Below are 115,343 nucleotides of genomic sequence, written 5' to 3'. Positions count from 1 at the left end.
GTAATTTCTCAAAAGAAATGCAGAGCGATTCTTCTGCCATTATCATTAATGAGGCTGCGGCTAAGTTTCTGGGCTTTGCCGATCCGGTAAATAAAACAGTTTACCAGTCGTTAGGCGGCGACCGTAAGGATGGTGCGCCAAATGTTAAAGAATGCCATATAGTTGGTGTGGTTAAAGATTTCCATTTTAACTCGCTGCGCGAAAAAATTGAGCCAATGGTACTCACTTATGGCCAAAACCCCGGTGCTTTAGCCATACGTGTCAGCCCTTCAAATATCAGCAGCCTTATGGCGCAGATAAAAGATAAATGGAACCAGTTATCGCCCAATGTGCAGATCGATTACTCGTTTATGGATCAGGACTTTGATGCCTCATACAGGTCAGAGCAACGTATAGGGCAGATCTTCATTATTTTCACATCCCTGGCTATAATTATTGCCTGCCTTGGTTTGTTTGGCCTGGCCGCTTATGCTGCCGAACAGCGCACTAAAGAAATTGGTATCCGTAAGGTTTTGGGTGCCGATGTAAGCGTAATTGTAGCCATGTTATCAAAAGATTTTATAAAGCTTGTTTGTATCGCCATAGTTATTGCATCGCCATTTGCATGGTATGTAATGAATAAATGGCTGCAGGATTTTGCTTACCGTACAACCATACAGTGGTGGGTAATTGCATCAGCCGGGGCGGGGGCATTGGTAATAGCATTTATTACCATCAGCTTTCAATCTATAAAAGCTGCGCTGGCAAACCCGGTAGAGAGTTTACGGAGCGAGTAGGGAATAGTGGCACAGGTGAGTTGCAGCAACGGGATTTAATATTTAGGATTTAAGTATCATGATAAAAAATTATTTAAAAACAGCCTGGCGCAACATATTAAGCAATAAGTTTTACGCCGCTATAAACGTAGCCGGTTTAACTGTAGGCCTTGTTGTGGGCCTGTTTATGCTGCTTTGGGTGCAGGATGAGCTGAGCTTTGATAAATTCAATAAAAATGCCACCAGTATTTATAAAGTAGGCATTGTAGGCGGTACGGGCATTAGCAAGCAGATATTTAACCACATTATAGCCCCGGTGGCAATTTTTGCTAAAAGCGAGATCCCCGAGGTTAAGGATGCGGTGCGCATAATGCCGCTTGGCGACGCGCCCTTTAAATATAAAGATAAGGTATTTTACGAGACCAATTTTGCCTTTGTAGATCCATCGTACTTTACGATGTTTGATTTTAACCTGATAAAAGGCGATAAACGTAACCCTTTCCCCGATAATAGTTCAATAGTTATAACCGAAGGCACTGCTAAAAAGTACTTCGGCAACGAAGATCCGATTGGCAAAATAGTCATAACCGGGCAGGATGAGCAGAACAAAGTTACCGGCGTAATACCCGATTACCCCGCCAACTCCACCTTCCAATACCACGTATTGATGCCTGCTTCAAGGTTTAACTATTTGGCTTACGTAAAAAATAAAAAAAGCTACGATAACAAAACCGTGGTGCCATCCATGGATGCCGATTGGTCAAACTTTGGGTTTGAAACCTATTTATTAGTAAAAGGAAACGTAAACACGGCTGCGTTAGAGAAAAAGATGCAGGCTATACACGAGCGTAATAAACCCGAAGATGCACCGGTACCTTATCTTACCCAGCCACTGTTAAAAATGCACCTGTACAAAGCAGATGGCACCGACGGTGGTTTTTCAACCGTGCGCACTTTCGCTATAGTTGCTTTAATGATACTGGTGATCGCCTGTATTAACTATGTAAATCTTTCAACCGCGCGCTCAATGCTGCGCGCAAAAGAGGTGAGCATGCGTAAAATTATAGGCGCTGGTAAACTGCAGCTTTTTATTCAGTTTATGGTAGAGACGGCCTTGCTGTTTGTAATAGCTGCGGTGTTTGCTTTTATACTGATGTACGTGTTGTTGCCATATTTCAACCAGTTCTCGGGTAAACAGATTGCTTTCGATCTGCAAAACTATAATATCTGGGTGTGCATTGCGGCTACCTTATCAGGTACGCTGGCAGCTTCAAGCATTTACCCGGCGTTGCTGTTATCATCGTTCGAGCCGTTAAAAGCACTTAAGGGCAAAGTATCAATTGGTATTGGTAATGTTGCTTTCAGGAGGGTGCTGGTTGTGGTGCAGTTCGCGGTATCCATAGTACTTATCATCGGAACCTTGGTTATTGGTAACCAGTTAAGTTTTATCCGCAATAAAAACCTGGGTTACGATAAAGAGAATATTTTATCCTTCAGTTTGCGTGCCGATATGCCCAAGCATTTTGATGTTATAAAGAACGAGCTGCTAAAAAACCCTGCAATACTGGCGGTAACACGTGCGGGGCGTAATATTGTTACCGATGGCAGCTCTACCGGCGATAACGATTGGGATGGTAAACCGGCAAACTCCAACATGTGGTTTAACCAGATCTATGCCGATAAGGACATGATCCCCTTCTTTAAAATGAAAATTATTGAAGGGGCCAACTTTACCGGTACCGTTGCCGATTCAGCTCACTTCCTGATCAATGAAACTGCCGTGAAAGAGATGGGGCTTAAAGCACCAATTGTAGGGAAACGCCTGCGTATACAAACCCGGCCGGGCACTATAATAGGGGTAGTTAAAGATTTTAATTTTACAACGGTACATAAAAAAATAGAGCCTGCCGTTTTCCAGTATCAGCCTGATTATTGCTGGCGCGTATATATAAAAACAACCGGCCGCGATGCCCAAAAGGCAATTGCAGCCGCCCAAACACAGTGGAAAAGGTATAACAATGATATCCCTTTCAACTACGCGTTTTTAGATGAAAGCTATACCAAACTGTATACTACCGATCAAAAACAGGGGGCGTTGTTTAACCTGTTTTCGGCCATAGCCATCATAATATCATGCCTGGGCTTGTTTGGCCTGGCTACCTATTCGGCGCAGGTAAAAACAAGAGAAATTGGCATCCGTAAGGTTCTTGGCGCAAGCGTAGCCAAAATTATAGGCCTGCTGGCAACCGAGTTTATGGTGCTTATTGTTGTAGCTATTATTATTGCCATGCCGGTTGCCTGGTTTGCCATGAACAGCTGGCTGCAGGATTATGCCTACAAAATAAATATAGGCTGGATGGTGTTCCTGTTTGCCGGAGGCGGTGCAACACTTATTGCCCTGGCGACAATCAGCATACAATCTATAAAAGCAGCGCTGGCAAATCCGGTTAAAAGTTTACGCAGCGAATAAAATGGTAAAATAGGACGACCTAAAACTTATCACAATGATCAAAAACTATGTAAAAATTGCCTGGAGAAACCTGATCAGGAACAAGGGCTTTTCGGTAACCAACATACTGGGCCTTACTATTGGTATGACCTGTACTATCTTCATTTTTTTATGGGTGAAGGATGAGGTGGCCTTTGATAAGTTCCACACCAATCACAACAATATTTACCAGGTAATGGCTACGCGCGATTTTAAGCCCACCATCTTTACCGACCCCAATATGGTGCTGCCACTGGCTAAAACACTGGAGGGCGGTAACCCGCAAATATTGAGGACAGTGGTTACCTCGCACCAGGAATCGCACCTGGTGGAGTACAATAATATTAAACTTAAAAAAGACCTTTACGTTGCGAGCGAGCAGTTTTTTAACATTTTTACCTTTAAAGTACTTAAAGGTAACCCTACCGAAGCTTTAAAAGATCCAAAATCCATCATCATAACAGAGTCGGCCGCTAAAGCATTTTTTGGCAACGATGAGCCGATGAATAAAATGGTAAGGTTAGATAACCAGCAAAGTTTTAAGATAGCTGCCGTTTTAGCCGATCCTCCGGGCAACTCTACCTTTAAATTTGATTTTATCGAGCCGTTTGATTACACATCAGATTATGTAAAAAACCGCATGAAAGAGTGGGGTGGCTCGTCGCATAACGTATTTGTGCAAACCACACCTAACGCCAACATGGCTGCAATTGATAAATATATCGATAAGGTAAAACACGACCATTCTAAGGGCGACAAAATAAGTACTTACTATACCTTCCCCATGAATAAGTGGCACTTATACAGCGAATGGAAGGATGGCAAAAACGTAGGGGGGATGATAGAGTATGTACGCATGTTTACCATCATAGCCATTATTATATTGCTTATTGCCTGCGTAAATTTCATGAACCTGAGTACAGCCCGCTCAGAGAAACGCGCCAAGGAGGTAGGCATCCGTAAAACTTTAGGGTCTGACAAAAAACAGCTTATCACTCAGTTCTTCTTTGAATCTATCATATTGGCGCTCATCGCATTTGTACTATCGGTAATAACGGTGTATTTAATGATGCCGCTATTTAATTCATTAGTGAACAAGAACCTGCACCTGAATATTATTGAGCCATTTTTTGTTTTAGGGTCTATCGCTATTATCCTGTTTACAGGCATTGTAGCGGGCAGTTACCCCGCTCTGTACCTATCATCATTTAACCCGGTTAAGGTGTTAAAAGGCACGTTTGCCGCCGGTAAAGCAGCCGTATTACCAAGGCGCATACTGGTGGTTGGGCAGTTTGTAATGTCGATACTGCTCATATCAGCCACCATTATTGTTTATCAGCAAATACAGCATATCAAAGATCGCAGCATTGGGTACAATCCCAATAACCTGGTTATGGTGCCATCATCAAACGATATTGATAAAAGTTATGCCGCCATTAAGCAGGACCTGCTTAACACAAACCTGGTAAGCGCAGTAACCCGCACATCATCACCCATAACAGAGATCTGGTGGAAGTCGGGCTCGCCAGATTACGACGGGAAAGCGGCCAACGGCGATATTATATTTTCGGGCCTAAATGCCGATGTTGATTTTACAAAAACCATGGGTATTAAAATAATACAAGGCCGCGACTTTAAGCAAACGCCCGGCGATTCGGCAGTGATGTTGCTGAATAAAGCCGCAGTGGAAGCCATGAAGTTAAAGAACCCGGTAGGTATGGAAATGCGCTATGGTAAAAAATATACCGTTGCAGGGGTGATAGACAATGTGGTTATGGCATCGCCGTATGACCCGGTAGAGCCGTTGATGATCTATTACGACCCAAATAGTTCAAGCATGGTTAACGTACGGTTTAAAGATGGTATAAACCCGCAGGCCGGTATTAAGGCGATGGAACCCATTTTCAAAAAATATAACCCGCAAAATTTATTTGAATACCGCTTTGTAGACCAGGAATTCGGCAAAAAGTTTGTTACCGAAGAGTTGATCAGTCGCATTACCAACATCTTTGCGGGGCTGGCCATATTTATATGCTGTATAGGGCTGGCAGGGCTGGCATCTTTTACTATCGAGAAACGTTTCCGCGAGATAGGTGTACGTAAAGTAATGGGGGCAACTGTACAGCAACTGTTAATGCTCATATCAACTGAGTTTTTAAAGCTGGTTGCCATAGCCTTTTTAATAGCAGTGCCTTTAACCTGGTATTTAATGAATAACTGGCTGCAAAAGTATGCCTATCATATTACTATTAGTATTTGGCTATTTGCAGCTGTAGGGGCATTGATATTATTTTTAACGCTGATAGTAGTAAGCCTTAATACCATGCGGGCAGCTACGGCAAACCCGGTTAAAAGCTTGCGCAGCGAATAATTGCCTGATAGTCCATTGTCGATAGTAATCTATCGCCTATGGACATTAATATGAAACTATTAACTGAAAACTATATGCTAAAAAACCACTTCAAACACGCGTGGAGGAATTTTTGGAAACACAGGGTAACCGGTTTTATTAATATAGCCGGCTTATCTGTTGGTATGGCTGCTGCAGTGCTCATATTTATATGGGTACAAAACGAATTAAGCTTTGATAAGCACGTGCCCGATGCCGCTAATATCTTCCGGATAAAAAACTATCTGTCGTTAGATAAAACCACTACCTGGATATGGGAAACTTCGCCTTATCAGGTTGGGGAGGCGGTTAAAAAACAATTGCCCGAGGTAGAAACGGTAGCCCGTATAATGCCGGTAACTTATGAGCCTGTTTATTTTAACATTAATGGTGAGTTTTTCCCGGAAGAAAAAGCGGCTTATGTTGATGAGAAATGGTTTGATATATTTAAAAGCGATTTTGTAAGCGGTAACACTGCTGCATTTAATCAGCACCCTTTTAGTATCATATTGTCAGAAAGCAAAGCGAAAAAATATTTTGCTAACCAGGATGCGATAGGCAAGACCATCAAAATAGATTCTAACAACTACCAGGTGCAGGCCATTATAAAAGATGCCCCTGCAAATTCAAGTTTTAAGTTTGATGCTTACATCCCGGTTGCTGCAAGGTTTATGGATGCTAATGGGCGCAAGAACATGCTACAATGGGGTAATTTTAATTACCTTACCTTTTTAAAAATACGCCCGGGCACAAACCTTAAAACGGTTTCCGGCAAAATTAAAGGCATACTCGAAGCCAACCGCAAGGAAAAGAACCTTGAGATTGGTTTAACGCCTTTAACTTCACTCCATTTTGAAAATGACCTGCAACATTCAAGCATTATACACGGCGATAAAAAAGTAGTTTACATATTTGTTATTCTTGGTGTGCTATTATTGCTTATAGCCTGCATCAATTATGTCAACCTTACAACGGCACGTGCAAGTTTAAGGGCAAAAGAGGTGAGCGTTAAAAAAATTGTTGGAGCCGATAGGTCACAGCTTTTTATGCAGTTTGTAGCCGAGTCGGCATTGGTGAGCGTTATGGCACTTGTATTAACTATAATTATTGTAACAGCATGCCTGCCATCATTCAACAGCTTTACTGATCGCAACTTTTCGTTATCGGTAACCTCCGGTTATTTATGGATAATATTGCTGGCTACGCTGCTTGGTACAATTGTTTTAAATAGTATTTATCCGGCTTTACTATTATCGTCATTTAAGCCCTTAAATACTTTTAGGGGCACAAGTGTGCTGCGTTTAAAAGATGTAGCGCTGCGCAAAGCCCTGGTTGTTGTACAATTTACGTTTTCGATATTTTTAATTGTTGGTGTAATAACCATATATCGCCAGTTAGCATTTATCCGTAACCATAACCAGGGGTATAACCGCGAACAGGTAATGTCATTCGATGTGTCATACAACCTGATAAAAAAATTTAACGATAAGCAACGGGCAACCTTTATGACCACCATTAAACAAAGCCTGTTATCGCAAGCCGCTATTGAGTCTGTCTCGCTCACTAATTTTGAATCGGTACTTAACAATAATAGCTCATCATCAGGCAGCAGTAACGATTGGGATGGTCGCCCGGCGGACTTTGTGCCACCCATTACATTTATGAGTGTTGATTATGATTATACAAATATTGTAAACCTTAAAATGGCCATGGGCAGATGGTTTTTGCAGGGTAATTCAGATAAACACAATGTTATATTGAACGAGACCGCTGCGCGCGAGTTTAACCTGCACAAACCCTATATAGGCCAGCGTTTTATAGCGCAAGGCGATACAGGGCGTGTAATAGGTATTGTTAAGGATTTTAACTTCCGCAGCTTCCATGAAAAAATAACCCCGCTGGTTATAAAAAGCGCAGATGAATGGTGTACAAATATCCAGGTAAAGGTAGCCGCCCATAAACAAAGGGATGCTATTACAGCAGCAGAAGCAATATGGAAGGAAAACTTTCCGGGAGAACCATTTTCATATAAGTTTGTCGATCAGGAGTTTGATAACATGTATCGAAGTGATGCTAAATCATCGGGCTTAATGTCGGTATTTGCCATAATCGCTGTAATTATTTCTTGCCTGGGCTTATTTGGCCTGGCTGCTTTTACTGCCGAGCAGCGCGGGAAGGAGATAGGCATCCGTAAAGTATTGGGAGCTACAGTATCGGGCATTGTATCGCTTTTATCAGTAGATTTTGTTGTATTGGTAATTGTGGCCCTGGTTATAGCGTCACCACTTGCATGGTGGCTAATGAATATATGGCTGCAAAACTTTGCCTACCGCGTTGAGCTGCAATGGTGGGTGTTTATACTGGCAGGTATAATATCTGTAATGATAGCCTTTATCACCGTAAGTTTCCAGGCTATTAAGGCAGCTGTAGCCAACCCGGTAAAGAGTTTACGGTCGGAATAGAGACAAGAGATATTAGAATCAAGAGCCAAGACAAAAAAATACCTCTGTCTTGGCTCTTGATTCTTTACTCTTTACTCTTTACTCTTTACTCTTTACTCTTATGTCTTTACAATACTGTATCATAACCGAACACATACTGTTACGCTTGCGTACGCATTGTTATGGCTGCCACATATATAAATAATTAATAATCAATTATTTATATATGTGGCATTTGTTTTAAGTTTATTGTATCAAACAATAATCGCCATGATCAGAAATTATTTCAAAATAGCGTGGAGAAACCTGCAAAAACATAGATCATTCTCATTCATCAATATATTCGGGCTGGCTATGGGTATAGCGGCTTTTTGGCTGATTACCCTATACGTTACCGACGAGTTGAGCTATGACCGCTATAATACCAAAGCCGACCGTATTTTCCGCGTTGCGCAGCACGGGCAGTGGAATGGTGGTAAGTTCGACCTGGCGGTTACCTCATCGCCATACGCGCCAACTTTAAAATCGGAGTTCCCGCAGGTGGTTGATGCATGCCGGATTGATCCCGAAGGCGGCAGCAAGATCATTTATGGCGATAAAACCATCAACGAAGGCAGCATACTGTTTGCCGATAACAGCATTTTTAATATATTCAGTTACCAGTTTTTATACGGCGATGCTAAAGACGCTTTAGTAAAACCACAAACTATTGTACTCACTAAAACACTTGCCGAAAATATTTTTGGCGATGCGGCCGAAGCGCTCAATAAAACCGTTACCCTTGGCGATCAGCCCGCAACTGTAACCGGCATAATTGCAGATGTGCCGGTAAACTCTCATTTCACTTTTAAAGCATTACGCGCTTTACCGGCCGATTACACCGCAGGTTATGGCAGTAACTGGGGTAATTCAAACCTATACACCTACTTGCTATTAAAAGATCATAACGACTACAAGAAAATTGAAGCCGCCGGCGATAACTTCTTCAACAAACACATTAAAAACGATTTGGGGCCAATGAAGTTTACGCTGCAATTGCAGCCCTTAACAGATATTCACCTGCGCTCTAACCTAAGCTACGAATTGGGCTCAAATGGCAATATCACCTACATATATGTGTTCAGCATTACAGCTTTACTGATATTATTTATTGCCATCATCAACTATGTAAATCTTACCACAGCACGGTCATCTATCCGTATTAAAGAAATTGGTGTGCGCAAGGTAATAGGATCTGACAGGACGCAGCTCATGATCATGTTCTTTGCCGAGTGTATTTTGCTAACCTTTATTTCAACTGTTTTAGCCGCAACTATTATTCAATTTGTACTGCCGGCGTTTAACCAGTTGTCGGGCAAAAATTTAGTGTTGCTGCAGTTTGGTACGGTAAAAACCACTATCGCCTTTATTGGCTTTAGCTTAGTGGCAGGCATCTTAAGCGGTATCTATCCGGCATTGTTCCTTTCGGGCTTTAAAACTATCCCGGCTATGAAGGGGCAGCTGGGTAACAAGCTCTCAACCATCTTGTTACGCAAATCGTTAGTGGTGTTTCAATTTGTGATCACCATAGTGATGATAGCCGGTTCATTTATCATTTATCAGCAATTAAATTACTTTCAGAAACGCGACCTGGGTTTCAACAAGGCGCAAACGCTTACCTTCCACATCAATAACCGCGATATTAGGGGCAAGGTAGATGCTTTAAAACAACAGCTATTGCTAAACCCAGCCATTGAGGCTGTAGGCGTGGCTGGTAACCCAATAGGCAATAACAACATAGGTGGCGGCGATTTTAACCTGGGCGCCGATGGCAAACCCACATCCGAATCGAAGATTGTACAAAACCTGCAGATAGACGAGGATTTTATCCCCACTATGCAGATAAAAATGGCAGGTGGCCGCAACTTTGCAAAAAATAGCCCAAGTGATGTTACCGATGCTATATTGGTGAACGAAACCCTGGTTAAAGAACTGGGCTGGAAAGACGCGGTTGGCCGCCGTGTACGCACCGGTGTTGATAAGGATGGCAAGGTAATTACCCAAACTATTGTAGGTGTGGTGAAAGATTTTAACACCTATTCGCTACAGCACAAAATTGCCCCCATGACCATGGAACTCCCTGCTGAAGCAAAGGATAAGGACAATTTATATGTACGTATTGCCCGGGGAAACGTACAGGCATCTTTAGATTATATTTCAAAAACATACAGCAGGTTTGATATTGAGAACAAAGCCGAGTTTCATTTTCTTGACCAAAATTTTGCGGCACAGTACCAAACCGAACAAAAACAGGGAACCATTTTGCTGATATTCACCATACTGGCCATCAGCATTGCCTGCCTTGGCTTGTTTGGCCTGGTTACGTTTACTGCCGAGCAGCGAGTTAAAGAAATTGGTATCCGCAAGGTATTGGGTGCGAGTGTAACCAGCATTGTAAAACTGCTATCAACCGATTTGATGAAGTTAGTACTTATAGCAATTGTTATAGCCAGCCCTATTGCCTGGTTTGCCATGGATAAATGGCTGCAGGATTTTGCTTACAAGATCAGTATTAACTGGTGGGTATTTTTACTGGCAGGTGGCGGCGCTGCTTTAATAGCACTGGCAACTGTAAGCTTACAGTCAATAAAAGCTGCATTAACCAACCCGGTAAAAAGCTTAAGAAGCGAGTAACTATAACCTCAAACAAAAATAAAACACATGCAACCTATACCACATAAAGGTGGTCTTATTATAAATACAAACATAACATGAAAAAGTACTTTCTTATATTATTAATGGCAGCACCCGCTTGCCTTGCATCGGCACAGGACAATAAAATACCATACTATACCCGCTCATTAGCTAACGATGGTATTAAGCGTGTATTTGTAAATACCAGCGGCGGCAGTATATCTGTGAGCGGCGAAGCCGGACAACAGCCACATATAGATGTTTATGTAAGCGGCAACAGGATTGGGGAATTAAGCAAAGAAGAGATCAAAAAGCGCCTGGAAGAAAATTACATCCTTAATATTGACATCCATAATGGGGAATTGCATGCTACCGCAAAACCCCGCCGCAGCCTAAACTGGGGCAACAAATCATTAAGTATCGGCTTCAAAATTTATGTAAATAAGGAGGCTGCTACCAACCTCAATACCAGCGGCGGCAGCATCCACCTGGATAACCTTACAGGCACGCAAAACTTTGAAACCAGTGGCGGCAGTATCAGCGTAGATAAGGTAATGGGCGCAGTAAAAGGAGAAACCAGCGGCGGCAGTATCACAGTATCAAACACAAAGCCATCCATCGATATGGAAACCAGTGGCGGCAGTATCACCGCGGCAGACTGCCAGGGTATTATAAAATTAGAAACCAGCGGCGGCTCATTAAGTTTAACAAACCTTTACGGCAATATCAACGCGCAAACCAGCGGCGGCAGTGTTAAGGGCAATAATATAGAAGGCGAGCTGGTAACCGGCACATCGGGCGGCAGCGTAAATCTTACCGGTATTTCTGGCAGCGTTGATGCTTCTACAAGCGCAGGAGGCATCCATGTACAAATGAACAAGATAGGCAAATACGTTAAGCTTGATGGCAACTCGGGCCATGTTGACCTTACAATACCAAAACAAGGTGTAGACCTTGACCTGCGCGGCGATAACGTGCGCCTTAACGTTACCAATTCTGATTTTAGCGGCCGTAAAGAAAAAGAAGCCATTGTAGGCAAATTAAACGGTGGTGGCCCATTGGTTCAGGTACGCGGAGACGGTACTGTTAATGTATCATCAAACTAAAAAACAGCACACACTAAAAACAGAGTATATGTTTAAGAACTATTTAAAAATTGCCTGGCGAAATATAGCCAAGCATAAAGGCTTTTCATTAATTAACGCAGGTGGTTTGGCATTAGGTATGGCAAGTTGCCTGCTTTTGCTGTTATACGTAACATACCATCTTAACTACGATAAGCAATTTAAAAATATAGACAACATATACCTTGTTGAAAATAACCAGCCCGGCGATGGTAAAATTTACACCTTTGCGTCTACACCAAGGTTGGCGGCGGCAACCATTAAAACCGAAATACCCGATGCTGTACGGGCAGTAAGAACTATCACCTACACTGCCGAAGGTTTACTTACCTACAAGAACAATAGCTTTAAAAAAGCGGGCATGTTTGCCGATGATGGCTTCTTCGATATATTCTCCTACCACTTTATTAAGGGTTCGGCATCAACCGCTTTAAAATCGCCAAACGCTATCATCATTACCCAAAAACTGGCTAAAACCCTTTTTGGTGATGAAGACCCGATGAACAAGATCGTAAAACGCAACAACCAGTTACCGCTAACGGTTACCGGTGTAATTGATGATGTACCGGCAAATGCTACCTTTCAGTTTGAATTTGTTTTGCCCTGGGTGATGTTTGAGGATTCGAACGCCTGGGCAAAAAATGCGACCTGGGGCAGCAACTTTGCCCGTACTGTTGTACAATTAAAAGATCCATCGGCTTTAGGTAAGGCCAACAACATCATGAAAAACATGGTAGAAAGGCATAACGATGGTAACAAGAACCAGTTGTTTCTTTATCCTTTTAAAAAGCTCCACCTGTATTCGGAATTTGTTGAAGGTAAAGCCGTAGGAGGGATGATAGACCAGATAAAACTGTTCATCACCCTGGCTATTTGTATTTTGCTGGTTGCCTGCGTAAATTTCATGAACCTAAGCACCGCCCGTTCAGAGGAGCGCGCCAAAGAGGTTGGTATCCGCAAGGCTATCGGCTCAAACAGGGCATCGCTTATCAGCCAATTTATTACCGAGTCGGTAATTTTGTCGTTATTATCCACGGCAGTTGCTATTGGTATCGTTATTATTTCCTTGCCTTATTTTAACAATTTATTGGGTATACAATTAGCCATACCTTATAGCAGCTTATTAACCTGGGGAGCCATCATAGGTATAGGCCTGTTTACAGGTGTGCTTGCCGGTAGCTATCCCGCATTTTATCTTTCATCATTTGAGCCCATAAAAGTGCTTAAGGGGATGTTTAAAGGCGGTAGCTCGGCATTACCATTACGCAAAGTACTTGTTGTTGTACAATTTGGCTTTGCTGTATTTTTAATAACCGCTACCATCTGTATTTATCGGCAGATAAAATTTGTGCAGGAAAAATCTACAGGGTTTGATAAGAACAACCTTGTTGAGATACCTATTGAAGGCGATCTGAAAAAAAATAGCGATATTTTAATAAACCAGTTAAAAACCGATGGCATAGTTACCAATGGCACTACCTTATCGCAAAGTATTACTGAAGATGGCAATAATACATGGGGTGTAAGCTGGCCGGGCAAACGCGATGACGAAACCATCCTGTTTGACGTGTTTAGCGTAGGTAACGATTTTGTAAAAACTGCAGGTGTTAAACTGATAGAAGGGCGTGAATTTTCGCCTGCTTACCCGGCAGATACTTCGGGCAAATCTGTTATGATAAACGAATCGGCCGCTAAGGTGATGAAATTTAAAAACCCGGTTGGTTCACTTATTAAATGGGGTGATACCCAGGTTACTATTATTGGTGTTTATAAAGACTTTGTTTGGGGATCTCCGTATGAAAAAACACGCCCTATGTTAACCAGTTACGGCGGTAACGGCGGTGCTACTATCGATTTGCGTTTAAACCAAAACAAGAGCATCAGCGCTAACATAGCTGCTATAAACAAAGCCCTTAAAACATTTAACCCTGCATACCCGCCAACTGTTAAGTTTGTTGACAGCGATTTTGAAAAGAAATTCCAGAACGAGCAATTGCTTGCTACATTATCAAACTTATTTGGTGGCCTGGCCATCATCATATCATGCCTTGGCTTGTTTGGTTTGGCAGCTTATGCCGCCGAGCAGCGCGTTAAAGAAATAGGTGTGCGCAAGGTATTAGGCGCAAGTGTGGTAAACCTTGCCGGCCTCTTATCAAAAGATTTTTTAAAGCTTGTAGCTATTGCCATTGTGTTAGCTATACCGGTATCTATCTGGGCCATGAATAAATGGTTGCAAAAATTTGAATACCGTATTACTATAAGCTGGTGGATGCTGGCTCTTGCCGGTTTAATTACGGTAATTATTGCCATTGCAACAGTTAGCTATCAGGCAATAAAGGCCGCGCTGGCAAGCCCCGTGAAGAGTTTACGTTCTGAATAAATCTGTCATCGATCATCGAGTCGTTAGGCCATCTTTAGGCCGCAATAACTCAATTACCGAATGACCTAATGAATAAATTATGATAAAAAATTATCTGACCATTGCCTGGAGAAGCCTTACCAAAAACAGGGTATTCTCGTTCATAAATATGTTTGGCCTGGCTATAGGGCTGGCTTGCTGTATGCTGATAAGCGGCTACTTGTACCAGGAGCTAACGTATGATACCTATTCGGCTAATGCCAAACAACTTTACCGGGTAAACCTGGGCACAGTAGGCTCGGTTGGTACAGATAGTTACCCTATTGTGGATATAGCCGTGGGCGAGGGTATAAAAAATGCTTTCCCGGAGGTAGCTGCGTTTACACGTATGTCAAGCCTGCAGCCCCTGTTTGTAAAAGCCGCCGACCAACAGTTTAAAGAAAGCAATCTGGTTATGGCGGATGCAAACTTTCTGCAGGTGTTCTCTATCCCGTTGCTGGAAGGCGATGCGAAAAACAGCCTCGCCGAACCCAATACCATAGTGCTTACCAAAGCAACGGCCAAAAAGTATTTTGGCGATGCGTTAGCCCTTGGCAAAATGCTGATAGTAGGTGATAAAACCATGAAGGTTACCGGTGTTATTGATAAGGTGCCCGATAATTCACATTTCCATGCGGATGGTTTTGCCAGCATGATCACTTATACCGCAGGCAGGCAACAAACCTGGAGCAACGTTGGTTTCTATACCTACCTGTTACTCAACAAAAATGCCGACCCTAAAAAGTTGCAGGCGCAGTTCCCGCAACTGGTGGCCAAGTATGTGGTACCTGAGATACAGCGCGATATGGGCGTAAGCCTGGCCGAAGCGCAAAAATCGGTCAGTACTTTCCTGTTCACCTTACAGCCGGTAACAGATATCCACCTGCATTCGCACACCAAGTACGAGCGCGAGGCTAACGGCGATATCAACTACATTTATATATTTGGCGCACTGGCAATTTTTATATTGCTGCTGGCTTGTATAAACTTTACCAACCTGTCTACCGCTGCATCTGCAAAACGTTCAAAAGAAGTAGGTATCCGCAAAGTATTGGGGTCATTAAAAAATAGCCTCATATCACAGTTCCTTACCGAATCTGTATTTTTAACAACCCTTGCCATGGGGTTTGCCCTGGCACTCGTGTACCTTTTACTGCCATATTTTAACGGCGTATCGGGTAAAAACATCAGCATGTTGTTCTACCTTAATTATAAAGCCATAATTGTCGAGTTATTGATAGCTTTAATAGTAGGTATAGCGGCTGGTATTTATCCCGCGTTTTTTATCTCATCATTTAAAATACTGAGTGTATTAAAAGGAAATGGCAGCACGCAAAACAATCGCAGCCTGCTGCGCAGCGGGTTAATAGTTTTCCAGTTCTTTATATCAACGGCATTTATCATCGCCACATTCATTGTTTACCAGCAGCTGCATTTTATGCAGAATAAAAAACTTGGTTACGATAAAGAACAGGTTTTGGTGATAAACGATACCTACACCTTAAAAAACAATATTGTTCCGTTTAAGAATCAGTTATTACAGGATAAACGCATTGTAAACGCAACCATTACAAACGATGTACCTGTTAGGGTGAGCGATGGCACACAGATCTACCTAAAATCGACCACCAACAGTACCGGCCACAGTGAGATACATGCTAACATCTATCATATTGATGAAAATTATATACCCACTATGGGCATGAAAATGGCTGCCGGGCGCAATTTTATTGCAGGTTCAAAAGCAGATTCTACAGGTGTGTTGGTTAATGAAACAGCTATACATGAACTTGGCCTTGATAAAACCGACCCGATTGGCAAAACCATCGTCCGTTCCGGCCAGCGCGAATTTAATATAGTAGGTGTTATTAAAGATTTTCAATACTCATCTGCAAAGCAAAAAATAGCCCCTTTAATGATGCTTTTTGGCAACAGCAATGGTTCTATCATTGTAAAAGTTAAAACAGCCGATATGCATGGCCTGGTTACAAGCATCGAAAACCAATGGAATGAATACCATGCCGACGCGCCTTTTAGTTATACTTTTTTAGATGACCAATTTGCCCAGCTATATGTAGCCGAGGCACGCACAGGTAAAATATTCACGTCATTCGCCATACTGGCAGTTATAATTGCAAGCCTTGGTTTGTTTGGCTTATCGGCATTCAGCATTCGCCAGCGGGTTAAAGAGATCGGTATCCGCAAAGTATTGGGCGCTTCATCAGGCAGTATTACGGGCATGCTGTCGGCACAATTCTTAAAACTGGTTGGCCTATCGGTTTTAATAGCCATACCGGTTACCTGGTACGCTATGCACAGGTGGCTGCAGGAGTTTGCCTACCGCATAGAGATACAATGGTGGGTGTTTGTTTTGGCCGGCGCCCTGGCGTTAACAGTGGCCTTTATAACAGTAAGTTTCCAAACGGTTAAAGCGGCATTAACAAACCCCGTAAAAAGTTTACGGAGCGAGTAGTAATGATCAGAGGTTAGATCTTAATAGCTTTAGAGCTTAGGGTTTAGTTTTTTAGAATTTTATTTTCATCATTATGTTTAAAAATTATATTAAAACAGCATTTCGCAGCCTGAAAAAAAACAAAGGCTTTACCATTATAAATATATTAGGCCTGGCCCTTGGGTTGTGCGTTTGCATGCTTATTGTTTTTTATGTGATAGATGAGTTAAGCTACGATAAGTACAATACCAAAATCGACCGGATCTACCGGGTAAACAACGACATTAAATTTGGTGGGGCCACCCGCTCGTTTGCAGAAGTGCCTGCGCCTTTGGCGGCTACCTTTATGAGCAATTTTCCGGAAGTGGAAAAAGTGGTTCGTTTTCGCGGCTGGGGCGAGTATAAAATAAGGAAAGGGAACCAGAATGTACAGGAAAATAGCATTATATATGCCGACCCGGGCATATTTGATGTGTTTACCCTGCCCATGCTTGATGGCGACCCTGTAACCGCTTTAAAAGACCCGCATAGTATTGTTATAAACCAAACCATGGCCAAAAAGTATTTTAATACTACAAATGCCGTTGGCAAAACACTGCTGCTTAATGATTCATTGAATTATAAGGTAACCGGCGTTATAAAAGATATTCCTAAACAATCGCACTTCAGGTTTGGTTTTTTCCTTGCCATGACAGACCTGCAGGAAAGCAAGGAAGATAACTGGTTAAGCAACAATTTTAACACTTATGTACTGCTTAAACCGGGTGCAGGCATACAAAAACTTGAAGCCAAGTTTCCGGCAATGGTAAGGAAGAGTATTAGCGGTCAACTACAAGCCGCCATCCGTATGGATTATGACCAGTTTGAAAAAACAGGAGGTTACTTTCACATAAACCTTACACCGCTACAGGATATCCACCTGCGATCAAACCGCTTAGCCGAGCTTGATGATAATAGCAATATCCAGTACGTGTACATTTTCTCGGCAATTGCACTGTTTATATTACTAATAGCCTGCGTTAACTTTATGAACCTGAGCACAGCGCGGTCGGCAAACCGAGCCCGCGAGGTTGGGGTACGCAAAGTATTGGGCTCGCCAAGAAAGTTCCTGATAGCACAGTTTTTATCAGAGTCGGTAATTGTAACTTTTGTTGCTACTGTAATAGCTGTGTTTGGGGCGTGGGCTTTATTGCCATTGTTTAACCAAACAGCTGGTAAAGAAATTGTACTTACCGCACAAACGTTTGCCTGGCTGGTTCCGGCACTGTTAGGAGGGGTTATTGTAATAGGTTGCCTTGCGGGCTCATACCCGGCGTTTTTCCTGTCGGCGTTTCAACCAATAGATGTATTAAAAGGGAAACTGTCATCGGGCTTTAAAGGCGGCTTTTTACGCAGCTTTTTGGTGGTTTTCCAGTTCTCTATATCTATTTTCCTGATTATAGGCACCATGGTTATTTACCATCAGCTTAAATACATCCAAAGTAAAAACCTGGGCTATGATCGCGACCACGTATTGGTTATAAAAAACACCAATAGCTTAGGCAACAATGCCAAAGTATTTAAGCGCGAATTACAAGACCTGCCGGGGGTACAAAGCGCTACATTAAGCGGCTATTCGCCAACTTCGGGTAACCGTAACAGTACTTCCTTTTTTACAAGCCAGGCGCATGATAGTAAAACGGCCCTTGCAACCCAGTTTTGGGATATTGATGAAGATTATGTACCAACTATGGGTATGAAAGTAATTGCCGGTCGTAATTTCTCTAAAGAAATGATGACCGATTCTACAGCCCTGGTGATCAACGAAACTGCAGCCAGGCAGCTTGCCTTTACCGACCCGGTAGGAAAGGAACTTTACCTGCCTATGGATAACACCGCTTCAAAGCTTAAACAGATGCATATTATTGGTGTTGTGAAAGATTTTAACTTCAATTCGTTACGCGATAATGTTACTCCGCTTGTATTCCAGCTGGCCGAGAGTAACGGGCGCCTGTCTGTACGGATAAAAACATCAGATATGCCCGATTTTATTAACCAGGTTAAAAGCAAATGGCAGGCGGTTTCGCCCAATATGGGGTTTGATTATTCGTTTATGGACGAGGAGTTTGATTCAAACTATCGCGCCGAGCAGCGCATTGGTACCATCTTTATTATATTCACTACAATGGCCATTATTATAGCCTGCCTTGGTTTATTTGGACTGGCCGCCTACGCTGCCGAACAACGTACCAAAGAGATCGGTATCCGTAAGGTGTTAGGTGCCAATGTGTCTATCATCGTGGGCATGCTTTCAAAAGATTTTATAAAGCTGGTTATCATATCAATACTGATCGCTTCGCCGCTGGCGTGGCTGTCTATGCAGCAATGGCTAAAAGGCTTTGCCTATCGCGATGGCATAAAATGGTGGATAATAGTAGCCGCAGGTGCAGGTGCTATGTTTATTGCGGTAATAACCATAAGCTTTCAATCAATAAAAGCGGCTTTGGTTAACCCGGTTAAGAGTTTAAAGAGTGAATGATTATGATAGAGGTTAGAGCGTAATTGGTTTAGGATTTAGTTTTTAGAATTTAAGTCATCATGATACGGAATTATTTTAAGATAGCCTTTCGAAATTTGGCTAAACACAAGCTTTTTAGTCTCATTAACATTGGTGGCCTTGGTGTGGGTATGGCGGTAAGCTTTATGCTGTTGCTTTATGTGTACAACGAGTTCTCGTACGATAAAATGTACATAAACCAGGACCGCATTTACCAGGTTTGGCGTAATCAGTCATCAAACGGCGAGATACAAAGCGGTAACGGCATGTCGGTGCCGGTTGCTGAAGCCATACGTAAAAACTACCCGGAGATTGCGCTTACTGCACGAACCAATTGGATAAACGGCAGCCTGTTCAATTATAAAGAAAAATCGTTAAACCTGAATATGCTCTCGGCCGACCCATCGTTGCTGGATATTTTTAACTTTGAATTTGTACAGGGTAACAAGGCGTCTGCCTTTACAGATGTGGCTTCCGTAATAGTAACGCAAAGCGGCGCCAAAGCCATTTTTGGCAACGCCGACCCGATGGGTAAAACCCTTAAGATAAACAATACACGCAGCGCAAAGGTTACCGGCATTATAAAGGACATGCCCGAAAACAGCTCCATGAAATTTAGCGTACTGGGCTCATGGGCCATGCTGGAGGCAGACGAGCCGTGGATAAAAACATCAAGCTGGAATAACTACGCTTTTCAAACCTTTGTGATGGTAAAGCCCGGTGTAGACCTTAATAAGCTTAATGGCAAGTTAAGCGGCTTTATGGCAAAATATAACCCCGGTGGAAAAGAGAATAAATTATTCCTGTATCAATTCTCCAAGCAACATCTTTACGGCGAGTTTAAAAATGGCGTAAGCACCGGTGGCGGCGTTATAGAATACGTGCGCCTGTTTATGTTTTTGGCCATAGGTATCCTGCTGATAGCTTGTATCAATTTCATGAACCTGTCTACCGCCCGCTCAGAAACCCGTTCGCGCGAGGTTGGGGTGCGTAAGGTAGTGGGTGCAAGCCGCTTTGCCATTATCCGGCAGTTTATGGGCGAATCATTGTTGATGTGTATTGTCTCGTTCGGGCTTGCGCTCGTATTGGTTATTTTACTGCTGCCATATTTTAACGGTATTATATCCAAAAACTTAACCGTTCCTTACAATGCGCCATTTTTCTGGATAGCGGGCCTATGCATCACCCTGATCACCGGGATCATTGCGGGCAGTTACCCGGCGCTGTTCATGTCGTCGTTTAAACCGGTAAAGGTTTTAAAGGGGATAAATAAAGCAGGTAAAGCTACCTTAAGGCCAAGGCAAGTATTGGTTATTGTGCAGTTTTCTTTCGCAACATGCCTTATCCTGTCAACCATTCTTATTTATAAACAACTAAATTTCATCAAGAATCGCCCGGCGGGTTATGATAAAAACGGATTGGTAGAAATATCGCTTAATGGCCGGCTGTACACCGAGTTCGAAAGTTTCCGCAGGGATGCTATTGCATCAGGGGCTATTACTGATGCGGCAAGCACGTCAAACACCATAACAAGTAATGGCGGTGCATCATGGGGTATCAAATGGCCGGGGCAATTACCCGGCGAAGATAAGCTGCCTGTTGAACAAATAGTTACCAACTATCACTTCACCAAAACATTTGGCCTGAAACTGGCTGATGGCCGCGATTTTGATATCGCCCGCCCGTCAGATAGTTCGGCTATTATGCTGAACGAAGCCGCCGTAAAAATGATGCGTTTAAAAGAACCCATAGGTGCCGTCATCAACTGGCAGGGCGCCGACCGCACTATTGTAGGTGTCTTAAAAAACTATATCGTAAACTCGCCTACCGAGGCTGCAAAACCACTTATTGTAGGGAATTTAAAAGGCTGGGCTGGTATGGCAAGTGTAAGGCTTAACAAAGCGCTGTCCATATCAGAAGCAATAGATAAACTGGGCGCTGTTTATAAAAAGTACAATCCCGATTTCCCTTTCGATTACAAATTTGTTGACGAGGAATACAGCAAAAAATTCCGTACCGAGCAATTGCTGGGCACACTATCAAACTCATTTACGGCATTGGCCATTGTACTATCATGCTTAGGTTTATTCGGCCTGGCATCGTTTAGTGCCGAGCAGCGCCGCAAAGAGATCGGTATCCGCAAAGTACTGGGGGCAACTACTGCAAACCTGTGGTTTAACCTTTCAAAAGAATTTGTGCAGTTGGTTATTATCGCGTTTATTATTGGCGGGGCCGTAAGCTGGCATTTTATGGATCAATGGTTGCACAAGTACACCTACCGCACCAATATAAGCCTGTGGGTGTTTATTGCAACTATAGCTATAAGCCTGGCCGTAACATTATTAACAGTGAGCTGGCAGGCCATAAAAGCTGCATTAAGTAACCCGGTAAAAAGCTTACGCAGCGAGTGAGTGTAAGTGATTAGGCTTATAGTTTTACAATTAGGGTTTAGAGTTTAGTTTTTAGAATTTATAATTTCAGCATCATGATAAAAAGTTACTTCAAGATCGCGTTAAGGGGCTTTCGCAGGCATAAGCTGTTTACGCTTATAAACGTTGTTGGTTTATCAATAGGGATAAGCGCTGCACTGGTTATATACCTGATAGTGCATTTTGATTTTACTTTTGATAAGTTTCATAAAGACAGCGACCGCATTTACCGCGTAACTACCAATTACTCTTTTGCCGGCGAGGTTGGCTATAATAATGGGGTAACCATGGCCCTGCCCGGCGCTGTAAAAACAGAAGCTACCGGGGTTGATATTGTAGCACCATTTTATATTTACGGGCAGCAGGATGTGATCATCCCGGATGGGCCGGTTGCCAACCATAAACTTAAAAAGCAAGAGGGCATTGTATTTGCCGACGAGCAGTACTTTAACCTCATCCATTACGATTGGTTAGCAGGCTCGGCAAAAACATCCTTAAAACGGCCTAACCAGGTTGTTTTAACATCGGCGCAAGCCAAAATATACTTCCCTAAGCTTGAGTACAGCGAAATGATAGGGAAACAAGTGATCTATGACGATTCTCTGAAAACCACCGTTAGCGGTGTAGTAGCACCAATAACGGAGAATACCGATTTCCTTTTTCATGATTTCATATCATACATTACCGGTACAAGCGATCATTATATAAAAGATCAATTTGATATGACGCAATGGGGGAATACCAATTCGGCATCACAGTTGTTCATTAAACTATCCGACAAAGCATCATCGGCACAGGTTGAAAAGCAACTGAACGTGATGCTTAAAGCGCATAACCCTCCTAAACCCGAAGACAAAGGCAACTCGAGTGGTTTTCATTTACAGGCATTAAACGAAATTCATTTCGATCAGCAATATGGCGGCATGGATGGAGTGCGTACGGCTAATAAAACCACACTATACGGCCTGCTGGTAATAGCCGCTTTCCTGTTGGTGTTGGGCTGTATCAATTTTATAAACCTTACAACCGCACAGGCATCGCAACGGGCTAAAGAAATAGGTATCCGTAAAACCATGGGCAGTAAGCGTAGTCAGCTCATTATTCAGTTTTTAAGCGAGACTTTTTTGATCACCTTATTTGCCGTAATTATATCCATAGCGCTGGCGCCGGTAATTTTAAAACTCTTTGCTGATTTTGTACCGCAAGGCATATCGGCAAATGTGTTTAAACAGCCAGGGCTCATTATATTCCTGATCGTCTTAACCATTGGGGTAAGCATCCTGTCGGGTTTTTACCCGGCGCTGGTATTATCGGGCTATAAACCGGTTTCGGTACTCAAAAACCAGGCAAGCAATAACAACAGCAAAACCCGCAATGCTTGGCTGCGTAAATCATTAACAGTAACCCAATTTGTGATAGCCCAGTTTTTTATTATGGCTACCATATTGGTAAGCAAGCAGATCTATTACGCACTGCATAAAGATCTGGGCTTTAAAAAGGATGCCATTGTAAATATCTCCACCCCATATAAAAGTATCAATACCAATAAACAGCAGGTATTTATGAATAAGCTTATTGCTATACCACAAATAGAATTGATAAGCGTTGGCGGGGCGGCACCATCATCAAACAATACAAACTCTACAACGGTAACCTACACAGATGGTAAAAAAGAAATAAAAACCGATCTGCAGCAAAAATTTGCCGACGAAAATTATCTGAAAGTTTATAAGATAAAGTTACTGGCAGGCCGTAACCTAATGCAAGCAGATACTTCAGGTAATATTGTTATTAATAATACCTACGCAAAAGTATTGGGTTTCCGTACCCCGGATAAAGCCTTAGGTAAGCTGTTAGATTACAACGGTAAAAAACGCGAGATAGTAGGGGTAACTGTAGATTTTTATCAGAAATCGTTACACTCGCCTATAAAGCCGCTGGCCATACTGATGCCTGTGCATAACAAATGGAACAACCGTACATTTCACATTGCATTTAAGCCGCAAACAGCAGGCGGCAATGAATGGAAAACCGGTATTAGCAGTATGGAAAAGATATGGAAGGAAATTTACCCGGATGATGATTTTGAATATGCCTTTTACGATGAAAGTATAGCCAAATTTTACAACGCCGAGCAACATACCTCAACTTTACTTACCTGGGCAACGGGTTTATCTATACTGATAAGCTGCCTTGGGCTATTAGGATTAGCCATATACACCACCGGGCAGCGCACCAAAGAGATTGGCGTACGCAAGGTACTTGGTGCTACAGTAACGCAAATTGTAACCTTACTATCAACAGAACTCATGTGGCTGATAGGGCTGGCATTTGTACTGGTAACGCCATTGGCATATTACGCCATGCAAAAGTGGATGGAAAACTTTGCCGACCGTACCACCATTAGCTGGTGGATATTTGCCCTGAGCGGGGTGGGTATGCTGTTACTGGCGTTGGTTACGCTTAGCTTCCAAACCGTTAAAGCGGCCGTAGCCAACCCGGTTAGTAGTTTAAGAAGCGAGTAATAACCACCATACCATCCTTAACGTAAGTAAGGATCTATTGGCGAAGCATGACAAATAACAATAGCGATGGATAAAGTTCATCGCTATTATTATTTAAAGCGTTAACTAATGTTAAAAATTATAATTTAACATCTATAGTGCTGATATTGTAGCATCAAACAAAACCGGCACCTTATGCTTAAAACTTACTTGAAAATTGCTTACCGTAACCTTCTTAAACACAGGTTTTATAGCAGTATAAATATCTTCGGTCTATCATTGGGTATTGCCTGCAGTATTATACTGTTTCAGTTTGTAACTTATCATTTGAGTTTTGATACCTACCATCGTAATGCTAAACAAATATACCGGGTGGTTGATGAGATGCATATACCCGATGGTACCATCAGCTACGAAAAAGGGGCACCCATGGTACTGGCAAATACGGTAAAAACCCAGGTACCACAGGTAAAAAATGTGGCCATGCTTTTAGGCGACAGATCATTCAGTATCGCGGTAAACAGCAACACTGCTCACCCCAAATTATTTGCCGAGCATGAAAATATAGCCCTTACCGATAAGCATTGGTTTGAATTATTTGATTATACCTGGGAGCAGGGAAATTACGCCGCCGCCCTCAGTGAACCTAACACCGCTGTAATTACCAGCAACCTTGCCCAAAAATATTTTGGCAGCACCAATGTTGTGGGTAAAACATTGCTTGTAGATAATCACCTGCCTGTTAAAATAACAGGGGTGCTTGCTCAAAACAAACCCACTACCGATTTTAGGGCTGATATGTTTATCTCCCTGGCATCATTTGATCAGTTAAACCCCGACATGGCCAAACAGATGCGTAACGAGTGGTACTTCATCAACTCGCATACCAATATATTTTTCCAGTTAAATGATAACACCTCTCCTAAAGCTGTAGAAAGTGCAATAAGCGGTATAGTAAAAAAAGCTTTAGGTAACGATGGCAGCTTTTACCATTACAAATTATTACCCTTACGCGAATGGCATTTTGATGCCCGCTATGCCGGCGTTATACAACGCCCTTTATTGGTTATTTTAAGTTTAACAGGTTTATTACTTATTGTAATTGCCTGTGTAAACTTCATAAATATGGCCACCGCGCAAAGTACAAAACGAGCTAAAGAAATTGGCACACGTAAGGTTTTAGGTAGCACACCTGCAGGTATTTTTAACCAGTTTATTACCGAAACCAGCTTGATCGCTTTTGTTGCAATTGCCTTATCGCTTTTATGGGTTACCCTGTTTTTGCCGGTACTTAATAGCTGGCTTGGCACCAATTTAACCTACAGCATGTTTAGTATTTGGCAGTTGCCATTATACCTGCTGGCTGTATTTATTATTGTGGTATTGGCTGCGGGCTTTTATCCCGCTATGATACTAAGCAGGTTTAAACCTATCGACGCACTGAAAAACCAGCTGTTATCGGGTACAAAAAGTTCACAGTTTACCCGAAAGAGCTTAATAGTGGCCCAAAATATTATTGCACAGGTGCTTATTATTTGCACCGTGTTAATAACGCTGCAAACCAAATTCCTTAAAACCGCCGATACCGGTTTTGATAAAAGCGCGATAGTAATGGTGCCCATACCTGATAAAGCTAAGGCCAAAACCGACTACATGCGTAATTTAATGCTTAGTAAACCGGGGGTGAAAAGTGTATCCTATTGTTATGAGGCGGCTATGGGGATATCACAAAAGGGTGGGAGTATAAAGTATGATACCCGCGATTGGGAAAAATACACCGTATTTACAGTAATTGGCGATGCTGATTACACCAAAACCTTCGGGCTTAAAATAATTGCCGGAAAAAACTACGCCGAAAACGATAGCACCAAACAGTTTTTAGTGAATGAAAAACTGGTAAAAATGCTTGGGGCAAAAAGCCCCGATGACGTTATTGGCCGTAAATTTACCTCGGGCGATCTGAATAACGCTGAAGGTACAATAGTTGGGGTGGTTAAAGATTTCCATTCAAAATCGTTGTATAATGCCATGGAGCCGCAATTGATCAGCACGGGCCGGGACTATTACCGATATGCGGCAGTGAAATTATCAGGTAAAAATTTGTTGGCAGGTGTTGATCAGGTCCGCGATGCATGGAAGGCAGTGTACCCCAATTATGCGTTTGAATACCGCTTTTTAGATGAGCAGGTAGCATCTTTTTATAAAAAGGAAGAGCTTCTTAATAAGCTTATTACGGCAAGCGCAGGCGTAGCTATACTAATAAGCTGCCTTGGTTTATTAGGCTTAATATCACTGATAACTACACAGCGCACAAAAGAAATAGGTATCCGTAAGGTTTTAGGGGCATCGGTTACACAGATAACCGCTTTGCTTTCAAAAGATTTTTTAAAACTGGTGGTGTTATCTTTACTTATAGCAATACCCGTGGGCTGGCTAATTATGCATAGCTGGCTGCAAAACTTTGCTTACCATATAAAAGTGCCGCTTTGGGTGTTTGCTGCAACCGCTGCTGTATCTGTAATGATAGCTTTTGTGGTTACAAGCGTACAATCCGTAAAAGCCGCGGTAGTTAACCCGGTGAAAAGTTTGAGGAGCGAATAGAAGCAGCATGTCAGGAGTCATGAATATCCGGTCTTAGTTCTTATTCTTGACTCTTAATTCTCTCTTTTCTTGCATCTCTAATCCTGTATCATACCCGAACAGAAAAGTGTTACGCATGCGAACACTTATTGAAGTATTGCCCATGCAACTTATTGATGTTTAATTAATTATAAATTTGGCATGTAAGTTGGCATAACCTGCCCGATATCAAATTTACCAGCATGATTAAAAACTACTTTAAAATTGCATGGCGCAATATTACGGGCAATAAACTTTTTGCTACGCTTAATATTGCCGGCCTGGCTATAGGCATGTGCGTTTGCATTACATTGTTTGCCTCTATTTCGTACGAGCTGAGTTTTGACCGCATGTACAAAAACTCAAAAAATATGTACCGGGTAAACATGCAAACCAGCGAGCAGTACAATTACAAGGTATGGGCACAGGTACCAAACTCGGTAGGGCCGGCATTGCTGCAAAGCATCCCACAGATAAAAGCAGCTACACGGCTTATTAAACATGATTTTGGCGCCTCGGTATCAATAAAGACCGATGATAAAAACTTTACAGAAAAAGGGCTATACCTGGCCGATTCGGCGGTTTTCGGCATGTTCGATATCAATTTTATTGAAGGGAATGCACGTACAGCCTTTGCACAGCCAAAATCAATAGTTCTTTCGCGTGCGGCAAAAGAACGATTGTACGGTAAAGAAACCGCTTACGGAAAGCTTATTTATATAAATAACCGCGATACTTTGCATGTATCGGGTGTGTATGATAATTTGCCCGCCAACAGTACCATCGACTGCGACATGATCTACAACATTATGGATAGCTGGATGGGCAAAGATGTGTACTGGAGCAACGCAAGTTACGAAACCTACTGCCTGTTGCAGCCTGGTGCAAATATGGCGCAGGTACAGGCGCAGGCCTCGGCCCTGATTGATAAGAATACTAAGAAGGATAATAAATTCTTCACTAATTTCATATTCCAGCCCCTGGCAGATATTCACCTGTATTCTGCCGATATCAGGGCAGGCTACTCGTCAAGAATGGGAAGCATTAGTACGGTAAAGGCACTTACATTTTTATCGCTGTTGGTGTTACTTATCGCCTGTATAAATTACATGAACCTGGCTACGGCGCGGTCGCAAAAACGTGCTAAAGGTGTGGGGGTAAACAAAGTGCTGGGCGCCAATACCCGTAATTTGCTTGCATTATTTTATGCAGAAACAGCCTTGCTATCATTTATAGCCATTGTTTTAGGTTATGCGCTTGCCTTTGCTGCTCAGCCGCTGTTTCAAAATATTACCGGTATCGAATTAAAACCGGAGGCGTTTGTGGCGGCGCCCATTTTACTGAGCTTAATATCAACATGGCTTTTTGTAACCCTTATAGCCGGCAGCTACCCAGCGTTTTCAATGTCGAGCATTTCGCCGCTGGTTTTAATGAATAAGCTGAAATTAAAACATTCCGTTGCCGATTTTATTCGCCGGTCGCTGGTGGTGTTTCAGTTCGCATCTTCCATCATCCTTATCATTGCTGTTACGGTTATCCTCCAGCAGATCCATTACATCCGGAACAAGGATTTAGGTTACAACCCTAACGGTGTAGTTGCAATAAACATTAAAGCTGCGCAAAATAAGCAGCAGTTAACAGCCTTTATGAATGATCTGCGGGGCATAACCGGTGTAGAAAGCTTTTCGGCCGTGCAATCTATCCCCGGTGATGTGGAGAGTGGCAGGAGCATCAGGAAATCATCAACAGATAAAGACGGCATGCCGGTAAAAACCTGCCGTACCGATGGCTCCATAGTTAAAACTATGGGCTTAAAGTTGCTTGCAGGCAGCTCATTACCAACAACAATAGCCGAAGGCGATACCAGTTGCTATGTGCTGTTGAACGAAGCATCTATGAAATATCTTGGCTTTAAATCGCCACAGGATGCTATAGGGAAGTATATTGAAAGCGAAATGTCAGGCAGGTCTATCGTTAGCGGCGTGGTTAAAGATTTTAACTACCAGTCGCTTAAAAACGAAATAGGAGGGTATGTATATTATGCTATGAATAAAGCCCCGGAAGGCTTGCGGACTTTATTGGTTCGCTACAACGCTAAGGACTTGCCGCAATTTGTGGGGCAGTTGCAAAATACCTTTAAGGCCGATATGCCAAACTCAAGTTTTGATTATGAGTTTCTGGATAACCATGTTCAAAATTTATACACCTCAGAGCAGCATATGGCCAGTACAGCAACCGTATTTTCGGTGCTGGCTATATTTGTAGCCTGCCTGGGTTTATTTGGTTTAGCGGCATTTATTGCCGAGCAGCGGACTAAAGAGATAGGTATACGCAAAGTACTTGGCGCAAGCGTAACAGGTATTACCAAACTACTAACAGGCGATTTTCTGAAACTTGTTATTATCTCTATCATTATAGCCTCGCCAATAGCCTGGTATGTAATGAATAAATGGCTCATGGGCTTTAGCTACCGCATAAATGTAAACGTGTGGGCTTTTGTAATTGCAGGTTTTACAGCTATTTTATTCGCCTTGCTTACCATTAGCTCGCATGCTATAAAAGCGGCAATAACCAATCCTGTGAAGAGTTTAAGGAGCGAATAGGAAAAAAGCTTGTTTTAAATGCAAAGTTCGCTCCCTGTTGTATGAGCAAGATTTTCTCTATCATTCATAAATGACATGGATTAATTAGTTGGGCGGATGGATACTTAACATGGTCCGCCGACACAAAGTATACTTGTCCCGTTTTGTTCCATTTAGGAAAAAAACGGGACAAATATATTTTATACGTTTATTAATTAGGTGATAAAAGGCCGTTCTGAGGCCGAAATAAGGTCGAAAAAATCCCATTAATTTAATAATTACAGTCCGATTCCGTTAGAATGTAATCTGCTGTTTATAAGGGCAATAAGAGGGTATTAGTGTTTTCCATTTTTAAAAAATGGAATAAAATTCAATAATTATTACTTTCTGTATATCAATTATTTAAATTGATATTAATTAATTTTTACTTTAAATACAAGGTTAGTGTTTTAAATATAAAATATTGATTTACAGCGCATTAATTTGTTCCATTTATTGCACTTGAAAATGGGACAGGCGGGTATTTGCCGGTTATGTAGCATCGGCTAAAATATGTAAATTCGTGCTATGAATTTTTCATCGAAGTTGCTGGAGGATGCGGTTGCCGAATTTGCAAAATTACCGGGCGTAGGGCAAAAAACCGCGTTGCGTTTAGTACTGCATTTGCTTAACCGCGATAAGGAGGAAGTGCAAAAATTCAGCAATGCCGTGAGTAAGCTGCGTAACGAGATCCAGTTTTGCCAATCCTGCCATAACATATCAGACCTTAAGGTTTGCGAGATCTGCGCATCACATAAACGCGATCATAGCCTTATTTGTGTAGTAGAAGATACCCGCGACGTAATGGCGATAGAGAATACTAACCAATACAACGGTGTTTACCATGTTTTAGGTGGCTTAATATCCCCAATGGATGGCATTGGCCCGGGCGATTTACAGGTAGATACCCTGGTAGAAAGGTTAAAAGAAAATGGGGTAAAAGAGGTTATTTTTGCCCTAAGTGCAACAATGGAAGGCGATACCACCATCTTTTACCTGCACAAACGTTTAAAACAATTTGCAATAAATATCTCAACTATTGCCCGTGGCATAGCTTTTGGAGGTGAATTAGAGTACGTGGACGAAATTACTTTAGGACGATCTATCGTAACACGTGTACCGTACGAAAATTCATTATCCTGATAGCTTATGAAAATCTCCGTCATCGTAGTTAACCATAACATGTGTATGCTTTTAAAGCAAACCCTGCTTACCTTAACAAGGGCTTGTAAGGATATTGATTATGAGTTGATTGTGATTGATGATGCATCGGTTGATAAGTCGCAAAAGATGTTGCAGGAGGAATTTTCAGAAGCCAAACTAATCCTGAATAAAGCCACCGTTGGTGTGGCAAAAGCCCGCAATCAGGGTATTGAGCAGGCAACCGGAGAGTATGTTTTACTGGTCAATGCGGATACAATTAGCGGCAAAAAAACGATAGAGCATGTACTTGAATTTATGGATGCGCATAATGATGCCGGTGGTGTTGGTGTGCGTGCGCTTAGCCCGCGCGGAAACTTCCTGTCCGAGTCAAGAACCGGCTTTACCCGTGCCTGGGGCGGCTTGTTAAAGCTTACCGGCCTGGCCAAATATTTCCCAAAATCGCGCTTGTATAAAAATGATGACACCTGGGTAGAAGAAGAAGAGTTTGCAACAACTGAAGTTGATGTAATAAACGGCGCGTTTATGCTGTTGCGCAAGTCTGTTTTAAACAAAATAGGCCCGTTAGATGAGCGCCTGGCCATGTTTGGGCATGATATAGACCTGTCGTTCCGTATTCGTTTAGCAGGTTATAAAAACTATTACTTCCCAAAAACATATATTCTGAATTTCAAGAATCAGCAAAATTCTAAATTAAGCTGGGGCTATATCAGGCACTTTTATGGTGCTATGATTATATTCGCTGCGAAGTATTTACTGCACATGCCCAATATAAAAATACCGGGCATCCCGCAAATCTTCGCCCCGAAGTATGAAATTGAAAGATAAGGTTGTTATCATCACCGGTGCATCATCCGGAATAGGCAAAGCGCTTGCTATAGAACTGGCCCGGCGCGGTGCTAATTTAGTATTAGCGGCACGCCAATATGTTACCCTTTGTGAAATAGCCCAGCATCTTCAAAATCAACATAATATTAAAGCCGTTGCCGTGCAATGTGATGTTGCTGAAGAGGAAGATTGCGCCGCTCTTATCAAACAAGCTATATTAACTTTCGGCAGGGTAGATGTGCTGGTAAATAATGCCGGTATCTCTATGCGCGCGCTTTTCAATGACCTCGACCTGAAAGTAATGAAAAACCTGATGGACGTTAATTTTTGGGGCACTGTTTACTGCACAAAATATGCCCTGCCCGAAATCACCAGAACCAAGGGAAGCATTGTAGGTATTTCATCAATTGCCGGCTATAAAGGTTTGCCCGGCCGCTCCGGCTACTCGGCATCAAAATTTGCCATGAATGGTTTTATGGATGCTTTGCGCATAGAGAATTTAAAGACGGGCGTTCACGTAATGGTGGCCAGCCCGGGGTTTACGGCATCAAACATCCGTAATACTGCGCTCGATAAAAATGGTGTACAGCAAGGTGAAAGTACTTTAGAAGAAGAAAAAATGATGACCGCCGAACAGGTGGCTGTTATCATAGCTGATGGTATACAAAACCGTGCGCGTACCCTTATCATGACCCCGCAGGGAAAGCTTACCGTATTTTTAAGCAAGTTTTTACCTGCATTTTTAGATAAGCAGGTGTTTAAGGTTTTTGCTAAAGAGAAGGATCCGTTGTTAAAATAATCAATAAAATGGTGACACTATTTTGTCAGTAGTGAAAATGTATAATACTTATTATTAGTATATTACAAAAAAAAATGGTGTTCACGGCAGTGAACGTGAACGCTTTTGGCAAACTAACTATCAAATATTAAACCTTGTCATACTCACTTATCTTACTCATATCCAATTCTATCCTGCCATCTTCATCCCTGCTAAACATAGGGACGAATTTTGCATTCCAAACCATATCATGTGCAGTGTACGAGGTACGGGAATGTACCGTTTGCGAAAACGTATCGTCGAAAGCTTTCAGTAACACCGAAAAACTCACCTGGTAGGTTTCTAAGTCTTCATATATCATATCTATCAGCGGGCTGTTGGCATCCAGCGGGTGTACTATCGTCCAGTTAAGGGTAAGCAGACTTACATATTTACGCTCAAGATCCAATGTAAAAAAGCGGCGGGTGGGTTTGCCATCCACAAATTCGTTGTACGAGAAAATTACCTCTACCTCCAGATCAATCAATACATTCTTTCTGATATTAGCCAACCTGAACATCAGGCCCCTGCCATTTTCTTTGTAGGGTGCGATCAAAATATTATCGCTGTAAATTATTTTTGCTGATGGTTTTGAGAAACGGCCATATAGCAAACCCGTTGCTAACGCAAAGGCCAGCAAGCCTATCATCGATTCGAAAGCTGCCACGCTATTAGCTACCACACCCCGCGGACTAATATGCCCGTAACCAACGGTAGATATAGTTTGCGCCGAAAAAAAGAACGCATCCAAAAAATGACTGCCGGTTGTATCGCCTGATGCCCCGTCGAGGCTATCCATGCCTATCAGTACATATATTGATGAAAAAATTAAGTTGGCAGCTAAATATCCGCTTAATACAACCAACCAAAATTTACCCCAACTCATTTTGATGAGGGTATGGTAATTATCGGCAGTATTAAAACGGGAGAGGCCGCGGCGCTTTACATTAACCGATCCATCTTTATTAACAAGCGGTTGGTTTTTAATAACTGGTTGCGGGCCAAAGCCAAGGTCTTTTTCGGGGTTAGTTTGCTGCTTGTGTATGGCCATCTGTTAATTAGTGAATGACTGAATTAGTGATTGAGTGAACAACCTGAATATCCGGATTTTGTAATCGCTAATTCATTAAATCACTAATTGCGCTCTGTAAAAATATCATAATGCTTGCTTTTAGTGAAAACAATTTCCATATTTGCTTTAACAAAATGAAAGCGCAAATATTAAACAACAATTGGTGGTGGCTTAACGAGAATTCGTAAGGCAGCCTCATTTTTTGTTTTTTTATAAAATATACAGAAGGGTTGCCACATGGTAACCCTTTTTTTATGCCCTGATATGAAAAAAATACTCAACCACCTTTTTGAACATAAAACCTTTACCCGCGAGCAATCAAAAGAAATTTTGAAGGATATTGCTCAGGGGAAATTTAACAACTCGCAAATGGCCGCGTTTATGACGGCCTACTGTATGCGCAGTATTACGGTTAACGAACTGGAAGGCTTCCGCGATGCCATGCTGGAACTTTGCCTGCCTGTAGATTTGCAAAATGGCGAACTGATTGACCTTTGCGGCACTGGTGGCGATGGTAAAGACACTTTCAATATTTCAACCCTTGCTTCGTTTGTGGTAGCAGGGGCAGGTTATAAGGTAGCTAAACATGGTAACTACGGGGTATCATCGGGTTGCGGTTCATCAAACGTGATGGAGCATCTGGGCTATGTGTTCACCAACAATACTGATTCGCTTAAACGTAGTATTGATAAAGCGAACATCTGCTTTCTGCATGCGCCGCTATTCCATCCCGCCATGAAAACCGTTGCGCCAATTCGCAGGGAATTAGGAGTGAAAACCTTCTTTAACATGCTTGGCCCATTGGTAAACCCGGCTAAACCACAAAACCAGATGGTGGGTGTTTTTAACCTGGAACTGGCAAGGATCTATGCCTACCTGTATCAAAAATCTGACGTAAAATACACTATACTGAACGCACTTGATGGTTATGACGAGATCTCACTTACCTGCGATTTTAAAACATTCTCTGCCGATGGCGAAAAGATAAACACCATTGAAAGCCTTGGATTTACCAAACTGAATGAAGACCAGATAACCGGCGGGCACACCGTAAGCGATTCGGCCGATATATTTATGAAGGTGCTGAACGATGATGCCAGCGTTGCCCAAACCAGCGTAGTGCTAAGTAACGCTGCTATGGCCATTAAAACCATTCATCCTGAAAAAAGCTTTGCAGATTGCTTTTATGAAGCGGAGGAATCGCTCACTGCGAAAAAAGCGCTAAATAGCTTTAAAACCCTGATAGCTAACTAAAATCATGAAGATTAAGATTTGTGGCTTACGCGATCCGGAGAATATTAAAGCTGTTGAAGCTTTAGCGCCCGATTATATGGGGTTTATCTGTTATGATAAATCGCCGCGGTTTATTAGTGGCATGGAAGATGATGAATTGGTTAATATCAGCACAGGAATCACCAAAGTAGGCGTTTTTGTTGATGAGGATGCCGATAGTATTAGTAAGCTGATATACAAATATAAGTTTGATGCCATACAACTGCACGGCAATGAAAGCCCGGCCTTTTGCGATATGTTTAAGCACGAAGTACAGGTAATAAAAGCCTTTGGTATAGATGAAAACTTTGATTTTGCCAAACTGGACGCTTATATAAACCATGTAAATTATTTCCTGTTCGATACTAAAACACCAGTACATGGCGGTTCGGGGCAAATATTTGATTGGGAAATTTTGAATAAGTATAAACTGAACGTGCCTTTCTTTTTATCGGGCGGGTTAAGCGCAGATAATTTAGAAGAAGTAAAAAAGATAACACACCCGGCATTTTACGGCGTAGACCTGAACAGTAAGTTTGAGCTATCGCCGGGATTAAAGGATATAGATAAACTAACACAAGCATTTAATACAATAAACAGCAATGAAGTACGGAGTTAACGAACAAGGCTATTATGGGGATTTTGGTGGTGCATATATACCGGAAATGCTGTACCCTAATGTGGAAGAATTAAGACAGGAGTACATTAAAATACTAAGCGACCCGGAATTTAAAGCTGAGTTTGACCAACTTTTAAAAGATTACGTAGGCAGGCCTTCGCCATTGTACCATGCCAAACGTTATTCTGAAAAATATGGCGCCAACATATTTTTTAAACGCGAAGACCTGAATCACACCGGTTCGCATAAAATAAACAATGCCATTGGGCAGATATTATTAGCTAAACGACTTGGCAAAAAACGCATTATAGCCGAAACCGGCGCCGGCCAGCATGGAGTAGCTACAGCTACCGTTTGCGCCTTAATGGGCATTGAATGTATTGTATACATGGGCGAAATTGATATGGAGCGCCAGGCGCCAAATGTGGCCCGTATGAAGATGCTGGGTGCCACGGTAGTACCGGCAACATCGGGCAGTAAAACATTGAAAGACGCCACCAATGAGGCCTTACGCGACTGGATAGGCAACCCGGTTGATACTCATTACATTATCGGTTCGGTAGTTGGCCCATACCCATATCCGGATATGGTGGCCAGGTTCCAGTCCATCATATCCGAAGAAACCAAAAAACAGCTTTTAGAACAAACCGGCAGCGAATTACCGCAATATGTAATGGCGTGCGTTGGTGGTGGTAGCAACGCAATGGGCATGTTCTATCATTTTTTAGATGATGAAGAGGTTAAGCTGATAGCCGTTGAAGCAGCCGGTAAGGGTGTTGACAGCGGCCACTCGGCGGCTACTACATTTTTAGGGCGCGAGGGCGTACTGCACGGCAGCCGTACCATACTTATGCAAAGTGATGATGGGCAGGTTGTAGAACCCTATTCAATATCTGCGGGACTTGATTACCCCGGCATCGGCCCGCAGCATGCGCACTTGTTTAAGGTGAACCGAGCGCAATACGTAAGCATCACCGATGATGAATCATTAAACGCAGGCCTGCTTTGCTCACAAATGGAGGGTATTATCCCGGCCATTGAAACCGCCCATGCGCTGGCTTATCTTGAAAAAATGACTTTCGAAAAAAACGATAACGTAGTGATATGCCTCTCCGGCAGGGGAGATAAGGATTTGAATACTTATATAAAGCATTTCGGGTTTTGAGCGATAGTGATTAGTTACCGGTTATCAGTAATTAGTCTTACAGGTTAAGCCCGCGAATAAATTAATAACAAGTAACTAATCACTAACTTACAACTGTATCATAACCGAACACACACTGTTACACTTACGTACATATCGTACATACGTTCATCTATTTAAGTAGTTCATTATTAATATATTAATACTTTGGTATATGTTTTAGCCTTTATAAAACATATACCAAAGCTATGTTTAAAAACCACATCAAAATTGCCTGGAGGAATATCATCCGTCACAAGGCGTATTCCATTATAAATATCTCGGGGTTAAGCGTGGGTATCGCGGCATGCCTGCTCATATTTGTTGTGCTTCAGTTCGAGCTGAGTTACAATAACTTCCACAAGAACTTTAAAAACATATATCATATAGTTACCCAGCAGAACGAAGCTGATGGTACTACATATAATCCCGGCGTATCCATACCCGCTGTTGATGCTTTACGTACAGATTTTCCACAGTACAAGTTTGCCGCGCTAAACTCAAGTTATGGCAGCCAGATCACTGTTCCGGGGGCCAATTCAACCAATTTAACCGATAGCAAAAAGTTTACAGAAAGCATCGGCGTTTTTTTTATAGAGCCGCAGTTCTTTGATATTTTTGATGCGGAATGGCTGGATGGTAGTAAGCAGGCACTTGCCGAGCCTAACATGGTGGTTATAGATCAAAAAACAGCCACCAAATATTTTGGTGACTGGAAAACCGCCATGGGCAAAACCCTTAAAATGGATAACCTGCTTGATTTGAAGGTAGCAGGCGTTATAGCTAACTCGCCGGAGAACAGCGACATCCCTTTACGCGTTTTGGTATCATACATCACTGCCAAACAACACCGTAATGAATATGGTATGGTAAGTGACTGGCACTCTATAAGCAGTAACCACCAGATATTTACACAATTGCCGGCCAATGTAAGCGCCGAAAATTTTTCTAAACAACTGGTAAACTTCACCAGCAAAAATACCGATCTAAACAAAAAGAAACAGTTTAGAATACACCTGTTGCAACCACTTGGTGATATGCACTTTGATACCCGTGTAGGTAACACATTGGGCGACCACATGACCAGCCGTGCTACGCTTAATACATTAACGTTTATTGCCATACTCATAATAATTATGGCATCTATCAACTTTATTAACCTGTCTACTGCCCAATCTGTAGGCCGTTCAAAAGAAGTTGGTATCCGTAAGGTTTTAGGCAGCAGCCGTAAACAACTAATAGCACAGGTAATTGGCGAAACATCCCTTATCATTTTTGGCGCAGTAATATTGGCTGTTGCAATGGCTAAAATTGCATTGCCTTATCTTAAAAATATAGCCAGCGTACCCGATGATATCTCCCTGTTAAGCATGGGTTCGGTCTTATTTCTGGTAGTTACCATGATTGTGGTGATATTATTGTCGGGCGTTTACCCGGCTATGGTAGTATCGGGCTTTAAACCGGTATTGGCGCTTAAAAATAAAATTACTGCAGCATCAATAGGCGGTATACCTTTACGCAGGGCTTTGGTAATAGCGCAGTTTGCTATTGCCCAGTTGCTTATCATCGGCACTATAGTGGCCGTTAACCAAATGAATTTTGTGAACGAGGCCGATCTGGGCTTTAATAAAAGCGCGGTGCTGGTAATACCCGGCTCGTCAGACAGTATCAGCCTGAGTAAAATGCAAGCATTTAAACAACAGCTTTTGCAAAACCCGCAGGTTAAATCGGTAACATTTGCATCAGATGCCCCATCGTCTGAAAATAACTGGGGTACAAACTTTTATTTTGACCACTCTGAAAAAGACCCGACATTTAACACCTTCCTGAAATATGGTGATGCCGATTACTTTAAAACATATGGCTTACAGTTTGCAGCAGGCAAAGGCTATGATGTAAGTGATACCATAAGGCAGGTTGTGGTTAATGAAACATTTATTCATAAACTGGGCATCCAAAAAGCTGAGAACGCTATAGGTAAAACCGTACGCTTGGGTGGCCGCGGAACATGGGCACCCATAACTGGTGTTGTAAAAGATTTTAAAACCAATTCGCTGCGTGATGCCGTTAAGCCGATCGTAATATCGCCCAGCAAGAAATTCGAGAGCCAGATAGCACTCAAAATAGAAACCAAAAACCTGACAGCCACAGTTGCCACCTTGCAAAAAATGTGGGAAAACACTTATCCTGAATATGCGTATAACGGTTTCTTTTTGGATGAAAACATTGCCCAGTTTTATCGCCAGGAAAACCAGTTGGCTATGGTTTACAAGATATTCGCTTTTATAGCCATTTTTATTTCATGCCTTGGCTTATATGGGCTGGTATCGTATATGGCGGTACAGCGCACAAAAGAGGTTGGTGTGCGCAAGGTATTAGGGGCTTCTGTATACAGTATTGTGCTGTTATTCTCAAAAGAATTTATGATACTAATAGCTATATCATTTGTGATAGCCATGCCGGTATCATGGTATATGATGAGTAACTGGTTGCAAAATTTTGCCTACCGTATACCATTAACCGCTGGCGTATTTGTGCTGGCAATTGCATCCTCAATAATAATAGCCTGGGTAACGGTTGGTTATAAAGCCGTTAGGGCAGCGCTGGTAAACCCCGTTAAAAGCTTGCGTAGCGAGTAATTGAGATACATATACAGACTTAAGATTTAGAATTTAGAATTTTCATGACATGATCAGAAATTATTTTAAAACGGCCTGGCGTAGTTTATCACGTAACAAAAGTTACACCATCATCAATGTTATAGGTTTAGCCGTAGGTGTGGGCGCCTGCTTACTTATATTTTTGGTGATAAATTTCCAAACAAGCTTTGATAACTACCATACACAGAAAGACCACATCTACCGTGTATTGGCTAAGCGCACATCATCTGAGGGAGTAAAGTATCGTGCCGGTGTACCATTCCCAACAAGCAGGGGGATGCGGGTAGATTATCCGCAGATACCGCTCATTGGGTCGATATTTGACGATGATAATAAACAAATGAGTATTACTTCGGCAAGTGGGGAAATAAAAAGATTTAAAGAACAGGATGTGTTTTTTACTGAACCACAGCTTCTTAAAATATTTGATTTTGGCTGGCTTGAAGGTGATAAGAAAAATGCCCTGGTAGAGCCTAATACCATATTAATAAGCCAAAAGATAGCCGAAAAATATTTCGGCAATTGGGAAGCCGCAATGGGAAAAACCATTAAATACGATAATAAATTAGACCTGAAAGTTACGGGCATACTAAAAAACCCACCCACAAATACAGACCTGCCTATCAATATTGCAATATCTTACAGCACCCTTAAATACACTGATTACAAAGATAATCAGGAGGATTGGGGCAGCACATTTGGGTCGCATTCCTGTTTTGTTTTGTTACCCAATAACATAAGCGAAGCAAATTTTAACCAAAACCTGGTGGCATTTATTAAAAAGCACAAACCCAATGATGTTAAAAGGGATGCCATGCTTCTGCAACCATTATCACAAATGCATTATGATACCCGTGCCGGGCTTTACACCGGCCAGGTGTTTAGTAAGGACCTGATTAAAGCGTTAAGTCTTATAGGGTTATTTTTGCTGATCATTGCTTGCGTAAACTTTATAAATCTTGCTACTGCACAGGCTGTTAACCGCTCTAAAGAGGTTGGTATCCGCAAGGTATTAGGTAGCCAGCGTAAAGAGCTTATATTACAGTTTTTAAGCGAAACTTTTATTATCACCTTATTTTCTATAATTGTTGCTATAGCTTTAAGTGAGCTTTGCCTACCCGCTTTAAACAAATTGCTGGATATTCAACTTACCCCATCTTTTGTTACAAACCCGGTAGTGCTATCATTCCTGGTAGCTGTTTTGGTTGGTGTTACGTTATTATCGGGTGTATACCCTGCGTTAATATTATCAGGTTTTAACCCAATTACCGCACTTAAAAACAAAATTAGTAGCAGGCGTTCAAATGGTATAACCTTAAGAAGGAGTTTGGTTGTATTACAATTTGGTATTGCACAGGTTTTAATAATTGGCACTATCGTAATTATAAGTCAACTAAACCACTTCAAAAATTCAGCTCTAGGCTTTGATAAAGAAGCCATTATAACCGTTACCATGCCAGGCGACAGTTTAAGCCGTTTAAAAATGAATGCGCTTAAAAGTGAAATACTACAACAACCCGGGGTTAAGGGCTTAAGTTACAGCTTTGCCAGTCCATCCGACAATATGAACTGGGGCAGCCCAATTAAATATGACAATGCCGAAAAGGAGACTGACTTTAGAGTAAATATGAAATGGGCTGAGGCTGATTATTTTAACCTTTATAACATGAAGTTTGTTGCCGGCCGGCCTTATATAAAAAGTGATACAGTAAGAGAATATGTAGTTAATGAAACATTACTTAAAAACCTTGGCGTAACCAACCCTGAAGATGCTATTGGTAAAACCATTAATATATGGGACGATAAAAACCTGACACACAAAATTGTTGGGGTTGTAAAAGATTTCAACGTTTCGTCCTTACGCGAACAGATCCCGCCTGTTATTATGGCATCATGGAACGGCCAGTACCAGATAGCTAACATCAAGCTAAAATCAACCAATGTTAAGCCAACACTGGCTACTATTGAAAAGCTTTGGACGGCGGCATTTCCCGAAAATGTTTATGAATACAAGTTCCTGGATGAAAAAATAGCAAGCTTTTATAAGAAGGAAGATCAATTATCGCAGCTTTATAAAATATTTGCCGGTATGGCTATTTTCATATCCTGCCTGGGTTTATATGGTATGGTATCTTTTATGGCTGTACAGCGTACCAAAGAGGTGGGTATCCGCAAAACATTGGGGGCATCGGTAGCTAATATCGTGTACCTGTTCTCAAAAGAATTTACGCTGCTTATTGTTATTTCGTTTGCAATTGCTGCGCCTATTGCATGGTATTTTAGCCATCAATGGCTACAAGATTTTACTTATAAAATAACGCCGGGGGCTGGCATATTCGTTGTTTCAATTGCATCATCCGTTATTATAGCCTGGATAACGGTAGGTTATAAAGCAGTGAAGGCCGCATTGGTTAATCCCGTAAAAAGTTTAAGGAGCGAATAAAAGCTCAGTATAAATAATATTGAGCGAGCCTGGGTTTGGCATTTAAAACGTTTGGTATTCAGTTTTTAAAAAACATATATCATGATAAAAAATTACTTTAAAATAGCCTGGCGCAATCTGTGGAAGAACAAGGTGTCATCGGTAATAAACATTGTGGGCCTAGCCATAGGTATGGCGGCATGTATTGTTATCCTGCTGTTTGTATCGTACGAGAAAAGCTTCGACCGTTTTCATGGTGATAATATAGTTAGGCTTAATGAAGTTCAAAAATTCCCCGGGATGGCCGCATCACAAAAGGTGGGGTTATCAATGTACCCAATGGCAACGGCGCTTAAGGCCGACTTTCCCGAGGTAAAAAGCTATACCCGCGTAAAATGGGACCGCAAATACCAGATGACCTATAACGAAAGACGGGTATTTGTACCTCAGGTATTAGCGGTTGATTCGACTTTTTTAGACATCTTTAATTTTAAGGTGATAAAAGGTAATGCAAAAGATGCTATTGAAAAACCAAACAGCATAGCCATAACCCAGGAAACCGCCGAAAAATTATTTGGTAAAGAAGACCCCATAGGTAAAGTAATAAATCATTTTGGCGGCGATACCTTGAAATTTACTGTGACCGCGGTAATGGCCAACAGCCCCAAAAACTCGCAATTACAGTTTGATGCGTTGTATTCGCTAACCAGCATCCACCAAAAATGGATGGACCGTTGGGGTGGTAATTGGTTAAATACCTATTTAAAGATGGCGCCTGGAACCGATCTGAAAGCATTTGAGGCCAAGATGCCTGCATTTGTTAAAAAACACATGAAACCCGAGCAGGCAACATACTACAAATTGTTTTATCTGCCGCTTAAGGATGTACACGCCGGTTCAACAGATATCGGGCTGGATTATTTGAATTTCCAAAAATTCGATCAAAAATCAACCAACCTATTCGCCATTATAGCTTTTATAGTACTGGTTATTGCTTGTGTTAATTTCATGAACCTGTCTACCGCACGCTCTGCCGACAGGGCAAAAGAAGTAGGTATTCGTAAATCAATAGGGGCAAACAGGCCGCAGCTGGCCTTTCAGTTTCTGGGCGAAACCATTCTGTTATCACTGTTGGCATTAGTGCTTGCACTTGCCCTGGTTGAAATAACTTTACCATATGTAAATAATCTTAGCCTGCGCGATATTTCGCTGCCGGTGTTCACCCAGCCATCATTCCTGCTTGTAGTTTTATTGAGCACTATTGGTGTAGGTATTATTTCGGGCATTTACCCGGCTTTGTTCTTATCATCGTTTCAACCTGTAAAGGTTTTGAAGGGATCGGTTGATACAGGTAAAAACAAAGGCACATTCCGTAATGTATTGGTTGTTGGCCAGTTTACCAGCGCGGTATTCCTGATGATAGCTACCGTATTTGTAGTAAAGCAATTAAAATTTATGCAGGAGAAAGATCCCGGGTTTACCCGCGAGCAGGTGGTTACCGTACCAATGGATAAGATTTCGGGCCAAAAGTATCCGTTATTTAAACAGCAATTATTGGGTAATACCTTAATTGCCGGCGTAACGGCTTCGCAAGATCAGCTGGGCAGTCACCTTGATCAATCAGGGGCAATTTTTCAATATAAGAACGACCCGGTGAGAGAATTAGGTGTTACACAGCTTATTGTAGATAACGACTACATGAGGCTTTATAATATCAAAATAATAGAGGGTAAGGATTTTTCCAAAGATAAATCTGGTAATGGCCGTGAATATATTATAAATGAATCCATGGCTCATGAGCTATTGCGAGACCACCCCAAAGCTGCTATATCTACGCTGATTGGTCAGCGTTTTGGTTTCGATTCGCTTGGTGTAATTACCGGTATCGCTAAAAATTTCAACTTCAATTCTCTTCATTACAAAGTAGAGAACCTTTTAATTGCAAACCAAAGCGATTGGGGGCTTACAACTGCTTCTATTAAAATAAAACCGGGCAAATCAAAAGAAGCCGTTGAGTTTATAAAGGCTACATGGAAAAACATTAACCCCGATTACCCCTTCGAGTATCAGTTTTTGGATGACCATTTCGCGGAAGTTTACCGTGCAGATAACCAGGTAAGTAAAATAGTGGGCATACTTGCCAGTTTAGCTATCCTCATATCATGCCTCGGCTTGTTTGGCCTGGCATCCTTCTCGGCCGAAAAAAGGGTGAAGGAAATAGGGGTGCGTAAGGTATTAGGCGCATCGGTAAAAAACATTGTATTGTTACTATCGGGACATTTTATAAAACTGGTATTAATATCAAACCTCATAGCATGGCCGCTTGCCTGGTATGTAATGAATCACTGGTTGCAGGACTTTGCCTATCGCATTAATATAAACTGGGGCACATTTGTGTTTGTAGCACTGGTATCGGTGTTTATAGCTTTGGTAACCATCAGTTTCCAATCTATAAAAGCAGCAATAGCAAACCCGGTTAAAAGCCTCAGAAGCGAATAGTATTTACTTAAAAATATAAGACCCAAACCACCATGTTAAAAAATCACTTTAAAATAGCCTTGCGTAACCTGTGGAGGCACCGTGTTTTCTCATTCATAAACATCACAGGCCTGTCGGTAGGTATAACGGCCTGTTTCTTTATATTTATGTATGTGACTTTTGAATTGAGTTATGATAAGTTCCATACCAAAGCCGATCGCATATACCGTGTAGTTACCGATATTAAAACACCATCTGAAACTATTAATACTGATGTTACTTCATGGGCATTTGCGCCAAACTTAAAAACGGATTTTCCCGAAATAGAAGCGTTTACGCGTGTAAGCGGCGGTAGTTTTTTAGTTAGAAAAGGGAATGTTAAATTCCAGGAGGAGCGGACACTTTTTGCCGACTCAACCTTTTTTAAAGTATTTGATTTTAAGCTGTTAAAAGGCAATCTAAAAACGGCGTTAACAGCACAGGCAAGCATTGTATTCACCAAAACTGCCGCTAAAAAGTATTTTGGTGATGCCGATCCTGTTGGCCAAACCGTATTAATAACCGGTGATGCTATCCCGGCATTGGTGACCGGTGTAATGCAGGATGTGCCTGAAAATTCGCAGATAAAGGCGGATATGATCATATCTATGGTAACGCTTACACAAAGGTTTAATAAAGGTATTGAAGAGCAATGGGGTAATTATGGCGCAACAAGTTACCTGCTGTTAAAACCGGGCGTAAGTGCTAAAAATCTTCAAAGCAAATTCCCTGCATTTATGGAAAAGCGTAACGGTGAACGAAGCCGCAAATCGCAAATGTTTGCCACTTTACTGCTGGAGCCTTTAAAAGATGTTTACCTGCACAGTAAAAGGGGCGGGCAGGAAGTAGGCAGCATCAGCAATGTTTATATCTTTAGCATTGTAGCCGTATTTATATTGGTGATTGCCTGCATAAACTTTATTAATTTAACTACCGCCCGTTCTGTTGAACGCGCTAAAGAAGTGGGGATACGCAAAGTAGTAGGCGCTTTAAAAGGTGAACTGGCCAGCCAATTTATAGGCGAATCGGTTATATTGTGTTTGATAGCTTTTGTGGTAACCATTATACTATCGGTACTGTTGTTGCCGCTGTTTAACCAGTTATCGGGCAAAATTGTTAGTCCGGGTATATTCTCAAATATCTCTAATGTGCTTATCCTGTTTGGTATATCTGTGTCTATAGGTTTTTTAGCGGGTATATATCCTGCTATGGTGTTATCATCGTTTAAACCGGTTATGGTTTTAAAGGGCAGGTTTTCTACCGGCACAAAGGGTAACTTGTTACGTAAAAGCCTGGTAGTTGCGCAGTTTAGTATCTCTATTGCACTTATCATCGGTACCATCATCGTTTATAATCAAATGGATTTTATGCGTAACCGCGATCTGGGTTTCTCAAAAGATCAAATGGTGGTAATAAATACCAACAGCGATGCAGGTAAAGATGCCTTTCAGCAATCTGTAAAGTCAATACCGGGTGTTAAATCTGTAGCGATGTCGTCGGCTGTACCCGGTGGTGGCAATAGTGGTGCTTATTCAGAGATCGAGAACAAAAAAGGCGATCTGCAAATTGCCAACCTCGACCTTTACTTTGTTGATTTTGATTACCTGAACCAGTTTAAAATAAAAATGGTAGCCGGCAGGCCATTTTCTAAGGATTTTATGACCACAGATACCTCGCAGGCAATGATACTAAACGAAGAAGCGGTAAAGCTATTCGGTTATAGTTCGCCGCAGCAAGCTATTGGCAGGCGATTTAAACAATGGGGCCGCGAAGGTAAAATTGTAGGTGTGATGAAAGATTTTCACTTCCGCTCTTTACAGGAAAAAATAAAACCTTTAAGTATGCGTGTAGAGTTACGCGCACTTGACCTGGTATCTATAAAGGTTGATGCTAAAAACCTGCCTGCAACACTGGCGGCTATTGAAAGTAAGTGGAAGGAAGTTATTCCAAACAGGCCATTCAGCTATTACTTTTTAGATGAGTTTTTTGACAGGCAATACCGCGCAGAACAGCGTTTCGGGAAGCTGTTCTTCAACTTTGCCATACTGGCTATTGCCATATCATGCCTTGGCTTATTAGGCCTGGCATCATACAGCACCTATCAGCGTACCCGCGAGATCGGGATCCGTAAAGTATTAGGTGCCTCTACACCGGGTATTGTAAACATGTTATCGGCAGATTTTATGAAACTGGTAGGGATCTCTTTTTTAATAGCCACGCCGGTAGCCTGGTATTTTATGCACAAATGGCTGCAGGATTTTGCATATCGTATTGATATACAATGGTGGGTGTTCGCAGTGTCGGGCATATTGGCTATGATAGTAGCACTTGGCACTATCAGTTTCCAGGCAATAAAAGCGGCAATAGCTAACCCGGTAAAAAGTTTAAGGAGCGAGTAAGGATAATGAAGCTGTAACTTCTTTTGCATTTTTATCGTCTACAAATAAAGTTTCTGTTTTAGAATTTAAGATTTAGTAATATGATCAAAAATTATTTCAAAATTGGCTGGCGTAACATGATGAAGAACAAGTTCTTCTCATTCATCAACATATTTGGTTTATCGGTAGGGCTGGCATGTTGCATGCTTATCGCTCTGTATCTGAATTACGAAACAAGCTTTGACACACAGCATAAAAATGCGCCTAATATTTACCAGGTAATAACCGCCTTTGTACAAAATGGCAGCAAGCGCATGAAATTGCCAAACACGCCCGCACCAATGGCCGGCGCTTTAAAGCAGGAATACCCCGAGGTTGTAGAAAGTGCCAGGTTGCTAAAGCTTTTTATTGACGACAAAACCATTATACAATACAACCCTGCAAACGGCGAGCGCAAATCTCTGCTTGAGCAAAACGGCTTTCTGGCCGATCAGTCCTTCTTTAAAATATTCACTTATAACTTTACCGAAGGTAATTCGGCAAACGCGTTAACAAGCCCGCGTACTATCGTTATATCAAAAAAAATAGCCGAAAAGCTTTTTGGTAACCAGCCCGCATTAAGTAAAGTTATCCATGTTAACAGCAATACCAACGGTGAGCAGGATTACACCATAACAGGTGTATTTGATGACGACAAAGTGCCATCGCACATTAACGCTAACTTCTTCCTTTCGGTAGGTGGCGGCTCAATGGAGGGGTTTATAAAAAGGCAGGGAAACGATTTTGCCAGCAACAATATGTTTTATACTTACCTGCTGCTTAAACCCGGCACAAACCCTGCATCGCTTCAGGCCAAGCTACCTGCCTTTATTGATAAATATGCCGGAAAAGATCTGAAGAACATGGGTTTCCAGAAAGAACAATCCTTACTTGCCCTGCGCGACATCCACCTGAGCAATGAGGTAGAAAGCAACGTAACAGCGCCTGCAAGCAAAACTTATTTGTATGTACTTTTTTCTATTGCAGCATTTACGCTGATCATAGCCTGTATCAATTTCATGAACCTCTCTACCGCGCGTTCATCAAAACGCTCGTCGGAAGTTGGTGTGCGTAAAGTACTGGGAGCAGAAAAATCAACTCTGATCAGGCAGTTCCTGGGCGAATCTGTTTTGATGACCTTAATAGCTTTTGTATTTGCTATTGTTATCACCCTGATATTACTGCCTTTATTTAACCAGCTGGCCGATAAGAATATTACTCTATCCGTAGATAAAGATTTAGTGCTATTCTTCGAGTTTTTACTGATGGCGCTTATTACAGGGGTGCTTGCAGGCAGTTACCCGGCATTCTACCTATCGTCATTTAATCCTGTAAAGGTGTTAAAAGGCAAGTTAACCAATTCGCTGGCTGTAGTGGCTGTACGTAAAGGATTGGTTGTTTTCCAGTTTATTATTTCGGTGGTACTTATTGTGGCATCGGTTGTTATTGCAAGGCAGATGAACTTTATGCGTACCGCCGACCTGGGCTTTGCAAAAGACCAGCAAATAGTACTGCCTTTACGTACTGCTAACGCTAAGGCAGCATACGCAGCCATGAAAGCAGATCTGCAACAAAACAGCCAGGTAGCATCAATAGGTGCATCAGCCTATTACCCGGGTGTATTTAACCCAAGCGATAACCTTTTGTATCGCGAAGGACAAACCACCGCCGAAGGAAAGCGTACCCGCTTAAATTATGTAGACAACAACTTCTTACAAACGCTTAATATTAAACCCCTTGCCGGCCGTTTATTCTCGCCCCAGTTTGGCGCGGATACTAATAATAACATTATTATCAACGAAAAGGCGGCTAAGGAATTTGGTTTTGCCAGTGCACAAGATGCCGTTAACAAAAAAGTATTAAATAATTTTCAGGGTAATACTAACTCGTTTACCATTGTTGGTGTAGTAAAAGACTTCCATTATGAGGATTTGCACCTGCCGGTAACCCCTTATGGCTTTTTACTAAATACCGGCGGCTATAACTATATGGTGATACATACCAAACAAGGCAACATGGCTGGCATGTTAAAAACAATAGAGGCCAGCTGGAAAAAGTATGACCCGAACGATCCGTTCGATTACACTTTTATGGATGATGATTTCCAGAAGAACTACCAGGCTGATACCCGCCTGGCCGGTATTGTAAGTTATTTTACTGTTGTAGCTATATTAATATCGTGCCTTGGTTTGTTTGGATTGGCAGCCTTTAGCGCAGAACAGCGCACAAAGGAAATTGGTGTACGCAAGGTATTGGGCGCAAGTGTAAGAACCATCGTATCATTATTGTCGGTGGATTTTTTAAAACTGATCATTGCCTCTGTTATTATTGCCTCGCCAATTGCATGGTGGCTGATGAATAAATGGTTGCAGGCCTTTGCATATCGCAAAGATATCGACTGGACAATATTTGCTTATACTGCAACTATCGCGATATTTATTGGTCTTTTAACCATTGGTTCGCAGGCGTTAAAAGCCGCCCTGGCAAACCCGGTAAAGAGTTTAAGGAGTGAGTGAGATTAATGATCAGCGATTAGGCGTAGATAACTTTAGCATTTAGAATTTCCAAAATATGATTCGTAACTATTTAAAAACCGCGTGGCGTAACCTGCTGCAAAACAAAACAACATCGTTAATAAGCATGGTAGGCCTGGCCGTAGGGATATGCTGCTTCCTGCTGCTTACAACCTATCTGATAAATGAGTTACGCTACGACAGGTTTAATGTAAATGCCGACAGGATAAGCAGGTTAACATTTAGTTACAAATCGGCCGATGATAACGAAGCAAAAACTGCGGCTATAACGCCTACAGCGCCCGTCCCGGTTTTTAAGAAAGTGTTTTCTGATATAGAAGATGGTGTTCGTATTGTGAATTACTCTAACATGCGGGCCGCTGTAGTACAGTTTGGTGATAAGGTTTTTAAAGAAAAAAAAATGCTGGCGGCCGATGAGTCGTTCTTTAAAATTTTTACTTTTAAGTTTATACAGGGAAATGCGGCATCGTCTTTATCAAATTCATCATCAATTGTAATTACAGCATCTACTGCCAAAAAATACTTTGGTGATGACAACCCTATGGGTAAAATACTCAAGGTTGACCAAAAGAATAATATGATGGTTACCGGCGTAATTGAAGATGTGCCCGAGTACTCTCAAATAAAGTTTGATTTGATGGCAAGCTACGCTATGATGCCACGTTCGTTAACACGTGCCTGGGATTCATCAAACGATTACTCTTACATCCTTTTAAAACCAGGTGCGGATAGGGTAGCGGTAGCCAAACAAATGACTAACTATATTACTAAAGACAGGCCACAATCAGGTAATAAAATGTGGTTTAGTTTAGAACCCTTAACTAAAGTACATTTATATACCACAGCAACGTATGGTTTAGAACCATCTGGTAATATTAAATACGTTTACATTTTAGGGTTTGTTGCGGTAATATTACTAATACTGGCCTGTGTTAATTTCCTTAATTTAGTTACAGCCCGATCTGCAGAACGTGCCAAAGAAATTGGTGTACGAAAGGTAATGGGCGCTATGCGCGGGCAATTATTTAGTCAGTTTATCATTGAAGCAGGCATCATCACCTTGTTTTCTATAGCAATAGGTGTGGCGTTACTGGCGGGTTTATTTCCTTCATTTAGTACGTTTACAGGCCAGGCTTTAGGTTTCCAAACATGGAACCTGTCATGGCTGCTAATGGCATTGGTTGCTTTATTTATGTTGGTTACATTACTTGCCGGTACATATCCGTCATTATACTTATCGGCATTTAAGCCTATTGTTACGCTTAAGGGTAGCGCATCATCGCAGGCAGGCGGCGTAATGTTGCGAAAATCATTGGTGGTTTTCCAATTTGTGGTATCGGTATTCTTTATCATCAGTACCATTATTGCAGGCAACCAGCTACACTATATACAAAGCCTTAATACAGGTATAAACCGCGAACAGGTTTTAGTACTTGATATTGGTGGCATGCCTTATACCAAAATAGAATCGTTTAAAACCGAAATTAGCCAGCAAACAGGTGTATTAGGCTCTACGGCCAGCTATGATTCGCCCGTTAACGTAGGTGGCGGGTATTCCATTAATACTGCCGAAGGCAAAAACTCCGATTATAACTTATTCGTAACCGCTATCCCGGTTGAAAAAAGTTTCACCAAAACTTTAGGTATTAAATTAGTTGCAGGCAGCGATCTTGATATTGGTGATGAGCAACAGGTGCAGGATACCGCTTCTGCCAAAAGGCGCTATAGCTTTATTTTAAATGAAACAGCTGTTGCCGCAATGGGATGGAAGCCAGAACAAGCCATTGGTAAAAAAATAGGTTTAAATGGCCGTATGGGTACCATCAAAGCCGTAGCAAAGGACTTTAATTTTGCGTCGCTGCATGAAAAAATTACGCCTATTGTGATGTTCCCCGAGTATGATTGGTTTGGTAAGCTGCTTATTAAAACATCGGGTAAAAACACTGCTAATACTGTTGCCGCTATACAGGCCAAATGGCATAAATTTTATCCAAACGCACCTTTCGAGTATCATTTCCTCGATCAGGAGTTTGATGCCATGTACAAAACCGACCAGCGTACCGGTGGCATACTTACCGCATTTACCGTGGTAACCATATTTATATCATGCCTTGGCTTATTTGGTTTGGCTGTATTCTCAACCCGCCAACGCATCAAAGAAATTGGTATCCGTAAGGTATTAGGTGCAGGCGTAGTGAGTATTGTTGGCTTAATATCGTTCGATTTTATAAAACTGGTATTAATAGCCATCCTGATCTCTTCACCAATTGCCTGGTACGCCATGAATAGCTGGCTGCAGGACTTCGCCTTCCGTATTGATATACAATGGTGGGTGTTTGTAATTGCAGGCGGTACAGCGGCACTTATAGCATTTTTAACGGTGAGTTATCAATCTATAAAAGCAGCATTATCAAACCCTGTTAAAAGTTTACGGTCAGAGTAGGTTAATGACCAATTAGCTGCAATTGTTTTAGAATTAGTACTCAGAATTTCTTCCAATATGTTTAAAACCAATCTTAAAATTGCCTGGCGCAGTTTGTGGAAACACAAAGCCTATTCGTTAATAAACATTATAGGTTTAAGCACCGGCCTGGCTGCCTGCCTTATTGTAGCCACTGTTGTAATTGATGAGTTATCGTACGACCATCAATGGACAAAAGGCGATAATATTTACAGGGTACTATCTGTAAACAGCAGTGTAAAAGGTGCCGAAAAAATGCCTGTTACTTTTTCGGGCTTTGGCCCATCGGTTAAAAAGGATATGCCCGAGGTGGTCGATTATTGCCGTGCATCAGTAAGGAACGAAAGGCTGCAACTGGGTAACTACAAAGAAGGGATAGCCTTTAAAGCCATAAAAGCCGAAACAAGTATATTCCGGATGTTTGATTTTAACGTATTGCAAGGCAACCCTCAAAAATTTGTAAAGGGTTATACCAATCTTGTTATCAGTAAAAAGATCAGCGACCAGTACTTTCCGGAGCAAAACCCATTAGGTAAGGTGGTTTATAATCTGCCTGAATATGGTAAGCCGGGGCAATATATTATCACGGGGGTTATTGAGTCCATGCCGCAAAACACACACTTAAGGGCCGATATTATTACACTAAATGAGTACGCCGCAAGCGAAAATACTTTACCTGTGAGCGGTTATTTTACGTTCGAACCTGTATATGTTTTATTAAAACCCGGTACCAATGTTAATCACCTTACCCAAAAAGTAAACAAATGGTATGAAAAGGGGATGGGTAAAAAGGGTGATTTCAGTACGCAATTTCAGCCATTAAAAGATGTATACCTGAAGTCGGATTTCCCGGCGGTGCAGGATATACACGGCAGTATAAAAAACGTGTACATATTTTCGGCAGTGGCTGCTTTGCTTTTGCTGATCGCTTGTATCAACTTTGTAAATCTTACCATATCGCGTGTGTTTAACCGCGCTAAAGAAACCGGTGTGCGTAAAGTATTGGGCGCAGGTAAAATGCAATTGCTGGTACGCTTCCTTTCAGAGTCGGTTTTATTTTTTGTGATCTCGTTCCTGCTGGCAATTTTTGCATACCCTTTTTTACTTAAACCGCTCGAAACCTATTTGGGCCACCAACTGGTGTCCAATTTATATAGTTCGGCCTATTTATTTATCACTATTTGCATGGTGCTTTTAGTAAGCTTTTGCACTGGTTTATACCCGGCCTGGTTTTTATCCCGGCCAAAGCCGGTGGTGATACTAAGAGACAAGATCTCATCAGACTTGCAGCTAAACTTCCTGAAAAAAGCTTTGGTAGTTGGGCAGTTCGTCATTTCGGTAACTATTATTGGCATTACGTTTATCGTACATAACCAGATCAACTTTATGAACCATAAAGATCTCGGGTTCGATAAAAACAACGTCCTAAATATAAGCTATACTGAATGGGGCAAAAGTGCAGGGAGCTTTAAGCAACAAATTAAAGAGATACCAGGTGTAGAAAGCGCAAGTATCAGCGATTGGTACCCAACATCAGGCGCGGGCAATATGTCGCGCACGGTAAAGATCCGTAACGAAAAAATGGATGTGTTTTTCATCCAGGGCGATGCTGATCTGCCTAAGGTTTTAAAACTACAGCTAAAATCCGGACGTGTGTTTGACCCATCGTTGAGTACTGACGCTATGGATGCAGACTCGTTAATGAGCGGCAGCAGCAAACAAACTATGGCCTTAAAAGCCATTGAGCCTTTATTGATAACTAACTATACCGCGGGCCTGCTGGATATGAAACTGAATAGCAAAAACGATAAGTTTGAAGGTATCCCTGTGGGCATCGTAAAAGATTTTTACAGTGAATCGCTCCATAACAAAATTAAACCTACAGTAATACAGGCAGTAAGCAACCCGCAATGGGGAGCAATGCTTGTGCGGGTTAAACCAGGTACCGAAAAACAGGTTTTAACCGGCATAGATAAACTGTACAAGCAATATTACCCTGAAAAAGTATTTAAATACGAATGGATAAGCGACCAATTGAATGAACAATACAAAGCCGAATTTAAGTTGCAACAGTTGTTCACTTGCTTTAGCCTGCTTATTGTATTCCTGGCATGCTTAGGCCTGTTTGGGCTGGTAAGCTTTACTGCAGAGCAGCGCGTAAAAGAGATAGGTATCCGTAAAGTATTGGGAGCGGGTATAGGCGATATTGTTGGTTTGATATCAAAAGACTACCTGTGGCTGGTAAGTATCTCTATATTGATTGCTACACCCATTGCCTGGTACGCTATGAGCAAGTGGCTGCAGGATTTTGCTTACCGTATTGATATACAATGGTGGGTGTTTGCCCTTGCCGGCGGCTTAGCGGTTATTATAGCCTTCATCACCATAAGCTTCCAATCAGTAAAAGCTGCATTTGCCAACCCGGTGAAAAGCTTACGGTCGGAATAGAGCGTTAATGAAACAGAGACCGCAGGTTAGGAGTTTATCCTAACCTTTTTTGTTTCTGATTTTCTAACCTTAATCTGTAAATATCAATGTTTAACTAACAACTGTATCATAACCGAACGCACGCTGTACAGAAGCGTACAGTTTTCATGTTTAACAATCAATATAATAATCTAAAAATCAATTACTTATAACTTTGGTATGCTATTCATGCTTCAATACCAAAATCAGTTTAAGAAATTGCAACAAAATAACTCAGTAATTCATTAACACAATAATTAAACATGTTATCACTTCAGCATATTTCAAAGTATTACCAGGTAGGCGGGAACAAGAATTTCGTCATAAACGACATTAGTCTGGATATTGACGAAGGCGAGTTCGTTTCTATTATGGGCCCATCAGGTTCGGGCAAATCAACCTTGCTGAACATTATAGGTATGCTTGATGAGCCAACCGACGGTTTCCATTACTTTGTAGACCAAGCCGTACACCAGTTAAAAGAAAAACAACGTTCGGCGTTATATAAGCAATATATCGGCTTTGTTTTCCAGGCGTACCATTTAATAGATGAGCTTACCGTTTATGAAAACATCGAGACCCCGCTGATATACCAGGATGTAAAAGGATCTGAGCGTAAAGCGATGGTTGCAGATATGCTGGATCGTTTTCAGATAGTTGGTAAAAAAGATCTTTTCCCGGCGCAGTTATCAGGCGGCCAGCAGCAGTTGGTGGGTATAGCCCGCGCTTTAATTGCCAAACCTAAATTATTACTGGCCGATGAACCTACCGGTAACCTTAACTCAAAACAAGGGGAGGAGATCATGGAGCTGTTTCGTAAGCTGAACAAAGAAGATGGCGTTACTATCATCCAGGTAACCCACTCTGAAAAAAACGCGGAATACGGTACGCGTATTATTAACCTGCTGGACGGAAGGGTGGAATCTTCCAGAACACTTTGAACTACAACACAAAATGCGATACTTTAAAATTTTACTTTTTAGCTTAATAACATTATCGCCGGCACTGGCACACAGCCAGGCGGTTGATACCGTACTAACCCTGCAGCGATGCATTGATATAGCCGTAAAAAACAACCTTGATGTAAAGCAAAGCGAATTGAAACTGCAAAGCGCCAGGGTTGATAAGAACCAGGCTAAAGAAAACCTGCTGCCTTCCATAAACGGGCAGATTGACCACGGTATTAACAATGGCCGTAGCCTTAACCAGGTTGACTATACTTACGTTAACGCATCTACAAAATTTGCCACCTATAATGCCAATGCTAACCTGACCTTATTTAGTGGTTTACAAAACCTAAACAAAATAAAGCAAACCTCACTTGCGTATAAAGCGGGCGAGATGGACCTGCAGCAAGCTAAAGACCTGGTAACCATAAATACCATTACTGCTTATTTACAAGTGCTTAATAATACCGAAGCGCTTTCGCAGGTGCAAAACCAGGTAGAGGTTTCTAAACAACAGCTTGACAGGTTGGGTATCTTAGAAAAACAAGGTGCCAATAAACAACCTAATGATTATTACGATGTGAAGGGAACCTATGCTGATAACCAGGTAACGTATGTTAATGCAAAGGCAACGCTGCAAACTTCAAAATTAAACCTACTACAGATCCTGAATATTCCATACAGGCCCGAAATAAGATTTGAAAAAATAAACGGAACGGAAATATTGCCACAAACAGGGACCTCCGATGAGATCTATCAAACAGCTTTAGCACAATTAGCGTATGTAAAAGCCGCTACTTTAAGGCGCCAGAGCGCTGAAAAAGGCGTTTCGGCAGCTAAAGGTGCTTTGTCGCCAACGATATCATTATTTGGCGGTTTAAACACAACTTATTCCAGCGCTACAAAAGTAAGTGATACCAATCCGGCTACCATACCGTATAGGGATCAGTTAAACAACAACTTCAATAACAACTTTGGCGTAACTGTAAGAATTCCAATTTTAAACTATTGGCAAAACCGTAATAAAATAACGTTAGCGAAAATTGATCTGCAGAACTATAAGTATATCGAGGAAAACACAAAAATACAGCTACGCCAAAACGTTGAGCAGGCTTTTTTAAACATGAGCAACGCTTTAGAAAGGTATAATGCCCTTCAAGAACAGGTTAAAGCTTACAAGGAATCGTTCAGGATAGCTGAAATTCGTTTTAACGCCGGTGTGCTAAACTCTGTAGAATATGTACTGGCCAAAAACTATATGGACAGGGCAAACCTGAACCTGATAAACGCCCGCTACGATTGCTACATCTACAACAAAATTTTAGATTATTACCAGGGACATTTGGCACTATAAAACCTAATATATATCATGGTGAAAATATCCGGCATACATAAAAGTAGCCGGATATTTCATTTTAAAACAAAATGTATCTTTGTCCGTTAACCTTAAAATCAACAAAAGCCATGAAAAAACTATTACTCACTTTAGGGATATTTTTAGCTGTAACGGCGGTATCAAAAGCACAAATATTACCAAAAGTACAGGTTGGTATTAAAGGAGGCGTTAACTTATCAAGCCTGTCAAACACATCAGGTACATTCAGCGCCGATAACCGTGCCGGTTACCTTGGCGGTATTTGGGCAAGGTTTGGCGCATTAGGCTTTAATTTTCAGCCTGAGCTTTATGTTACCAGCAAAAATGTTAATATCAACTCAAGCAACGGTCCATCAAGCAATGCGAAATTTACAAGTATTGATGTGCCCTTATTATTAGGCGGGAAAATTGGTGCCTTTGGCTTAGGCGGCAGGTTTTATGCCGGCCCACTATTGTCATTCGCTATAAATAAAGATAATAGCTTCGGATCTGCAGTTGGCGGTGCAACCAGGTTCGATTACAAAAGCTCAAATTTTGCTTTAACAGCAGGGGCCGGTATTGACATCAGCAAGATCTCTATTGATTTGCGTTACGAAGCGGGTTTAACGAAACAAAACTATTTTGATGGCTCTACTAATTACAAAACGCGTGTAAGCTTATTTAACCTGAGCTTGGGGTACGCGTTTTTATAAGCAAACCAAATAATATTATAAAAGGCCTGTGCGTTGCACGGGCCTTTTATGTTAGTGCAATAGAGTATTGCAATTGGCGCACTAGTTGTCAATATAGTATTATGGTTTTATGCCGGGTGCCCTTATATTAGCCTTACATCATTAGCCTGTTAAATATGAATCATAAGCGTTTAATAATTATATTATTACTGGTTACCGTAGGTTTAGGTCGGTCGCAAATATTTGCCCAAATAGAGTTGGCGGGTAATGCGAATATCCGTTTAAACCAAATTGGCTTTTATCCAAACGGTGCTAAAATAGCAATACTTACTTATACAAAGCCGGGTAAGTATTATGTCCAAAACGCCAACAAAAAAACAGTGTTTACGGGCGAATTAAAACAATCATCACAGCCGGCTTTTTCAGGTAAGTATACTTTTATTGCTGATTTTTCGGCCTTTAACATACCAGGGAAATACAGGGTGTACGATCCGGAAAGCGGTTATTCTTATCCTTTCACCATTCAGCCGTCTGTGTTAAAACCTATAGCCGATGCAAGCATCAAAGCTTTATACTTTCAGCGGGCGTCAATTGCTTTGGATGAAAAGTACGCCGGTAAATGGCACAGGGCAGAAGGGCACCCGGACGAGAAAGTGCTGATACATCCATCCGCAGCAAGCGATAAACGGCCGGCAGGAACAGTGATATCAAGTCCACGGGGTTGGTACGATGCCGGCGATTACAATAAATACATCGTAAATAGTGGTATCAGCACAGCAACATTACTTTCACTTTATGAGGATTTCCCTGCGTACATGAAAACTGTGCAGCTAAATATCCCCGAAAGCAGCAATCAATTACCAGATGTGCTTGACGAAATACTATGGAACCTGCGCTGGATGCTCACCATGCAAGATCCTAACGATGGTGGTGTATACCATAAGCTTACAAACGCCAATTTTGATAAAATAGTAATGCCTGATAAAGCTAATGCAGTGCGTTATGTGGTACAAAAAAGCACCGCAGCTACACTCGACTTTGCCGCTGTTATGGCACAGGCATCGCGCATTTTTAAGAAGTTTCCTGCTCAGGTACCCGGTTTGGCTGATTCTTGCTTAAACGCGGCCGAATTGGCTTGGCAGTGGGCAATAAAAAATCCGGCTGTAATTTATGACCAGGATGAGATGAATACCACATTCAGCCCTAAAATATCCACGGGCGCTTATGGTGATAAATACTTAAGTGACGAGTGGTTTTGGGCAGGAGCAGAACTTTTTGTAGCTACGGATAAAGATGAATACTACAGTAAAATTAAAACGGGTAAAAATAACGGGATCAGTATCCCTGCATCGTGGGCGAAGGTGAAGCTTTTGGGCATTTATACCTTGGCACAACACGCTGCCTTGCAAACAGCAGACAACCCCAAATTAGCAGAAATGGAGGAACTCTTGTTAAGCTTTGCCGACAACCTTATTGAGGGTGCAGACAGCAACGCTTACCAAACAGTAATGACAAAAGCGCCCGCAAAGTTTCAATGGGGGAGTAACGGTGATGCAGCCAATCAAGGAATACTCCTAATAAAAGCTTACCAGCTATCGCGCAATAAAAAATACCTTAATTATGCATTAGGTAACCTCGATTATATTTTGGAACGGAATGCTGCGGGATATTCGTATGTTACAGGGTATGGCAGTAAAACACCTATGCATCCGCACCACAGGCCATCTATTGCCGATGGTGTAAAAGAACCGGTACCGGGATTATTATCAGGCGGGCCTAACCCTGGCATGCAGGATGGCGTAAAATTAGTATCTGTAGTTCCCGATGAAGCTTTTATTGACGACGACCGCTCATACGCCACAAATGAGATAGCTATTAACTGGAATGCACCTTTAGCCTATCTGGCAAATGCCATACAGGCATTACAAAAAGAGTTATAGGCTAAATAGCTTTATACAGATGTGATAGCGGTAATAACAAGTATTATAAAAGCAGATAGGCTAAAACCTAATGTGTACATAATTGACACTCCAATTATTTTGCTTACGGTGCGCCATCTGCTTCGGTTATAAACAACTCGTAACGAGCGATATATATACCATATAATAGTGAAATTGGCCGCAGCCTGTAAAATATTTGTAACAGTTCCCCAGCTATCCGGTAACAGCATATTTAACAATATAATTACCGTTAAAAACAAAAAGATATAACAATGCAGGTGTATGGCATAAATAATATGCTCTACATAAAGTTTATGGTTTTTCCAGAAAGCTATTTTTAAGATAAGCGCAAACAAGGGCAGTAATAAAAACATCATTTTTGGTGCATTGTGCTTTAAACCCTCCGTTAAAACCTCTTTAGCATTTTTCCCCTGGTTTTTCCAATCGTAGTTCTTTTTTATAAGATAACGCTCCAACATATTATCCCTGTCTTTGTCAGATAGTTTAGCCTGGTTAGCTAAATATTCATCATATGTTGAGAATTTATCTACATTATCATCACCGTAAAATGTAAACCCGCTATCATTATCTGTTTTGCTGACCTTTGCCTTTGGGGAGCCTTTTTCAATATCTGCATTTATCTCTTTGTCAATTGTATCTGGTAAATAGGCCTTTAGCTTTTCGCTAATTGCTTTCTTTTGCTCAAGGGTAAGATCTAAATTTGAGTAAATGCCTTTATTGGTCGCAGTATTATCCTTGCTATTTGCTTTTTGTTCGCTGCGCTTCTCATCTTTTACCTTTTGGTTTTCATGTTTGTTACCCTGAAAGAAAAACACAAAAAACACCAAACTGATAAAAATGTACATTTTAACCGGGTGCAGGTATTGTGCGCGGCGGCCTGCAAGGTATTCGTTGGTGAGATGACCAGGTTTTAAAAAAAGCGGCTTTAATGTATGGAAAAACTGATAATCGAAATGGAAATAATCGCTTATGGCATGGTTTAACATATGGCCAAAGCTCTCTTTCATTTCCAGGTTTTCCTGCCCGCAATTATGGCAAAATTTACCCTGTAAGACGGTTCCGCAATTCAAACAATCATTCTCCTTACGGTAGTGCTTTTTCATCAGTTTAGGATGTATGTGAGTTTAAGCGTTTTCTATAGCGTGTTTAAGTGCAGCATTGTGTTTATACCTGAATACAAACGGGAAAATAACTGCAATAACCAAGGCATAAGCCGCAAATGTAAGCCATATGCCATGCCAGTTCTTACCCTGATCAGCAAGAGTGAAATATTTATCGATGATAAAGCCGCTTGCAAAACTGCCAAATAATGCGCCGAAACCGTTTACCATCATCATAAACAGGCCTTGCGCGCTGCCCCTTATTTCGGGAGTGGTTTGTGTTTCCACAAACAGCGAACCCGAAATGTTAAAGAAATCGAACGCCATACCGTATACAATACATGATAATACGATCATCCATAAGCCGTTTGCCGGGTCGCCAAAGGCAAATAAGCCAAAGCGCAACACCCACGCCAACATACTAAACAACATTACATACTTAATACCAAATTTACGTAGGAAGAAGGGGATTGCCAGGATAAATAAAGTTTCTGAAATTTGCGATATTGACATAATAATAGCCGGATATTTAACCGGTACCAAGTCTTTATAAGCAGGTATTTTAGCAAAATCGTGTATATAAGTATCGCCGTAGGCATTTGTAAGTTGTAAGGCTGCGCCTAACAATAATGAAAATGCAAAGAATATAGCGAACCTTGGTGTTTTAAACAACGCAAAGGCGTTTAAACCTAAAAGGTTAGCAAACGATTTGTTACCTGTTTTAATAGCAAACGGCCTGCACTTTGGTAACGTGAACGCGTAGATACCTAAAGCCAGCGATATGGCAGAAGCAATATAAAATTGATTTGACGAGGTTTCGTTGTGGGTTAAGCTTACTGTCCAAAGTGCTACAATAAAGCCGATGGTTCCCCAGATACGTATAGGCGGGTATTCTTTTACAATATCAATGTTACTGTTTTTTAACGCCGAGTATGCTACTGTGATAGATAGCGATAAGGTAGGCATATAAAACATCATATTTAACAACAACACCCAAAAAAACGTGGTTGGGTCTTGTACAAGAGGTAATGAGAATAAGGTTGCAGCACCCAAAATATGCATTATACCGTATAGCTTTTCGGCATTGATAAACCTGTCAGATATAATACCTGTTATAGCCGGCATAAAGATAGATGCAATACCCATAGTGGAGAAGATGGCTCCGAATTGCGCCCCAGACCAATGTTTGTTTTGAAACCAGTACGCACCAATGGTAAGCAGCCAGGCTCCCCATATAAAAAATTGCATAAAATTCATCAGTATTAAGCGAAACTTAATATTCATACAGCACTGGTTTAACAATTAATAGTTATAAAAAATAAAGGCTGAAAATAGTGAAATAAAGCGATATGGGAAAGGTGTTAGCCTATAAGATTTAAAGCCTTTTTTTAGAGGGTTTTATGCCCGAAAATGTTATCTTCGCGCCCAAACTAAGTCACAATTTATGAATAAATTTTTTACTACAGTACTTGTACTATTGGCTGTATCTACTACAGCATTCTCACAATCAAAAGGCGAAACTAAATTTGGTGTTAACGTTGGTTTAAATTTTGCCAATGTAACCGCCAGCGGTATGACCAATGATGATTACAGAATTGGTTTCAATGCAGGCGTTTATGCCGATCATTACTTTTCTGACAGCTGGAGCCTTAAGGCAAAATTAACCTACGACCAAAAAGGTTGGGACAAGGGCTTTATTAACACAGGTGGTGGTAATGTAATTACCAATTACCAGGTGGATTATCTTACTATCCCGGTTTTGGCTAACTGGCATTTTGGGCGGACAAAAAATTGGTATTTAAATTTTGGCCCGTATGTTGGCATTTTGCTGAAAGCAAAAGAAACAGCAGGTGGCATGGACTTAAAACCTCTTTTCAGCTCAACAGATTTTGGTGCCGACCTGGGTATTGGTGTAAAATTCCCTGTTGCTGCAAAAACAAAACTGTTTATCGAGCTTAACGGCCAGGGTGGTCTTACTGATATTTTTAAGAACAATACAGGTTCTACAGTAAGGAACACGCTATCTGCCGTTAACATTGGTTTTGAATTCTAAGAAACTTTTTATTATTGAAAAGAGAAGGGCCCCGGTTATTATCGGGGCCCTTTTTGCGTTAGGAAGAGGTTGAAATTAAATCAATGTTGTTAAACAATTTTATCGTCTGTATTCTCCTGAAGAATTTACCATATTAGGACCTACCTTAACGTAAAAATTAGAAAAAGTATAACCGTTTGCAGTTTGAACTACGGATGAAAAGACATTGTAAGCGTTACTTGCAATTAAGTTATTAGCACTATCGTAAACGTTTACATTTAAAATAGTTTGTGGTGTTGGGTTGTACTGAACGTAAACTGTGTAATTGTTAGGGTAAGTACAGGTGCTGCAACTTAAATTAAAAATAGGTTTCTTTAGTTTAAGTACAGTTTTAAGTGTTTTAACCGGAGGTTTGGTTGCTTTAGCCTGGCTAAAATCAGTAACCCCGGTAATTAATACCATTGCTAATAATACGAGTAAGATCTTTTTCATGATAATTTGTTTTAGTTTAACACCAAGTTAAATATTACCAAGTATTAAAACAATAAAAATATATCAATAATTAATATATTCTAAATTATTTCATATTAAGCACATCGTATGGGCAATTTAACAGTTGACACCCAATAGTATCAACAAAAAAAGGATACCGTTCTGGTATCCTTTTTTGTTGATTTATGACGACTTTCTCTTGGTGAGTTCGTCTCGTATTTTGGCTGCTTTTTCATAAGCTTCTTCGGCAAGTGCCTGTTGCAGTTTACTTTTTAGTTCATCCTCACTTAGCGAAGCATATGTACCTGCTGCTGATGAATGTGTTTTTTCCTCGGGTGTTTCGTTAATATTTTCAAGGTAAACAAAATCGTTGCCTTCAATTACTATCCCCGCGCTTGATAGGATAAACTCGTAAGTATAAATAGGGCACTCAAACCTTACCGATACTGCAATAGCATCAGAGGTACGCGCATCTATCTCCACTATTTTTTTACCATCACTGCAAATAAGCTTTGAGTAAAAGATGCCGTCAACCAGGTTGTAAATAATGATCTCTTGCACAGTAATATTAAATGCCTGGCCCAAGCTTTTAAACAAGTCGTGAGTAAGGGGCCGGCTCGGGGTCATTTTTTCTATCTCGATAGCAATAGCCTGTGCCTCAAAACTACCTATAATGATAGGTAGCCTGCGGCGGCCGCTAACTTCGCCCAACACTAAGGCATATGCGCCCGACTGTGTTTGGCTGTAGGACAGACCTACAATATCCAGCTTAATCTTTTTCATGTCATTACCCATCACGGCGATATATTTTTTTAAGCTGATGCTTTGTACTCTTTAACTGCAGCAATTAATTTTGGCAATACTTCAAAAGCATCGCCAACAATGCCATAATCAGCTACCTTGAAAAACGGCGCTTCGGCATCTTTGTTTATAACCACAATAACTTTTGATGAACTGATACCTGCAAGGTGTTGTATTGCTCCCGAAATACCTATCGCAATATACAAATTTGGACTGACAGCAATGCCTGTTTGGCCAACGTGTTCGCTATGTGGGCGCCATCCGGCGTCTGATACCGGTTTTGAACAGGCTGTGGCCGCGCCAAGCAAGTTGGCAAGATCTTCAATCATGCCCCAGTTTTCAGGCCCTTTCATGCCACGGCCTGCTGACACCACGATCTCTGCATCAGGTAATGAAACCTTATCAGTAGAGCGTACAATATCTTTGATCATCTCTTTAAAGTCGGACGCTTTAGCTTCAACGCTAAAATCTTCAACCGGCGCCGCCGAACCGCTTTCAACTACTTTATAAGAATTTGGTGTAAGTGCAATAACTTTATTTGCTGAGGTTAATTCAACCACGGCAAACGCTTTGCCGGAGAAGGCTGTTTTTTTAACCGTAAACTTACCGCCATTTTGCTCAGGCAGTGCAACTGCACCATCTGCAACACCAGCCTGCAGCTTAACACCTAAACGGGGGGCAAGGCCACGCCCGCTGAATGAATTTGAAATCACAACAATATCTGCACCATTGGCCTTTGCTGCTTCGGCAATAACCGATGCGTATGCCTGGTTCACAAAATTCTTTAGTTTATCGTTGCTTACGTTTAAAACCTTTTCGGCGCCGTATTTGCCAAGTGCAGCCAGGTCTTCTTTGGCAACATAGCCAATAGATATGGCTATAAGGGTTGTGTTATTTTGGCCGGCAATTGCTTTGGCGTATGATACTGCTTCAAAAGTTGATTTTTTGAATTTACCGCCCGCATTCTCCGCGTATATTAAAACTGACATATATGAAATATAGTTTAAGCGAATTAAGAATTAAGAGTCAGGAACCAAGACATTTGTATTATCGCACAATAACAGCTAAAATAAACATGTTTCTCTTGATTCTTGACTCTTTTTATCCTGATTCCTAGTTTATAAAATCCTTTTTATTAAATAACCCTTGCTTCTGTGTGTAACAGGTCAACCAGTTTGGCAACATCATCTGCCGAAACTAAATTCACCTGGCCGCGTGGGGCAGGGGTTTCATAACTGATGATCTCTGATAAAGTTTGCACCTCAACCGGTTCAACTACAGCCAACGGTTTTGTACGTGCGCTCATAATACCACGCATGTTTGGTATTTTTGGCTCGGCAACACCTTCGGCACAACCCGCTACAAATGGAAAGGGAATAGTTAATACTTCTTTGCCGCCCTCAATCTCGCGCTCTACTGTAGCTTCACTATCTGTCGCATCCAGTTTTTTGATAATGGATACAGATGGCAGGTCTAACAGTTCGCCCAGCATACCGGCAACTTTAGAGCCGTTATAATCGATAGATTCGCGACCTGTCAATATCAGGTCGAACGGGTTGGCTTTTACATACTCAGCTATTTGGTAAGCCACGTACCAGGCATCATGCGGTTTTGCATTAATGCGTACGGCATCGGTAGCTCCAATGGCTAATGCTTTACGAATGGTGGCTTCGGTATTGGCTTCGCCAACGTTTATAACGGTTACACTGCCTTTGCCGCCATCTGTTAATTCAATGGCGCGTGCAAGGGCAATCTCATCGTACGGGTTAAGGATAAACTGAACACCATTTGTATTAAATTGGGTGTTATTATCAGTAAAGGTTATTTTTGTCGTAGTATCCGGAACATTGCTGATACATACCAGTATTTTGCTCATTATAATTGGTTTATATTTTTACAGGTATTAGTAATTAGGATACTGCAAATTTAGTTAAAAAAGAGAGAGTTTAAAATGGAGATAAGCAGATTAGATAAGCTGTTAGCGTTTATACAGAACGAACCCGAAGATGAATTTTTAAAATATGCGCTGGCTACTGAATACCTGCGACTTAACGATAGCGAAAAAGCACTGAGCTATTACGAAGACCTGGTGAACAACCACCCAAACTATACTGGCACCTACTACCATTTAGGTAAACTGTATGAAGCCCTTAACCGTAAAGACGACGCGATAAGCACTTATGAGAAGGGAATGGAGATAACAAAAGCCAAACGCGACATGCACGCTTTTAGCGAACTGCAGGCCGTTTACCGCTCGGCCAAAGGCTTTGAGGAAGATGACGAAGATGACTATTAAGAGAGTTAAGATAATAAGAATCAAGAGCCAAGACTTAGAAAAAAGAAATCCCGTTTAATGTTAAACGGGATTTCTTATATGCAGCTCTGTCTTGATTCTTACATCTTGACTCTAAAGTCTTTTTAAAACGGTGGTTCATCATCAATATCATCCATCCGTGATGGACGGATAATAAAATTACTTGGCTTGCTGTCAAAATCAGGTGATGGGTTAAGGCCTGTAAAGGCATTGCCGCCTGCTGCCGGGAAGCTATCCATCCCCTGGTCAAGATCCTGAAATTTAACGTATTTACCAACAAATTTCAATCGTACGCGGCCCGTTTCGCCATTACGGTGTTTGGCTATAATAACCTCACCAACACCCTGGGTAGGGTTGTTATCCTCATCTACGTCCAAACCATAATACTCGGGGCGGTAAAGGAACAGTACCATATCCGCATCCTGCTCTATTGAACCAGATTCACGTAGATCCGATAGCATCGGCCTTTTTGAACCACCCGGCCTGTTCTCAACCGCACGGCTTAATTGCGACAGCGCAATTACCGGTACGTTCAATTCTTTTGCCACGGTTTTTAATGCACGCGATATACTACCAATTTCTTGTTCGCGGTTACCACCTCCGCCTTTACCCTCAGCTTTGCCTTGCATTAGCTGCAAATAGTCGATGATGATGAGCTGGATATCGTGCTGAGATTTTAAACGGCGGCATTTAGCGCGGAACTCAAATATGTTTAGTGATGGTGTATCGTCAATAATTAAAGGGGCGGCCTCCAGTCGACCAATTTTGGAGTGGATCTGTTGCCATTCCCATTCTTCCAGTGTACCCTTACGTATCTTTTCCTGCTCAATTTCGGTTTCGCCGGATATTAAACGATTAACCAATTGAACAGACGACATCTCCAGCGAGAATACTACTACCGGCTTATCAAAATCAACCGCGGCGTTCCGGGCGCAGCTTAATACAAACGCTGTTTTACCCATTGCAGGGCGGGCAGCGATAATCACCAAATCGGATTTTTGCCAGCCCGAGGTCATCCTGTCCAGATCTGTAAAGCCGGATGCAACACCGGTTAAACCGTCTTTCTTATCTTTTAAAGCTTCAATATCTTTTAAAGCCTCATGTACCAGGTCGTCCATTTTACGCGAGTCTCGGCGGAGATTGTTCTGGGCTATCTCAAAAAGGTTTTTTTCGGCCTTATCAAGCATTTCCAATACATCGGCGCTATCCTCATATGCCATGCTTATTACATCTGTTGAGATGCGGATCAGCTCGCGCTGAATGTATTTTTGGATGATAATACGTGAGTGGTACTCAATATTGGCAGCTGATGCTACGCGATTGGTTAATTCGGTAATATAGTATGCACCACCTATCATTTCAAGCTCGCCTTGCTGGCGTAGCTGTGCTGTTACTGTAAGAATATCTACGGGCGATGTTTTTTCAAAAAGTACGGCTATTGTGCTGAATATTTTTTGGTGCCTTACATCGTAAAAAACCTCAGGTTTAAGTACGTCAATTACTGAAGATAGCGCATCTTTTTCGAGCATTAAAGCACCTAAAACAGCTTCTTCCAGGTCGAGCGCCTGTGGCTGCAATTTGCCGTTTGCCGGATAAGATGGGGTGGCATTTGTAAACCTGCTTTTACGGTCGGTATTTTGTTTGTAATTAGGGCTATCGTTCTCGAAATTCATAACTCAACAAAAATATATAAAAAATGTTCCCGCCTGTTTTTAAATCGCTAACAAATGAGTTATTAACATAATGAAAACATTATCAGCACTATAAATTTCGGCGCCGGTAATTAACATCGTATGTTTATAACGTGTTAATAACGTTATAAGTACCTCATTTACATATATGTTTATAAGTATTGTACATTGTTAAGTATTATCAACAATACCCAAACCGAAGTAAGTTCAATAACCGTTAAATCAGTTAATTTAGGTACTTTTGGCGAAATAATTTTAAAGAAATGGCATATAATTCTAAACCTCCGCCACGCGAAAGCAATCAGATGGTTTTTGGTATAAGGGCAGTGATTGAAGCGATATTGGCAGGTAAAGAGATTGAGGCTTTGTACATACAACGCGGACTGGGCGGCGGCTTACTAAATGAGCTGCGCGATGTAACCAACGAATATAACATAACCCCGCAGCAGGTGCCGGTTGAAAAACTGAACCGGATCACCATGAAAAACCACCAGGGTGCTATTGCTTTCATATCGCCTATTATCTACCAAAAAATAGAAAACATTATACCCGACGTTTTTGAAAGGGGCGAGGTGCCTTTAGTTTTGGTGCTGGATAGCATTACTGATGTACGCAACATGGGTGCCATAGCCCGTACGGCTGAATGTGCCGGTGTGCATGCTATTGTGATACCTGCAAAAGGTTCGGCACAGATAAACCCCGATGCTATCAAAACTTCGGCAGGTGCATTGTACAAGATCCCGGTATGCAGGCACGATAATTTTATGCAAACCGTAAAATTCCTCCAGGAATCGGGCTTGCAACTGGTTTGCTGCACCGAAAAAACCAACGATTATATCTATACACCGGATTACACTGCCCCAACGGCCATCATCATGGGATCGGAAGAGGACGGCATCCGAAATGAGATCATCCGTATTAGTGACCATCTGGCCAAGATCCCGATGTTTGGCGAGATAGAATCACTTAACGTATCGGTATCAACCGGGGTGATCTTGTATGAGGCCATAAGGCAACGCCAGGCAGTTAAATAGATATAAGAAGTCAAGAATCAAGATCCACGACCGGAAAACAGGAAAGCCCGACTATATGTTAGCCGGGCTTTCTTATATCTTGACTCTTGATTCTAAAAATCCTGACTCTCCTTTTACCTGACTCTCCTTTTAAATGTATTTTGTGCCGAACTTATTTTTCACATCGGCAACTACCTGCTTAACGTTTTGCTCCTGGTCACGCGGGCAGATGAGCAGGGTGTTGTTAGCTTCTACCACAATGTAATCGTGCAGGCCTTGCAGTATCACCAGCTTTTCGCCGGGTACATTTACCATGCAGTTACTGCTATCGTACATAATTACTTTTTCTGCGGGGATAACAGCGTTACCTACGTAATCTTTATCGGCCAGCTGATAAATAGATGCCCAGGTGCCCAGATCACTCCAGCCAAATTCTGAGGGTAGTACGTATACGTTTGATGCCTTCTCCATAATACCGTAATCGATAGAAATATTTATACAGCGCTGGTAAACCTTGTGCACAAATTCCTTTTCATCGTCGGTATTGTATACGGAGCGTGCTTCGGCAAATATCTCGTGCATTTCGGGCAGGTGGCTGTCAAATGCGGCTACAATAGTTTTAGCCGACCACACAAAGATCCCTGCGTTCCACAAAAAGTCGCCGCTTTGGATAAATGTTTTGGCAATATCAACAGTTGGCTTCTCGGTAAAGGTTTTTACTTTATGGAAATCCTCGTTCAGGGTTTGGTCTGTGTATTGGATGTACCCGTAACCGGTATCGGGGCGTGAGGGCTTAATACCCAGGGTTATCAGGCAATTATTTTTCGAAGCAGTTTCTAATGATTTTTCTATAGTAGCAATAAAAGCCGTTTCGTCAAGTATCAGATGGTCTGAGGGCGCTACAACAATAGCGGCATCAGGGTTCATGCTTTCTATTTTGAAACAGCCATATGCCACGCAGGGCGCCGTGTTGCGCATTACAGGTTCGGTTAGTATCTGCTGATCGTCCATATCAGGCAACTGTTTTTTAACCAGGCCCGTATAATTCTCGTTTGTTACAACGTATATATTTTCTTTTGGGCACACCTTAAGGAAGCGCTCGTAAGTATTTTGTATGAGTGTTTTGCCGGTGCCCAGTATATCTATAAACTGTTTTGGATGCGATGTTCTGCTGATTGGCCAAAAACGGCTACCGATTCCGCCAGCCATAATAATTGCATAATAGTTTTTATTCATTATATAAGTTGTAGATTTTAATTTGGCAAACCCATGCTAAATATGTGCATTAATTTGTAAATTTAATATCAGGTAAAACTAAAATATTTAATTGTGGATTTTACCAATTCTAAAAGCGATAAATAAACAAATTGTTTTTAATCAAATAATCATTTTAGTATAAAATTTTTAACGAAACGCATCGTTTATTTATAAATTTTTGTTATTTTGAACCATAATTCCAAACGCACAAGTAAATAATGATTGAGACTAAAAAGTCGCTTTTTGATAACCTGCAAAATTTTTTCGGGTTTGATAACTTCAAAGGTGAGCAAGAAGCGATCATAACGAACATCTTAGCGGGGAACGATACTTTTGTGATTATGCCTACCGGTGGCGGCAAATCCATGTGTTATCAGTTACCTGCCTTAATGAGCGAGGGCACAGCGATTGTGATCTCCCCGCTCATCGCCCTGATGAAAAATCAGGTAGATCAGCTAAGGGCCTTCGGTGGTTCAGACAGCATTGCACATTTCCTAAACTCCTCGTTAACAAAAGCAGATATTTTAAGGGTTAAAGACGATGTATTAAGCGGCAAAACTAAATTACTTTATGTTGCGCCCGAGTCATTGACCAAGCAAGAGAATGTTGATTTTTTAAGGTTGAACCAGGTATCGTTCGTTGCCGTTGATGAGGCGCATTGTATATCTGAGTGGGGGCATGACTTCCGCCCCGAGTATCGCAAAATACGCCAGGTAATCAGTAATATAGGCGATGATATCCCTATTATTGCCCTTACCGCTACCGCAACGCCAAAAGTACAGCAGGATATCCAAAAGAACCTGCAAATGAATAACGCCACGGTTTACAAATCATCTTTTAACCGCAGCAACCTGTTTTATGAGGTTAGGGCCAAGCGCAATGCTATAAAAGAGATCGTTAAATTTGTAAAGCAAAACCAGGGCAAATCCGGTATCATCTATTGCCTTAGCCGTAAAAAGGTTGAGGAAGTAGCCGAGGCCCTAAACCTTAACGGTGTAAAAGCATTACCATACCACGCGGGTTTAGACCCTAAGGTACGCGCCGACACGCAGGACAAGTTCCTGATGGAGGATGTGGACGTTATTGTGGCTACCATAGCATTTGGTATGGGTATAGATAAACCCGATGTGCGTTACGTGATACACCATGATATGCCTAAAAGCATGGAGGGTTACTATCAGGAAACCGGACGTGCCGGCCGTGACGGTGGCGAAGGCGTATGTGTGGCATTTTACTCGGGCAAGGATATTGATAAGCTGCAAAAGTTTATGAAGGATAAGCCCGTTGCTGAACGGGAAATAGGTACGCAGATACTGAAAGAGGTGATAGATTACGCCGAATCGTCTGTATGCCGCCGTAAACAATTGCTGCACTACTTTGGCGAGAATTTTAACGAAGCTGGTTGTAACAACATGTGTGACAACTGCTGTGGGCCAAAAGTACATTTTGATGGCGAAGAACACCTGCACAGAGCCTTAAGCCTTATTAAACAAATAGGCGAGAAGTTTGACGATTGCCATATCATCAATATTTTAATGGGCAAGGATGATGCCCAGGTTAAGAACTACGAACACGATAAACTGGAATATTTTGGCTCCGGCAAAGAGCAGGGCGAGAACCTTTGGAACTCGCTGATGCGCCAGGCACTGCTAAACAACTTCCTGTCTAAAGATATTGACCAGTACGGATTACTGCATTTAACAAAAGCCGGTAATTCGTTTATAGAGAACCCTTATAGCATCCGTTTCCTGTTGAACCAGGAAATGGGCCCAACAGATGATGATGACACCGAGGATGGCCCTAAACAGGGCGGAGGTGCCTTAGATACCGAACTGCTGCAGATGTTGAAAGACCTGCGTAAAAAGCTGGCCAAACAAAAAGGCCTGCCTCCGTTTGTTATCTTCCAGGATCCATCGTTAGAGGAGATGTGTACGCATTATCCAATTAACACCGAGGAGTTAAAACAGATCTCGGGTGTAGGAGCAGGCAAAGCGTTGAAATTTGGCGCGCCGTTCATCGACCTGATCAAGAAATACGTTGAGGATAATGATATTGACCGCCCGGTAGATATGGTGATCAAAAGTGCCGCCAACAAATCGGCCCTTAAGGTTTTCATTATTCAAAACATCGACAGGCATTTAAACCTTGATGATATAGCTGCTTCAAAAGGCCTTACTTACGAGGAAATACTGAAAGAGGTAGAAACCATTGTCAATTCGGGCACCAAGCTTAACCTCAACTATTACATTGATGAAATGATAGATGAGGATAAGCAAGAAGAGGTTTTCGATTACTTTAAATCGGCTGAGGTGGATTCTATCGACGACGCCCTCGCTGAACTTGGCTCTGACGATTACACCCGCGAAGAGGTGCAGTTAATGCGCATAAAATTCCTGTCGGAAGTAGGGAACTAACTCGAAAGCAGAAAGTCCAAAGCTAAAAGCTTGCTTAAAAGGCTCGCCGGCTTTAGACTTTCTGCTTTTATCTTTATGCTTTCTTCTTATTTGGCTATGATCATAAACTCCGTACGCCTGTTCTGCGCACGGTTTTCTTCTGAAGAATTGGGCATTATTGGCTGATCTTCGCCGTAACCTTTATAAACTAACCTTGTGGCAACAATTCCGTTTGCCGAAAGATATTGATAGACCGCATTGGCGCGTTTTTCTGACAAGGCCACATTAGCCAGATGCGTACCTACATCATCCGTATAACCCGATATCTCTATCCGTACGGTTTTATTCAGTTGTAAAAACTCTATCAGTTTTTGCAGCTCGGCTTTAGATTCGGCTTTCAGTTCAAATTTATTGGTATCAAAAAAGATGTTCTTTAATATCACCTTATTGCCTACCTCAATAGGCGATAACTGTACAGCAAGGTTAAACGCTTTTTTATCTTTAAGCCCAATCAGCGAAAAATTATCCGAGTAAAACAGGTAGCCTTCCCTTGATATATTTAAACCATAATTTTTCCCTGCGGACAGTGTAGCCAAAAACTCACCCGCATCTTCCGAGCTGTAATCCTGGTACACCGGAGTATTCTTTTGCAGGTCTATGATCTCTACAGCCGCCTCTAACGGTGCTTTGGTTTTTTTATCAGCAACTGTACCCTTTACATAAGTTACGATGTTAGGGCGCAGGTTAGCGGGCAATTCAAAGGTGTAAATATCATATCCGCCAAAACCTTTTAAGTTATTTGATGAGAAAAATGCAGATGAGCCATTCGCTGTAAGCGTTAAGCCATTTTCATCACCGCTTGAATTAATAGGATAGCCAAGGTTCCCGGGTTTCTCCCATTTACCATCCTTACCGAGGCGGCTTATAAAAAGATCTTTACCGCCCATGCCCGGCCAGCCATTGCTGCAAAAGTAAAAGGTACTATCATCCGGGTGTATAAAAGGTGATTGCTCATCGTAAGCTGTATTGATCTCGGGGCCCATGTTTTCCGGCGCTCCCCAGCCTTTATCGGTCAGGTTTGATTTCCAAATGTCATAACCGCCATAGCCGCCTTTACGGTTGCTTACAAAATACAGCGTGCGCCCATCCGCACTAATAGAGGGTTGCGCTTCCCAGCCGGAAGTGTTGACAGGGGTACTCAGGCTAAATGGTTTTGCCCAGTCGTCGCCTTTTTTCTGGGCTATATAAATATCGCATCTACCCAAACCATCGGGCCGGTTACAGCCTGTAAAGAACAGGTATTTACCATCCTGCGAGATGGATTGGGCACCTTCGTTGTAGGCAGATGTATTAATTATATCACTAAGATATACAGCACTTTGCCACTTACTATTTAACTTATCACTTTTATAAAAATCTTCGTTATTATCTATCTTACGGGTAAATATAAGGGTGCCTTCATCGGCCGTGGCAACAGGCAAATACTCATCTGCTGCCGTATTAATTTCGGGCCCCATGTTTATGGGGACAAAGGCTACCGGGTGGGTTAATGCCTGTATGCTAAATTTACAATCTGCTATTAGCTTTTGTGCATAAGCCATATTTTGCGCTGTAATGCCGGGATAAGTAATATATTTTTCCAGGTGGCGCAATGCCGGCTCATACATGGCGCTACTGATCTCGCAATCGCCAACTTTTAAATAAACAGATCGGTTGTATTCCGGGTCGAGCTCAATTACTTTTAAAAAATGCGTTACAGCAGGCTGGTACATACGCCGCATGCGTAAAACATCGGCCAACTGGGCGTGTGCCTCAACAAATTTCTTATCAATGTCAATGGCTTTTTCCAGTTGTGCTATGGCCTCATCATACAAATGATCATCAAGGTTTTGGTTTGACAGGGCGTAATACTTTATAGCCTCCTCATTTGTAGTTGAATACCGCCTTTGCTGGGCATAAACATTTACAGACAGTACAACCAATAAAAAAAGCAGAATATAGATTTTAAACATTAGTAACTGATACGATAACCAATATACTAAGTTACACTATTACGGGATATTTAAGTATTTATGGGTTTGCAGTGATATTTCCCACTGTGGGTTGGCCATTACATAATCAACAATAAGCGGGGTCATCTCGGCATGTTTTGACCATTCGGGCTGTAGGTACAGCTTACAATTTGGCCCAACCAGCTTAGCATGGTGCTCGGCAAATGCAAAATCAGATTTGTTGAAAATGATCACCTTTAGTTCATGTGCTTTATCGGCAACCTGTTGTGTAGGGGCTTTAAACTTTTTGGGCGACAGGCAAATCCAGTCCCAGTTACCCGAAAGGGGGTAAGCGCCTGATGTTTCAATAAAGGTTTTAATGCCCTTTTGCTGCAGGTTTTGGGTCAGGTAGTCAAGATTATAGATCAGAGGCTCACCACCGGTTACCACAACAGCTTTTGAAGGAAATTTTGTAGCGTTATCTACTATAGCATCAGCAGCGGTAAGTGGGTGCAGTTCGGCATCCCAGCTTTCTTTTACATCGCACCAGTGGCAGCCCACATCGCAGCCGCCAAGGCGGATAAAGTAGGCTGCTTTGCCTGTGTTATATCCCTCTCCCTGTATCGTATAAAACTCTTCCATTAAAGGAAGCAACGTGCCATCTTCCGGAACCTGGTGTGCCATAATAAGGGCGCAAAGGTACACTTTTGTGCCGAAACGATAAAGGTAAATACCGCCCCGGCTTTAAGGCTATTGTTAAATTGACATTTTAACAATAAAAAAGTATTATAAAAACTTCTATTTCAGTAAATTTAACTATTATTACTTGAAATTTATCGTATGAAGAAACTATACATGCCCCTTGTATTTTTTGCATTCCTCTGCCTTAGTTCATGCGTTGATATTGAAGAGCATTATGATTTTAAACCTAACGGATCATGCAACGTGGTATACGGTTTTGATATGAGCAAAGCTGTATCGGTATTGGTAAACCTAATGACCGATTCTGTTCGCGAAACGCCCCAGTTTAGCCTGGTTAAGGACACCACTCTTAACTTTTACAGTGCACTTCCCGATAGCATCTCCCAAAAAATGACCACCGAAGAAGCAAAGATGGCCCAAGGCAGCGATCTGGCTATTAAAATGGACCTGAAAAAGAGCCTGATGAAGGTGAGCATTAAACACGAAGCAAAAGATGCCGCCGATTTGCAGTATTACCTGGAACACCTGAGTAACATATCCATGAATAGCCCAATCACCAATGTAACCAAAAAAACATTTGATGCACAGCCACTCATAACCGGGCAAAGTTATTACAGCTACGAAATAACCGAACACAAATTTTACCGTATTATAGATAAGGTTAAATTCAATGCTTTTTTGAAAAAAGCGGGGTCTAAATTTGCCATGGCTAAAGCAATGTTAATAGATATGCCTTATAAAGTGGTGCTTAATTTTGCCAAACCGGTTAAAAAAATGAACAATTCAAAAGCCATACTATCGGCCGACAGGCGAACAGTGACCCTGGTAACCAGTATGGACGAAGTGATGAAGAACCCAGCCTTAATGAACCTTAAAATAGATTTTTAGCGCCCGTGAAATGGTATGTAGTACCCGGTATTGAACTTACAGGCCAGCCATTCATCAAAAAGATCAAGCTAAGCGGAAAGGGCATCATTATTATTGGTTACCAAAACAACCTTTATGCATTAGGTTCCGCCTGCCCGCATGCCGGTGCCGAATTGAGCGGCGGGTGGTGTAAGGAAGGCAAAATTATCTGCCCTTTTCACCGATATTCTTACGATCTGAAAACAGGTAAAGGCAGCCCCGGTCAAAACGACTATGTAGATAGCTATCCTGTAGAAATGAGAGCAGGAGAGGTGTATGTAGGGATTGATACGCTCTGGGACAGAGTATTTGCAATTAAATAAAACCTCTATGCAATCGCCCGGCTCCTGCCGGGTGATGACTATTAATCGGCCTCTGGCCGCAGTATATGAATCGGCCGGAGGCCTTATAATAGTAGTCACTCGGCAGGAGCCGAGCGACTGTGTTTTTGATAATACTATTGGTATACCTCTTTATTAGCCGAAGCCAGCGTATTTTTCAACAACCCTATAATGGTCATCAGCCCAACGCCGCCCGGTACCGGGGTTATCCAGGATGCTTTTTCGGATACGCCTTCAAAATCAACATCGCCATAAAGTTTAAAGCCCGATTTAGTTACGGTTGAAGTTTCGCGGTTCATACCTACGTCAATTACCACAACGCCATCTTTAACCATATCGGCAGTGATGAAATTCTTTTTACCGATGGCTACGATCAGGATATCTGCATCCAGCGTAAATTTCTTTATATCGGGTGTGCGGCTGTGGCAAATAGTTACGGTGCAGTTACCCGGTGTAGTATTACGCGCCATCAGGATGCTCATGGGCGAGCCAACGATGTTACTGCGACCAACCACAACACAATGTTTGCCTGCGGTCTCAATACCGTATTCTTTTAGCATCAACGTGATGCCATAAGGCGTGGCAGGGATAAACGACGGCAGGTTGCGCTGCATTCGGCCAAGGTTAACGGGGTGGAAGCCATCAACATCTTTGCGGTGGTCAATGCGTTCGGTTACCTTCTCCGGGTCGATGTGCTTAGGCAGGGGCAGTTGTACAATAATGCCGTCAATATCCACATCGGCATTTAGTTCAGCTACTTTGGCAAGCAGTTCTTCCTCGCTTACATTATCCTCATAACGTACCAGGGTAGATTTGAAGCCCACCTTTTCGCAGTTCTTCATCTTACTGGCAACATAGGTTTCGCTGCCGCCATCATGGCCAACTAAAACGGCTACCAGATGCGGCTTGCGGCCGGTGCGCTCTAAAATTTTAGCCGCTTCTTCGGCTATTTCACCTTTAAGTTTTTCTGATACGTATTTTCCGTCGAGTAATTGCATTATGCTTTATATATTTTTGAGCCAATCAATAGGTAATGGTGGTAAGTCTAATTCTACCTGCTCCTCGCTTTTTATAAGCCTAATAACCGGCATATTAGCCAAACTGAGATTAGTTCCCTGTTTTATATTTATTTTAGAAACGATGCTTTCAATAGTTTCAATTCCTTTGTTAAGAAGCGAATTGATAATCATATCTGGTTCGTTTTCAGTATGCAAATTCACGAGATACACAGGTGATTTATCTTCATAAATCACCCATTCTCCATAAGAAAAATCTCCCAAATCAATAACTTTTCTGATACCAGTTAGCGTATAAAAACTTACCAGTAAATATCGAGTCACAATAATTTAGTTTAATCAAGTTTCAAAACCGCCATAAACGCGCTCTGTGGTATCTCTACATTACCAACCTGGCGCATGCGTTTTTTACCGGCTTTTTGTTTCTCTAAAAGTTTTCGCTTACGCGATATATCACCACCGTAACATTTAGCGGTTACATCCTTACGCATGGCCTTAACCGTTTCACGGGCGATGATCTTGGCTCCAATAGAAGCCTGTATAATGATCTCGAACTGCTGGCGTGGTAAAAGCTCTTTCAGCTTCTCGCAGATCTTTTTACCAAAATCATACGAGTTACCGCGGAAGATCAATGATGATAAAGCATCAACCGGCTCTGAATTTAATTTAATATCCAAACGTACCAGGTCGCTTGGGCGGTAACCTATCTGGTGATAATCAAACGATGCATAACCTTTTGATATGGTTTTTAGCTTATCATAAAAATCGAATACGATCTCGCCCATCGGCATCTCAAAAACCAGCTCCACACGATCAGACGTTAAGTACGATTGATTTTTAATAAACCCGCGTTTCTGGATACAAAGCGACATTACCGGCCCAACAAAGTCGGACTTGGTGATGATGGTGGCTTTAATATATGGCTCTTCTACACGGTCAATTTTACTTGGGTCGGGCAGGTCAGATGGGTTGTTCACTACAATTTCTTCGCCCCTGGTAGAGTATGCCAGGTATGACACGTTGGGTACGGTAGTAATAACCGTCATGTTAAATTCGCGCTCCAAACGTTCCTGAATGATCTCCATGTGCAGCATCCCCAGGAAACCACAACGGAAACCAAAACCCAGCGCTGCTGATGATTCCGGTTCAAAAACCAAAGAAGCATCATTCAGCTGCAGCTTCGCCATTGATTCGCGAAGCTCTTCAAAATCCTCAGTATCAACTGGGTAAATACCCGCAAATACCATTGGTTTTACTTCTTCAAAACCCTGTATACCTTGTTCGCACGGGCGGTTAATGGTGGTAATGGTGTCACCAACCTTTACCTCGCGCGATTCTTTGATGCCCGAGATGATATATCCCACATCGCCGGTTTTAATTACATCTTTTGGTAATTGCTTTAACTTAAGCGTACCAACTTCCTCAGCTATATATTGCTTTTCGGTAGCGAAGAATTTTACTTTATCGCCTTTGCGGATCTCGCCGTTAACCACTTTAAAGTAAGCCACAATACCACGAAACGAGTTATAAACCGAGTCAAATATCAACGCCTGTAGTGGTGCTTCCGGGTCGCCAACAGGGGCGGGCACACGCTCAACAATAGCGCGCAGAATATCATGAACGCCCATGCCGGTTTTACCCGATGCGGCAAGGATCTCTTCGCGTTTACAGCCAATCAGTTCAACAATCTGGTCTTTAACCTCCTCGGGCATAGCGCCGGGAAGATCCATTTTGTTTAATACAGGGATGATTTCCAGGTCGTTCTCTAAGGCCAGGTAAAGGTTTGATATGGTTTGCGCCTGTATACCCTGCGCCGCATCAACAATAAGCAATGCGCCCTCGCAGGCTGCTATGGAGCGCGATACCTCGTACGAAAAATCTACGTGGCCGGGGGTATCAATCAGGTTCAGGACATATTTTTGTCCGTCGAGTTCATAATCCATCTGGATGGCGTGGCTCTTTATGGTGATGCCACGTTCGCGCTCCAGGTCCATATCATCAAGCAATTGTGCCTGCGATTCGCGCTGGGTGATGGTGTTTGTGTATTCTAATAACCTATCGGCAAGAGTACTTTTGCCGTGGTCAATATGTGCTATGATACAAAAATTACGTATGTGCTTCATTCAACCGCAAAAATAACTTTTTAAGCGGATAAATTGGTATGTAATTTTGCCTAATGATTTTACTTAGGTTGTTGCAATAGTTCAAACAGGCAGGCGGTTAGGTTGAAGCAGAAATGGAAAAATATGCCATACCAAATTGTGTTTTCGCGCACCCTTTCATAACCTATAAATAACGCGAAGGGGATAAGCCAAAAAAGAGATATAAAACTGAGGTGGATAATGGCAAACAAAAACGCGGAAATATAAACCGCCTGTGTTGTATCTGATACCTTTAAAAGACTCTGCAGCAAATACCCCCTAAAGCCTAATTCTTCAAATAAAGCGGGCGTAACAGCGGTGAAAAATACCACTAAAAAAATGGCGTAATAGTTATCGCGGGAGGCATTAAACAGATGCTCTTCATGCGAGAAGATAGTTATGTTTAGCCAATTTACAGAATAATGCACCAGGAAAGCCCCGGCCATGGCTATACCACAATATGCCGACAATTTTTGCAATGAAAACCCCGGCCACTTGAGCAGTGCTTTATTCTCTTGCCAATTAATGGCAAAAAAGCCAGCGGTTAAAAGAATGCCTGCCACCTCAAGAACCAGGTACCAGGCCATTTCCTGGAATGCGTCGGTAAACTTACTTAAGCAGCATAAAAGCAGGTACAGTGCGTAAAATATCGAGGCCTGTTTCAGCAAGTTCCATTGGTCGGCTACTTTTATTTCAACTGCTGATTGCCTGGCACCGCAGATATTGCAAAATTTGCTATCGGTATTAAGTAAAGCCGCACATTGTACACACGCCTTAGTTGCAGGCGGTTCAATTTCTTCGCTAAGCAATGGTTAATCTTTTATGTTGTGTTCTTTTTTAAATTTTTCCAGTTCAAGGGCCGATTTAATACCGTTTATCAGGTACCCTATGATAATTATTTTAACAATAATGCCACTTGCTATGTTAACCGGGTTATCAATAATAAGCAGTATTTGAACAATGAGATAAAGCACCAGGCCAGATACAATACAAGCCAGTGGCTTTTTCCTGCTATAACTCCCCAATGCCAGAAATAAGACAGCTAAAATTATTGAAGGTAAAGTATAGGCAAGTACGTTTGGGTCATCCTGCTTTAAAAAGAAGCTGATGATACCGCCCAGCAAGGAAAACCCCGCCAGATAATACAGCGAATTTCCAGCCCTTTTTACCTTATCGTTATAGTCCTTATAATCTATATTATTCGCTTCAATATGGCTAAGGAATATCCGTTGTTCCTGTTCGGTACCTTTTATTGGGTAACCACAGCTGGTGCAAAAAACATCATCGTTTATAACTTCATTAAAGCAGGAAGCGCACCTCTCTTTTGGTTGCGCTATAGTTAGGCTATCGTCCATTTTTTTGTTAAGATTTAGATAGCCTAAGATAAATTATCCAAATTGATTACAGAAGAAAATTTTGTAATTTTTAGTAAATGCCTTATTGAGGTACCGCCTGCACAAAAACCGGTGTTTCTGTTGCCACAACTTTTAATTCTCCGTTTACAGGGCTTACTTCACTACTAATCATGACATTGGCACCGGGTTTCAGACTGTAAATTATGGCTTTTGCGCCTGCACCCAAATTAAGCGTATAATCGGCTGTACGGCCTTTTTGGTCGGGCACGGTAAGCACATAAATGATGCTTTTCCCCGACTGATACTTATCTACCAAAGGATCAGCATTGATGGTGCCTTTGTACACATAGTTGCCCATCAGTTTGTTGGTTTGCAAAATATAATCGGCAGCGGGGCGTCGTTTGGGGCTTTCGGCCAGGCCGGATGTCATGTACTGTTCGGGGTTATTAGGGGCAGCATCAAACAACTGGTAAAAAAACAGGCGTTTAACGCCGTGGCGGGCATACATTAATGAGGAGCGCAGAATCCAGTCGGCTTGCGTTACCAAGGCCGGTTTATTGCTAATTGGCGGCGCGTGCTGATAGCTTTGCTGATTAATATCATAACCTGTTTCTGTTACCCAAACCTCGGGCTTGTTTTTTAACCCGTTTGCCAGTTTTACAAAGCCATCGGCCACACTGCCGGATAGGGTAAGTTCGGGCGCTACGCCAGTTGATGCCCGTTGGTGGGTAAATACGCTGCCATCATTTGCATACAGGTGATAATTGATCACATCAAAACACAGGTTAATGCTGCCATCGGGGTTTAAACCGCGATTGGCTTTACACCAGTCTATCATTCGTTGTACGTATTTTACATCGGCGGTAGCAAGGCCACCCATTACCACCATCATGTTTGGGTCGGCAGTTTTTACACCGGCGTTGTTACCCAGTGTGCCCATGTGCCCGTCATAAAAAGCCGATAGGTTTGCGGCATATTCTTCCGGCGATTGGGTGGCTTTGTCGCCCTTCCACCAGCGGTCGGGTTCGTTACCGCACTCAATGTATTTGATGAGCCCAAGGCCGATCTTAACGGTGTTTACCACATCGTTTTTCCAGCGGGGGCGGCCATCAACTTTTACAAGATTTGGGTTTATTTTCGTGTTCGAACCATATCGCGCAGCAAACTGAAAAGCGGTACGGGCCTGTATTAGATACGAAGCAGGTTTTGAACGGTCAGCCCCGTAAGGTGCTGGGGCGTTCTCATCGTCGCGCTGGTCGGCAGGGTAGGTGTCCATCATCCATACCGGCAGGTTTTTGATATCGGCCACAATCATTATACTATCCTGCTTGCAGCGACTGTAAATAACATCGTAATACCAATTGCCATTGTTGGTAGGGTTATAAGTGTAGTTGCCCTGGGTGTTCTCGAGTTTATTCCAGTTCAGGTAATGCCTTACAGCGCTAAAGCTTTTGATGAGCGCCATATTGGCTTCGTAAATATGGTTACGGTCGTTTTTAGCCGCGGGGTTCTCCAAAAAGTTCCATTCGTAACCGTTTATGCCGAACATGTTTTTCAGTGGCGTTTGGTTACTATCTATAGCGTTTGCTTCGTGGGGATTAATAACCCTGACTGTATCTTTTACCAAAACTGTTGCCGTATGCCGGTTATGGCACTGGGATAAGCCAAGCATGGCGATTAACACAGAAAATATAGACCGGTAGCAAAACACCATATAAAATTATAGAGGCTTAAAGGTAATAAAAATGCTAAATGCGGAGAGGTGGGGAAGCTAACTCTTATAATCCAGATCGGTCAGATCTTTCACCGAGCCAAAGCCGATCACATCTTTTATCACCTTGCCGTCCGTCATTTCTACAGCGCGAATGAGCTTATCTGACCCAAACTTATCTTTTATCTGGTGCATGGTTTTCAGGGCTGTTTCCTGCTTTTCCATGTCATCAAACAGGCTGTACAGCATATTACCATTGTTTACAAAATTGGTAACAGCCACGCGCATTTGCGTTATCTGTGTATTAAGGATAGGGCCGCATTTGGTTGCTTCCTCAAACTTTGCCATGCGGATGCGGATCATCCGCATTAAACTAATGGCATCCTGTACGGGCACGCTGATAGTAAAGGCATCGTCCCAGCGGGTATCATCGGCATAACGCGCGGTAAACCCAACCGATTTACAGTGAAACTTATGATGCACCATGCGTTTCTCCAGCGTAAGGCAAAGCGTCATAAACAACTGGTCGATGTAGTTGATATGCTGGCGCTTTTCGGCCGAGATCTGGCGCATTGCCTGCATACCTTTGTACTCATGCGCTACAATGTTGGTTTCGATAAAATTGAGGCGGTAATGCCAGTAAACACCATCAATACTTTTAAATATACTGCGCAGCCTTTCGGGCGGGGCATAGCGCATTTCCAGCGGGGTTTTAATACCGGCGCGTTCCAACCGGTATGACATGTTTGCGCCGATGCCGGGCAGGTCGCCCAGTTTCAACTCGCTTAAAACCGAATCGATATTTTGCGGGGTTATCATCATCAGCCCGTCGCGTTTTTTGCCCCTAACGGATGCCAACTTAGCTAAAAAAGCATTTGGCGCAATACCAACCGAACAGGTAAGCCAGTCGCCCACTTTGGTTAGGATATCCCTTTTAATGTTCATGGCCATTTGCATGGGGTCAACATTTTCGTAGTTGCTAAAGTTTACAATAGCTTCATCAATACTTTTAGGTACCACATCGTTGCAATACTCGCGCATTACGTTAATAATTTTTGTATGATACTGCCGATAACGGGCGGGGTTACTTTCAACCGGTACCAGATCGGGGCATTGGGCCATGGCATCGTTAAGGCGCATGCCGGCTTTAAGCCCGCGCTCTTTGGCTTCGGTAGATAATGATATTACGCAGCCATACTTGCCTGTGTAAACACAAACGCCAACAGGGCGGCCACGCAGCCAGTAGTTGGTTTGCTGCTCGCAGCGGGCAAAATAGCTGTTCATATCAACAAACAACACACGCGCTTCGGCCTTTATCTCTATCTTATTCTGGTTCACATACAAATTTGCTAATTATTTTAGCAAATACAAATATTTATATTTGTTTATTTAACCACAAAGGACACAGGAGAAAAAACACATAGGGCACAAAAAGAAACCAACAACCTCTTTTAGAATATTAATTCTCTGTAACCCTCCGTGTTTTGTGTGGTTAAAACATCAAAACAAAAAATGCCACCCTGCTGACCAGGGCGGCATTTTACAAATTTCCGGTTCTTAGTTAGAACAACATTTCGTTAGGCGGGGTTACACCTTTTAAACGGATGTAAATAGTTGTTTGGCCACGGTGGTGGGTTTGGTGCTCAAAACCTTTTGCCAGCATTTGGCCGCGGGTGGCTTTCATTTTACCCATGCTTACTTCTTCTTTGAACTGCGCTTCGGTCATGCCCTGTATGGCGCCGATGGCATAGTCGTAGCTGTCTAAAACTGCTTTAGTGGTAGCTTCTTTGGTTTGCTCAACGGTTTTTTCTACAGATACATCTTTACCCAGCGGGCTTACCTTACCGCTTGCCATACCTACAAAAAAGTAGTTGGCATCGGCCAGGTGCAGCATCTGGCCCGCAAAGGTACGTACCTCTGGCGTGGCTTTAAAGGCGTAGCCATCGGCAGGCATAGCATCTAAATAAGCTTTGGTGTAGGCTTTGGCGCGTGTCCACTCGCCAACAATTTGGTCTTTGGTTAATTGCGCAAATACCGAGGTACAGGCAAATGTTAGCATTACTAACAGGAATGATAGCTTTTTCATGATGATTTAAGTAATTAGTTTTTCGTTGGATAAAGGTAGCTATTTTGATTTAAGCTGTTATAAATCGCTTGCAATTTACTTCGCTGTAGAGCAGGCTGTTAGTGAAACATGGCAACATATCAAAACCATTTAATTGTGCTGCTGTTTATTGTGGGGATATTAAAAATCCCACAAAACCTTAAACCCGGGCCACGCCTATGAAAAAACTTCTGATATGCCTTTTGCTGTTATCTGCAACCGGTGCCTCCGCGCAGCAAGACGCGACAATTATTAAGCACGATTTTGAAACCATAGTGGCCTACACCCACCAAAAAAACATGGATAAAGTTATTGAGATGACCTATCCTCAAATCTTTAAAATTATGCCCAGGGCTCAAATGAAAGCCATGGCCAACGGGGCACTTGATGGGATGGGCATTAAATCCATATTTGAAGAAGTGCCTTTAATGTTAAAGCTGAGCCCGGTAAAAAAACTGGCAAATGCATCGGTTTGCCTGGGCAGGTACAATCAAAGTATGGTTTTAGAATTTAAAAACGGCGCGCTGATAGATATGATCACCAAAACTAAAATGGGTGATACTAAAGTTGAAAAAATAGGTTCAAATAAGGTGAGGATGAAAGGGACACAATACCTGCTGGCCATAAAAGACACTTATACCAATGGTACATGGAAGTATCTGCGCTATGATGATGAAGATGCCGCAACCAATGCAAAAATATTATCGAAAGAAATACTTGCTGCTGCTACACAATTAAAAAACGGTTTATATGCTAAATAATATAAAAAAGATAATCCTTTGCGCCACTGTAGTTATTGCCCTTGCAGCATGCAAAAGCAAAACTAATAATACCGGCACTACAGATACCGCAGCTAATAAAGCCGAGGTAAGCAAAACCGCGCCCGATGCAGTGGCTAACAATACGCCTGTAAGTACCGGTAAATTTGATATCAATACCATCCCGGTGAGTGATAAGAACCTGGATAAGTTTCCGTACCTAAGTCCGCCGGAGAAATACACCTACAATTATGATAAAGAGATTAAGCCGGAGAGCATAAGGGATGTGGACAAAGAGTACTTTGCGGTGAACGGCAAACTGCTGCTACAGGAAGGCAAAACCTTTAAAGCCCATATAGAAAAGGACAGGAGCGACGGCAAAAAGTTCAATAGCATACAAGTAGGCAAGTATTACGATGAAGCCATTAAAGCTTTGGGCGGCGTACAGGTTAATAATGTATCTGTACCAAAAACGCAAATAGACAGCGTTGGCAACCCCGAACTTATAGATAAACGATACGGCTATTCTATTGATTATAACCTGCTCGACAACATTAAAACGTACGTTATCCGCACCAAAACCAAACAGGTTTGGATACAGATGACTTTAATGAATGACGAAACCGGTAAAATAACCGTTTTGGAAAAGGCGATATAATACCTTTTACTTTACTATCCTAACCGGTTTTTTGTGTTCATCAATAGCTACAAATGTAAAGCTGCCGTGTATGGCCAGCTCCCGTCCCTCAGCATACATTTGCTCTATATAGATCTCTACATCAACCTTTAAGCTGGTGTTACCTACATGGCTCACTCTGCCAATCAGCTCAACAATGGTACCGGCGGGGATGGGTTTTTTAAAATCAATCTTATCGCTGCTTACGGTAACCATTACCTGCCTGCTGAAGCGGGTGGCGGTTATAAAGGCAACCTCATCCATCATGTGCATGGCGGTGCCGCCAAAAAGGGTATCGTAGTGGTTGGTAGTGTTCGGGAAAACGGCTTTAAATATGCGGGTTTCTGAGGCTTGTATTCTTTCGTCTAATGTCATGATGCCGGTAAAGGTAATAACAGGCAGGGGATAACCCTGCCTGTTGGTTGTCAGTTTTAAATTATTGATGCTTCGGTGACAGTGGCACGCATTTCTTTGGCTGCCGCTACCATTTCTGTTAACGCTTTTTTGGTTTCGTCCCATCCGCGGGTTTTCAGGCCGCAATCGGGGTTTACCCAAAGCTGGCTGTCGGGTATAACCGCCCTTGCTTTTTTAAGCAGGTGGGTCATCTCATCCTTATTGGGCACGCGTGGCGAGTGGATGTCATACACCCCGGGGCCAATCTCATTAGGGTATTTAAAATCGGCGAAAACATCCAGTAGCTCCATTTGCGAGCGGGAGGTTTCTATCGTGATCACATCCGCGTCCATATCGGCAATGCTTTGAATGATATCGTTAAACTCCGAATAGCACATGTGTGTATGGATCTGCGTATCATCCTGCACGCCACCGGCCGAAATGCGGAAAGCTTTTACCGCCCAGTCCAGGTAAGTTGCCCAATCAGCCTTGCGCAGGGGCAGGCCTTCGCGTATGGCGGGTTCATCTATCTGAATGATCTTGATGCCGGCTTTCTCCAGATCGCAAACCTCATCGCGGATAGCAAGTGCTATTTGCATACAGGTTTCTGACCGTGGCTGATCGTTCCTTACAAACGACCATTGCAAAATAGTTACCGGCCCGGTAAGCATGCCCTTCATCCATTTATTGGTTAATGACTGCGCGTAGGCCGACCACTTAACCGTCATCGCTTCGGGGCGCGATACATCGCCATAAATAATGGGAGGTTTTACACAGCGGCTGCCATAACTTTGTACCCAGCCATTTTGGGTGAAGGTAAAGCCAGCCAGTTGCCCGCCAAAATATTCCACCATATCGTTACGCTCAAACTCGCCATGTACCAAAACATCCAGGCCGATTTCTTCCTGCCATTTTACGGCTTTCTCGGTTTCGGCAGCTATGTGCAGGTCATACTGCGCCTGGTTGATGGCACCCTTTTTTAATTGTGAACGCCAGCTGCGCACCTCGGCAGTTTGCGGGAACGAACCGATAGTAGTGGTAGCAAACAACGGCAGGTTTAACAAAGCTTGCTGTTGTTGCTTACGCGATGGGAAACTGCTTTTACGTTGAGCATCACTTTCTTTTATATTTACAACACGCTGTTTTATAGATGAATTATGGATAAGTATTGATGTTTTACGTGAGGTGTTATCATGAATATTCCCGGCCAGTTTATATTGGGCATTAACACCAGGTGCATTGCCTGAAAGGCTTTTTAACAACGCTATTTCGCTCACCTTTTGTTTTGCAAATGCAAGCCATTGTTTAATTTCAGGGGTTAATACATCATTATTGCTCTCGCTTTTTAAATCGCAGGGCGAATGGATCAGGGAGCAGGATGGGGCTATCCAAACCCTGTCGGCACCCAATTTATCTTTTGCTTTTTGGATGGCAGCCAACGATTGCTCAAAGTCATTCTTCCAAACGTTGCGGCCATCTACCACACCTAACGAAAGGATGGTTTTGGCAGGCAACAGTTCCAGCACCTCATCTAACTGCTGCGGCGCGCGCACCAGGTCGATATGCAGGGCATCAACAGGTAATGATGTGGCCAGTTGCGCGTTATCGCCCAGGCGTTCAAAATAGGTGGCCAGCAAAAAATTCAATCGCGGGAACTCTTTTCTAAGCTGCTTGTAGGTATTGCGGTAAACCTGCTGCTCTTTTTCGGTCAGATCGAGCGACAGGAAAGGCTCATCAAACTGGATCCATTCGGCCCCTAAGTCTTGCAACTTGGTCAATATATCAGCATAAACAGGTAATAGGTTTTTGATCAGGTCTATCTTCTCAAAACCCGCCTCTTTCTCTTTACCCAGTAACAGGTACGATACAGGCCCAATCAGCACAGGTTTGGAAACAATACCCAGTTGCTTTGCCTCATAAAACTCATGCACTATCTTTTGCGAGAACAGGCGGAACTGCTGGTTCTTATAAAACTCGGGCACAATGTAATGGTAGTTGGTATCAAACCATTTGGTCATTTCCATAGCAACTACATCAAACCCGTTTTTTTGATAACCGCGGGCCATGGCAAAGTACAGGTCAATCTCTTCGTTATCCTGTTTCAGCATCACCTCGTTATACCGTTTTGGTATGGCGCCAAACATCAGGGAATGGTCGAGCACGTGATCATAATAAGAGAAATCGTTTGAAGGGATCAGGTCTATCCCCGCGTCTTTTTGGATCTGCCAGTTTTCGTGGCGAATGTTTTTACCTACGGCAAGTACATTTTTGTACCCCGTTTTGCCTGCCCAGTAGTTTTCGCAAACCTTTTTCAATTCGCGCTGGCCACCAATGCGCGGGTAGCCTAAATTTTGCGTTAGCATTGCTTTAATTGATTAAATGAATAAATCGGTTAAAAGCCCGTTAGCTATTCTTCGCAATGCGTTTGGGTAGGATGGATGGAAAAGTTTGGACATAGCACTCCCTTGCATAAAAATACAGGTGGTAACAAAAACTATATCAAACACACCGACCATTGCTTCATACCGCGAAAGCATTGTCAATTCAGTATGGCAGGTCTCCTGACTTGTAACATTTTTGCCGCCCTTCCCGCTCATTGTTGGTACAAGCAGTGGACATTATTGGCAAAAACCTTTTTGTGTTACTTACAGTTGCGCGACAGTTAGTGATTTGCACACTATTCCCTATTAATCTACAATTAAGTAAAACCTATACCGGTTGATGAAGGAAAGTAAAGAACTTACATCAGCGCCAAATGTAAGTATAATGGGCGAGGAAAAGATATGAAGGTGCAATTCAAATCTTCGCATTTTATCAGGCGTTCTGATGAAACGCTTTTACTTGTTGTTATTATTCTACCAACCACACGTCCCGAATGGGACGAATTTGTATAAACGGTCGTCCGAGCGGGACGATTGGTTGGTTAGTATAATCCACAAACCCATTTGTAGTCGCAGGGTTTCTCTTTGCCGTCGCCTGGCTCCAGCCGGGTGACCACTATTATACGGCGTCCCGCCGCAGTTTGCCGCTTATAGTAAGCGGCCGGAGGCCTTGTAATAATCATCACCCGGCTGGAGCCAGGCGATTGTAAATAGTGGCTTGGGTACTTACCTCGAAATATCTATCTTGATCTTACGGCCTTTTATTTTCTCATTTTTTACCAATGCTACTGTACGTTCTATGAGGTTACGTTTTACAGCGGCGTAGGAGGAGTGGTCCAGCACCTCAATCAGCCCAAGGTCTTCTTTGGCCAGTTCACCTTTTTTCAGCAACAGGCCTACAATATCAACCTTGTTTATTTTATCTTTTTTGCCTGCGGCGATGTACACCGTTGCCCATGGCGATAACGCCGGGATCTTGATCTTAGCGGATAGCTTTTCCTCTTCGGGCATCTCGTGTAAATACGCCGGCTTTTCACCGGGGTTAAGCATTAGGTAGGAAGTCCCTTTGGCATGCATCCGCGCCGTACGGCCGTTACGGTGTGTAAAGGCCTCCTGGTTATGCGGCAGCTGGTAATGTACTACGTGTTCTATTTCGGGGATATCCAGTCCGCGCGAAGCCAAATCAGTAGTAATTAATATATGGTGACTGCCGTTCCTGAACTTCAGTAAGGCGCGTTCGCGGTCGTCCTGCTCCATACCGCCGTGGAAAATATCATGCGGCAGGCCCATATCATATAGCAGGTCGCTAATACGGTCAACAGCCTCGCGGTGGTTGCAAAATACCAGTGTTGGCTTATCGCTTATTTTGCAAAGCAGTGCGAACAGGGCTTCTAAACGGTCGGCAGCTTCACTAAATACCGCTTTCTGTTTCAAATCTGGCGTAATAGCGGCATTGCTCAGGTAATCAAGTTTGGTAGGGTTACGGATACCGGTAAAGCCCGGGATCTCGTCCATTTGGGTAGCCGAAGTCAGGATCCGCTTTTTGATATTGGGCAACTGCTTAATGATGTAGGCCATATCCTCTTGGAAACCAAATTCCAGCGATTTATCAAACTCATCCAGTACAATGGTGGAAATGGCCGAGGTGTCAAAAGTTTCGCGGCGCAGGTGATGCGTGATACGGCCGGGAGTACCTATCAACACAGCAGGCGGCTGGGAGAGGTTATTCATCTCTATTTTTAAAGAGTGGCCGCCATAACAGCAGTTCACTTTAAACCCACTTCCCATACTGCGGAAAACCTGCTCTATCTGCAAGGCCAGCTCGCGCGAGGGCACCAGGATCATTACCTGTACAGTATTTACATTAGCATCAAGTAAACCCAGCAATGGTAACAAAAAGCCCAGTGTTTTACCCGATCCGGTAGGTGAAAGCAGTATTACATCGCCCTTTTTGGCGGCCGCAATGGCAGCCTCCTGCATAGGGTTTAAGGCTTGTATGTTTAAATTTTGTAGGGCTTGCTTGATCATGTATTGTTGATGAGAATTGGCAAAGATACTTCATTATAGGTTAATTGACTGCCTGTCTTAATATCTATGGCAAAGGAGCGGAATCAGCCAGTTAGTAATACGCAATTAGCATCAAATCAACTACTTATACTTTTTATAATTTACTAAATAACTGAATGCCCTGATTATGAGATATATACGAGCGTTCACGAGCCGGGGATGGCGTGAACGTGAACACTACGGGCGTTACAGGCCGTTTTAAGGGCGATTTTTGGTGCTTTAAACCCCATCCAGATCGTTAAAAACCGGTTGAAATTACAAGCAAAAATAAATTCACTTTAACTTTTGAGTTAAGCGTGTTAGTTTAAAAAGCCTCGTTCAAACCCAGGAAGAATCCGCGTGCGCCATATTTACCCCATGCGTAATCAAGGCAAAGGTTGGTACGGGTAGCTTTATTGAACAGTACGCGTAAACCACCACCATAACCCGGTTGCCATTTCTCAAACAACTTAGTACCCAGATCATCGTTAGCAGTTTGCAGGTTAAAAAAGGTAACACCGCTTATAAATTTGTTTTTTAAGATAGGGAAGCGGTATTCAACTTCAGAATAGTTGTATTTGGTGCCTTTGAAATATTGATTAACATAGCCGCGGCCACTTCTAAATGAGCCATCTCTGCCGGTACCAGCAAGTTCGAGATAAGGTACGGCACCACTAAGCAAATACGATCCCCAGTTCCAGAAAGCGATCACATGTTCGGGGTGACTGGTAGAAAGACTGATATATTTTCTAACATCGGTTGTAAATTGCAGTGCGCCTCTTGAACTGCCCAGCCACGTTTGGTTTAAACGGAACCCGGCATCTGCATAAATACCTTTATAAGCGCGGTTCTGGTTATCACGGGTGGTGTACTGCACATTAAACAGTAACCCGTTTGCTGAATAGCCACCATCATCGAAGCCATATCGGTCGTTATAAATTCTATAGGGTGTTAGGTCTGTCGCTGTAGTATTCCGTTCCTCAATATTTCTCCTTACATCAAACGATGCTCCGGCGCCAACAAAAAGTCCTTTTTGTATCTCTTTATATACTTTTTCGCGTAAGTTGAAATAAAGAGAGTTAAGTGCACGGCCCTTACGCGCCGGGTTTGTTAATATCTCATTTTCCGGGCTGTCGTAATTGCCATTGCCAATACCCATACCATAATCCGGACTAACAGTTTTAGCCACTACAAGACTGCCCTGAAAGTTATACTTGTTACCCGGTGTAAAAATATTATGGTTAACATAAAAGTAAATAATGCCTTTTGTAGTGATGGAAGCAGATGTGGCGGCTACCGATAAAAAGGTACCCGGCTCGTTGCCCAATACACGGCCAGCAACAGCCTTTATCCCAATCTGCGACCCGATAGTTGGGTTAGAAGCGATATTGGGTATAATTGTGATACCCGATGGCTTTTTCTTTACAGAATCGGGCTTGGCTTTTGGGTGGAGTATTTTATGGAACAAATCGCCAACATCATATTGGCCAGATAGGTTTTCGGCATGTTTTGTAACTTTTACAGTATCATTTTTTAAGGTATCAGTAGCGCCGGTAACCTGGCTATATGCAAGGCTGTTAATGCCTGCAAAAAACATCACTAATAAAATCTTATATAAAGCAAAACGGTTTATGCGGCCGGTTATATAGTTTAATGTATCTGTCAATTTATAATTATTTAATTTAATAAATGGTTTTATACTATAAAGGTAATTTTTAACAATAAACCCCTTTAAGTGTTTGTTATATAAGTTATATATGACCTTTATATGATTATTAGATTTAATAATCAGTCCATAAATTACAAGCTTTGAAAAAATATAGCAGTTATATATTTGCTTCGGTTTTATTGAGCGTATCTGCAGAGTACCCGAATAATGATCGGGCTTTTATTACTGCGGCAACCTCAACAGGTACATACTTTTCCCAACCCGGAGTGCCTTGTTTAATAAATTGCAGCACTTTATCGGTTTCTATCTGCAGGTTATTTTTGTTGTAATGTTCAATATCCTCAATTTTATTATTGGCAAGCAAGTATTGGTACAAGTCTGTCAAATGCGGCGGGAGCGAAAACTTCTGCGTATTCCATATCTCGCCATCGCGTAGGGTAGGGTAAATAAACAGCTTTACCTTACGGCTAAACAGGGTAGCGAAAGATTCCAGGATCCCACCCGGCAGGTCTTTATAATGCTCTTCCGAAAAAATATATTCAAGGTTGGGATAGCCCAACACAACACCCATTTTAAGTTTGGTAATTTTAGACAGGTACGCCACCAGTTTATAGTACTCATGAAAATTAGAAATAAGTACCGTTTGGCCTAACGAACAAAGGATATCCACCCGGTCAAGAAAATCCTTCTCGTCTATTTCTGCATTAATATCGGCGTCCCGTTCTTTTAACGATTGCAGCGTAAGCTCGGTAACTACAACTAAATTATTGCTATCTACATCCGGCTCGCCCATAAACTGTTCAACACCGGTATTTATCATATCCAAGTGCACATTGATGAGCGGGCGGAAACGGCCGCGTACAACTACGATATGCTTTTTATACAAAACTTCTGATGGCTGAAGGTTCTTACCATCAGGACCAAATACGGCGGCATCTGAAAAACCGAGTTTTACCAGATGCAAACTCATCAGGCGGTTATCTACCTTATCAAAACCCGGCCCTTCGAAACGGATCATATCAATCTGGATACGGTCTGTGTTCAGGTCGTCCATCAATGATTGCAAAAAAACAGTGGGGTATTCATGGTAATAAAAGCAGGCATATATCAGGTTTACCCCCAAAACGCCTACAGCTTGCTGTTGCAGGTTGTTATCATTATCAAGCAACTTAACGTGTAGCACCACATCATGATATTTGCCGTTGGGCTCCATCTGGAAACGGAGGCCCATCCAGCCATGCCCCTCATTAGTTTTATGATAGTTAAGCGCCGAAAAGGTTGCCGAAAAAGCAAAAAAGGTAGAAGTATTTCCGCGCGACTCAGCCAGGCGCTCCATGATCAGGCTGTACTCGTGGTTTAGCATGGACATGAGCCTGTTCTCGCTTACGTACCTGCGTACCTGCTGCACACCGTATATGGCATCAGAGAAAACCATATCATAAGCCGACATGGTTTTGGCTATAGTACCCGCAGCAGCACCCGCTTTAAAAAAGTTTGCAGCTACGTCCTGTCCGGCACCGATCTCGGCAAATGAACCGTAGATGGTAGGGTCGAGATTAATAGCAAGGGCTTTTTGTTTGGTACCAATATTTTTATTGTGGATGATGCTCATAAGGATAGCGATATTTAGGACAGCTTGTATAAAATACAAATACCCGGTAGACAAGTTTTAATGAACTAAGCGCCCAAATATACTAAATAACCAAGTCCCGAATTTCAAGACGTACGTAACTTTTTAAATTTTCGTGCGAAATATATGGCCGAGAATAATGTGAGGAACAACCCAATGGCCGATAATACCATAACACTGTTTGAAAAGAAATTGACCCAGTTAAGCTTCACTTTAAATACCTCTTTGGCAAGTAGTACACCTAAGCTGCCAACATAACCAAATGAATCGGCAAGGTATATCAGGAAGCCAACATTACCTGCATACCTGAACGTGGCGATTAATCTTTCAAAAAACACAGCGTTAAAGGGAATATACACCATATACAAGCCAAGGCCTACGAGTGTCATCCACCAAACGGGTGGCACATTGCCGCTGATAAACATCCATGTTGATAGCCCCGCCAGTAAAAACCCGATACCGATAAATACATGAGCGGTTATCAATGCTTTATAACTGTTACGTATCATTACCATACTGCCAATAAGCACCAGGATTACAAGAGTGATAGGGGTTTCGGTTTTTGAGAAAATAGCAGGCTGATTAAAAAAGCCCATTTCTTTCCACATTTCGGCGCTAAAATTATCGCGGATATCCCTAAAGATGGTAGCGAAAGTATAAATGAGGATACATGCTGCCAGGCCCGGTAAAAACGAGCGAACAAATGTATTTCGTAGTGCTTTGCTCATGGGGGTGCGCTCCATCCGGTCAGCAATGTCTGCGGCATCTGGCGGAGGGATCTTCTCCATCAGGTAAATAAACAGCAGGAGCGGGCCGGCAAATAAAAGCCCGGTACAAAATGGTGCCCAAAACTCATTAATGCCAAAATTTAGTATAAGCCACCCGGCCGCCGATTTTACAAACCCCGATGCAAAAATAAAGCTTACGGCCAGCGTAGCGCCAATAAAATCGGTACCGCGGCGGCCCTCTACATAAGAAAAAACCACGCCCCACAGCATCCCCAACGGGAAACCATTGATAAACAAAAACACAATATTGTAAGGCACAGGCACCAACGCAAAACCCAGCCAGCTAAACCAGGCTATGCCCGTTAGTAGTATAATAACGCTGCCACGGCCGGTGCGTTTAAGCTCGGCAATGTATTTTACGCCATAAAATTTGGCCAGCATGTAACCCAAAACCTGGCTTATAACCAAAAGCGTTTTATAGCTATACCCAGAAACGGTAATACCATCAAACGTTGCCGCGGTGAATGATTTACGGAACCCGAAGATCATGGTGTAAGCCAAAAAAACCGAAACTGCAGCGTAGATATTTACCTGTAGAGTACCGGCGGTTATTTTGGTGGGTTTTATGAGCATAGGTATCTTTTTGAATGTAATGTAGCAATTTTTGCGGGATGGTAATTATGATATATAATGTTGCTTTAGCCGTTTTTGTAACAACTTAAAGCACAAACAGTCATATATATGTGTTCATAATAACTTAAATAGATTACAATAATATAAACCATAAAATGGCCCCAAACGGTACTATTACCCGCAGCTTTGAAGACATTAAGGTAAACACCAAAATAAAATTATCCGCTTTATGGGTAAGTTTAATGTTGTTATATATATACGGCGACATATTTTCGATGTTTGTGCCTCAACGTCTTAAAGGATTATTAAACGGGCATATGGGCGTTGGTGAAACAACCCCTTACAAATTGTTAGCCGCAGCCATACTCATGGCGGTACCGGCTCTAATGGTCTTTTTATCGTTAGTATTAAAGCCGAAGACAAACCGTATTTTAAACATTATAGCGGGGATTATTTACACCATTGTTATGGTATTGGTGGTGTTAATTTCTATCGACCCGTGGTGGGTGTTTTATATCTTTTTAGGTATGGTAGAAGTTATTATAACGCTTTTAATTGTATGGCAAGCATGGAAATGGCCTAAAACCCTCGTTTAGCTCACTTCTATTAACGATTATGTATTATAAACTTCTTAAAACCTAAGAAGTGTTTTTACGTATATTTAGTATATATGCCGGTAGCAGCTAATGACCAGTTTTATGCAGAATTACCTGCACATAAAATGCCACTTGGTGAGCTTTTAACCCAATCCCATTTGTTTAATGAAATACCGCGCGGCTGGTATGTAGTGCTCACCGATATAAAGGGATCTACCAACGCTGTGTTTAGCGGCAGGCACGAAGATGTAAACCTGATAGCTACAGGCAGCATCGTATCTGTCCTTAATATCGCATATGGATTAAACATTATTATCCCTTTTTTCTTTGGGGGCGATGGCGCCACTTTTATTGTTCCACCCGGCATTATCGATAAAGTAATGCAGGCACTGGCTTCTTACAAAATCAATACCCAAAACACGTTTAACCTTGAGCTACGTACCGGCATGGTAGCAATAGAGCAGATCTACACGCAAGGCCATCATCTGCATATTGCTAAATTCAGCAGTTCAGCATCTTTCCATATTCCTGTTGTTTTGGGTAACGGCCTTAACTATGCCGAGCAGTTGATTAAAGGAGACGACGCCCTTTTATCAAATCATCCGGCCCAAACAGATGAACTTGACCTAAGCGGCATGCAATGCCGATGGGATAGGGTAGCGCCGCCGCAGGATAGGGAAGAAGTGGTTACCCTATTGGTTGCAGCCGGCGATAATGCAAGGCAGTCGGCATCCTTTAGTAAAGTGATGAATAAGATAGATGAGATATACGGCCCACCGCGCAAACGACAGCCCATATCTGTTGCACAATTAAAACTTAAAACTACTTTTAGTAATTTAGGAGCCGAAATGCGTTTCAGGCTGGGGCAGGTTAAATGGTTTAAGTTGATCACAATATGGTTAACTACATTGTACGGCCAAATTTATTTCAGGACACGAAGTGGCCGAAAGTATTTAAAGAGCCTGGTAGAAATGGCCGACACACTGGTGATTGATGGCAAAATCAATACGGTTATATCGGGCACCATCAAACAGCGTAAAGAGCTACAGCAAGCATTGGATGAACTGGAGCAGGACAGGGCAATATTATACGGACTGCACATCAGCAGCGCCTCCATCATGTCGTGCTATGTACGCGACCTTATAGACGGGCATATTCATTTTGTTGATGGCTCAGAAGGGGGATACACGCAGGCCGCCAAAATACTAAAGGAAAAAATACATTTAAACAATTTACCCAATTAATGAAAAATATAGTTTACATAAGTACCGCTGTTAAATTAATGCACGAAAATCAATTACTTGATATTTTACACAATGCAAGGCTACATAACGCGGCACTTAATATTTCGGGCGTATTGTTGTATTCCGAAGGAACGTTTATACAGGTTTTAGAGGGAAAAGATTCGGTAATTGATGCGCTTTACTCAAGGATACAAGCCGACCAGCGCCATAAAAATGTGATAAAACTGATTGATGAGCCTATTGCCGAAAAAAGCTTTTCGCAATGGCTAATGGGCTTTACAGTAACAGACAGTGCAAAAACAGAAAAATTAGTGGGCTATTTAAAATCAATAAGCGACCTTGATTTAAACGATGGCAAAGGCAGCGCCGTTGCCGCAATTAAAACCTTTATAGAAAACAATCAACTTGCTGTAAATTCATAACTGGTACTAAAACCTGGGGATCTCCGGCCCGTCGTATGGTTTTTCCATCGCAATGGCTATCATGTTTAAACGATGCCTCGAACGGGTATCAGTTGGGTCGGCCATCATCATTTCAAGGTTTCTATGCACCGCTTCCTTTACAAAATGCTGAGTAGAAGCCCTGTCAAGGCGTAAGGTTTCGGGTAATTTAGCGTGTTCAAAATAGGCAATCAGTTCCTCATCTGTCATGCGGCAAAAGTAACAATATGTGGTGTACGGTTAGGATATAAACTTATATAAAATAGAATTAAATAATAAAGCCCGATACTTTCATATCGGGCTTTATTATTTATGTGCGGAAGAAGGGACTCGAACCCTCACGCCTCGCATTGCCATTATCTGGGTGCGAGAAAGCAATTTATTTCCCCATTTCAATCCAAACCTTCTTTTATATTCTAATCTTCTTCTCTTAATTTACGAATCTCCTCAAGCGCAGCAACGTCAATCTGATCTTTAGGGCGGTTGGTTACTTTTTTATTTTGAATAAGTTGATTAATATGTAAAAATGGAACTTTTACATCTTCGATATCTGCAACAGAGGCCATTTGCAAGCATTCGTCAAATGTATATCCTTCAAGCCCTTTCATATCAATCAAAATATCAATACGAAGGCCGTTATTCATGCTAAAATCTGTCCAGCCGGGTATAAATTCCATATATTCTACCATAGGATAATCCCCAATATCGCAACTTACAAACGCCTTTCGAAGGTTTATTCTATTTTCTAAGGTATCCTTTAACCATATATCAAGATCTCCGGTAAAGCGTTGAAAACCATGCAAATTAATGGCATAACCACCAATCATGATATATTGCACTTGATTATCCTGAAGAGCCTTCCAAAAATTCAGTATTTCTTCGTCGAAAATATCCAATGCCTATTTACTTATAAATGGTTTGTGTGATATTACAGCTTTGGCCATTGTTTTCTGAATTTTGTATAAACGTGTTGCAAATTCAAAACGTTCCTTATATGATCGTTTTAAACCTTCTTTTAAAAGTGCTATTTCTGCTTGGGTAAATATCTCTTTATCAGCCATTGCATTTCTTTTAACTGTTTAAAGTTACAAAAAAAGCTAATGACAACCGTAAGTCATTAGCTTTTTTGCACTATGATTGATGGCGGTAATTTATTCCCCGCGTTTCAATCCAAACTTCTCTATTTTACTATACAGGTGACTGCGTTGTATATCAATATCGTCGGCGGTTTTTGATACATTCCAGTTGTTTTTCTCCAGTTTAAACTTGATGTACTCGCGCTCGGCGTAATCCTTGTATTCCTGGAAATTAGTGAACTGGTCAAAATCTGTTTGTGGCGCTGCAGCAGCACCAGCCGTGGCAACTATTGGTGCCGATGGATTGGCAAAGGCCTTCACATCATTCTCGGTAATAGTTTTATCGCTTAGGATGATCAAACGCTCAACCATGTTACGTAATTCGCGGATATTACCCGTCCACGGCAGGGCTTTAAGAGCTTCTAACGCCGCATCAGATACCTTTTTAACCGGCATACCATACTCGTTACAAATCTCTTCTAAGAAGCTCTGGGTAAGCAGGGCAATATCATCACGGCGCTCGGTAAGCGGTGGTACATGGATCAGGATAACACTCAGGCGGTGGTACAAGTCCATTCGGAAGTTGCCGGCTTCAATTTCTTTTAGCAGGTCTTTATTGGTTGCCGCCACCACGCGTACATCCACATCAATCTCTTTTTCGCCGCCAACACGGGTAATTTTACTTTCCTGCAGGGCACGCAGCACCTTGGCCTGTGCCGACTGGCTCATATCGCCGATCTCATCAAGGAAAAGGGTACCGCCATTGGCGCTTTCAAATTTACCTATACGTTGTTTTATAGCCGAAGTAAACGAGCCTTTTTCGTGGCCGAACAATTCACTCTCTATTAATTCTGAAGGGATTGCTGCGCAATTCACCTCAATGATAGGGCCGTTTGAGCGGTTTGATTTTTCGTGCAGCCAGCGGGCAACTAATTCTTTACCACTACCATTAGCACCTGTAACCAGTACACGGGCATCTGTAGGGCCTACACGTTCAATAGTTTCCTTAATACGCACAATAGCCTGCGATTCGCCCAAAATAGGGCGCACTTTTGATGCTTTACGCTTTAATACCTTGGTTTCAACAACCAGGCTCCCCCTGTCGAGGGCGTTGCGTACTGTGATCAGCAGGCGGTTAAGATCAGGCGGTTTTGATATAAAATCGAACGCGCCTTTTTTACTGGCTTCAACAGCAGTCTCTACTGTGCCATGGCCTGATATCATGATGAAAGGAAGATCCGGCTTGATAGAAAGGCCTTCTGTAAGCACTTCCATACCATCCATACGGTTCATTTTAATATCGCACAGCACCAGGTCGTAATCATTTTTACGAATAAGCTCAAGCCCATCAACACCGTTGTCTACGTCTTCTACGGTATAATCTTCGTATTCCAGTATCTCACGAAGGGTGCTGCGGATAGACCGTTCGTCATCAATTATTAAAATTTTCGCCATGGTTATTTAAACTGAAAACAGGTAGTAATGTTTGAGGCTAATATAGAAAAATGTATAGTATTTAAAACACTTTATTGTTGGCGAATGGCTGATTGAGTAAAAAAGATGTGTAGTTATGATTTTCAGCCAACATTTCCCTCAAATTGATGAAGCGGTAATAACTGAAAAGCCCCCATAAAGGGGGCTTTTCTCAGCAGCAAATCTGTAAGCCGGGTTTTGTACTCCCGAATGAGAGCTTCTATCATTAATCTGGCCCTGCCGTTGCCGGCATGATCTATCAACCTACCCATTCTGACATTCCGTTGCCGGACATGGATGCGAGCAGCACCGCTTTCAGAACCTATTTGGTTTTTCAACTCCTGAGGTTTACCGCGATCCCGGTCGCCCGGAAAAGCCGTGAGCTCTTACCTCACGTTTTCACCCTTACCCTTGCGGGCGGTATATTCTCTGTGGCACTTGCTGTCGCCTGCTGCGGGCGCCTTCCCGTTAGGAAGCAGGATGCTCTATGTTGCCCGGACTTTCCTCTCACCGACTATGTCGGCACAGCGATAGAACGTTTTGCGGGCGTAAAGGTAGGGATTTTAGTCGGGAAGTCAGAAAAGACCGTAAGTCCGTAAGATGAAAAAGAGGGCTACTGTCTTACGGACTTGCCAGCTATTTACACTTCGCCAAATCGGCATCAGCTTCCTCAAAGGCAATAGTTCCCATTATGTTGCCAAATGAGTTGCCAACATAAGTAAGCAGTTTAGCTATTTCTATGGCAGTTAGGTCAACATTAGCTGGCATGGCACCTTCATAAGCTTTGCCGTTTATAGTAATAATGGTTTCTTTGATACCATACTTGATAAAACAGCCCAGTTTGGCCTTGTTTTTTTTTAGATAGGCAGTATCTGTAAGAGGGGGAATAAGGTTTAGCAAACCTTCGCCTTTGGCGCCATGGCAATTCTGGCATTTACTTTTATAGATTGCAGCACCGCCGGTATAATAGCGCTTAAAATCCTGTTCAGCATCGCTTTGGCATGATACCACTACCATACAAATTAAAAGCCCGATAAAAGCAATTATCCTTAACTTCATTATTGGGCTATCTCGGTATTAACTTCAGTACGTAGTATTTTTATATCTTCTATCAGCTTGGCAACCTGTTTCTCATCGGTGCCATCGTAATACCCGCGGATGCGTTTCTGCTTGTCAACCAATACAAACCATCCCTGGTGAACGTAGCCACCGGGGGTGCCATCGTCCTGTTTTACAGCAACTAAATAATTTTTTTGGCCAAGCTCATAAGTTTGCTCCTTATTACCTTGCAGCAGCCACCAGCTATTCCCGCTTATGCCCAGCTTATCGGCATATTTTTTCATTACTGCAACGCTATCATGTTTAGGGTCGATAGTGTGCGAAATGATCTTAAAATCGGGTACATTCTTAAACTCATTATACACGTTTAACATGTTGCGGTGCATAATAGGGCAAATAGAAGGGCAGGTGGTAAAAAAGAAATCTGCTACATAAATATCGCCCTTCAGGCTGGTTTGGGTTATGGTATCGCCATACTGGTTTACAAACTTAAAATCAGGTATGGTTTGGTATACGGTGTCTACAACCTCTTTACCATTTACTGTTTTGGTTACCGCATCACGGTTGCCCATAATAGGCAGTTTTGGTTTATCGGCATCGTTAAACTTACAGGCGGTAAAAGTTAATGCAATAAGGGCTAACCCTATCAGTTTCTTCATTTGGTTTTGTTTTGTTTGATGAATTTGCTTGCTGCCGCTACAGTAACGTTAAAGCTGCTGTCTATCGCATCTATTTTCTTTTTCTGATCGGTAAGATAGGCCATGATCTCCTGATGGCTTTTACCTTTATTTTCTGCATCAAACTCGTGCATCCAGGCTTCCATATTGGCATCAGCAGCATCCAGCGCTTTGCTATGTTGTGTTGCTTCCGCGGTAATCTCTGGCGTTTTGTTTTGTTTAATAAGGGTATCCAGCTGCATTTTATTGATCATGATCAGTTGGTCTTTACTCATCACACGGTCGTGTACTTTTATAACCTCGTTAAACAGGTCTTTCTCTTGCTTCTTGGTATCGCTACAGCTAAATATGATAAAGCTTAAAAACAGGGCGGCAATTATTTTTTTCATTGTGTTTATGGTAAAAGTTATACTGTTTGGTTTAAGTTTCTGAGGTAAAGTACGTAATCTAACCCGGGCAGGGTTGCCCCGTCCATTTTTAAAATTGTACCAATTTGTGCTCTGTGGTGTGTACCATGGTTTATTAAATGGGCAAGTATATCGCTTACAGTATTCTTAAAATTACCAACGGAGTTTTTGTATTCAATAACCATATCAAAATTATCCGGTTGCATGGTTTCCAGGTGTGCCAGAAGCTGCTGATGGTTGTCATCAATAATGTTAGTAAACGCTTCTGCCGCCCAGTTGGGCCAAAGCGGGGTAAGTGGTGCCGGGATTCTTTTGAGGCGCTTTAGCCAGGTTTGTTGCGCGGTTAACAAATGTGCCATAATCTCTACAGGCTTACCTGTAGCACCGGTTTGTATAATTAGCTCTGCTATTTTTGTATTAGCAAAATGATCGTAATTAAGCAGGCGGATAAAATAGCTTTTCATTGGCTGTAAAAGTAAACATCATTCACTAAATAAATTAATGCGCAAGCTACAATTTGTGTTAACATTATAATAATGATACGCTGATGATAACTACACACTGCCAGGTTATATTTGATTAAACATTAAATACAACATCATGAAGATCATCACAAAGTTAGCCGCCATTATAAGCGACCTGCGCGAATGGTTGTTTTTAAAAAGCATGCGCTCATCATTCATTCACTAAGTTTTTTTAAGTAACGCTTTATTTATACAATAATAATGTACATTTTGGGCTTTGCATCAGCTCAAATTAATGGATATAAATAACCCCGACCTGCTTCTTTCTAAACAACTTTTTGGCGATGATTTTGCCTGGGGGGTATCTACTGCTGCCCTGCAGATAGAAGGATCATGTGATGCCGATGGAAAAGGCCCATCTATATGGGATACCTTTAGCGCCCGTAAAGGAAAGATACTTAATGGTGATAAACCAACAATAGCCTGCGATTTTTATAGTCGTTACACGGACGATATTGACCTTGTAAAAGAGCTTAATATACCAAACTTTCGTTTCTCAATAGCCTGGAGCCGTATTTTACCGGAGGGCACCGGCCGCATTAACCAGGCGGGGATAGACCATTATAATAAACTGATTGATTACTGCCTGCAACAGGGGGTTGAGCCTTGGGTAACCCTTTACCACTGGGACCTGCCGCAGGCGCTTGAAGATAAAGGCGGTTGGACAAACCGCGAAATTATAAACTGGTTTAGCGAATTTGTAACCATTTGCGCCCAAAGTTTTGGCGACCGGGTAAAAAACTGGATGGTAATGAACGAACCTGCGGTATTTACCGGTGCCGGATATTTTTTAGGCATCCATGCACCAGGCAGGAGCGGGCTGCGAAATTTTTTACCTGCGGTGCACCATGTGGTTTTAAGCATCGTGGCGGGTGCACGGATCCTGCGAAAAATATGCCCCGGTGCGCACATAGGTAACACGTTTTCATGTTCGCATATTGAGCCTTATGCCAATACGCCCAAACACATCAACGCCGCCAAACGTGCCGACGCACTCATAAACCGCCTTTTTATTGAACCCATATTAGGATTAGGATACCCAACAGATGATGTTACAGCCCTTAAAGGCATTTATAAATACCATCAACCGGGCGATGAGCATAACATTAGCTTTGATTTTGATTTCATCGGGATACAAAACTACACACGCGAAATTGTTAAGTATTCGTTCTTTACTCCGTACATCGGCGCAAGTTTAGTAAAGGCCGAAAAACGGAATGTAGAACTCACCGATATGAAATGGGAGGTGTATCCCCCGGCTATTTATCATATGATCAAAAAATTTGATGCTTATCCGCAAATAAAAAAGATAATCATTACAGAAAACGGGGCGGCCTTTCCTGATACACACACCGATGGCATAGTTCATGACCCTAAACGGGTAAAATACCTGCAAACCCATTTGCAACAAGTGTTAAAAGCCCAGCAGGAGGGATGTAAAGTAGCAGGATATTTTGTATGGACGCTTACTGATAACTTTGAATGGGCCGAAGGCTATCATCCGCGCTTTGGGCTTATTTATATTGATTTTGATACCCAGCAGCGGGTTATTAAAGCATCAGGACACTGGTATGCTTCCCTGTTGCGGTGAACCGGTAGATAGATTATACACCGAAATGGGCAGACTGATAAAAAAGGTTGTGCCAATATTGGTATCACTCTCAAACCAAATACGGCCGTGATGTTTTTCCATGATCTGCCGGCAAATGGACAAGCCTAATCCAAACGACTTTTCGCCCGATGTGCCAGGCCTTTGGGCACTGGTAAACATATTAAATACCTGGTCTTTTAGCTTGTCGGGTATACCTATACCGTTATCTTTTACGGCTATAATTATTTTTGTATTTACTTCGGCAACTTTTACATGGATAGTGCCACCAGTGGGGCTAAATTTAATAGCATTACTAATAAGGTTGCTGATAACCCGCCATATTTTTTCGCGGCTGATGTAAAGATCCTGTTGTTTATCTAAAGTATCAAGAATTATCTTCTGCCCCTTTTCTGCTGCCTTAAAACGCAAAAGTTCAACGCTGTTGTTTACCAGCGAATTTATCTCTACCGGTTCGAGGTTTAAATCTACCGATGCCAGGTTTGTGGCTTCCAATATCTCGTTAATCAGTTCAAGCGAGTTAAGCGAGGTTTCCTGTACCAGGTTTATTAATTCCTTTTGTTCGTCGGTGTATTCATCATCGGCCATCATTGCTGTTAACGAAGCTATACCGCCAATAGGGTTACGCAGATCATGCGCTACGGTGCGCAAAATACGATCTTTCTCCTGGCTGCTGCTGTTCAGTTCTGTAAGTGCTTTTTCTAATATGTGGTTTTGCTCGTTTATTTGCCTGTTTAGGATGTTCACCGTTTGCACATCTTTTTTTGATCGTTTCCAGTTTCTGTAAACCAAAAGGATAATAATTAGCGCCATTGCGGCGAAGAAAATGGTAACATACAGATAAATTACCTGTAGTTTATTGTCGTTACTCAAAGTATCAATTTCATGCTGCTTTTCATAATTGGCCAGTTGCTGGTTCACATCTGTTTCCATTAGCAAACTTGTGCGTTGGGTAAGCGAATCTTTTAAAATGTTATATCGCTGTATGTGTGCAATGGCTTGCTTTAAATCATTTTCCTTTACAAAGTAATTGCCCAGCAGGCGGTTATAATCTGCTTCAACCTCATCATTTTTAGTACTATCAAGCTGTTTACGCAGGGTGCCAAGTAAGTTTACCAGCGAATCTTTTTGCTCAAGGTTAAAATAGATCTGGCCAAGTTTTATTTCGGCTAATTGAGCATCATGATTGTCGTAACCCTGTTGCAAATTAATAGTGATGCTTTTTTTGAGCAGTTGAATTGCTTGCGTATATTGCTTTTTAGCGATATAAATATCCGCCTTATTACCATAAACAACCCCGCGGGCCGATTCAAGATGTTGTTTTCTGTCGGGATATAAATATGCTTTCTCATTGATCAGCGCCAAGGCCTTATCAAAATACATAATAGCGCTATCAGGCTGGTTAAGATGACGATAGCTTAGACCAACGTTATCCCAAAGTTCCTGCCGGCGATAAAAGAAAACAAACCCATCACCCGATTTTTCAAAGAATTTATACGTGTCCTTAAAATAATTTAATGCAAGCCGGTAATGCCCTTGTTTATACATGATCATGGCCATGCGATAGGTATAATCGCCAAGTGCCTCTTTATTGAGATAATTTTTTCCAACAAGATACCCCTGATAATATGATTGATATGCCTCAGAGAATCGTTTAAGGGAAAAAAGCGCATCGCCGCGGGCAAAGCTGGCATCGGCTATATTATAAAAGTATTGTTTTGTTTTGGCGCTTTTTGAGTTTATAGCAAACATACTGTCTGTGTATGCCAAAGCCTTGTCAAATTGCCTTACTGTTTTTTGATAATAAACAAAATGATACCCGTAAAAACGGAAACGATCATTGATAGTAGGGTTGGTTATTTTGTTAAATGCGGTATCAAGTGCAAGCAACCCCTCTTTTACTTTTTCTTTAGACCATGAAAGTTCAATTTCATTACGCGCCTTTTCAAATTCCTCAGAATAACCTTCTTTATCATTATTCTTTTTTCCGCAGGCCAAAAAAAAGATCAGAAAAGTATAAAGCCAAACATGCCTTGGAATGTATTTGGCAAACTGGTCTTTAAAATTAATCAACGTAGTAGGGAATTATCGTTACACAAATATAATATTAAGCGGCAATTTTCTACTACTCTAAGCTATAAATTATATGCAGCTATTTAAAAGCATTCTCGCCCGTAACATCCATCCCTGTAATCAGTAAATGGATGTCATGTGTACCTTCATACGTAATTACCGACTCAAGGTTCATCATATGGCGCATTATTGGGTATTCGCCTGTAATTCCCATACCGCCAAGCATCTGGCGCGCTTCACGTGCTATGTTTATAGCAATTTCAACACTGTTACGTTTAGCCATCGATATTTGTGCGGCTGTAGCACGGCCTTCATTCTTTAAAGTAGCCAGTCGCCAAACCAATAGTTGCCCCTTGGTTATCTCGGTGATCATTTCGGCAAGTTTTTTTTGCTGTAGCTGAAAACCGCCAATTGGCCTGCCAAACTGTACGCGCTCTTTTGAATAGCGCAGGGCAGTATCATAACAATCCATAGCAGCACCTAATGCGCCCCAGGCTATGCCGTAACGTGCCTGGTTTAAACAACCAAGTGGCCCCTTTAAGCCCGATACATTTGGTAACAGATTCGCTTTTGGCACTTTAACATTATCAAACACCAGTTCGCCGGTGGCTGATGCACGCAACGACCATTTATTATGCGTTTCGGGCGTAGTAAAGCCTTCCATACCGCGTTCAACAATCAACCCGCGTATCTTTCCTTCTTCATCCTTAGCCCAAACAATGGCTATATCAGCAAAAGGAGAGTTAGAAATCCACATCTTAGCACCATTTAAAATATAATGATCGCCGGCATCTTTTATGTTGGTAACCATACCACCAGGATTAGAGCCGTGGTCGGGCTCGGTTAAACCGAAACAACCCATCAACTCGCCGCTGGCAAGTTTGGGCAGGTATTTATGCTTCTGTTCTTCGCTGCCATAAGCGTTTATAGGAAACATCACTAATGAACCTTGTACCGATGCGGTTGAGCGGATACCCGAATCGCCACGCTCAATTTCCTGCATGATAATGCCGTAGGCCATATAATCCAGCCCTGCCCCGCCATACTCAACAGGGATGGTTGGGCCAAAAGCACCTATCTCTGCCAAACCTTTTAACAGGTGTTTAGGAAATTCAGCTTTTTGAGCGTAATCCTCAATAACAGGGCTTACCTCTTTCTTCACCCAATCGCGCACGCTGGCGCGTATCAGCTTGTGTTCTTCGCTTAAAAGTTCGTCTAAAAGGTAGTAATCCGGTGCTTCGTACAGGTCGGTCTTAGCCATGGTTCTGATAATTGGTTGGCCAAATATAGGGCATTTACGGGTTAGTTAAACAACCTCAAATCGTTGTTTTTAATAAGCAGAGGCCACTTTATGGCAAAAAGCAGGTTTAAACCGTTTAAACATATTTTTTGATGTGAAAGTTTTTGTGAGAAAAATTTTCCAAACATCCTTATTAGGTTAACTCACCCCGCAGCACTATGTGCGCGCCCCTCTCTTCGCTGCGCGGAAATAGGGTAAAAAAATATCTTAACCCTCTTTGCGAAGCCGAGAGGGTCGGCCTGCTCAGCGTAGGCAGGGTGATTAAAATAGACGGCATGCAAATTTTAAACCTTCAAATATTCCATTACTTTTGAAACATGATAAATGTAGCTTTAGAAGGCGCTGAGTTTTATGCCTACCATGGTTTTTACCCCGAAGAACAAGTGATAGGCACACACTTTTTGGTTGATGTGCAGGTTGGCTTTTATGCCGATATAGATGTAGAAAAAGATAACCTGAGTAATACCGTAAACTACGAGGTACTTTATGCCATTATAGAAGAAGAAATGAAGCATACCCGTAAAGTGATAGAAAGCGTTGCCCAGGCTATACTTAACCGCATCACAACCGAGTTTGTATTTATAGAGACAGCCATCGTAACCATTAAAAAGCAAAGGCCGCCATTCCGCGGGCCGCTAAAACAATCGGTTATTACGCTTAGTTACCATAAATAATATTCACTGCCATGACTACCTATACTAAAATAACACCAGATATACTTGCACAATTAAGTACCATTGTTGGCGCGGATAACATATTAAACGACCATGCCGCGATAGAAAATTATAGTCACGATGAAACCGAGGACCTGATTTATTATCCGGAAGTTGTGGCAAAACCGCGAACAGTTGAGCAGGTATCAGCTTTAATGAAGTTTTGTAACGAGCAGCTGATACCGGTTACCCCCCGTGGCGCAGGTACAGGGCTGGCTGGCGGCGCCCTGGCAGTAAATGGCGGTTTAATGATATCTATGGAGCTTTTTAACAAGATACTGGATATTGATGAGCAAAACCTGCAGGCCACTGTTGAACCTGGTGTTATTACTGAAGTTTTCATGAACGCAGTCGCCGAAAAAGGCCTGCTTTACCCGGTAGATCCGGCAAGTAAGGGCAGCTGTTTTATTGGCGGTAATGTGGCCAATTGCAGCGGCGGCCCAAGGGTAGTTAAATACGGCACCATCCGCGAGTATGTGTTGAACCTGCAAGTTGTTTTACCATCCGGTGATGTGATCTGGACCGGTGCCAACACGCTAAAATATGCATCGGGTTATAACTTAACCCAATTGCTGATAGGAAGTGAGGGCACGCTGGGCATCGTTACCAAAATAGTAACCAAGCTTATCCCTAAACCAACGCTGGATGCGCTGATGCTGGCATCATTTGTCACAAACGAGGATGCCTGCGCCGCGGTTTCGGCCATTTTCAGGGCAGGGGTGGTGCCATCAGCAGTGGAGTTTATGGAGCGCAAAGGTATTGAATGGGTAATAGAACATGATGGCATTGCATTCGACCTGAAAGATGGGATAGGGGCATTCCTGCTGATAGAGGCCGACGGAACCAACCAGGATGTAATATTTGCCGATTGTGAAAAGATAAACGAAGTATTAGAACAGCATAATTGCCGCGAAGTACTTTTTGCAGATACATCGGCACAAAAGGAGGAACTTTGGCGCATCAGGCGTACCATGGCTGTATCGGTAAAATCAAACTCGGTTTATAAAGAAGAAGATACCGTTGTACCACGCGCGGCATTACCTCAACTGATAAAAGGCATTAAAGAGATTGGTGCTAAATATGGTTTCGAATCCGTTTGTTACGGCCATGCCGGCGATGGTAACCTGCACGTAAATATCGTAAAAGCAGGCATGAGCGATGCGGATTGGAGCAGCAAACTAAAAGATGGCATCACCGAAGTTTTTGAATTAACGGTTGCTTTAGGTGGTACGTTATCCGGCGAGCATGGGATTGGCCTGGTTCAAAAGAGTTTTATGTCGCTTAAATATACGCCGGTACATTTTGCCATCTGGAAAGGCATCAAAGCAATTTTTGACCCGAACGGGATCCTTAACCCGGGAAAGATCTTTTAAATTTTTAGGTAAACTGCCCTGTTTTAATGAGTGAAGGAGTGGTTTGTATGAGTGAATGTGCTGGTAAAATAAATTATAGTGCTTATCTTGCTGTTAAAATTCACGCTAAAAAACACTTTTGAGAGATGAGTTCAACCAAAAAACTTTCCGCAATTACACGGGCTAAATCACCCGTTAGCTCGGCCGCTCAGTTACGCAAAACTAAATCGCCGCTTGCCGTAAATTTCTCTGTAAAAGAGGGTGCAAACCTCAATAACAGCGAAATATCTATCAAAGTAAATGGACGGGAGATAATTGCGCAATTCTATGTAGGCGGCGAATTAGTGAGTACACAGGCAGTACCGGTGAAAAAGATTCCTAACCCGCCGCCAATGCCTCATGATGAGCTTTTCCAGATATTACAAAATTTGAGATTATATTTTAACATACAGCGATAGCGATGAAGCCCCCTCGGTTGCTTTTAGCTACGGCACTGTTGTTTTTATATTTTACATGTTTTGCGCAATCCGGTTTTAAGGCACTTACAAAAGCGGCGGCTGATAGTGCGCAAGTGCAAAAGTACGATGCTGCTATAAAACTTTTGCTTAAAGCCAAAACCCTGAAGGGTAGAGACACCGCCTATGCAGATTGGGTAAACACTTACCTGGGCAGTAATTACGAAGCGCTGAACAAGATCGATTCTGCTATTTACTATTATGGTGAGGCCGTAAAATACAGCGAAAGTAAAAAAGATAACGCCACGCTTGCTTTTTTGTACAACCACTTGGGGAGTATTGAATTGCTATTTACGCAGCGATATTTAAAAGCTATTGATTATCTGAACAGGCAGCTAGTTTATACACGGCTGATGAAAGACAGCACCAGCTTGTTCGATTGTTTAAATAACCTGGGTATTGCTTATAAAGGCTTAAATAAGTATGATGTGTCCCTGTCATACTTTAATAAGGTAAGTTCTAATAACTCTAAACATAATTCATCGAAAAATATTGCTTTGTTATTAACTGGTGATATTTATTCTTTGATGAAGAAATATCCCACTGCTTTAAATTATTACGATAGAGCCATATCAGGATTAACCATATTAAACGATAGTACCGACCTGTTTACCGCCTATGCTAATAAGGGCGACTGCCTGATGCAGCAAGATAAGATTTATGAGAGCATTGTATGCTTTAAAAAAGCACAACAGTTTATAACACCATATATTGCCAAAGCCAACAAGGTTGCCTTGTACCATAATTTCGCTTATGCCTACGGTCGGCAAAGGGCTTTTGATAAAGCCTTTTATTTTCAAAACCTGGAGGAGGTAACTAAAGACAGTATTAATATAGATGGCATCAATAAAGCCGTTGCTGAAATGAGCGCCAAGTATGAGCTGAGGCAAAAGCAGGATAGTTTGGTTATTAATAAGCAAAAATTAGTGCTCGCCGATGCCAAAACCAAAGAGAACGAACGCAACCTAATCATTTTACTGGTAGTATTAATTGCTGTTACCGTATTCTTCATCAGTATTTACCGTATCAGGCAGTTGCGGTTCAAAAACTCCCTGCAACAGCAGGAAGCTGCGCAGAATGAGTTAAAACTGATCCATCAATATCAATTATCTGAAAGCGAACTAAAGGCTATCCGTTCGCAAATGAACCCGCATTTTATGTTTAATGTGCTAAATTCTATCGAATCGTACATTATGGATAGCGACCGGAAAACAGCCTCCCGGCTGATTCAAAAGTTTGCTTCCTTAACCCGGCTGATCCTCGAAAACTCTACCAAAAGCCTGGTAACCGCCGATAAGGAATGGAAAGCCTTGATGCTTTATACCGAACTGGAGGCCACCCGTTATAACCATGCATTTACCTATAACTTTATTGCTGATGAGAGTTTGGAATTAAAAACACTAATTTTGCCGCCCATGCTCATTCAGCCATTGATAGAGAATGCCATTTTGCACGGTTTAATTGCAGAAAGCAGGAGTGACGCCCATTTGGATGTGAGATTAGAAAAAACAAAGACGGGTATATGCATAACCGTATCAGATAACGGTTTGGGGATGGAAAAAAGCGCTAAAATGCCCAAAAAACTTGCCGGAGTTAAAGAAAGATCCATCGGTATTGCATTTATCAAAGAGCGGATAGAAATGATAAACCTTCAGAATAATACCACTGTGGCAAAGTTTAGTATTGCCGCGGGTGAGAATGGGGCAGGAACAGTTGCTACTGTTTGTTTATCGTTGTTAAATGAGGGGCAATAAAACCACGGCGTAATTGCTGTACCTGCCGGGAAGGGCATTTGCATATTTGTACATTTAAAAATACACACATTTTGCAGCATTAATTCGTATTCAAAATCAGCCTTGGCTCATCGTAATCTATCATATTCTTACGGCCTTCTTTATCTATAGTTGTAGATTTATTGGTGGCGTAATCATAACTGATGCATACTGTTTTGCAGGTGGTGCAAATCTCTTCGCCTTTATCGGTTACCTTTGCTAATACGTGCATTATATCAAAACTGCTATTGCCTATACGTGTAACACGCACATAACAAACCAGCATATCATCAATAGTAACGGGTTTTAAGTAATGGATCTCTGAGCGGCCAATCACTATCCCAATTTCTTTTAAATTCCATTTGGCAACATCGCGCCAGTAATTGAAACGGGCCACTTCAAAATAAGTTAGGTACACCGCGTTATTTACATGGCCGCGCGCATCGATATCCGAGAAACGGATTGCAACATCTGTTTTATACTTGTAATCGGTTAGTTTTTCAGCCATATTAAGACAGTTTGTCGGTTAATATTGAATGGTGCAGCCATTTTGTCTTTCGAAAGTGCTTTTTTATCTGTTGGTACAACAGTTGAACTCATCCCTGCAAATTAACAAAACAAAATTTAAAGGAGATATAAAACCATGACATTAGTTAAATTTAACAACGGACTAAAAAATAACGCACATCCTTTCTTTAACGATGTTTTCGATTCTTTATTGAACGACTCTTACATCGGCGACAAATTAGTTGCACGTGTGCCGGCTGTAAACATTGCTGAGACCGATAACGAGTTTCACATTGAGTTAGCAGTACCGGGCTTAAAGAAAGAAGATTTCAAGATCAACCTGGACAAAAATATCCTGACCGTATCTGCCGAAAAGAAATCTGAGAATGCGGAAGAAACAAAAAAATTCAGCAAACGCGAATACAGCTACAACTCGTTCGTAAGGTCATTCACCTTACCCGATTCTGTAGATCACTCAAAAATTGAAGCCGATTACACCGACGGTATCTTAAAATTAACCGTTGCAAAAAGAGAAGAAGCTAAATTTCAATCAAGAGAAATAACAATAAAATAATTCTAAGAGTGTTTTCATAAGTTGGTTTAGTTAAATGCCGCTTCCTGCAAGGGAGGCGGCATTTTTTGTATTCGGGTATTGTCATGATGAGCCTGTCGAACATTAACAAAGCGTTCGGGGCTTCGGCAAACTCACACTGACAAATATTAACTATATTTGATTCGCTTTTAATTTGTTACCAACGTTATACATGCCCCCCTCACGTCAGCGGATTTTCTTCTTATTTATTTTTACCTGTGTTCTCCTGTCGTCATGTGTATCTCGTACTGATAAAAGTAATGATGAGCTAAATAAGCAAATGCATACAGCAGATAGCCTTGCGTTAATAGGTAAGGGCGATAGTGCAATGCAGATAGCACGTAAGCTAAAATCTAAAATGGGTAATAACGCCCCCTTAATTACCTACTACTATATTATGCTTATGGATCGTTCTCGCGATAATCCCGAACGAATGGTTTTATATGCTGATAGTGCCATGTCTTTCTTTTCGACACAAGAGCGGATAAAGGCTTACCCCGATCAATACCTGAAAGTACTGTTGGCTAAAGGCGATGCCTGCATGAAAAGTAAACAATACAACGCTGCTTTAGATTATTTATATAAAGGCAAAAAGCTGCTTGCCGAAGGCCAATGTGATAACGGACAACTGGCTGCAAGCATTGCAAGTATTTATTACCACCAAAAAAACTTTAGGCTTGCAGCCCAGTATTGGGCCGAAAACTATCGCCGCATTGGTGCATGTGATACTGCCCTAACACCGCAAAAGCGGTTTTACATGCAGCAGGGGTCACTAAATAACTGTGCGCTCGCTTACCAAAGGGCGGGTATGGAAGATAGCGCCGTGGTTTATTATAACATGGATCTTACCGTATTAAACAAAGCCGATAGTTGTGGTGTTATTGAGAAGGGCGTTTTATTGGGAGCAAGAACGGTGCTATATGATAATCTGGGGGGCCTTGCTCTAAAAAATGGGAAATATGCCGAGGCCGAAAAGTATTTACTTACTTGCGTAAATATGGATATCCCCTTAGTGGATGGAATAAAAACACCACCATACATTAAGCTTGCCGAACTATACCTCGTAACTAAACAATACAATAAAGCCGAAGAGGCTTTTAAGCAAAGCAAGTTTTTAATAAAAAAATTCCACAAAGAAAACTCTGACTCAGATATCATCTGGAGCAAGCTATACGCACAATATTTATTGGAATTAAAACAACCGGATAAAGCTTTTCAATATCTAAAAAACTATATCCGGCTAAATGATTCGGTAGAAAAAGCATCTGCAAATATATATCGGGTTGATGTGGACCGCGAACTCAATACATTCCATCAGCAGCAGGTGCTTACAGAGTTAAGGCATCACGATAAGCTTAACCAGATATACCTGTTATGCATCACCATAGCGGTAATATTGTCGGTTATTATTATTGTACTAATAAACCGCAACCTAAACACCAGCAAAAAGAACCAACGCTATACCGAAGAACACAACCGCAGGTTGCAGCAAACCCTAACAGAACTGGAAGCCGCCAATAAAAACTATATCCGTATTATGCGTGTAATGGCGCATGATCTGCGTAACCCACTATCGGGCATTACAGGCTTAACCGCTTTATTGCTTGAAGAAGAAGGGTTTGATGAAGAAAACAGGCATATATTGGGGCTGATACAAAGTACCGGGCTAAACTCTATCGAGATGATAAATGAGTTACTAAAATCGGGGCTGGCAGACGAGAATGAGGCATTAGTACTACAGCCTGTTGATATTAAAGCCTTGCTTCATGATTCGGTAAAACTTCTGCAGTTTAAAGCCAGCGAAAAAAATCAGGAGATCCTTTTTGAAAACGACGGACTGCCCATCATAGCCAACGTTAGCCAGGAAAAAATTTGGCGGGTATTTAATAACCTTATTGTTAATGCCATAAAATTTAGTTACAACGGCGGGCAAATAGTGGTAGATATTGCACTTACACCCGATAAAAAGAAGATAAAAATAGCGGTTACCGATAATGGCGTTGGCATACCTGATAAAGATAAAGGGCATATTTTTGATATGTTCACTACAGCAAAAAAGAATGGCACTAATGGCGAAGAACCATTTGGCCTCGGCCTTTCTATCACGCAAAAAATTGTACACCAGCACCATGGTAAAATATGGTTTACCAGCCAGCCCGGCGAAACCACATTTTATGTTACACTGCCATATAATAAGGTATAACATACCAGGCACCATCACCAAAATGCCTTATACTTTTAAGCGCGAGTAGGCGCTATTAAAAATGTGTAAACAGCCAGTGCAAGGTAAGGTAACTAACGTAAAGTACTGCACCCATCACTACAAAT

The 115,343-nt window shown here is 42.0% G+C and carries 85 protein-coding genes, 1 other RNA gene and 1 riboswitch (2 of these 87 running past the window's edge); of the genes, 48 read left to right on the top strand and 38 right to left on the bottom strand.

Annotated features, from left to right (window positions below):
• The 16 genes from IDJ75_RS06875 to IDJ75_RS06800 form a co-directional block, all read left to right on the top strand.
• Window positions 1-776: the end of an ABC transporter permease gene (locus tag IDJ75_RS06875; RefSeq protein WP_191174833.1), read on the top strand. 1,660 nt of this gene lie to the left of the window's left edge; 776 of the gene's 2,436 nt are visible here — the last part of the coding sequence; its start codon lies off the left edge, out of view; the stop codon is at window positions 774-776.
• A gap of 58 nt (window positions 777-834) precedes the next feature.
• Window positions 835-3,225 (top strand): ABC transporter permease, encoded by a 2,391-nt coding sequence (locus tag IDJ75_RS06870; protein WP_191174832.1) that lies wholly within the window; start codon window positions 835-837, stop codon window positions 3,223-3,225.
• 34 nt (window positions 3,226-3,259) lie between these two features.
• Window positions 3,260-5,614, top strand: a complete 2,355-nt coding sequence (locus IDJ75_RS06865) for an ABC transporter permease (protein WP_191174831.1) — start codon at window positions 3,260-3,262, stop codon at window positions 5,612-5,614.
• Between the two features lie 50 nt (window positions 5,615-5,664).
• The gene (locus IDJ75_RS06860) at window positions 5,665-8,094 is read left to right on the top strand and encodes an ABC transporter permease (protein WP_191174830.1); all 2,430 of its coding nucleotides are present in this window, start codon (window positions 5,665-5,667) and stop codon (window positions 8,092-8,094) included.
• 249 nt (window positions 8,095-8,343) lie between these two features.
• Window positions 8,344-10,746, top strand: coding sequence for an ABC transporter permease (locus tag IDJ75_RS06855; protein WP_191174829.1), 2,403 nt, complete (start codon window positions 8,344-8,346; stop codon window positions 10,744-10,746).
• 77 nt (window positions 10,747-10,823) lie between these two features.
• Window positions 10,824-11,852 (top strand): DUF4097 family beta strand repeat-containing protein, encoded by a 1,029-nt coding sequence (locus IDJ75_RS06850; RefSeq protein ID WP_191174828.1) that lies wholly within the window; start codon window positions 10,824-10,826, stop codon window positions 11,850-11,852.
• 28 nt (window positions 11,853-11,880) lie between these two features.
• Complete coding sequence (locus tag IDJ75_RS06845; protein ID WP_191174827.1) at window positions 11,881-14,250, top strand: ABC transporter permease; 2,370 nt, start codon at window positions 11,881-11,883, stop codon at window positions 14,248-14,250.
• Window positions 14,251-14,329: 79 nt separating this feature from the next.
• Window positions 14,330-16,741: an ABC transporter permease gene (locus IDJ75_RS06840; RefSeq protein ID WP_191174826.1), complete on the top strand. Its 2,412-nt coding sequence runs from the start codon at window positions 14,330-14,332 to the stop codon at window positions 16,739-16,741.
• A 73-nt stretch (window positions 16,742-16,814) separates the two neighbouring features.
• A complete protein-coding gene (locus IDJ75_RS06835) occupies window positions 16,815-19,238 on the top strand; it encodes an ABC transporter permease (RefSeq protein WP_191174825.1) in 2,424 nt (807 codons plus the stop codon).
• Between the two features lie 59 nt (window positions 19,239-19,297).
• Complete coding sequence (locus IDJ75_RS06830) at window positions 19,298-21,667, top strand: ABC transporter permease (RefSeq protein ID WP_191174824.1); 2,370 nt, start codon at window positions 19,298-19,300, stop codon at window positions 21,665-21,667.
• 74 nt (window positions 21,668-21,741) lie between these two features.
• Window positions 21,742-24,210 (top strand): ABC transporter permease, encoded by a 2,469-nt coding sequence (locus IDJ75_RS06825; protein ID WP_191174823.1) that lies wholly within the window; start codon window positions 21,742-21,744, stop codon window positions 24,208-24,210.
• Window positions 24,211-24,384: 174 nt separating this feature from the next.
• Window positions 24,385-26,790, top strand: a complete 2,406-nt coding sequence (locus tag IDJ75_RS06820) for an ABC transporter permease (protein WP_191174822.1) — start codon at window positions 24,385-24,387, stop codon at window positions 26,788-26,790.
• Window positions 26,791-27,011: 221 nt separating this feature from the next.
• A complete protein-coding gene (locus IDJ75_RS06815; protein ID WP_191174821.1) occupies window positions 27,012-29,411 on the top strand; it encodes an ABC transporter permease in 2,400 nt (799 codons plus the stop codon).
• Between the two features lie 546 nt (window positions 29,412-29,957).
• On the top strand, window positions 29,958-30,572 hold the full coding sequence (recR, locus tag IDJ75_RS06810; protein ID WP_191174820.1) for a recombination mediator RecR: 615 nt from the start codon (window positions 29,958-29,960) through the stop codon (window positions 30,570-30,572).
• 6 nt (window positions 30,573-30,578) lie between these two features.
• Window positions 30,579-31,418 carry a glycosyltransferase gene (locus IDJ75_RS06805; protein WP_224746505.1) on the top strand — a complete coding sequence of 280 codons (840 nt, stop codon included), beginning with the start codon at window positions 30,579-30,581 and terminating at the stop codon, window positions 31,416-31,418.
• Window positions 31,402-32,217: an SDR family oxidoreductase gene (locus IDJ75_RS06800; RefSeq protein WP_191174818.1), complete on the top strand. Its 816-nt coding sequence runs from the start codon at window positions 31,402-31,404 to the stop codon at window positions 32,215-32,217. The genes IDJ75_RS06805 and IDJ75_RS06800 overlap by 17 nt, the downstream gene beginning before the upstream one ends.
• 127 nt (window positions 32,218-32,344) lie before the next feature.
• On the opposite strand, the gene IDJ75_RS06795 is transcribed toward IDJ75_RS06800, so the two are convergent.
• Entirely contained in the window at window positions 32,345-33,286 is a 942-nt protein-coding gene (locus IDJ75_RS06795; protein WP_191174817.1) for an ion channel, read from the bottom strand.
• Window positions 33,287-33,571: 285 nt separating this feature from the next.
• Between IDJ75_RS06795 and trpD the strand changes: the two genes are divergently transcribed.
• From trpD to IDJ75_RS06725, 14 genes are all read left to right on the top strand, one after another.
• Window positions 33,572-34,561 carry an anthranilate phosphoribosyltransferase gene (gene trpD / locus IDJ75_RS06790; protein WP_191174816.1) on the top strand — a complete coding sequence of 330 codons (990 nt, stop codon included), beginning with the start codon at window positions 33,572-33,574 and terminating at the stop codon, window positions 34,559-34,561.
• Window positions 34,562-34,565: 4 nt separating this feature from the next.
• A complete protein-coding gene (locus IDJ75_RS06785; protein WP_191174815.1) occupies window positions 34,566-35,198 on the top strand; it encodes a phosphoribosylanthranilate isomerase in 633 nt (210 codons plus the stop codon).
• Complete coding sequence (gene trpB / locus IDJ75_RS06780) at window positions 35,182-36,363, top strand: tryptophan synthase subunit beta (protein ID WP_191174814.1); 1,182 nt, start codon at window positions 35,182-35,184, stop codon at window positions 36,361-36,363. Before IDJ75_RS06785 ends, trpB begins: the two co-directional genes overlap by 17 nt.
• A 227-nt stretch (window positions 36,364-36,590) precedes the next feature.
• Window positions 36,591-39,020: an ABC transporter permease gene (locus IDJ75_RS06775; protein WP_191174813.1), complete on the top strand. Its 2,430-nt coding sequence runs from the start codon at window positions 36,591-36,593 to the stop codon at window positions 39,018-39,020.
• A 49-nt stretch (window positions 39,021-39,069) separates the two neighbouring features.
• Window positions 39,070-41,484, top strand: a complete 2,415-nt coding sequence (locus tag IDJ75_RS06770) for an ABC transporter permease (protein WP_191174812.1) — start codon at window positions 39,070-39,072, stop codon at window positions 41,482-41,484.
• Window positions 41,485-41,565: 81 nt separating this feature from the next.
• Entirely contained in the window at window positions 41,566-43,962 is a 2,397-nt protein-coding gene (locus tag IDJ75_RS06765) for an ABC transporter permease (RefSeq protein WP_191174811.1), read from the top strand.
• 32 nt (window positions 43,963-43,994) lie between these two features.
• Window positions 43,995-46,379 carry an ABC transporter permease gene (locus IDJ75_RS06760; protein WP_191174810.1) on the top strand — a complete coding sequence of 795 codons (2,385 nt, stop codon included), beginning with the start codon at window positions 43,995-43,997 and terminating at the stop codon, window positions 46,377-46,379.
• Window positions 46,380-46,459: 80 nt separating this feature from the next.
• Window positions 46,460-48,913, top strand: coding sequence for an ABC transporter permease (locus IDJ75_RS06755; RefSeq protein WP_191174809.1), 2,454 nt, complete (start codon window positions 46,460-46,462; stop codon window positions 48,911-48,913).
• A gap of 55 nt (window positions 48,914-48,968) precedes the next feature.
• Window positions 48,969-51,374, top strand: coding sequence for an ABC transporter permease (locus IDJ75_RS06750; RefSeq protein WP_191174808.1), 2,406 nt, complete (start codon window positions 48,969-48,971; stop codon window positions 51,372-51,374).
• Between the two features lie 57 nt (window positions 51,375-51,431).
• Window positions 51,432-53,840 (top strand): ABC transporter permease, encoded by a 2,409-nt coding sequence (locus IDJ75_RS06745; RefSeq protein ID WP_191174807.1) that lies wholly within the window; start codon window positions 51,432-51,434, stop codon window positions 53,838-53,840.
• A gap of 281 nt (window positions 53,841-54,121) precedes the next feature.
• Window positions 54,122-54,799, top strand: coding sequence for an ABC transporter ATP-binding protein (locus IDJ75_RS06740; RefSeq protein WP_191174806.1), 678 nt, complete (start codon window positions 54,122-54,124; stop codon window positions 54,797-54,799).
• 13 nt (window positions 54,800-54,812) lie between these two features.
• Entirely contained in the window at window positions 54,813-56,159 is a 1,347-nt protein-coding gene (locus IDJ75_RS06735; RefSeq protein ID WP_191174805.1) for a TolC family protein, read from the top strand.
• Between the two features lie 110 nt (window positions 56,160-56,269).
• Window positions 56,270-56,872 (top strand): porin family protein, encoded by a 603-nt coding sequence (locus tag IDJ75_RS06730; RefSeq protein ID WP_191174804.1) that lies wholly within the window; start codon window positions 56,270-56,272, stop codon window positions 56,870-56,872.
• A gap of 155 nt (window positions 56,873-57,027) precedes the next feature.
• Window positions 57,028-58,791, top strand: a complete 1,764-nt coding sequence (locus IDJ75_RS06725; protein WP_191174803.1) for a glycoside hydrolase family 9 protein — start codon at window positions 57,028-57,030, stop codon at window positions 58,789-58,791.
• An 11-nt stretch (window positions 58,792-58,802) separates the two neighbouring features.
• Here the strand turns inward: IDJ75_RS06725 and IDJ75_RS06720 are convergent, their stop codons facing one another.
• Both IDJ75_RS06720 and IDJ75_RS06715 read right to left on the bottom strand, forming a co-directional pair.
• Entirely contained in the window at window positions 58,803-59,915 is a 1,113-nt protein-coding gene (locus IDJ75_RS06720; RefSeq protein WP_191174802.1) for a DUF3667 domain-containing protein, read from the bottom strand.
• Between the two features lie 21 nt (window positions 59,916-59,936).
• Window positions 59,937-61,196 (bottom strand): nucleoside permease, encoded by a 1,260-nt coding sequence (locus IDJ75_RS06715; protein WP_191174801.1) that lies wholly within the window; start codon window positions 61,194-61,196, stop codon window positions 59,937-59,939.
• Between the two features lie 160 nt (window positions 61,197-61,356).
• Between IDJ75_RS06715 and IDJ75_RS06710 the strand changes: the two genes are divergently transcribed.
• Window positions 61,357-61,965 carry a porin family protein gene (locus IDJ75_RS06710; protein WP_191174800.1) on the top strand — a complete coding sequence of 203 codons (609 nt, stop codon included), beginning with the start codon at window positions 61,357-61,359 and terminating at the stop codon, window positions 61,963-61,965.
• Between the two features lie 99 nt (window positions 61,966-62,064).
• Here IDJ75_RS06710 and IDJ75_RS06705 read toward each other — a convergent pair whose 3' ends face one another.
• The 4 genes from IDJ75_RS06705 to IDJ75_RS06690 all read right to left on the bottom strand — a co-directional run bounded on the left by IDJ75_RS06705 (window position 62,065) and on the right by IDJ75_RS06690 (window position 65,113).
• Window positions 62,065-62,436, bottom strand: coding sequence for a hypothetical protein (locus IDJ75_RS06705; protein ID WP_191174799.1), 372 nt, complete (start codon window positions 62,434-62,436; stop codon window positions 62,065-62,067).
• A 183-nt stretch (window positions 62,437-62,619) separates the two neighbouring features.
• Entirely contained in the window at window positions 62,620-63,219 is a 600-nt protein-coding gene (locus IDJ75_RS06700; protein WP_191174798.1) for a bifunctional nuclease family protein, read from the bottom strand.
• A 29-nt stretch (window positions 63,220-63,248) separates the two neighbouring features.
• Complete coding sequence (locus IDJ75_RS06695) at window positions 63,249-64,226, bottom strand: electron transfer flavoprotein subunit alpha/FixB family protein (RefSeq protein ID WP_191174797.1); 978 nt, start codon at window positions 64,224-64,226, stop codon at window positions 63,249-63,251.
• 146 nt (window positions 64,227-64,372) lie between these two features.
• The gene (locus tag IDJ75_RS06690; RefSeq protein ID WP_191174796.1) at window positions 64,373-65,113 is read right to left on the bottom strand and encodes an electron transfer flavoprotein subunit beta/FixA family protein; all 741 of its coding nucleotides are present in this window, start codon (window positions 65,111-65,113) and stop codon (window positions 64,373-64,375) included.
• A gap of 75 nt (window positions 65,114-65,188) precedes the next feature.
• Here IDJ75_RS06690 and IDJ75_RS06685 point away from each other — a divergent pair, with 75 nt between their 5' ends.
• Window positions 65,189-65,533, top strand: coding sequence for a tetratricopeptide repeat protein (locus IDJ75_RS06685; protein WP_191174795.1), 345 nt, complete (start codon window positions 65,189-65,191; stop codon window positions 65,531-65,533).
• A 122-nt stretch (window positions 65,534-65,655) separates the two neighbouring features.
• Here IDJ75_RS06685 and dnaB read toward each other — a convergent pair whose 3' ends face one another.
• A complete protein-coding gene (gene dnaB / locus IDJ75_RS06680; RefSeq protein WP_191174794.1) occupies window positions 65,656-67,224 on the bottom strand; it encodes a replicative DNA helicase in 1,569 nt (522 codons plus the stop codon).
• A gap of 281 nt (window positions 67,225-67,505) precedes the next feature.
• Between dnaB and rlmB the strand changes: the two genes are divergently transcribed.
• Complete coding sequence (gene rlmB / locus IDJ75_RS06675) at window positions 67,506-68,276, top strand: 23S rRNA (guanosine(2251)-2'-O)-methyltransferase RlmB (protein ID WP_224746504.1); 771 nt, start codon at window positions 67,506-67,508, stop codon at window positions 68,274-68,276.
• 129 nt (window positions 68,277-68,405) lie between these two features.
• Here the strand turns inward: rlmB and IDJ75_RS06670 are convergent, their stop codons facing one another.
• Window positions 68,406-69,491, bottom strand: a complete 1,086-nt coding sequence (locus IDJ75_RS06670; RefSeq protein WP_191174793.1) for a mannose-1-phosphate guanylyltransferase — start codon at window positions 69,489-69,491, stop codon at window positions 68,406-68,408.
• A gap of 242 nt (window positions 69,492-69,733) precedes the next feature.
• Here IDJ75_RS06670 and recQ point away from each other — a divergent pair, with 242 nt between their 5' ends.
• Window positions 69,734-71,926, top strand: a complete 2,193-nt coding sequence (gene recQ / locus IDJ75_RS06665; protein ID WP_191174914.1) for a DNA helicase RecQ — start codon at window positions 69,734-69,736, stop codon at window positions 71,924-71,926.
• 86 nt (window positions 71,927-72,012) lie between these two features.
• Here recQ and IDJ75_RS06660 read toward each other — a convergent pair whose 3' ends face one another.
• Both IDJ75_RS06660 and IDJ75_RS06655 read right to left on the bottom strand, forming a co-directional pair.
• A complete protein-coding gene (locus tag IDJ75_RS06660; RefSeq protein ID WP_191174792.1) occupies window positions 72,013-73,917 on the bottom strand; it encodes an OmpA family protein in 1,905 nt (634 codons plus the stop codon).
• A gap of 39 nt (window positions 73,918-73,956) precedes the next feature.
• Entirely contained in the window at window positions 73,957-74,580 is a 624-nt protein-coding gene (locus tag IDJ75_RS06655; protein ID WP_191174791.1) for a 7-carboxy-7-deazaguanine synthase QueE, read from the bottom strand.
• 156 nt (window positions 74,581-74,736) lie between these two features.
• On the opposite strand from IDJ75_RS06655, the gene IDJ75_RS06650 reads away from it, so the two are divergent.
• Together IDJ75_RS06650 and IDJ75_RS06645 are read left to right on the top strand one after the other, a co-directional pair.
• Complete coding sequence (locus tag IDJ75_RS06650; RefSeq protein ID WP_191174790.1) at window positions 74,737-75,486, top strand: hypothetical protein; 750 nt, start codon at window positions 74,737-74,739, stop codon at window positions 75,484-75,486.
• Window positions 75,487-75,491: 5 nt separating this feature from the next.
• A complete protein-coding gene (locus tag IDJ75_RS06645) occupies window positions 75,492-75,827 on the top strand; it encodes a Rieske (2Fe-2S) protein (RefSeq protein ID WP_191174789.1) in 336 nt (111 codons plus the stop codon).
• A 134-nt stretch (window positions 75,828-75,961) separates the two neighbouring features.
• Here the strand turns inward: IDJ75_RS06645 and IDJ75_RS06640 are convergent, their stop codons facing one another.
• From IDJ75_RS06640 to IDJ75_RS06605, 8 genes are all read right to left on the bottom strand, one after another.
• Window positions 75,962-76,843 (bottom strand): bifunctional 5,10-methylenetetrahydrofolate dehydrogenase/5,10-methenyltetrahydrofolate cyclohydrolase, encoded by an 882-nt coding sequence (locus IDJ75_RS06640; protein ID WP_191174788.1) that lies wholly within the window; start codon window positions 76,841-76,843, stop codon window positions 75,962-75,964.
• 6 nt (window positions 76,844-76,849) lie between these two features.
• Window positions 76,850-77,185 (bottom strand): hypothetical protein, encoded by a 336-nt coding sequence (locus tag IDJ75_RS06635; protein WP_191174787.1) that lies wholly within the window; start codon window positions 77,183-77,185, stop codon window positions 76,850-76,852.
• A gap of 11 nt (window positions 77,186-77,196) precedes the next feature.
• Window positions 77,197-78,984, bottom strand: a complete 1,788-nt coding sequence (gene lepA / locus IDJ75_RS06630; protein WP_191174786.1) for a translation elongation factor 4 — start codon at window positions 78,982-78,984, stop codon at window positions 77,197-77,199.
• Window positions 78,985-79,043: 59 nt separating this feature from the next.
• Window positions 79,044-79,811 (bottom strand): CPBP family intramembrane glutamic endopeptidase, encoded by a 768-nt coding sequence (locus tag IDJ75_RS06625; protein ID WP_224746502.1) that lies wholly within the window; start codon window positions 79,809-79,811, stop codon window positions 79,044-79,046.
• 3 nt (window positions 79,812-79,814) lie between these two features.
• On the bottom strand, window positions 79,815-80,357 hold the full coding sequence (locus IDJ75_RS06620) for a hypothetical protein (RefSeq protein WP_191174785.1): 543 nt from the start codon (window positions 80,355-80,357) through the stop codon (window positions 79,815-79,817).
• Window positions 80,358-80,439: 82 nt separating this feature from the next.
• Window positions 80,440-82,029: a hypothetical protein gene (locus IDJ75_RS06615; protein ID WP_224746501.1), complete on the bottom strand. Its 1,590-nt coding sequence runs from the start codon at window positions 82,027-82,029 to the stop codon at window positions 80,440-80,442.
• 99 nt (window positions 82,030-82,128) lie between these two features.
• Window positions 82,129-83,406: a DNA polymerase Y family protein gene (locus tag IDJ75_RS06610; protein WP_317173743.1), complete on the bottom strand. Its 1,278-nt coding sequence runs from the start codon at window positions 83,404-83,406 to the stop codon at window positions 82,129-82,131.
• A 223-nt stretch (window positions 83,407-83,629) separates the two neighbouring features.
• On the bottom strand, window positions 83,630-84,154 hold the full coding sequence (locus tag IDJ75_RS06605; RefSeq protein WP_191174783.1) for a DinB family protein: 525 nt from the start codon (window positions 84,152-84,154) through the stop codon (window positions 83,630-83,632).
• Between the two features lie 197 nt (window positions 84,155-84,351).
• Between IDJ75_RS06605 and IDJ75_RS06600 the strand changes: the two genes are divergently transcribed.
• Both IDJ75_RS06600 and IDJ75_RS06595 read left to right on the top strand, forming a co-directional pair.
• On the top strand, window positions 84,352-84,933 hold the full coding sequence (locus IDJ75_RS06600) for a hypothetical protein (protein WP_191174782.1): 582 nt from the start codon (window positions 84,352-84,354) through the stop codon (window positions 84,931-84,933).
• Window positions 84,923-85,588: a hypothetical protein gene (locus IDJ75_RS06595; protein WP_191174781.1), complete on the top strand. Its 666-nt coding sequence runs from the start codon at window positions 84,923-84,925 to the stop codon at window positions 85,586-85,588. The genes IDJ75_RS06600 and IDJ75_RS06595 overlap by 11 nt, the downstream gene beginning before the upstream one ends.
• Window positions 85,589-85,594: 6 nt before the next feature.
• Here the strand turns inward: IDJ75_RS06595 and IDJ75_RS06590 are convergent, their stop codons facing one another.
• From IDJ75_RS06590 to IDJ75_RS06565, 6 genes are all read right to left on the bottom strand, one after another.
• A complete protein-coding gene (locus IDJ75_RS06590; RefSeq protein ID WP_067058329.1) occupies window positions 85,595-85,981 on the bottom strand; it encodes an acyl-CoA thioesterase in 387 nt (128 codons plus the stop codon).
• Between the two features lie 56 nt (window positions 85,982-86,037).
• Window positions 86,038-88,362: a 5-methyltetrahydropteroyltriglutamate--homocysteine S-methyltransferase gene (gene metE, locus IDJ75_RS06585; RefSeq protein ID WP_191174780.1), complete on the bottom strand. Its 2,325-nt coding sequence runs from the start codon at window positions 88,360-88,362 to the stop codon at window positions 86,038-86,040.
• A 172-nt stretch (window positions 88,363-88,534) separates the two neighbouring features.
• Window positions 88,535-88,727, bottom strand: a riboswitch (cobalamin riboswitch).
• 379 nt (window positions 88,728-89,106) lie between these two features.
• Window positions 89,107-90,435: a DEAD/DEAH box helicase gene (locus IDJ75_RS06580; RefSeq protein ID WP_317173747.1), complete on the bottom strand. Its 1,329-nt coding sequence runs from the start codon at window positions 90,433-90,435 to the stop codon at window positions 89,107-89,109.
• A 316-nt stretch (window positions 90,436-90,751) separates the two neighbouring features.
• Complete coding sequence (locus IDJ75_RS06575; RefSeq protein ID WP_224746500.1) at window positions 90,752-92,092, bottom strand: BamA/TamA family outer membrane protein; 1,341 nt, start codon at window positions 92,090-92,092, stop codon at window positions 90,752-90,754.
• Window positions 92,093-92,252: 160 nt separating this feature from the next.
• Entirely contained in the window at window positions 92,253-93,707 is a 1,455-nt protein-coding gene (locus IDJ75_RS06570) for a TonB-dependent receptor (protein ID WP_191174778.1), read from the bottom strand.
• Between the two features lie 104 nt (window positions 93,708-93,811).
• Window positions 93,812-95,086, bottom strand: coding sequence for a DUF5690 family protein (locus IDJ75_RS06565; protein WP_191174777.1), 1,275 nt, complete (start codon window positions 95,084-95,086; stop codon window positions 93,812-93,814).
• Window positions 95,087-95,241: 155 nt separating this feature from the next.
• Here IDJ75_RS06565 and IDJ75_RS06560 point away from each other — a divergent pair, with 155 nt between their 5' ends.
• The 3 genes from IDJ75_RS06560 (at window position 95,242) to IDJ75_RS06550 (ending at window position 97,348) form a co-directional block, all read left to right on the top strand.
• Window positions 95,242-95,682: a DUF6326 family protein gene (locus IDJ75_RS06560; protein ID WP_191174776.1), complete on the top strand. Its 441-nt coding sequence runs from the start codon at window positions 95,242-95,244 to the stop codon at window positions 95,680-95,682.
• A 74-nt stretch (window positions 95,683-95,756) separates the two neighbouring features.
• Window positions 95,757-96,926 carry a DUF3095 domain-containing protein gene (locus tag IDJ75_RS06555; RefSeq protein ID WP_191174775.1) on the top strand — a complete coding sequence of 390 codons (1,170 nt, stop codon included), beginning with the start codon at window positions 95,757-95,759 and terminating at the stop codon, window positions 96,924-96,926.
• Complete coding sequence (locus IDJ75_RS06550) at window positions 96,926-97,348, top strand: BLUF domain-containing protein (protein ID WP_191174774.1); 423 nt, start codon at window positions 96,926-96,928, stop codon at window positions 97,346-97,348. Before IDJ75_RS06555 ends, IDJ75_RS06550 begins: the two co-directional genes overlap by 1 nt.
• Before the next feature lie 6 nt (window positions 97,349-97,354).
• Here the strand turns inward: IDJ75_RS06550 and IDJ75_RS06545 are convergent, their stop codons facing one another.
• The 9 genes from IDJ75_RS06545 to IDJ75_RS06505 form a co-directional block, all read right to left on the bottom strand.
• Complete coding sequence (locus IDJ75_RS06545) at window positions 97,355-97,576, bottom strand: DUF6965 family protein (RefSeq protein WP_191174773.1); 222 nt, start codon at window positions 97,574-97,576, stop codon at window positions 97,355-97,357.
• A 206-nt stretch (window positions 97,577-97,782) separates the two neighbouring features.
• A complete protein-coding gene (locus tag IDJ75_RS06540) occupies window positions 97,783-98,262 on the bottom strand; it encodes a hypothetical protein (protein ID WP_191174772.1) in 480 nt (159 codons plus the stop codon).
• A gap of 3 nt (window positions 98,263-98,265) precedes the next feature.
• Window positions 98,266-98,427, bottom strand: coding sequence for a hypothetical protein (locus IDJ75_RS06535; RefSeq protein WP_191174771.1), 162 nt, complete (start codon window positions 98,425-98,427; stop codon window positions 98,266-98,268).
• Window positions 98,428-98,517: 90 nt separating this feature from the next.
• Complete coding sequence (locus IDJ75_RS06530; RefSeq protein ID WP_191174770.1) at window positions 98,518-99,897, bottom strand: sigma-54-dependent transcriptional regulator; 1,380 nt, start codon at window positions 99,895-99,897, stop codon at window positions 98,518-98,520.
• Between the two features lie 189 nt (window positions 99,898-100,086).
• Window positions 100,087-100,462, bottom strand: an RNA gene (rnpB, locus tag IDJ75_RS06525) — RNase P RNA component class A.
• Between the two features lie 89 nt (window positions 100,463-100,551).
• Window positions 100,552-100,974, bottom strand: coding sequence for a c-type cytochrome (locus IDJ75_RS06520; RefSeq protein ID WP_191174769.1), 423 nt, complete (start codon window positions 100,972-100,974; stop codon window positions 100,552-100,554).
• Window positions 100,974-101,633, bottom strand: coding sequence for an SCO family protein (locus tag IDJ75_RS06515; RefSeq protein ID WP_191174768.1), 660 nt, complete (start codon window positions 101,631-101,633; stop codon window positions 100,974-100,976). Before IDJ75_RS06515 ends, IDJ75_RS06520 begins: the two co-directional genes overlap by 1 nt.
• A complete protein-coding gene (locus IDJ75_RS06510; protein WP_191174767.1) occupies window positions 101,630-102,040 on the bottom strand; it encodes a hypothetical protein in 411 nt (136 codons plus the stop codon). Before IDJ75_RS06510 ends, IDJ75_RS06515 begins: the two co-directional genes overlap by 4 nt.
• Before the next feature lie 17 nt (window positions 102,041-102,057).
• Window positions 102,058-102,522, bottom strand: a complete 465-nt coding sequence (locus IDJ75_RS06505) for a DinB family protein (protein WP_191174766.1) — start codon at window positions 102,520-102,522, stop codon at window positions 102,058-102,060.
• Window positions 102,523-102,817: 295 nt separating this feature from the next.
• On the opposite strand from IDJ75_RS06505, the gene IDJ75_RS06500 reads away from it, so the two are divergent.
• A complete protein-coding gene (locus IDJ75_RS06500) occupies window positions 102,818-104,173 on the top strand; it encodes a GH1 family beta-glucosidase (protein ID WP_191174765.1) in 1,356 nt (451 codons plus the stop codon).
• On the opposite strand, the gene IDJ75_RS06495 is transcribed toward IDJ75_RS06500, so the two are convergent.
• Both IDJ75_RS06495 and IDJ75_RS06490 read right to left on the bottom strand, forming a co-directional pair.
• Window positions 104,141-106,264: a tetratricopeptide repeat-containing sensor histidine kinase gene (locus IDJ75_RS06495; protein ID WP_191174764.1), complete on the bottom strand. Its 2,124-nt coding sequence runs from the start codon at window positions 106,262-106,264 to the stop codon at window positions 104,141-104,143. The genes IDJ75_RS06500 and IDJ75_RS06495 overlap by 33 nt on opposite strands.
• A gap of 79 nt (window positions 106,265-106,343) precedes the next feature.
• A complete protein-coding gene (locus IDJ75_RS06490; RefSeq protein ID WP_191174763.1) occupies window positions 106,344-107,525 on the bottom strand; it encodes an acyl-CoA dehydrogenase family protein in 1,182 nt (393 codons plus the stop codon).
• 356 nt (window positions 107,526-107,881) lie between these two features.
• Between IDJ75_RS06490 and folB the strand changes: the two genes are divergently transcribed.
• From folB to IDJ75_RS06470, 4 genes are all read left to right on the top strand, one after another.
• On the top strand, window positions 107,882-108,238 hold the full coding sequence (gene folB, locus IDJ75_RS06485; protein WP_191174762.1) for a dihydroneopterin aldolase: 357 nt from the start codon (window positions 107,882-107,884) through the stop codon (window positions 108,236-108,238).
• A gap of 11 nt (window positions 108,239-108,249) precedes the next feature.
• Complete coding sequence (locus IDJ75_RS06480; RefSeq protein ID WP_191174761.1) at window positions 108,250-109,650, top strand: FAD-binding oxidoreductase; 1,401 nt, start codon at window positions 108,250-108,252, stop codon at window positions 109,648-109,650.
• A 125-nt stretch (window positions 109,651-109,775) separates the two neighbouring features.
• A complete protein-coding gene (locus IDJ75_RS06475) occupies window positions 109,776-110,087 on the top strand; it encodes a hypothetical protein (RefSeq protein ID WP_191174760.1) in 312 nt (103 codons plus the stop codon).
• A gap of 2 nt (window positions 110,088-110,089) precedes the next feature.
• Window positions 110,090-111,898 carry a tetratricopeptide repeat-containing sensor histidine kinase gene (locus IDJ75_RS06470; RefSeq protein WP_191174759.1) on the top strand — a complete coding sequence of 603 codons (1,809 nt, stop codon included), beginning with the start codon at window positions 110,090-110,092 and terminating at the stop codon, window positions 111,896-111,898.
• Between the two features lie 79 nt (window positions 111,899-111,977).
• Here IDJ75_RS06470 and IDJ75_RS06465 read toward each other — a convergent pair whose 3' ends face one another.
• A complete protein-coding gene (locus IDJ75_RS06465; protein ID WP_191174758.1) occupies window positions 111,978-112,424 on the bottom strand; it encodes an acyl-CoA thioesterase in 447 nt (148 codons plus the stop codon).
• A 135-nt stretch (window positions 112,425-112,559) separates the two neighbouring features.
• Between IDJ75_RS06465 and IDJ75_RS06460 the strand changes: the two genes are divergently transcribed.
• Together IDJ75_RS06460 and IDJ75_RS06455 are read left to right on the top strand one after the other, a co-directional pair.
• Window positions 112,560-112,997, top strand: coding sequence for an Hsp20/alpha crystallin family protein (locus IDJ75_RS06460; protein ID WP_191174757.1), 438 nt, complete (start codon window positions 112,560-112,562; stop codon window positions 112,995-112,997).
• Between the two features lie 298 nt (window positions 112,998-113,295).
• Window positions 113,296-115,218: a tetratricopeptide repeat-containing sensor histidine kinase gene (locus IDJ75_RS06455; RefSeq protein WP_191174756.1), complete on the top strand. Its 1,923-nt coding sequence runs from the start codon at window positions 113,296-113,298 to the stop codon at window positions 115,216-115,218.
• A gap of 55 nt (window positions 115,219-115,273) precedes the next feature.
• On the opposite strand, the gene IDJ75_RS06450 is transcribed toward IDJ75_RS06455, so the two are convergent.
• Window positions 115,274-115,343 carry the final stretch of a DUF4112 domain-containing protein gene (locus tag IDJ75_RS06450; RefSeq protein ID WP_191174755.1) on the bottom strand. The gene runs 404 nt beyond the window's last position, so only the last 70 of its 474 coding nucleotides appear in the window; its start codon lies off the right edge, out of view; it ends in the stop codon at window positions 115,274-115,276.

The sequence above is a fragment of the Mucilaginibacter rigui genome, assembly GCF_014773275.1.
Classification (GTDB): domain Bacteria; phylum Bacteroidota; class Bacteroidia; order Sphingobacteriales; family Sphingobacteriaceae; genus Mucilaginibacter; species Mucilaginibacter rigui_A.
The sequence above is the reverse complement of the archived record's forward strand: the minus strand, read 5'-3'. Positions and strand labels throughout refer to the sequence as shown.

Bases quoted from the DNA above. Each gene is read 5' to 3' on its own strand.
- IDJ75_RS06870 (WP_191174832.1), top strand. From the start codon at position 835: ATGATAAAAAATTATTTAAAAACAGCCTGGCGCAACATATTAAGCAAT.
- IDJ75_RS06865 (WP_191174831.1), top strand. From the start codon at position 3,260: ATGATCAAAAACTATGTAAAAATTGCCTGGAGAAACCTGATCAGGAAC.
- IDJ75_RS06860 (WP_191174830.1), top strand. From the start codon at position 5,665: ATGAAACTATTAACTGAAAACTATATGCTAAAAAACCACTTCAAACAC.
- IDJ75_RS06855 (WP_191174829.1), top strand. From the start codon at position 8,344: ATGATCAGAAATTATTTCAAAATAGCGTGGAGAAACCTGCAAAAACAT.
- IDJ75_RS06850 (WP_191174828.1), top strand. From the start codon at position 10,824: ATGAAAAAGTACTTTCTTATATTATTAATGGCAGCACCCGCTTGCCTT.
- IDJ75_RS06845 (WP_191174827.1), top strand. From the start codon at position 11,881: ATGTTTAAGAACTATTTAAAAATTGCCTGGCGAAATATAGCCAAGCAT.
- IDJ75_RS06840 (WP_191174826.1), top strand. From the start codon at position 14,330: ATGATAAAAAATTATCTGACCATTGCCTGGAGAAGCCTTACCAAAAAC.
- IDJ75_RS06835 (WP_191174825.1), top strand. From the start codon at position 16,815: ATGTTTAAAAATTATATTAAAACAGCATTTCGCAGCCTGAAAAAAAAC.
- IDJ75_RS06830 (WP_191174824.1), top strand. From the start codon at position 19,298: ATGATACGGAATTATTTTAAGATAGCCTTTCGAAATTTGGCTAAACAC.
- IDJ75_RS06825 (WP_191174823.1), top strand. From the start codon at position 21,742: ATGATAAAAAGTTACTTCAAGATCGCGTTAAGGGGCTTTCGCAGGCAT.
- IDJ75_RS06820 (WP_191174822.1), top strand. From the start codon at position 24,385: ATGCTTAAAACTTACTTGAAAATTGCTTACCGTAACCTTCTTAAACAC.
- IDJ75_RS06815 (WP_191174821.1), top strand. From the start codon at position 27,012: ATGATTAAAAACTACTTTAAAATTGCATGGCGCAATATTACGGGCAAT.
- recR (WP_191174820.1), top strand. From the start codon at position 29,958: ATGAATTTTTCATCGAAGTTGCTGGAGGATGCGGTTGCCGAATTTGCA.
- IDJ75_RS06805 (WP_224746505.1), top strand. From the start codon at position 30,579: ATGAAAATCTCCGTCATCGTAGTTAACCATAACATGTGTATGCTTTTA.
- IDJ75_RS06800 (WP_191174818.1), top strand. From the start codon at position 31,402: ATGAAATTGAAAGATAAGGTTGTTATCATCACCGGTGCATCATCCGGA.
- IDJ75_RS06795 (WP_191174817.1), bottom strand. From the start codon at position 33,286: ATGGCCATACACAAGCAGCAAACTAACCCCGAAAAAGACCTTGGCTTT.
- trpD (WP_191174816.1), top strand. From the start codon at position 33,572: ATGAAAAAAATACTCAACCACCTTTTTGAACATAAAACCTTTACCCGC.
- IDJ75_RS06785 (WP_191174815.1), top strand. From the start codon at position 34,566: ATGAAGATTAAGATTTGTGGCTTACGCGATCCGGAGAATATTAAAGCT.
- trpB (WP_191174814.1), top strand. From the start codon at position 35,182: ATGAAGTACGGAGTTAACGAACAAGGCTATTATGGGGATTTTGGTGGT.
- IDJ75_RS06775 (WP_191174813.1), top strand. From the start codon at position 36,591: ATGTTTAAAAACCACATCAAAATTGCCTGGAGGAATATCATCCGTCAC.
- IDJ75_RS06770 (WP_191174812.1), top strand. From the start codon at position 39,070: ATGATCAGAAATTATTTTAAAACGGCCTGGCGTAGTTTATCACGTAAC.
- IDJ75_RS06765 (WP_191174811.1), top strand. From the start codon at position 41,566: ATGATAAAAAATTACTTTAAAATAGCCTGGCGCAATCTGTGGAAGAAC.
- IDJ75_RS06760 (WP_191174810.1), top strand. From the start codon at position 43,995: ATGTTAAAAAATCACTTTAAAATAGCCTTGCGTAACCTGTGGAGGCAC.
- IDJ75_RS06755 (WP_191174809.1), top strand. From the start codon at position 46,460: ATGATCAAAAATTATTTCAAAATTGGCTGGCGTAACATGATGAAGAAC.
- IDJ75_RS06750 (WP_191174808.1), top strand. From the start codon at position 48,969: ATGATTCGTAACTATTTAAAAACCGCGTGGCGTAACCTGCTGCAAAAC.
- IDJ75_RS06745 (WP_191174807.1), top strand. From the start codon at position 51,432: ATGTTTAAAACCAATCTTAAAATTGCCTGGCGCAGTTTGTGGAAACAC.
- IDJ75_RS06740 (WP_191174806.1), top strand. From the start codon at position 54,122: ATGTTATCACTTCAGCATATTTCAAAGTATTACCAGGTAGGCGGGAAC.
- IDJ75_RS06735 (WP_191174805.1), top strand. From the start codon at position 54,813: ATGCGATACTTTAAAATTTTACTTTTTAGCTTAATAACATTATCGCCG.
- IDJ75_RS06730 (WP_191174804.1), top strand. From the start codon at position 56,270: ATGAAAAAACTATTACTCACTTTAGGGATATTTTTAGCTGTAACGGCG.
- IDJ75_RS06725 (WP_191174803.1), top strand. From the start codon at position 57,028: ATGAATCATAAGCGTTTAATAATTATATTATTACTGGTTACCGTAGGT.
- IDJ75_RS06720 (WP_191174802.1), bottom strand. From the start codon at position 59,915: ATGAAAAAGCACTACCGTAAGGAGAATGATTGTTTGAATTGCGGAACC.
- IDJ75_RS06715 (WP_191174801.1), bottom strand. From the start codon at position 61,196: ATGAATATTAAGTTTCGCTTAATACTGATGAATTTTATGCAATTTTTT.
- IDJ75_RS06710 (WP_191174800.1), top strand. From the start codon at position 61,357: ATGAATAAATTTTTTACTACAGTACTTGTACTATTGGCTGTATCTACT.
- IDJ75_RS06705 (WP_191174799.1), bottom strand. From the start codon at position 62,436: ATGAAAAAGATCTTACTCGTATTATTAGCAATGGTATTAATTACCGGG.
- IDJ75_RS06700 (WP_191174798.1), bottom strand. From the start codon at position 63,219: ATGAAAAAGATTAAGCTGGATATTGTAGGTCTGTCCTACAGCCAAACA.
- IDJ75_RS06695 (WP_191174797.1), bottom strand. From the start codon at position 64,226: ATGTCAGTTTTAATATACGCGGAGAATGCGGGCGGTAAATTCAAAAAA.
- IDJ75_RS06690 (WP_191174796.1), bottom strand. From the start codon at position 65,113: ATGAGCAAAATACTGGTATGTATCAGCAATGTTCCGGATACTACGACA.
- IDJ75_RS06685 (WP_191174795.1), top strand. From the start codon at position 65,189: ATGGAGATAAGCAGATTAGATAAGCTGTTAGCGTTTATACAGAACGAA.
- dnaB (WP_191174794.1), bottom strand. From the start codon at position 67,224: ATGAATTTCGAGAACGATAGCCCTAATTACAAACAAAATACCGACCGT.
- rlmB (WP_224746504.1), top strand. From the start codon at position 67,506: ATGGCATATAATTCTAAACCTCCGCCACGCGAAAGCAATCAGATGGTT.
- IDJ75_RS06670 (WP_191174793.1), bottom strand. From the start codon at position 69,491: ATGAATAAAAACTATTATGCAATTATTATGGCTGGCGGAATCGGTAGC.
- IDJ75_RS06660 (WP_191174792.1), bottom strand. From the start codon at position 73,917: ATGTTTAAAATCTATATTCTGCTTTTTTTATTGGTTGTACTGTCTGTA.
- IDJ75_RS06655 (WP_191174791.1), bottom strand. From the start codon at position 74,580: ATGGCACACCAGGTTCCGGAAGATGGCACGTTGCTTCCTTTAATGGAA.
- IDJ75_RS06650 (WP_191174790.1), top strand. From the start codon at position 74,737: ATGAAGAAACTATACATGCCCCTTGTATTTTTTGCATTCCTCTGCCTT.
- IDJ75_RS06640 (WP_191174788.1), bottom strand. From the start codon at position 76,843: ATGCAATTACTCGACGGAAAATACGTATCAGAAAAACTTAAAGGTGAA.
- lepA (WP_191174786.1), bottom strand. From the start codon at position 78,984: ATGAAGCACATACGTAATTTTTGTATCATAGCACATATTGACCACGGC.
- IDJ75_RS06620 (WP_191174785.1), bottom strand. From the start codon at position 80,357: ATGGACGATAGCCTAACTATAGCGCAACCAAAAGAGAGGTGCGCTTCC.
- IDJ75_RS06615 (WP_224746501.1), bottom strand. From the start codon at position 82,029: ATGCTTGGCTTATCCCAGTGCCATAACCGGCATACGGCAACAGTTTTG.
- IDJ75_RS06605 (WP_191174783.1), bottom strand. From the start codon at position 84,154: ATGAAAAAGCTATCATTCCTGTTAGTAATGCTAACATTTGCCTGTACC.
- IDJ75_RS06600 (WP_191174782.1), top strand. From the start codon at position 84,352: ATGAAAAAACTTCTGATATGCCTTTTGCTGTTATCTGCAACCGGTGCC.
- IDJ75_RS06595 (WP_191174781.1), top strand. From the start codon at position 84,923: ATGCTAAATAATATAAAAAAGATAATCCTTTGCGCCACTGTAGTTATT.
- IDJ75_RS06590 (WP_067058329.1), bottom strand. From the start codon at position 85,981: ATGACATTAGACGAAAGAATACAAGCCTCAGAAACCCGCATATTTAAA.
- metE (WP_191174780.1), bottom strand. From the start codon at position 88,362: ATGCTAACGCAAAATTTAGGCTACCCGCGCATTGGTGGCCAGCGCGAA.
- IDJ75_RS06570 (WP_191174778.1), bottom strand. From the start codon at position 93,707: ATGAGCATCATCCACAATAAAAATATTGGTACCAAACAAAAAGCCCTT.
- IDJ75_RS06565 (WP_191174777.1), bottom strand. From the start codon at position 95,086: ATGCTCATAAAACCCACCAAAATAACCGCCGGTACTCTACAGGTAAAT.
- IDJ75_RS06560 (WP_191174776.1), top strand. From the start codon at position 95,242: ATGGCCCCAAACGGTACTATTACCCGCAGCTTTGAAGACATTAAGGTA.
- IDJ75_RS06555 (WP_191174775.1), top strand. From the start codon at position 95,757: ATGCCGGTAGCAGCTAATGACCAGTTTTATGCAGAATTACCTGCACAT.
- IDJ75_RS06550 (WP_191174774.1), top strand. From the start codon at position 96,926: ATGAAAAATATAGTTTACATAAGTACCGCTGTTAAATTAATGCACGAA.
- IDJ75_RS06545 (WP_191174773.1), bottom strand. From the start codon at position 97,576: ATGACAGATGAGGAACTGATTGCCTATTTTGAACACGCTAAATTACCC.
- IDJ75_RS06535 (WP_191174771.1), bottom strand. From the start codon at position 98,427: ATGGCTGATAAAGAGATATTTACCCAAGCAGAAATAGCACTTTTAAAA.
- IDJ75_RS06530 (WP_191174770.1), bottom strand. From the start codon at position 99,897: ATGGCGAAAATTTTAATAATTGATGACGAACGGTCTATCCGCAGCACC.
- IDJ75_RS06520 (WP_191174769.1), bottom strand. From the start codon at position 100,974: ATGAAGTTAAGGATAATTGCTTTTATCGGGCTTTTAATTTGTATGGTA.
- IDJ75_RS06515 (WP_191174768.1), bottom strand. From the start codon at position 101,633: ATGAAGAAACTGATAGGGTTAGCCCTTATTGCATTAACTTTTACCGCC.
- IDJ75_RS06510 (WP_191174767.1), bottom strand. From the start codon at position 102,040: ATGAAAAAAATAATTGCCGCCCTGTTTTTAAGCTTTATCATATTTAGC.
- IDJ75_RS06505 (WP_191174766.1), bottom strand. From the start codon at position 102,522: ATGAAAAGCTATTTTATCCGCCTGCTTAATTACGATCATTTTGCTAAT.
- IDJ75_RS06500 (WP_191174765.1), top strand. From the start codon at position 102,818: ATGGATATAAATAACCCCGACCTGCTTCTTTCTAAACAACTTTTTGGC.
- IDJ75_RS06490 (WP_191174763.1), bottom strand. From the start codon at position 107,525: ATGGCTAAGACCGACCTGTACGAAGCACCGGATTACTACCTTTTAGAC.
- folB (WP_191174762.1), top strand. From the start codon at position 107,882: ATGATAAATGTAGCTTTAGAAGGCGCTGAGTTTTATGCCTACCATGGT.
- IDJ75_RS06480 (WP_191174761.1), top strand. From the start codon at position 108,250: ATGACTACCTATACTAAAATAACACCAGATATACTTGCACAATTAAGT.
- IDJ75_RS06475 (WP_191174760.1), top strand. From the start codon at position 109,776: ATGAGTTCAACCAAAAAACTTTCCGCAATTACACGGGCTAAATCACCC.
- IDJ75_RS06470 (WP_191174759.1), top strand. From the start codon at position 110,090: ATGAAGCCCCCTCGGTTGCTTTTAGCTACGGCACTGTTGTTTTTATAT.
- IDJ75_RS06465 (WP_191174758.1), bottom strand. From the start codon at position 112,424: ATGGCTGAAAAACTAACCGATTACAAGTATAAAACAGATGTTGCAATC.
- IDJ75_RS06460 (WP_191174757.1), top strand. From the start codon at position 112,560: ATGACATTAGTTAAATTTAACAACGGACTAAAAAATAACGCACATCCT.
- IDJ75_RS06455 (WP_191174756.1), top strand. From the start codon at position 113,296: ATGCATACAGCAGATAGCCTTGCGTTAATAGGTAAGGGCGATAGTGCA.